The sequence below is a fragment of the Cupriavidus mimosae genome (genome assembly GCF_023952485.1).
Taxonomy (GTDB): domain Bacteria; phylum Pseudomonadota; class Gammaproteobacteria; order Burkholderiales; family Burkholderiaceae; genus Cupriavidus; species Cupriavidus taiwanensis_C.
Genome location: NZ_JALHRY010000017.1, coordinates 1 through 115,343, shown reverse-complemented (window position 1 = coordinate 115,343; position 115,343 = coordinate 1). Strand labels below are relative to the sequence as shown.

94 protein-coding genes and 2 tRNA genes (1 of these 96 running past the window's edge) are annotated in these 115,343 nt (G+C 65.5%); 54 read left to right on the top strand and 42 right to left on the bottom strand.

What is annotated here, in order from left to right:
- A protein-coding gene (locus tag MKD50_RS25625; protein WP_240074317.1) for a Tex family protein crosses the window boundary here: on the bottom strand, positions 1-1,838 show its 5' portion. It extends 520 nt beyond the left edge of the window; only the first 1,838 of its 2,358 coding nucleotides appear in the window; its start codon is at positions 1,836-1,838; its stop codon lies off the left edge, out of view.
- Positions 1,839-2,004: 166 nt separating this feature from the next.
- Between MKD50_RS25625 and MKD50_RS25620 the strand changes: the two genes are divergently transcribed.
- The 3 genes from MKD50_RS25620 to yoaA all read left to right on the top strand — a co-directional run bounded on the left by MKD50_RS25620 (position 2,005) and on the right by yoaA (position 5,284).
- Entirely contained in the window at positions 2,005-2,799 is a 795-nt protein-coding gene (locus tag MKD50_RS25620; protein WP_240074318.1) for a hypothetical protein, read from the top strand.
- A 32-nt stretch (positions 2,800-2,831) separates the two neighbouring features.
- Positions 2,832-3,035 carry a DUF465 domain-containing protein gene (locus MKD50_RS25615; RefSeq protein ID WP_018004489.1) on the top strand — a complete coding sequence of 68 codons (204 nt, stop codon included), beginning with the start codon at positions 2,832-2,834 and terminating at the stop codon, positions 3,033-3,035.
- A 77-nt stretch (positions 3,036-3,112) separates the two neighbouring features.
- Complete coding sequence (gene yoaA, locus MKD50_RS25610) at positions 3,113-5,284, top strand: DNA repair helicase YoaA (RefSeq protein WP_252669242.1); 2,172 nt, start codon at positions 3,113-3,115, stop codon at positions 5,282-5,284.
- Positions 5,285-5,379: 95 nt separating this feature from the next.
- Here the strand turns inward: yoaA and MKD50_RS25605 are convergent, their stop codons facing one another.
- Positions 5,380-6,210: an outer membrane protein assembly factor BamD gene (locus MKD50_RS25605; RefSeq protein ID WP_115662320.1), complete on the bottom strand. Its 831-nt coding sequence runs from the start codon at positions 6,208-6,210 to the stop codon at positions 5,380-5,382.
- Between the two features lie 17 nt (positions 6,211-6,227).
- Between MKD50_RS25605 and MKD50_RS25600 the strand changes: the two genes are divergently transcribed.
- Both MKD50_RS25600 and pgeF read left to right on the top strand, forming a co-directional pair.
- On the top strand, positions 6,228-7,484 hold the full coding sequence (locus MKD50_RS25600) for an RluA family pseudouridine synthase (protein ID WP_252669240.1): 1,257 nt from the start codon (positions 6,228-6,230) through the stop codon (positions 7,482-7,484).
- On the top strand, positions 7,468-8,271 hold the full coding sequence (gene pgeF, locus MKD50_RS25595) for a peptidoglycan editing factor PgeF (protein WP_252669238.1): 804 nt from the start codon (positions 7,468-7,470) through the stop codon (positions 8,269-8,271). Before MKD50_RS25600 ends, pgeF begins: the two co-directional genes overlap by 17 nt.
- Positions 8,272-8,284: 13 nt before the next feature.
- On the opposite strand, the gene MKD50_RS25590 is transcribed toward pgeF, so the two are convergent.
- Positions 8,285-8,512, bottom strand: coding sequence for a hypothetical protein (locus MKD50_RS25590; RefSeq protein WP_115706700.1), 228 nt, complete (start codon positions 8,510-8,512; stop codon positions 8,285-8,287).
- A 446-nt stretch (positions 8,513-8,958) separates the two neighbouring features.
- Here MKD50_RS25590 and phaC point away from each other — a divergent pair, with 446 nt between their 5' ends.
- The 9 genes from phaC to MKD50_RS25545 all read left to right on the top strand — a co-directional run bounded on the left by phaC (position 8,959) and on the right by MKD50_RS25545 (position 19,822).
- Entirely contained in the window at positions 8,959-10,740 is a 1,782-nt protein-coding gene (gene phaC, locus MKD50_RS25585; RefSeq protein ID WP_252669236.1) for a class I poly(R)-hydroxyalkanoic acid synthase, read from the top strand.
- A gap of 79 nt (positions 10,741-10,819) precedes the next feature.
- The gene (locus tag MKD50_RS25580; protein ID WP_115680055.1) at positions 10,820-12,001 is read left to right on the top strand and encodes an acetyl-CoA C-acetyltransferase; all 1,182 of its coding nucleotides are present in this window, start codon (positions 10,820-10,822) and stop codon (positions 11,999-12,001) included.
- A 71-nt stretch (positions 12,002-12,072) separates the two neighbouring features.
- On the top strand, positions 12,073-12,813 hold the full coding sequence (locus MKD50_RS25575) for a 3-ketoacyl-ACP reductase (RefSeq protein ID WP_115706702.1): 741 nt from the start codon (positions 12,073-12,075) through the stop codon (positions 12,811-12,813).
- Positions 12,814-13,233: 420 nt separating this feature from the next.
- On the top strand, positions 13,234-13,785 hold the full coding sequence (gene phaR / locus MKD50_RS25570; protein WP_018004481.1) for a polyhydroxyalkanoate synthesis repressor PhaR: 552 nt from the start codon (positions 13,234-13,236) through the stop codon (positions 13,783-13,785).
- Between the two features lie 255 nt (positions 13,786-14,040).
- Positions 14,041-14,997: a tRNA dihydrouridine synthase gene (locus tag MKD50_RS25565; protein WP_252669234.1), complete on the top strand. Its 957-nt coding sequence runs from the start codon at positions 14,041-14,043 to the stop codon at positions 14,995-14,997.
- Between the two features lie 160 nt (positions 14,998-15,157).
- Positions 15,158-16,537, top strand: coding sequence for a 30S ribosomal protein S12 methylthiotransferase RimO (gene rimO / locus MKD50_RS25560; RefSeq protein WP_115709159.1), 1,380 nt, complete (start codon positions 15,158-15,160; stop codon positions 16,535-16,537).
- A gap of 115 nt (positions 16,538-16,652) precedes the next feature.
- On the top strand, positions 16,653-17,837 hold the full coding sequence (gene bktB / locus MKD50_RS25555; RefSeq protein WP_252669232.1) for a beta-ketothiolase BktB: 1,185 nt from the start codon (positions 16,653-16,655) through the stop codon (positions 17,835-17,837).
- 8 nt (positions 17,838-17,845) lie between these two features.
- On the top strand, positions 17,846-18,469 hold the full coding sequence (locus MKD50_RS25550) for a hypothetical protein (RefSeq protein WP_252669231.1): 624 nt from the start codon (positions 17,846-17,848) through the stop codon (positions 18,467-18,469).
- A 135-nt stretch (positions 18,470-18,604) separates the two neighbouring features.
- Complete coding sequence (locus MKD50_RS25545) at positions 18,605-19,822, top strand: cystathionine beta-lyase (protein ID WP_252669230.1); 1,218 nt, start codon at positions 18,605-18,607, stop codon at positions 19,820-19,822.
- Between the two features lie 13 nt (positions 19,823-19,835).
- Here the strand turns inward: MKD50_RS25545 and MKD50_RS25540 are convergent, their stop codons facing one another.
- The 8 genes from MKD50_RS25540 to mfd form a co-directional block, all read right to left on the bottom strand.
- Entirely contained in the window at positions 19,836-20,075 is a 240-nt protein-coding gene (locus MKD50_RS25540; RefSeq protein WP_252669229.1) for a DUF2789 domain-containing protein, read from the bottom strand.
- A gap of 99 nt (positions 20,076-20,174) precedes the next feature.
- Entirely contained in the window at positions 20,175-21,824 is a 1,650-nt protein-coding gene (locus MKD50_RS25535; protein ID WP_252669228.1) for a PepSY-associated TM helix domain-containing protein, read from the bottom strand.
- A gap of 10 nt (positions 21,825-21,834) precedes the next feature.
- Positions 21,835-22,137 carry a hypothetical protein gene (locus tag MKD50_RS25530; protein ID WP_252669227.1) on the bottom strand — a complete coding sequence of 101 codons (303 nt, stop codon included), beginning with the start codon at positions 22,135-22,137 and terminating at the stop codon, positions 21,835-21,837.
- Complete coding sequence (locus MKD50_RS25525) at positions 22,134-22,421, bottom strand: hypothetical protein (RefSeq protein WP_240074333.1); 288 nt, start codon at positions 22,419-22,421, stop codon at positions 22,134-22,136. Before MKD50_RS25525 ends, MKD50_RS25530 begins: the two co-directional genes overlap by 4 nt.
- A 276-nt stretch (positions 22,422-22,697) precedes the next feature.
- The gene (gene serB / locus MKD50_RS25520; protein ID WP_240074335.1) at positions 22,698-23,552 is read right to left on the bottom strand and encodes a phosphoserine phosphatase SerB; all 855 of its coding nucleotides are present in this window, start codon (positions 23,550-23,552) and stop codon (positions 22,698-22,700) included.
- A 98-nt stretch (positions 23,553-23,650) separates the two neighbouring features.
- Complete coding sequence (locus MKD50_RS25515) at positions 23,651-25,030, bottom strand: amidohydrolase (protein ID WP_252669226.1); 1,380 nt, start codon at positions 25,028-25,030, stop codon at positions 23,651-23,653.
- A 262-nt stretch (positions 25,031-25,292) separates the two neighbouring features.
- On the bottom strand, positions 25,293-26,519 hold the full coding sequence (gene argE, locus MKD50_RS25510) for an acetylornithine deacetylase (RefSeq protein ID WP_115706712.1): 1,227 nt from the start codon (positions 26,517-26,519) through the stop codon (positions 25,293-25,295).
- Positions 26,520-26,598: 79 nt separating this feature from the next.
- A complete protein-coding gene (mfd, locus tag MKD50_RS25505) occupies positions 26,599-30,048 on the bottom strand; it encodes a transcription-repair coupling factor (protein ID WP_252669224.1) in 3,450 nt (1,149 codons plus the stop codon).
- A 232-nt stretch (positions 30,049-30,280) separates the two neighbouring features.
- Here mfd and ispD point away from each other — a divergent pair, with 232 nt between their 5' ends.
- A complete protein-coding gene (gene ispD / locus MKD50_RS25500) occupies positions 30,281-31,021 on the top strand; it encodes a 2-C-methyl-D-erythritol 4-phosphate cytidylyltransferase (RefSeq protein WP_115706714.1) in 741 nt (246 codons plus the stop codon).
- 4 nt (positions 31,022-31,025) lie between these two features.
- Positions 31,026-31,535, top strand: a complete 510-nt coding sequence (gene ispF / locus MKD50_RS25495) for a 2-C-methyl-D-erythritol 2,4-cyclodiphosphate synthase (RefSeq protein WP_012352652.1) — start codon at positions 31,026-31,028, stop codon at positions 31,533-31,535.
- A 2-nt stretch (positions 31,536-31,537) separates the two neighbouring features.
- Here the strand turns inward: ispF and MKD50_RS25490 are convergent, their stop codons facing one another.
- The 6 genes from MKD50_RS25490 to ompR form a co-directional block, all read right to left on the bottom strand.
- Positions 31,538-32,110, bottom strand: coding sequence for a GNAT family N-acetyltransferase (locus MKD50_RS25490; protein ID WP_115706716.1), 573 nt, complete (start codon positions 32,108-32,110; stop codon positions 31,538-31,540).
- A gap of 216 nt (positions 32,111-32,326) precedes the next feature.
- Positions 32,327-32,848, bottom strand: a complete 522-nt coding sequence (locus MKD50_RS25485; RefSeq protein WP_010810111.1) for a carboxymuconolactone decarboxylase family protein — start codon at positions 32,846-32,848, stop codon at positions 32,327-32,329.
- Between the two features lie 105 nt (positions 32,849-32,953).
- Positions 32,954-33,502 (bottom strand): peroxiredoxin, encoded by a 549-nt coding sequence (locus tag MKD50_RS25480; RefSeq protein WP_018004461.1) that lies wholly within the window; start codon positions 33,500-33,502, stop codon positions 32,954-32,956.
- Between the two features lie 263 nt (positions 33,503-33,765).
- Positions 33,766-35,070 (bottom strand): MFS transporter, encoded by a 1,305-nt coding sequence (locus MKD50_RS25475; RefSeq protein ID WP_252669222.1) that lies wholly within the window; start codon positions 35,068-35,070, stop codon positions 33,766-33,768.
- 203 nt (positions 35,071-35,273) lie between these two features.
- Positions 35,274-36,623: an ATP-binding protein gene (locus tag MKD50_RS25470; protein WP_018004459.1), complete on the bottom strand. Its 1,350-nt coding sequence runs from the start codon at positions 36,621-36,623 to the stop codon at positions 35,274-35,276.
- 24 nt (positions 36,624-36,647) lie between these two features.
- The gene (gene ompR, locus MKD50_RS25465) at positions 36,648-37,370 is read right to left on the bottom strand and encodes an osmolarity response regulator transcription factor OmpR (protein ID WP_010810107.1); all 723 of its coding nucleotides are present in this window, start codon (positions 37,368-37,370) and stop codon (positions 36,648-36,650) included.
- A gap of 300 nt (positions 37,371-37,670) precedes the next feature.
- Here ompR and MKD50_RS25460 point away from each other — a divergent pair, with 300 nt between their 5' ends.
- Positions 37,671-38,018, top strand: a complete 348-nt coding sequence (locus MKD50_RS25460; protein ID WP_252669221.1) for a hypothetical protein — start codon at positions 37,671-37,673, stop codon at positions 38,016-38,018.
- Here MKD50_RS25460 and MKD50_RS25455 read toward each other — a convergent pair.
- Both MKD50_RS25455 and hpnD read right to left on the bottom strand, forming a co-directional pair.
- The gene (locus MKD50_RS25455; protein WP_252669248.1) at positions 38,015-39,277 is read right to left on the bottom strand and encodes a Zn-dependent hydrolase; all 1,263 of its coding nucleotides are present in this window, start codon (positions 39,275-39,277) and stop codon (positions 38,015-38,017) included. The genes MKD50_RS25460 and MKD50_RS25455 overlap by 4 nt on opposite strands.
- 50 nt (positions 39,278-39,327) lie before the next feature.
- A complete protein-coding gene (gene hpnD / locus MKD50_RS25450) occupies positions 39,328-40,164 on the bottom strand; it encodes a presqualene diphosphate synthase HpnD (RefSeq protein WP_115706720.1) in 837 nt (278 codons plus the stop codon).
- A gap of 389 nt (positions 40,165-40,553) precedes the next feature.
- On the opposite strand from hpnD, the gene MKD50_RS25445 reads away from it, so the two are divergent.
- On the top strand, positions 40,554-41,762 hold the full coding sequence (locus tag MKD50_RS25445) for an efflux RND transporter periplasmic adaptor subunit (RefSeq protein WP_252669220.1): 1,209 nt from the start codon (positions 40,554-40,556) through the stop codon (positions 41,760-41,762).
- 4 nt (positions 41,763-41,766) lie between these two features.
- Complete coding sequence (locus tag MKD50_RS25440) at positions 41,767-44,880, top strand: efflux RND transporter permease subunit (RefSeq protein WP_240074348.1); 3,114 nt, start codon at positions 41,767-41,769, stop codon at positions 44,878-44,880.
- Between the two features lie 42 nt (positions 44,881-44,922).
- On the opposite strand, the gene MKD50_RS25435 is transcribed toward MKD50_RS25440, so the two are convergent.
- The gene (locus MKD50_RS25435; RefSeq protein WP_240987610.1) at positions 44,923-45,525 is read right to left on the bottom strand and encodes a hypothetical protein; all 603 of its coding nucleotides are present in this window, start codon (positions 45,523-45,525) and stop codon (positions 44,923-44,925) included.
- Between the two features lie 82 nt (positions 45,526-45,607).
- Positions 45,608-45,694: transfer RNA gene (locus MKD50_RS25430), tRNA-Leu, on the bottom strand.
- 243 nt (positions 45,695-45,937) lie between these two features.
- Here MKD50_RS25430 and MKD50_RS25425 point away from each other — a divergent pair.
- On the top strand, positions 45,938-46,306 hold the full coding sequence (locus MKD50_RS25425) for a VanZ family protein (RefSeq protein ID WP_252669219.1): 369 nt from the start codon (positions 45,938-45,940) through the stop codon (positions 46,304-46,306).
- Here MKD50_RS25425 and MKD50_RS25420 read toward each other — a convergent pair.
- Complete coding sequence (locus MKD50_RS25420) at positions 46,281-47,138, bottom strand: 23S rRNA (adenine(2030)-N(6))-methyltransferase RlmJ (protein WP_252669218.1); 858 nt, start codon at positions 47,136-47,138, stop codon at positions 46,281-46,283. The genes MKD50_RS25425 and MKD50_RS25420 overlap by 26 nt on opposite strands.
- A gap of 146 nt (positions 47,139-47,284) precedes the next feature.
- On the opposite strand from MKD50_RS25420, the gene mnmC reads away from it, so the two are divergent.
- From mnmC to MKD50_RS25390, 6 genes are all read left to right on the top strand, one after another.
- The gene (gene mnmC / locus MKD50_RS25415) at positions 47,285-49,258 is read left to right on the top strand and encodes a bifunctional tRNA (5-methylaminomethyl-2-thiouridine)(34)-methyltransferase MnmC2/FAD-dependent 5-carboxymethylaminomethyl-2-thiouridine(34) oxidoreductase MnmC1 (RefSeq protein WP_252669217.1); all 1,974 of its coding nucleotides are present in this window, start codon (positions 47,285-47,287) and stop codon (positions 49,256-49,258) included.
- 240 nt (positions 49,259-49,498) lie between these two features.
- Complete coding sequence (tig, locus tag MKD50_RS25410; RefSeq protein ID WP_115706727.1) at positions 49,499-50,854, top strand: trigger factor; 1,356 nt, start codon at positions 49,499-49,501, stop codon at positions 50,852-50,854.
- A gap of 99 nt (positions 50,855-50,953) precedes the next feature.
- Positions 50,954-51,604, top strand: coding sequence for an ATP-dependent Clp endopeptidase proteolytic subunit ClpP (clpP, locus tag MKD50_RS25405; protein WP_011615108.1), 651 nt, complete (start codon positions 50,954-50,956; stop codon positions 51,602-51,604).
- Between the two features lie 253 nt (positions 51,605-51,857).
- Positions 51,858-53,135, top strand: a complete 1,278-nt coding sequence (gene clpX, locus MKD50_RS25400) for an ATP-dependent Clp protease ATP-binding subunit ClpX (RefSeq protein ID WP_012352668.1) — start codon at positions 51,858-51,860, stop codon at positions 53,133-53,135.
- 255 nt (positions 53,136-53,390) lie between these two features.
- Positions 53,391-55,802, top strand: coding sequence for an endopeptidase La (gene lon, locus MKD50_RS25395; RefSeq protein WP_240074352.1), 2,412 nt, complete (start codon positions 53,391-53,393; stop codon positions 55,800-55,802).
- 190 nt (positions 55,803-55,992) lie between these two features.
- Positions 55,993-56,068 (top strand) — tRNA-Val (locus MKD50_RS25390).
- Positions 56,069-56,276: 208 nt separating this feature from the next.
- On the opposite strand, the gene MKD50_RS25385 is transcribed toward MKD50_RS25390, so the two are convergent.
- Positions 56,277-57,374, bottom strand: a complete 1,098-nt coding sequence (locus MKD50_RS25385; protein ID WP_252669216.1) for an enolase C-terminal domain-like protein — start codon at positions 57,372-57,374, stop codon at positions 56,277-56,279.
- Positions 57,375-57,595: 221 nt separating this feature from the next.
- A complete protein-coding gene (locus MKD50_RS25380; RefSeq protein WP_115706730.1) occupies positions 57,596-58,330 on the bottom strand; it encodes an RNA polymerase sigma factor in 735 nt (244 codons plus the stop codon).
- A 300-nt stretch (positions 58,331-58,630) separates the two neighbouring features.
- Between MKD50_RS25380 and MKD50_RS25375 the strand changes: the two genes are divergently transcribed.
- Both MKD50_RS25375 and MKD50_RS25370 read left to right on the top strand, forming a co-directional pair.
- Positions 58,631-59,932 carry a c-type cytochrome gene (locus MKD50_RS25375; RefSeq protein ID WP_240074357.1) on the top strand — a complete coding sequence of 434 codons (1,302 nt, stop codon included), beginning with the start codon at positions 58,631-58,633 and terminating at the stop codon, positions 59,930-59,932.
- 246 nt (positions 59,933-60,178) lie between these two features.
- Positions 60,179-63,592, top strand: a complete 3,414-nt coding sequence (locus tag MKD50_RS25370; RefSeq protein ID WP_252669215.1) for an adenylate/guanylate cyclase domain-containing protein — start codon at positions 60,179-60,181, stop codon at positions 63,590-63,592.
- Between the two features lie 131 nt (positions 63,593-63,723).
- Here MKD50_RS25370 and MKD50_RS25365 read toward each other — a convergent pair whose 3' ends face one another.
- From MKD50_RS25365 to MKD50_RS25355, 3 genes are read right to left on the bottom strand one after another with little or no spacing between them, the layout of a single operon-like run.
- Positions 63,724-64,713: a threonine/serine dehydratase family protein gene (locus tag MKD50_RS25365; protein WP_252669213.1), complete on the bottom strand. Its 990-nt coding sequence runs from the start codon at positions 64,711-64,713 to the stop codon at positions 63,724-63,726.
- A 44-nt stretch (positions 64,714-64,757) separates the two neighbouring features.
- Entirely contained in the window at positions 64,758-65,747 is a 990-nt protein-coding gene (locus MKD50_RS25360) for an ornithine cyclodeaminase family protein (RefSeq protein ID WP_240074363.1), read from the bottom strand.
- A gap of 37 nt (positions 65,748-65,784) precedes the next feature.
- On the bottom strand, positions 65,785-66,894 hold the full coding sequence (locus MKD50_RS25355; RefSeq protein ID WP_115706734.1) for a tartrate dehydrogenase: 1,110 nt from the start codon (positions 66,892-66,894) through the stop codon (positions 65,785-65,787).
- A gap of 543 nt (positions 66,895-67,437) precedes the next feature.
- On the opposite strand from MKD50_RS25355, the gene MKD50_RS25350 reads away from it, so the two are divergent.
- The 9 genes from MKD50_RS25350 (at position 67,438) to MKD50_RS25310 (ending at position 79,143) form a co-directional block, all read left to right on the top strand.
- Positions 67,438-68,619, top strand: coding sequence for an amidohydrolase (locus MKD50_RS25350; RefSeq protein ID WP_115706735.1), 1,182 nt, complete (start codon positions 67,438-67,440; stop codon positions 68,617-68,619).
- A 39-nt stretch (positions 68,620-68,658) separates the two neighbouring features.
- Positions 68,659-70,080, top strand: coding sequence for an aspartate ammonia-lyase (locus MKD50_RS25345; protein WP_252669211.1), 1,422 nt, complete (start codon positions 68,659-68,661; stop codon positions 70,078-70,080).
- A 313-nt stretch (positions 70,081-70,393) separates the two neighbouring features.
- Positions 70,394-71,059 carry a haloacid dehalogenase type II gene (locus MKD50_RS25340; protein ID WP_111519853.1) on the top strand — a complete coding sequence of 222 codons (666 nt, stop codon included), beginning with the start codon at positions 70,394-70,396 and terminating at the stop codon, positions 71,057-71,059.
- 30 nt (positions 71,060-71,089) lie between these two features.
- Entirely contained in the window at positions 71,090-72,379 is a 1,290-nt protein-coding gene (locus MKD50_RS25335; RefSeq protein ID WP_252669209.1) for an NAD(P)/FAD-dependent oxidoreductase, read from the top strand.
- Between the two features lie 70 nt (positions 72,380-72,449).
- Complete coding sequence (locus MKD50_RS25330) at positions 72,450-74,069, top strand: ABC transporter substrate-binding protein (protein WP_252669207.1); 1,620 nt, start codon at positions 72,450-72,452, stop codon at positions 74,067-74,069.
- A gap of 127 nt (positions 74,070-74,196) precedes the next feature.
- Positions 74,197-75,126 carry a 2-hydroxyacid dehydrogenase gene (locus tag MKD50_RS25325; RefSeq protein WP_252669205.1) on the top strand — a complete coding sequence of 310 codons (930 nt, stop codon included), beginning with the start codon at positions 74,197-74,199 and terminating at the stop codon, positions 75,124-75,126.
- A 251-nt stretch (positions 75,127-75,377) separates the two neighbouring features.
- Positions 75,378-76,493, top strand: a complete 1,116-nt coding sequence (locus MKD50_RS25320) for a porin (RefSeq protein ID WP_240074370.1) — start codon at positions 75,378-75,380, stop codon at positions 76,491-76,493.
- A 126-nt stretch (positions 76,494-76,619) separates the two neighbouring features.
- Entirely contained in the window at positions 76,620-78,602 is a 1,983-nt protein-coding gene (gene acs / locus MKD50_RS25315) for an acetate--CoA ligase (RefSeq protein WP_252669203.1), read from the top strand.
- A gap of 244 nt (positions 78,603-78,846) precedes the next feature.
- A complete protein-coding gene (locus tag MKD50_RS25310; RefSeq protein WP_115706743.1) occupies positions 78,847-79,143 on the top strand; it encodes a hypothetical protein in 297 nt (98 codons plus the stop codon).
- Between the two features lie 108 nt (positions 79,144-79,251).
- Here MKD50_RS25310 and MKD50_RS25305 read toward each other — a convergent pair whose 3' ends face one another.
- Positions 79,252-80,109: a GNAT family N-acetyltransferase gene (locus tag MKD50_RS25305; RefSeq protein ID WP_252669201.1), complete on the bottom strand. Its 858-nt coding sequence runs from the start codon at positions 80,107-80,109 to the stop codon at positions 79,252-79,254.
- Positions 80,110-80,670: 561 nt separating this feature from the next.
- Here MKD50_RS25305 and MKD50_RS25300 point away from each other — a divergent pair.
- A complete protein-coding gene (locus MKD50_RS25300) occupies positions 80,671-81,411 on the top strand; it encodes a cupin domain-containing protein (protein ID WP_240074375.1) in 741 nt (246 codons plus the stop codon).
- A 182-nt stretch (positions 81,412-81,593) separates the two neighbouring features.
- Here the strand turns inward: MKD50_RS25300 and MKD50_RS25295 are convergent, their stop codons facing one another.
- Complete coding sequence (locus MKD50_RS25295) at positions 81,594-82,997, bottom strand: aspartate aminotransferase family protein (protein ID WP_240074376.1); 1,404 nt, start codon at positions 82,995-82,997, stop codon at positions 81,594-81,596.
- 616 nt (positions 82,998-83,613) lie between these two features.
- Here MKD50_RS25295 and MKD50_RS25290 point away from each other — a divergent pair.
- On the top strand, positions 83,614-85,233 hold the full coding sequence (locus MKD50_RS25290; protein WP_252669199.1) for an ABC transporter substrate-binding protein: 1,620 nt from the start codon (positions 83,614-83,616) through the stop codon (positions 85,231-85,233).
- 168 nt (positions 85,234-85,401) lie between these two features.
- Here MKD50_RS25290 and gabT read toward each other — a convergent pair whose 3' ends face one another.
- The 5 genes from gabT to MKD50_RS25265 form a co-directional block, all read right to left on the bottom strand.
- The gene (gene gabT / locus MKD50_RS25285; RefSeq protein ID WP_252669197.1) at positions 85,402-86,694 is read right to left on the bottom strand and encodes a 4-aminobutyrate--2-oxoglutarate transaminase; all 1,293 of its coding nucleotides are present in this window, start codon (positions 86,692-86,694) and stop codon (positions 85,402-85,404) included.
- Positions 86,695-87,040: 346 nt separating this feature from the next.
- Complete coding sequence (locus tag MKD50_RS25280) at positions 87,041-88,519, bottom strand: NAD-dependent succinate-semialdehyde dehydrogenase (RefSeq protein ID WP_252669195.1); 1,479 nt, start codon at positions 88,517-88,519, stop codon at positions 87,041-87,043.
- 25 nt (positions 88,520-88,544) lie between these two features.
- Positions 88,545-90,197 carry an ABC transporter ATP-binding protein gene (locus MKD50_RS25275; RefSeq protein ID WP_252669193.1) on the bottom strand — a complete coding sequence of 551 codons (1,653 nt, stop codon included), beginning with the start codon at positions 90,195-90,197 and terminating at the stop codon, positions 88,545-88,547.
- Complete coding sequence (locus MKD50_RS25270; protein WP_115706751.1) at positions 90,197-91,081, bottom strand: ABC transporter permease; 885 nt, start codon at positions 91,079-91,081, stop codon at positions 90,197-90,199. Before MKD50_RS25270 ends, MKD50_RS25275 begins: the two co-directional genes overlap by 1 nt.
- 30 nt (positions 91,082-91,111) lie before the next feature.
- Positions 91,112-92,068 carry an ABC transporter permease gene (locus MKD50_RS25265; protein ID WP_115706752.1) on the bottom strand — a complete coding sequence of 319 codons (957 nt, stop codon included), beginning with the start codon at positions 92,066-92,068 and terminating at the stop codon, positions 91,112-91,114.
- A 473-nt stretch (positions 92,069-92,541) separates the two neighbouring features.
- Between MKD50_RS25265 and MKD50_RS25260 the strand changes: the two genes are divergently transcribed.
- Positions 92,542-93,510 carry a GNAT family N-acetyltransferase gene (locus tag MKD50_RS25260; protein ID WP_252669191.1) on the top strand — a complete coding sequence of 323 codons (969 nt, stop codon included), beginning with the start codon at positions 92,542-92,544 and terminating at the stop codon, positions 93,508-93,510.
- Between the two features lie 202 nt (positions 93,511-93,712).
- Positions 93,713-94,207, top strand: coding sequence for an Lrp/AsnC family transcriptional regulator (locus tag MKD50_RS25255; RefSeq protein WP_115706753.1), 495 nt, complete (start codon positions 93,713-93,715; stop codon positions 94,205-94,207).
- Here the strand turns inward: MKD50_RS25255 and MKD50_RS25250 are convergent.
- Positions 94,171-94,599 carry an AraC family transcriptional regulator gene (locus MKD50_RS25250; protein WP_115706754.1) on the bottom strand — a complete coding sequence of 143 codons (429 nt, stop codon included), beginning with the start codon at positions 94,597-94,599 and terminating at the stop codon, positions 94,171-94,173. The genes MKD50_RS25255 and MKD50_RS25250 overlap by 37 nt on opposite strands.
- Before the next feature lie 300 nt (positions 94,600-94,899).
- Between MKD50_RS25250 and MKD50_RS25245 the strand changes: the two genes are divergently transcribed.
- From MKD50_RS25245 to MKD50_RS25235, 3 genes are all read left to right on the top strand, one after another.
- Positions 94,900-95,781: an HpcH/HpaI aldolase/citrate lyase family protein gene (locus MKD50_RS25245; RefSeq protein WP_240987613.1), complete on the top strand. Its 882-nt coding sequence runs from the start codon at positions 94,900-94,902 to the stop codon at positions 95,779-95,781.
- Positions 95,782-96,196: 415 nt separating this feature from the next.
- Positions 96,197-97,660 carry an aldehyde dehydrogenase family protein gene (locus tag MKD50_RS25240; protein ID WP_115706756.1) on the top strand — a complete coding sequence of 488 codons (1,464 nt, stop codon included), beginning with the start codon at positions 96,197-96,199 and terminating at the stop codon, positions 97,658-97,660.
- A gap of 108 nt (positions 97,661-97,768) precedes the next feature.
- Positions 97,769-99,094 (top strand): NAD(P)/FAD-dependent oxidoreductase, encoded by a 1,326-nt coding sequence (locus tag MKD50_RS25235; protein ID WP_240074392.1) that lies wholly within the window; start codon positions 97,769-97,771, stop codon positions 99,092-99,094.
- A 101-nt stretch (positions 99,095-99,195) separates the two neighbouring features.
- On the opposite strand, the gene MKD50_RS25230 is transcribed toward MKD50_RS25235, so the two are convergent.
- Both MKD50_RS25230 and MKD50_RS25225 read right to left on the bottom strand, forming a co-directional pair.
- Complete coding sequence (locus MKD50_RS25230) at positions 99,196-100,491, bottom strand: NAD(P)/FAD-dependent oxidoreductase (protein ID WP_240074393.1); 1,296 nt, start codon at positions 100,489-100,491, stop codon at positions 99,196-99,198.
- 37 nt (positions 100,492-100,528) lie between these two features.
- On the bottom strand, positions 100,529-101,182 hold the full coding sequence (locus MKD50_RS25225) for an HAD family hydrolase (RefSeq protein WP_252669189.1): 654 nt from the start codon (positions 101,180-101,182) through the stop codon (positions 100,529-100,531).
- Positions 101,183-101,311: 129 nt separating this feature from the next.
- Between MKD50_RS25225 and MKD50_RS25220 the strand changes: the two genes are divergently transcribed.
- From MKD50_RS25220 to MKD50_RS25205, 4 genes are all read left to right on the top strand, one after another.
- Positions 101,312-102,304: a LysR family transcriptional regulator gene (locus tag MKD50_RS25220; RefSeq protein ID WP_115706760.1), complete on the top strand. Its 993-nt coding sequence runs from the start codon at positions 101,312-101,314 to the stop codon at positions 102,302-102,304.
- Between the two features lie 349 nt (positions 102,305-102,653).
- Entirely contained in the window at positions 102,654-103,322 is a 669-nt protein-coding gene (locus tag MKD50_RS25215; RefSeq protein ID WP_115706761.1) for a haloacid dehalogenase type II, read from the top strand.
- A gap of 115 nt (positions 103,323-103,437) precedes the next feature.
- Positions 103,438-105,195, top strand: a complete 1,758-nt coding sequence (locus tag MKD50_RS25210; protein ID WP_252669187.1) for a dihydroxy-acid dehydratase — start codon at positions 103,438-103,440, stop codon at positions 105,193-105,195.
- Between the two features lie 9 nt (positions 105,196-105,204).
- Positions 105,205-106,131, top strand: a complete 927-nt coding sequence (locus MKD50_RS25205) for a 2-hydroxyacid dehydrogenase (RefSeq protein WP_252669185.1) — start codon at positions 105,205-105,207, stop codon at positions 106,129-106,131.
- A gap of 46 nt (positions 106,132-106,177) precedes the next feature.
- Here MKD50_RS25205 and pdxR read toward each other — a convergent pair whose 3' ends face one another.
- Entirely contained in the window at positions 106,178-107,593 is a 1,416-nt protein-coding gene (gene pdxR, locus MKD50_RS25200; protein WP_252669183.1) for a MocR-like pyridoxine biosynthesis transcription factor PdxR, read from the bottom strand.
- An 87-nt stretch (positions 107,594-107,680) separates the two neighbouring features.
- On the opposite strand from pdxR, the gene MKD50_RS25195 reads away from it, so the two are divergent.
- The 3 genes from MKD50_RS25195 to MKD50_RS25185 are packed head-to-tail and all read left to right on the top strand — an operon-like array spanning position 107,681 to position 109,605.
- Positions 107,681-108,097, top strand: a complete 417-nt coding sequence (locus MKD50_RS25195; RefSeq protein WP_252669181.1) for a cupin domain-containing protein — start codon at positions 107,681-107,683, stop codon at positions 108,095-108,097.
- A gap of 9 nt (positions 108,098-108,106) precedes the next feature.
- Positions 108,107-108,562 (top strand): carboxymuconolactone decarboxylase family protein, encoded by a 456-nt coding sequence (locus MKD50_RS25190; protein WP_115706766.1) that lies wholly within the window; start codon positions 108,107-108,109, stop codon positions 108,560-108,562.
- Between the two features lie 56 nt (positions 108,563-108,618).
- Positions 108,619-109,605, top strand: coding sequence for a LysR family transcriptional regulator (locus MKD50_RS25185; RefSeq protein WP_252669179.1), 987 nt, complete (start codon positions 108,619-108,621; stop codon positions 109,603-109,605).
- Positions 109,606-109,626: 21 nt separating this feature from the next.
- On the opposite strand, the gene MKD50_RS25180 is transcribed toward MKD50_RS25185, so the two are convergent.
- Entirely contained in the window at positions 109,627-110,094 is a 468-nt protein-coding gene (locus tag MKD50_RS25180; protein ID WP_252669177.1) for a Rid family hydrolase, read from the bottom strand.
- A 268-nt stretch (positions 110,095-110,362) separates the two neighbouring features.
- On the opposite strand from MKD50_RS25180, the gene MKD50_RS25175 reads away from it, so the two are divergent.
- Positions 110,363-111,448: an alkene reductase gene (locus MKD50_RS25175; RefSeq protein WP_252669175.1), complete on the top strand. Its 1,086-nt coding sequence runs from the start codon at positions 110,363-110,365 to the stop codon at positions 111,446-111,448.
- 183 nt (positions 111,449-111,631) lie between these two features.
- Here MKD50_RS25175 and MKD50_RS25170 read toward each other — a convergent pair whose 3' ends face one another.
- Together MKD50_RS25170 and MKD50_RS25165 are read right to left on the bottom strand one after the other, a co-directional pair.
- Entirely contained in the window at positions 111,632-112,525 is an 894-nt protein-coding gene (locus MKD50_RS25170; RefSeq protein ID WP_240074409.1) for a LysR family transcriptional regulator, read from the bottom strand.
- 179 nt (positions 112,526-112,704) lie between these two features.
- A complete protein-coding gene (locus MKD50_RS25165) occupies positions 112,705-113,190 on the bottom strand; it encodes a DUF6130 family protein (RefSeq protein WP_115706771.1) in 486 nt (161 codons plus the stop codon).
- Positions 113,191-113,472: 282 nt separating this feature from the next.
- Here MKD50_RS25165 and MKD50_RS25160 point away from each other — a divergent pair, with 282 nt between their 5' ends.
- Both MKD50_RS25160 and MKD50_RS25155 read left to right on the top strand, forming a co-directional pair.
- A complete protein-coding gene (locus tag MKD50_RS25160) occupies positions 113,473-114,450 on the top strand; it encodes an alpha/beta fold hydrolase (protein WP_252669173.1) in 978 nt (325 codons plus the stop codon).
- 48 nt (positions 114,451-114,498) lie between these two features.
- Complete coding sequence (locus MKD50_RS25155; protein ID WP_252669171.1) at positions 114,499-114,900, top strand: cupin domain-containing protein; 402 nt, start codon at positions 114,499-114,501, stop codon at positions 114,898-114,900.
- A 73-nt stretch (positions 114,901-114,973) separates the two neighbouring features.
- Here MKD50_RS25155 and MKD50_RS25150 read toward each other — a convergent pair.
- Positions 114,974-115,343: amino acid permease (locus MKD50_RS25150; RefSeq protein ID WP_252669170.1), on the bottom strand; the 370-nt coding region annotated here is incomplete at its 5' end.

Sequence of the window (115,343 nt, the reverse complement as noted above, 5' to 3'; positions counted from 1 at the left end):
GCCAGGCCGCGCAGCGCCTCGCGGTTGCCCATCACGTCGCGCAGGCCCTTCTTGACGTGGTCCAGGATGCGCTGCACCACCGGGTACGCTTCCGGGTGCACCGATGAGCGGTCGAGCGGATTGTCGCCGTCGTTGATGCGCAGGAAGCCCGCGGCCTGCTCGAAGGTCTTGTCGCCCAGGCGCGGCACCTGCTTCAACGCATTGCGGTTGGCGAAGGCGCCATTGGCGTCGCGGAACTCGACGATGTTGCGCGCCAGCACCGAATTCAGGCCCGACACGCGCGCCAGCAGCGGCGCCGAGGCGGTGTTGACGTCGACGCCCACGGCGTTGACGCAGTCCTCGACCACCGCGTCGAGCGCGCGCGCCAGCTCGCGCTGGTTGACGTCGTGCTGGTACTGGCCCACGCCGATCGACTTCGGATCGATCTTGACCAGCTCGGCGAGCGGATCCTGCAGCCGGCGCGCGATCGACACCGCCCCGCGCAGCGACACATCCAGGTCCGGGAATTCCTTGGCGGCCAGCTCCGACGCCGAGTAGACCGACGCGCCGGCTTCGCTGACCACGATCTTGGTCAGCTTGAGTTCGGGCATCTGCTTCATCAGGTCCTGCACCAGCTTGTCGGTCTCGCGGCTGGCGGTGCCGTTGCCGATCGAGACCAGCGCCACGTTGTGCTGTTTTGCCAGGCGCGCCAGCGCGGCGAGCGAGCCGTTCCAGTCGCGGCGCGGCTCGTGCGGATAGATGGTGGCGGTCTCCAGCAGCTTGCCGGTGCTGTCCACCACGGCCACCTTGCAGCCGGTGCGGATGCCCGGATCGATGCCCATCACCGACTTGGGACCGGCGGGAGCAGCCAGCAGCAGCTCATGCAGGTTGCGGCCGAATACCTTGATGGCCTCGCTCTCGGCGGTTTCGCGCAGCTGCGTCAGCAGCTCGGTCTCCAGGTGCGGCTGCACCTTGACGCGCCAGCACCAGCGGCACACGTCGCCCAGCCACTTGTCGGCGGGGCGGCCCAGCTGCTGGATGCCGACATGGCGCGCAATCATGCCTTCGCACGGGTGCGGCACCAGCGCGTCCTGCTCTTCGCCCAGGCCCAGCTTGACCATCAGCACGCCGGCATTGCGGCCGCGGAACAGCGCCAGCGCGCGATGCGACGGCACCGTGCGCAGGGTCTCGCTGTAGTTGTAGTAGTCGCGGAATTTCTCTTCTTCCGCGGTTTCCTTGCCTTCCATCACCGACGAGGCTACCACGCCGTGGTTCCACAAGTGCTCGCGCAGCTTGCCCAGCAGTTCGGCGGTTTCACCGAACTGTTCCGACAGGATGTCGCGCGCGCCGTCCAGCGCCGCCTTGACGTCGGGCACGCCGCCGTCGGCGGTGGGGTTGCCGTTGACGTACTTCGCCGCTTCGGCCTGCGGGTCGAGCGTGGGATCGGCCAGCAGCGCCAGCGCCAGCGGCTCCAGCCCGCATTCGCGCGCGATCTGGGCGCGGGTGCGGCGCTTGGGCTTGTAGGGCAGGTAAAGGTCTTCCAGCGCCTGCTTGGTCTGCGCGGCTTCGATCGCGGCCTGCAGCTCGGGCGTGAGCTTGCCTTGCTCGTCGATCGACGCCAGGATCGCGGCGCGGCGGTCTTCCATGTCGCGCAGGTACAGCAGGCGCTCTTCCAGGTTGCGCAGCTGCGTATCGTCGAGGTTGCCGGTCACTTCCTTGCGGTAGCGGGCGATGAAGGGGACGGTCGCGCCTTCATCGAGCAGCGCTACGGCCGCGGCCACCTGGCGGGGCTGCACGGACAGTTCGGCCGCGATGAGCGCGACGATCTTTTGCGAGACGGATGCGGGCAGGTTGGACATCGTGGAGCGCAGCGTGAGACGCAGTCAGTCGAAAGCGGGGCATTTTGCCACAAGCGCGCGGGCCTCCGGCGGGGCCGGCAAGGTGGCGCTTGCGGGAGGCGTCGCGCGCACGTGGGCACGGGCCAGCGGACAGGCCGCCGACCGGCCCGGATGCTAGAATCCGGAGATGATCGTCAAGTCCCGCCCGGCCGCCGACCAGGCCACCCCTCCGGCCATGCCAACCATCGCCAACGTGCCCGAATCCACCTTGTTCCGCCGCGGCGCCCTGGCTGCCGTAGCCGTGGCGGCCTGCGCCGCGCTGATGCCGCTGCGCGCGGCACAGGCGCAGGCTTCGGCGCCCGCAGCGGCGCCGGCACCTGCCGCCGCGCGCGACTTTGCCGCCGAGCGCAAGGCCATCGGCGATTCGCGCGCGTGGACCAACTACCGCTTCGCCGCCGCCGAGCGCGAGTGCTACAGCAAGTTCTTCGTCACCCGCTGCATTGACAACGCCAAGGAAATCCAGCGCGAGGAGCTGCAGGTGCTGCGCAAGCGCGAACTGGAAGTCGGCGAGGCCGAGCGCGCCCACCGCGCCGCCGAGCGCGACCGCGAACAGGCCCTGCGCCGCGCCGAGTTCGAGGCCAGCCAGCCGCAGCGCGCCGCCAGCGAACAGTCCAGCCGCGAGGCGTTCGAGCAGAAGCAGCAGGAACAGCAGCTGCGCGACGCAAAGCGCCAGGCCGAGGCCCCGCAGCGTGCCGCCAACGCGCAGGCCTACCAGCAGAAGCAGTCCGACTTCGATGCCCGCATGCGCGAGGCGCAGCAGCAGGGCGCGGAACAGGCCCGCCAGCGCCAGGAGAACGTGAAGGCATACGAAGCCAAGCAGCGCGACCTCGAACAGCGCCAGAAGGCGCTGGAAGAGCGGCGCGCCAAGGCCAGGGAGCAGCAACAGGGCCCGGCGTCGGCGCCGCGTCCGTTCGGCTTCTGAGCCCCGGCACGGTGATGGCAGCGGAGGCATAGATGGACAGCAACCTCAATACCCTGGAACGGCGCATCATGGAGCTGCAGATCGAGCACCGCGATCTCGACTTCCTGATCGACCGGCTGGCCGGCGATGTGGTCCACGACGAATTGCAGCTGCGCCGGCTGAAGAAGCGCCGTCTCAAACTGAAGGACGCCATCACGCTGCTGCAGCTCCAGCTCGAACCCGACGTGCCGGCCTGAGCGCCGTCGCGCCCCGGGCGCGGCGATTGCCGGCGATAGTTGCCGCTTTGCCCGCAGCCCATACAACATTCCCCACCTTGTCCGATCTTCCCGATTCCAGCCAGTTGTCCCTGGACAGCAACCCCAGCGACGCCGCGGCGCCCGCCCATGCCGCGCAGGCCGATGCCGCCGCCAGCCGCGGCGCCGAGCTTGCCACCATCTTCGCCGATACCGGCACGCTGGCCCGGGCCATTCCCGGCTACCGCCCGCGTGCGTCGCAGCACAAGATGGCCGAGGCCGTCGCCGGTGCGATCGCGCAGAACGATTCCGTGATCGTCGAGGCCGGCACCGGCACCGGCAAGACCTACGCCTACCTGGTGCCCGCGATGCTGTGGGGTGGCAAGGTAATCCTGTCCACCGGCACCAAGAACCTGCAGGACCAGCTGTTCCTGCGCGACATCCCCACCGTGCGCCACGCGCTCAACGTGCCGGTCTCGGTGGCGCTGCTCAAGGGCCGGGCCAACTACGTCTGCCACTACCACCTCGAGCGCGCGCAGGCCGGCGGGCGCCTGGCCTCGCGCCAGGATGCGGCGTGGCTGCGCGAGATCGGGCGCTTTATCAAGGAAACCGCCACCGGCGACAAGGCGGAACTGGCGTCGGTGCCCGAGAACGCGCCGGTGTGGCAGATGGTGACCTCCACGCGCGACAACTGCCTCGGTTCGGAATGCCCGTATTACAAGGACTGCTTCGTGATGCGCGCGCGCAAGGAAGCGCAGCAGGCCGACGTGGTGGTGGTCAACCACCACCTGTTCTTTGCCGATGTGGTGCTGCGCGACACCGGCATGGCCGAGCTGCTGCCGGCGGCCAACACCGTGATCTTCGACGAAGCGCACCAGCTGCCCGAGACCGCGACGCTGTTCTTCGGCGAGACCCTGTCGACCAGCCAGCTGCTGGAGATCGCGCGCGATACCGTGGCCGAGGGCCTGTCGCATGCGCGCGATGCGGTCGACTGGGTGGCGCTGGGCGCGCCGCTGGAACGCGCCGCGCGCGACCTGCGCCTGGCCTTCAGCAAGGACAACGCGCGCCTGGCGCTGGGCCAGATCGAGGCCGACCGCCGCATCGCCGAACCCTTCAACGAGACCCTCGATGCGCTCGACGCGGCGCTGTCCGACTTCGTCGAGATGCTCGAAAGCCAGGCCGAGCGCGCCGAATCGCTGCAGCAATGCCACCGCCGCGCGCTCGAGCTGGCCAACAAGCTGGCCGCCTGGCGCACCGATGCCCCGGCCGCGCCGGCACCGCAGCCAGCCGACGGCGAGGAGCAGGGGCAGGAGCAGGGCGGGGCGGCGCCATCCGCCGGCCCGGAAACCGTGCGCTGGGTCGAGGTGTTCTCGCACACCGTGCAGCTGCACCGCACGCCGCTGTCGATCGCGCCGATCTTCACGCGGCAGCGCGGCGGCCAGCCGCGCGCGTGGGTCTTCACCTCGGCGACGCTGTCGGTGAAGGGCAATTTCACCCACTACGCCGCGCAGCTGGGGCTCGACAAGGACCGTTCGCTGACGTTGCCCAGCCCGTTCGACTACGCGAAGCAGGGCCTGCTGTACGTGCCGCGCGACATGCCTGCGCCGCAGTCGCCGCAGTTCACCGATGCAGTGGTGCAGGCCGCGCTGCCGCTGATCGAGGCCGCCGGCGGGCGCACCTTCTTGCTGTGCACCACGCTGCGCGCGGTGCAGCGGGCCTCGGACCTGCTCTACGATGCCTTTGCCGAACGCGGCCTGAACCTGCCGCTGCTGGTGCAGGGCCAGGCCAGCCGCACCGAGCTGCTGGACCGCTTCCGCGAGCTTGGCAATGCGGTGCTGGTCGGCAGCCAGAGCTTCTGGGAGGGCGTGGACGTGCGCGGCGAGGCGCTGTCGCTGGTGATCATCGACAAGCTGCCGTTCGCGCCGCCCGACGATCCGGTGCTGGCCGCGCGCATGGAAGTGCTGCAGAAGAAGGGCCTGAGCCCGTTTGCCGTGCACCAGCTGCCGCATGCGGTGATCACGCTCAAGCAGGGGGCGGGGCGTCTGATCCGTTCCGAATCGGACCGCGGCGTGCTGGCGATCTTCGACACACGCCTGGTCGAGAAGCCCTACGGGCGCCAGATCTGGCAGAGCCTGCCGCCGTTCACGCGCACGCGCGAGGCGGCCACGGTGGTGCGCTTCCTGGAGTCGCTGCGCGGATCGCCCGCCGGGCAGCAGGACGAAACCGACGCCGGGGATGCGGCCGCCGACTGACCACGACAGAGCGCGTCAAAAGAAAAACGGGACGGTCATCCGACACGTCCCGTTTTTTTACCGCTGCCGGCGCAGCGGCATCAGATCACTTCCCCTCAGAACACTTCCCACCAGGACTTGTCCTTGCGGCGTGCGCCGTACTTGATGAAGTCGCTCTCCGGAAAGTTCTTCTCCATCACGCGCGCGGTGTCGTCGCGCAGGTCCTTCATGCCCATCGCGTCGTACGAGCGGATCATGATGTACAGCGCCTCTTCGTTGGCCGGTGCGCCGTCGTAGTCCTTCAGCGACTGCTGGGCGCGGTTGACCGCGGCCAGGTAGGCGCCGCGCCGGAAGTAGTAGCGCGCGGCATGCACTTCATGCTGGGCCAGCGAGTTGACGATGTACTGCATGCGCAGCGTGGCGTCCGGCGTGTACTTGCTTTCCGGGTAGCGCGTGATCAGCGTATGGAAGGCATCGTAGGCAGCGCGCGCGGCCTTGGGATCGCGCTCGCTCAGGTCCTGCCCCGAGAAGCGGCCCAGCCAGCCGAGGTTGTCGTTGAAGTTGATCAGCCCCTTCAGGTAGTAGGCGTAATCGATGGTGGGGTGGTTCGGGTGCAGCTGGATGAAGCGGTCCACTGCCGCCAGCGCGGCCGCGGTCTCGCCGTCCTTGTAGTTGGCGTAGGCGGTGTCGATCTGCGCCTGCTGCGCATAGCGCCCGAACGGGTAGCGGCCCTCGAGCTTTTCATACAGCTTGACGGCGCGGGTGTAGTCGCCGCCATCCAGGGCATCCTTGGCTTCCGAATATAATTTGTTGGCCGACCAGCCGGCGGTCTCGTCGGGCTGGTCCGCGAGCAGGCCGCATGCCGACAGCATGACGCAGCCGCCTGCGAGCAGAATCGCTCCAATTGTCGTGCGCCAGCGCGCGCGTTTCATGCTCTGCAATTGCATGGGCAATCGTATCCCGGATGAAGAAAAATAGCGTCAAGCATTATAGCCCAAGCCCCCAGCCCAACCCGCAAGCCGGAGATGGCGTGGGAGGACTGCCACCCGAACGGGTGCGCGCCGCCGCGGTGGTGGCCGATTTCGAGGCCAGCGCGGAAGCATTCGACGATGCCGCCGACGCGCCGGCCGCCGCGGCCGATCCGGCCGTGACCCTGTCGCTGGAGGTGGACAGCGCCTCGCATGGCGAGCGTCTCGATAAATTGCTGGCGCGTCACTTCAGCGAGTTTTCGCGCAGCCGCCTGCAGCAATGGATCGAAAGCGGCGCGGTGCGCGTCGACGGGCAGGTGCGCCGTCCGCGCGACGCGGTGCAGATGGGCAACCGCATCGAGGTCCGGCCGCAGGCCGCGCCGGAATCGTCGGCGTTCGCCCCCGAGGACGTGCCGCTCGACGTGGTCTACGAGGACGACACCCTGCTGGTGATCAACAAGCCCGCCGGGCTGGTGGTGCATCCTGCCGCCGGCAACTGGAGCGGCACCGTGCTCAATGGCCTGCTGCATCGCGACCCCGGCGCCGCGTCGCTGCCGCGCGCGGGCATCGTGCACCGGCTCGACAAGGAGACCTCGGGGCTGATGGTGGTGGCGCGCACGCTGACCGCGCAGACCGACCTGGTGCGGCAGCTGCAGGCGCGCACGGTCAAGCGCACCTATATCGCGCTGGTGTGGGGCCGTACCTATGACGAGGGCACCATCGATGCGCCCATCGGCCGCGACCCGCGCGAGCGCACGCGCATGGCCATCGTGCAGACCGCCAGCGGCAAGCCGTCGCGCACGCATTTCCGCACGCTGGCGACGGTGCCGCTGGGGCGGGGCTTCGTGTCGATGGTGATGTGCAAGCTCGAGACCGGCCGCACCCACCAGATCCGCGTGCATTTCGAATCGATCGGCCATCCGCTGGTGGGCGACCCGGTCTATTTCCGCGCTACCCAGCGCGGCCAGCGTCCCGCGATCCGCGTGCCGCTGCCGGTGCCGTACGAGCGCCAGGCGCTGCATGCGTACAAGCTCGGCCTGGTGCATCCTGCCACCGGCAAGCACATGTCGTGGACCGCGCAGCCGCCCGAGGACCTGCAGGCGCTGATCGATGCGCTCGACTTCGAGAGCGCGCAGGCCGACGACGAAGACGAGGCCTGGGGCGAAGTGTGGGAAGGCGGCGAGGCCCACTGGGAATATGCCGGCGATGATGACGAAGACGACGACGGTGACGGCGATGAGCGCGACGCCTGATCCCGCCTGGCTGGTCCCCGACTGGCCCGCGCCGGCGCGCGTGCGGGCGCTGTCGACCACGCGTCAGGGCGGGGTCAGCCAGGGTCCGTACGGACTCGCCGGCGGCATGCCCGGCGGCCTTAACCTGGGCACCCACGTCGGCGACGATCCGGCTGACGTCGCGCGCAACCGCGCGCGGCTGGCCGCGTGCCTGCCGTCGATGCCGCAATGGCTGGAACAGGTGCATGGCTGCGCGGTCGCCACCGTCGACCATGTGGGTGCACCAGGCGATCCCGTGCCGCGGGCCGATGCGAGCCTGGCGCTGGCGCCGGGCCACGTCTGCGCCGTGATGACGGCCGACTGCCTGCCGGTGCTGCTGTGCGATACGCAGGGAACGGTGGTAGGCGCCGCGCATGCGGGCTGGCGCGGCCTGTGCAACGGCGTGATCGAGGCCACGCTGGCGCGGATGCAGGCGGGCGCCGGTAGCGCTGCCACGCGCTGGCTGGCATGGCTGGGTCCGGCGATCGGCCCCGAGGCCTTCGAGGTCGGCGCCGAAGTGCGCGAGGCCTTCCTCGCGCAGGCACGCCCGGACGAACAGGCCGCGGTGGCCGCGGCGTTCCGCGCCGGAGCCCCGGGCAAGTACTTTGCCGACATCTATGCGCTGGCGCGCACGCGCCTGGCCCGCGCCGCCTGCGTCGACATCCACGGCGGCGATGCCTGCACCGTTGCCGATGCCGAACGCTTCTACTCCTACCGGCGCGACGGCGTGACCGGGCGCATGGCCAGCCTGGTCTGGCTGGCCGACTGAGCGCGGCGCCGCCTTACTCGTCCGCGCGCTTCGCCGCCTCGCTGGCCGGGGCGCTTTGCTCCAGCGCGCGTTCGGCCTCGGCCTTGCGCCGGCGCCGGCCGGGTGTGCCCATGATGTAGAGCACCAGCGCCACCGGCGCGACCCCATACATCAGGAAGGTGGCGACCCCCGCCACCACGTTGTGCTCGGTGATCGCCATCATCAGCGCCACGTAGAGCCAGCCAATGGCCACGATGTACATCAGAATTTCATCCTTCTCGACTATGCTCGATGGCCTCGGCAGGTGCGTGTGCTGCATTACCGTCCGGTAGGTCGGGCAGCGCGCGGCGCCGGGGCGGATTTCCACATTGACAGCGCGCGCGTTGCAAGGCAACAATGGCCTCGAATGTCTCGGAATCGCTGACGATTCCCAGGTTTTTCCGGCAAGCATAACGCATGGCGCTGGCAACCAAGGAGCCGTGCCCGCCGGATAAAAGGGAGCCGCTATCGGAATGGATGCAAGCCCTGGCCGCAGCTTGTGCGACCCGGGTTCCAGGCCAGTTCCAGGGCAGATGTGCCGGCTGACCCTCCCGCTGGGGAAGGGCTGGAGCCGGGTCCGTTCGGATAGCATCTCCCCATGCATAGTGCCGGCCAGGGCAATGCCCCGGAGCCGGTTCGAATAGTGACGGCAGAGAGACAAAACTGATCATGGCGACCGGCAAAGGTGCGGCAGCTTCCACGCAGGAAGGCAAGTCCCAACCACCCAAGTTCACGCCGGGGCCATTCGATCCAGCCACCTGGCTGGAATGGTCCCGCCAGTGGCAGGGCACTGAAGGCAACGGCCACGCGGCCGCATCCGGCATGATGGCCGGCATCCCGGGCCTCGATTCGCTGGCGGGCGTCAAGATTGCCCCTGCGCAGCTGGCCGATATCCAGCAGCGCTATATGAAGGACTTCGCCGCGCTGTGGCGGGCGCTGGCCGAGGGCAACCCCGACGGCACCGGCCCGCTGCACGACCGCCGCTTTGCCGGCGATGCGTGGCGCAACAACGTGCCGTACCGTTACGCCGCCGCCTTCTACCTGCTCAACGCCCGCGCGCTGACCGAGCTCGCCGACGCGGTCGAGGCCGATGCCAAGACGCGCCAGCGCATCCGCTTCGCGATCTCGCAGTGGGTCGACGCGATGTCGCCCGCCAACTTCCTCGCCACCAATCCCGAAGCGCAACGCCTGCTGATCGAATCGGGCGGCGAATCGCTGCGCGCCGGCGTGCGCAACATGATGGAAGACCTGACGCGGGGCAAGATCTCGCAGACCGACGAGACCGCGTTCGAAGTGGGCCGCAATGTCGCGGTGACCGAAGGCGCGGTGGTCTACGAGAACGAATACTTCCAGCTGCTGCAGTACAAGCCGCTCACCGCCAAGGTCCATGCGCGCCCGCTGCTGATGGTGCCGCCTTGCATCAACAAGTACTACATCCTTGACCTGCAGCCCGAAAGCTCGCTGGTGCGGCATACGGTGGAGCAGGGCCATACGGTATTCCTGGTGTCGTGGCGCAATCCCGATGCCAGCATGGCGTCGCGCACCTGGGACGACTACATCGAGCACGCCGCCATCCGCGCCATCGAAGTCGCGCGCGACATCAGCGGCGAGGACCAGATCAACGTGCTCGGCTTCTGCGTTGGCGGCACCATCATTTCGACCGCGCTCGCCGTGCTGGCCGCGCGCGGCGAGCATCCGGCGGCCAGCCTGACGCTGCTGACCACGCTGCTGGACTTTGCCGACACCGGCATCCTCGACGTTTTCGTCGACGAGGGCCACGTGCAGCTGCGCGAAGCCACGCTGGGAGGCGGTGCCGGCGCGCCGTGCGCGCTGCTGCGCGGGCTGGAGCTGGCCAACACCTTCTCGTTCCTGCGCCCGAACGACCTGGTGTGGAACTACGTGGTCGACAACTACCTGAAGGGCAATACCCCGGTGCCGTTCGACCTGCTGTTCTGGAACGGCGACGCGACCAACCTGCCGGGGCCGTGGTACTGCTGGTACCTGCGCCACACCTACCTGCAGAACGAACTCAAGGTGCCCGGCAAGCTGACCGTTTGCGATGCGCCGGTGGACCTGGGCAGCATCGACGTGCCGACCTACCTCTACGGCTCGCGCGAGGACCATATCGTGCCGTGGACCGCGGCCTATGCCTCGAGCGCGCTGCTGAAGAACAAGCTGCGCTTCGTGCTGGGCGCGTCCGGCCATATCGCCGGCGTGATCAATCCGCCGGCGAAGAAAAAGCGCAGCCACTGGACCAACGCCGCCTTGCCGGCGTCGCCGCAGCAATGGCTCGCCGGCGCCACCGAGCATCCCGGCAGCTGGTGGCCGGACTGGTCGGCATGGCTGGCCAGCCATGCCGGCGCCAAGCGCGCCGCGCCTGCGCAGTACGGAAACGCGCGCTACCCTGCGATCGAACCCGCGCCTGGGCGCTACGTCAAGGCCAAGGCATGATGCCCGCGCGTCCGCCTGCGTGCGCCCCGCGCGCGCCGGCGGGCATGCGGGTCCCTGTTTCCATTGAGAGGACTACACCATGACTGACGTTGTCATCGTATCCGCGGCCCGTACCGCGGTTGGCAAATTTGGCGGCTCGCTGGCGAAGATTCCGGCGCCGGAACTGGGTGCGATCGTGATCAAGGCCGCGCTGGAGCGTGCCGGCATCCAGCCGGACCAGGTCAGCGAAGTGATCATGGGCCAGGTGCTCACCGCCGGCTCGGGCCAGAACCCGGCGCGCCAGGCCTCGATCAAGGCCGGCCTGCCGGCGATGGTGCCGGCCATGACCATCAACAAGGTGTGCGGTTCGGGCCTGAAGGCAGTGATGCTGGCCGCCAACGCCATCATGGCGGGCGACGCCGAGATCGTGGTTGCCGGCGGCCAGGAAAACATGAGCGCCGCGCCGCACGTGCTGCCGGGCTCGCGCGACGGCTTCCGCATGGGCGACACCAAGCTGGTCGACACCATGATCGTCGACGGCCTGTGGGACGTGTACAACCAGTACCACATGGGCATCACCGCCGAGAACGTGGCCAAGGAATACGGCATCACGCGCGAAGCGCAGGACGAATTCGCGGTGGGCTCGCAGAACAAGGCCGAGGCTGCGCAGAAGGCCGGCAAGTTCGACGAAGAGATCGTGCCGGTGCTGATCCCGCAGCGCAAGGGCGACCCGGTGGCCTTCAAGACCGACGAGTTCGTGCGCCACGGCGCCACGCTCGACAGCATGGCCGGCCTCAAGCCCGCCTTCGACAAGGCCGGCTCCGTGACCGCGGCCAACGCCTCGGGCCTGAACGACGGCGCCGCCGCGGTAGTGGTGATGTCGGCGGCCAAGGCCAAGGAACTGGGCCTGACCCCGCTCGCCACCATCAAGAGCTACGCCAACGCCGGCGTGGACCCGAAGGTGATGGGCATGGGCCCGGTGCCGGCGTCCAAGCGCGCGCTGTCGCGCGCGGGCTGGACCCCGCAGGACCTGGACCTGATGGAAATCAACGAGGCCTTCGCCGCGCAGGCGCTGGCGGTGCACCAGCAGATGGGCTGGGATACCTCCAAGGTCAACGTCAACGGCGGCGCCATTGCCATCGGCCACCCGATCGGCGCGTCTGGCTGCCGTATCCTGGTGACGCTGCTGCACGAAATGAAGCGCCGCGATGCCAGGAAGGGCCTGGCGTCGCTGTGCATTGGCGGCGGCATGGGCGTGGCGCTGGCGGTCGAGCGCAATTAAGAAGGGGTGCGCCGGGCGCGCGCATGGCGTGGCCCGGCGGCAAATAACGAAAAGCCAATCAAGGAGTGGACATGACTCAGCGCATTGCGTATGTGACCGGCGGCATGGGTGGTATCGGGACCGCCATCTGCCAGCGGCTGGCGAGGGATGGCTTTCGCGTGGTGGCCGGCTGCGGCCCCAACTCGCCGCGCCGTGAAAAGTGGCTGGAGCAGCAGAAGGCCCTGGGTTTCGACTTCGTCGCTTCCGAAGGCAACGTGGCGGACTGGGACTCGACCAAGGCTGCCTTCGACAAGGTCAAGGCCGAGGTCGGCGAAGTCGATGTGCTGATCAACAATGCCGGCATTACGCGCGACGTGGTGTTCCGCAAGATGACCCGCGCCGATTGGGATGCGGTGATCGACACCAACCTGACCTCGCTGTTCAACGTCACCAAGCAGGTGATCGACGGCATGGCCGATCGCGGCTGGGGCCGCATCGTCAATATCTCGTCGGTGAACGGGCAGAAGGGCCAGTTCGGCCAGACCAACTACTCCACCGCCAAGGCCGGCCTGCACGGTTTCACCATGGCACTGGCGCAGGAAGTGGCGACCAAGGGCGTGACGGTGAACACGGTGTCGCCAGGCTATATCGCCACGGACATGGTCAAGGCCATTCGCCAGGATGTGCTCGACAAGATCGTCGGCACGATCCCGGTGAAGCGCCTGGGCGAGCCGGAAGAGATCGCCTCGATCTGCGCCTGGCTGTCCTCGGAGGAGTCCGGCTTCTCGACCGGCGCCGACTTCTCGCTCAACGGCGGCCTGCATATGGGCTGAGCTGGCGCCCAGCCAGCCGCGCCGGCGGCCGCGTTTTGCGGTGCAGCCAGCGCGGCGCACAAGGCGGCGGAGCTTGTATTTCGCCGCCGGTTTCGCGGGCCGTCAAGGCCCGCGAATCATTTCCGGGCGTGCGGCATCGGCTTCGCGATGCGCCGGTCTACCGGGTTTTCCTTAAGCCTCGTCGCTTTTCTTAGTGCTTTGTTGGGCATAGAATCAGGGCAGCGGCGCAGCCAGCACCATAGTCGTGCAGCATCGCCCTCGCGGGGGCGAGACGGCGGGCCGCGGCGCGCAGCCATGCGCGAACAGCCGCAACACGGCCGGCACGACTACAGCAGATGGCGCGGGCGGTACCGATTTGCGCACTGCACCCCATGCGGTGCAGCAGCGCGCAATCAGCGACGACACAAGGACAGAGCACCGATGGCCACGACCAAAAAAGGCGCAGAGCGACTGATCAAAAAGTATCCCAATCGCAGGCTCTACGATACCCAGACCAGCACCTACATCACCCTGGCCGACGTCAAACAGCTGGTGATGGATTCCGAGGAGTTCAAGGTCGTCGACGCCAAGTCAGGTGACGAACTGACGCGCAGCATCCTGCTGCAGATCATCCTGGAAGAAGAGACCGGCGGCGTGCCGATGTTCTCCAGCGCGATGCTGTCGCAGATCATCCGCTTCTACGGCCATGCCATGCAGGGCATGATGGGCACCTACCTGGAAAAGAACATCCAGGCCTTCATCGACATCCAGAACAAGCTGGCCGAGAACTCCAAGGGCCTGTATTCCGGCGAAGCGTTCAGCCCCGACATGTGGTCGCAGTTCATGAATATGCAGGGCCCGATGATGCAGGGCATGATGAGCAACTACATCGAGCAGAGCAAGAACCTGTTCGTGCAGATGCAGGAGCAGATGCAGAACCAGGCCAAGAATATGTTCGGCACGTTCCCGTTCAACCAGCCGGACAAGAAGTAGCAACAAGCGGCGGCGGGCCGGACGCCCGCCACGCATCCGCACCTGGGCCGGCGCTCAGCCGGCGCTTGCGTGCAGGCGAATCCCCAGCGCCCCCCATCCCAAAGCAGGTAGAATGCGCGCTTTGCCCCATCCGGGGCCTGTGTATCGCATCTTTCGGCGGCTCAGTCTGGGACTCGCCTTGTTTGCGCGGCGTCCCATGTCCCACCTTCTCCAATCTTCCTGTCCGGCGCCGGTGCCCGCGGCGCGGTGCCTGCCATGAGCCGGCTGTTCCTGGCCCCGATGGAAGGGCTCGCCGACTATGTGCTGCGCGATGTGCTGACCGATACCGGCGGTTACGACGGCTGCGTGTCGGAATTCGTGCGGGTGACGGGATCGCTGCTGCCGGCGCGGGTCTATGAGCGCGACACGCCCGAGATCCTGTCCGGCGGCTATACCCGCAGCGGCACGCCGATGGTGATCCAGCTGCTCGGCAGCGATCCCGAGTGGCTGGCGCGCAATGCCGCCTATGCTGCGACCCTGTCGCCGCACGGCATTGACCTGAACTTCGGCTGTCCCGCCAAGGTGGTCAACCGGCATGGCGGCGGGGCGATGCTGCTGGCCGATCCAGCGCTGCTTAACCGGATCGTTGCATCGGTGCGCGCCGCGGTGCCGGCCAACATCCCCGTGACCGCCAAGATGCGGCTGGGCGTTTCGGATACCGCGCTGGCCATCGATTGCGCCACCGCGCTGGCCGAAGGCGGCGCGGCCTCGCTGGTGGTGCATGCCCGCACGCGCGACCACGGCTACCGGCCGCCGGCCCACTGGGACTGGATCGCGCGCATTGCGGCGGCCGTCAACATACCCGTAATAGCGAATGGCGACGTCTGGACCGTCGCGGACTGGGCGCGCTGCCGCGAAGTCAGCGGCTGCGACGACGTCATGATCGGCCGCGGCGCGGTCTCGGACCCGTTCCTGGCCCAGCGCATTCGCGGCCAGATGGCCAGCACGCCGTGCGCCGAGGAATGGCCGCTGGTGCTGGGCCAGATCGCGACGTACCTGAACAAGCTGCATGCCCGCATTGCCTCATGCCACGAGCACGGACGCGTCAAGCTCTGGCTCAGCTACCTGAAACGGACCTGGCCGCAGGCCGGCGACTTGCATGCCGCGATCCGGCGCATGCAGGACTCGCTGCAGATCGCGCAGGTCCTGCAAGGCCTGCAACGCGCGGAGTGACTTCGGGGTAACCGTAGGCCGGTGCAGCATGTCGTGCGTCAGGCGCCGGCAAATTCCGGCAAACGGTTAAAATGCGCGATTGCCTTTTTCGCGACTGGCGGCCTTGTCTCAATGACCGACGGTCCGGCCGCCGCGCCTTGCCCCACATTCGGATTCCAACGTGAAAAACCCCTCAGAAGCAACGAACCAGAAAGACCATAGTCCGCGTGTGGGATTCGTTTCCCTTGGCTGCCCCAAAGCGCTGGTCGACTCCGAGCAGATCATCACCCAGCTGCGCGCGGAGGGCTATGCCATCAGCGGCACCTATGACGGCGCCGACCTGGTGGTGGTCAACACCTGTGGCTTTATCGACGAAGCGGTGCAGGAAAGCCTGGACGCGATCGGCGAGGCGCTGACCGAGAACGGCAAGGTCATCGTCACCGGCTGCCTGGGGGCAAAGAAGGACGCGGCGGGGCACGACATCGTGTCGTCGGTGCATCCCAAGGTGCTGGCCGTGACCGGGCCGCACGCGCTGGGCGAGGTGATGCAGGCGGTGCACACGCACCTGCCCAAGCCGCACGACCCGTTTACCGACCTGGTGCCGGCCGCCGGCATCAAGCTCACGCCGAAGCACTACGCTTACCTGAAGATCTCCGAGGGCTGCAACCATCGCTGCTCGTTCTGCATCATCCCGTCGATGCGCGGCGACCTGGTCTCGCGCCCGGTGGCCGAGGTCATGCTGGAGGCCGAGAACCTGTTCAAGGCCGGGGTCAAGGAGTTGCTGGTGATCTCGCAGGACACCAGCGCCTACGGCGTCGACGTGAAGTACCGCACCGGCTTCTGGAACGGCCGTCCGCTCAAGACCCGCATGACCGAACTGGTGGCGGCGCTGGGCGAGCTGGCCGCGCAGTATGGCGCCTGGGTGCGCCTGCATTATGTGTATCCGTACCCGCACGTCGACGAAATCATCCCGCTGATGAACAACGGCCACGTGCTGCCGTATCTTGACGTGCCTCTGCAGCACGCTCACCCGGACGTGCTCAAGCGCATGAAGCGCCCGGCCAACGCCGAGAAGACCATGGACCGCATCCGCGCCTGGCGCGAGATCTGTCCGGAACTGACCATCCGCAGCACCTTTATCGCCGGCTTCCCGGGCGAGACCGAGGCCGAGTTCCAGACGCTGCTGGATTTCATTGCCGAGGCCGAACTGGACCGCGTCGGCTGCTTCGCGTATTCGCCGGTGGAGGGCGCCACGGCCAACGACCTGCCGGGCGCGCTGCCCGACGAAGTGCGCGAGGAACGCCGCGCCCGTTTCATGGAAGTGGCCGAGGCGGTGTCCGCCCGCCGCCTGCAGCGCAAGGTCGGCCAGACCCTGCGCGTGCTGGTCGACGAGGTCAACCAGGATGGCGGCATCGGCCGTTCGTCGGCGGATGCGCCGGAAATCGACGGACTGGTCTATATCGCGCCGCCGCAGCGCACCTCGCAACGCTACCGCGCCGGCGAGTTCGTCGACGTGAAGATCACCGGCGCCGACGGCCACGACCTGTGGGGCGAGGTCTGAGCTAGTCCCGCCGGACGATGCCGGCACGGCTGCCATTAGGTAAAAGTACGACCGTTCGCTTCGGCTGCGCTGCGGCTATACTGTGCGGTGCAACATAACCTGGATGGAGACAGTCATGACGCGTGAAGTCGTAGTAGTGAGCGGTGTCCGTACCGCGATCGGAACCTTTGGCGGCAGCCTGAAGGACGTGGCGCCGGCCGAGCTGGGCGCGCTGGTGGTGCGCGAGGCGCTGGCCCGCGCGCTAGTGTCCGGCGACGACGTCGGCCATGTGGTGTTCGGCAACGTGATCCAGACTGAGCCGCGCGACATGTACCTCGGCCGCGTCGCCGCCGTCAACGGCGGCGTGTCGGTCAACGCCCCGGCGCTGACCGTCAACCGCCTGTGCGGTTCGGGCCTGCAGGCCATCGTCAGCGCCGCGCAGACCATCCTGCTGGGCGATGCCGACGTCGCCATCGGCGGCGGTGCCGAAAGCATGAGCCGCGCCCCCTACCTGGCCCCGGCGGCACGCTGGGGCGCGCGCATGGGCGATGCCGGCCTGGTCGACATGATGCTGGGCGCGCTGCACGACCCGTTCCACCGCATCCACATGGGCGTGACCGCCGAAAACGTCGCCAAGGAATACGAGATCTCGCGCACGCAGCAGGACGAAGCCGCGCTGGAATCGCACCGCCGCGCCTCGGCCGCGATCAAGGCTGGCTACTTCAAGGACCAGATCGTCCCGGTGGTGACCAAGGGCCGCAAGGGCGAGGTCAGCTTCGACACCGACGAGCATGTGCGCCATGACGCCACCATGGACGACATGACCAAGCTCAAGCCGGTCTTCGCCAAGGAAAACGGTACCGTCACCGCCGGCAATGCCTCGGGCCTGAACGACGCCGCCGCCGCGGTGGTGATGATGGAGCGCGCCGAGGCCGAGCGCCGCGGCCTGAAGCCGCTGGCGCGCCTGGTGTCCTACGGCCATGCCGGCGTCGACCCCAAGACCATGGGCATCGGCCCGGTGCCGGCGACCAGGATCGCTTTGGAGCGTGCCGGCCTGCAGGTGTCGGACCTGGACGTGATCGAAGCCAACGAGGCCTTTGCCGCGCAGGCCTGTGCGGTCAGCAAGGCGCTTGGCCTGGACCCGGCCAAGGTCAACCCGAACGGCTCGGGCATCTCGCTGGGCCACCCGATCGGCGCCACCGGCGCGCTGATCACGGTGAAGGCGTTGCATGAGTTGAACCGCGTGCAGGGCCGCTACGCGCTGGTGACGATGTGCATCGGCGGCGGGCAGGGCATTGCCGCCATCTTCGAGCGGATCTGAGGACTGCCTTGCGCGTGGCCCGGCTGACCGACCTTTGCACGATCCTTGGCGCCGTTGCCGTGCTCGCCCTGGCGAGCGCGGCGCGGGCGGCGCCGGCCACCGAGCTGTCGACCGGCCCGGTGAACGGCGCTGCCGCCGGCGGTGAAGCCCTGGGCCTGAACCAGGCCATCCGCGACGGCGAGGCCCGCCGCGGCGCGGCGCTGTCGACCGGCGCCGCCCGGCCGCTGGCACCACGGCCGGAGTACGCGTCGCTGCCGGTCTATGTCGGCAAGGTCGGCGACCAGCCGGTGCGTCTGCGCCTGGGCCCCAAGCCCGACGAACGCGACAGCGTGCGCGGCGAATACAGCGGCCGCGGCACCGGCGTGCGCCTGCTGGCCGGCGAGTGGGAAGACGGCGCCTTCCTGATGGAGGAGTCCGACGACGGCACCAGGGTGTCGGGCAACTGGGAAGGCACCATCGACGCCAGCGGCGCCGTGCGCGGCACCTGGACCGATACCTTCAATCCGGCCATCGTGCTGCCGTTCTTCATCCGCCCGCTCGGCATGCTGGTGATTCCCCCGTTCGACATGACGCCCAACAGCGGCGTCACCTACGCGCCGCCGCCGCCAAAGTCGTCGATTTCCGGCTGGTAAGCCTTTTCCGGCGCCACGCGCTGAAGTCTTCCGGTGGCGCGGGCGGCATTTGCTGGTAAGCTCGGAGGCTTATCGCGTCTCATGCCTGACCGTGCCGCGTGCTGCGGCCGGCCGGCAGCCAGCAAGGAAACCGCCGTGTCCGATTCCCCATCCGACAAGCCCGCATCCCATTACCTGCAGACCGTCGCGGTCCAGCCCGAGCTGGACATCGCCCCCGGCTTTGCCTCGTTTTCCCCGGCCACGCACCGCGGCTCGACCGTGGTGTTCCGCAACCTCGCCGAACTGCGCGCGCATGGCGACGGCGCCACCACTTACTGGCGCTACGGCCTGCATGCCACGCCCACCAGCGAGGCCCTGTGCCAGCACCTGGCGCTGCTCGAGGGCGCGCGCCACACGCTGCTGCAGCCGTCGGGCCTGGCGGCGATCTCGCTGGTGTATTTCGCGCTGCTCAAGAGCGGCGACGACGTGCTGGTGCCGCATAACGTCTACGGCCCCAACCGCGACCATGGCGAGTGGCTGGCGCGCGACTTCGGCGTGACCGTGCGCTACTACGATCCCATGGACGCCGCCGCGGTGCCCGCGCTGATCCAGCCCAACACGCGTCTGATCTGGATGGAGTCGCCCGGCTCGGTGACGATGGAAGTGCCCGACTGCGGCGCCATCGTCGCCGCGGCGCGCGCGCGCGGCGTGCTGACCGCGATCGACAATACCTGGTCGGCCGGCGTCCACTTCCGCCCGTTCGAGCTGGGCATCGATATCTCGGTGCAGGCGCTGACCAAGTACCAGTCGGGCGGCAGCGACGTGCTGATGGGCGCGGTGCTGACCTGCGACGATGCCCTGCACGGGCGGCTCAAGCGCGCCCGCATGCTGATGGGCTGGGGCGTGTCCGCCGACGACTGCCACCTGGTGCTGCGCGCGCTGCCGAGCCTGCCGGTGCGCCTGGCCGCGCATGACCGCGCCGCGCGCGAGGTGGCCGAATGGCTGCGCCAGCGGCCGGAGGTGGCGCGCGTGCTGCATCCCGCGCTGCCGGACTGTCCCGGCCATGCCAACTGGCGGCGCGAATTCACCGGCGCCAGCGGGCTGTTCGCCATCGTGCTGCGCGAGCGCTATACACGCCAGCAGGTCGATGCCTTCGTCGAAGCCCTGCAGCTGTTTGCCATCGGCTGGTCGTGGGGCGGCGCGCACAGCCTGGCGGTGCCGTACCACGTGCAGGGCATGCGCCCGGCGGGCACCTGGCCGCCGGCGGGCTGGCACGATACCGGCGAGCTGGTGCGGCTCTATATCGGCCTGGAAGACACGCGCGACCTGATCGCCGACCTGCGCCAGGCGATCGAGGGCACGTTGTCCGCCTGATCGCCCTCGCAGGTCAGGCTGGCTGTCTCAGCGCCAGGTTGAGCTGGTCGACGACTTCGGCCCAGTCGGCGTCGTCGAGCAGCTCGTCGCGCAGCAGGGCGGCCTGGGCGGGCGTCCAGAACGGGGCTTCGGCCAGGTCGAGGGTCTCGGGCAGCGGCGCATGCTTGCCGATGAAGGTGCGGATGCTGGCTTCGTCGGACGCCAGGCCAAGCTGGTCGAACAGTTCTGAAAACTGGTGGAAGGTCGGTTCCATGATGGTGGGGCTCGCGGTGGTTGACCTCTGCTAGTGTAGGGCAGTCCCGACAACAAAAAACGGACGCCGTGGCGTCCGTTTTTTTATTGCGGCAGCGCTTCAGCGCGTCTCGGTGCCGGACATCGCCTTGGCCCCGGCAGCGGCGCTGGCGCCTGGTTGCGCCAGCCCTGCCAGCGGCATGGCCCAGACCGACTCCGCCGGCCCGCTGCGGGCCCGCCGCGCGGTGGCGCTGGCGAGGGCGACAAAACCCGCGGCCAGTGCGATCGCGCCGAGGTCGAAGCCGGCGATGATCCAGTGCCCGCTGGGGATGCTGTGCAGCAGGTGGTCGCCGGTCAGGATCGCGTTCGACAGCGGCACCGTCAGCGCGGCCAGCGCGGCGGCATAGAGCAGCTCCACCGCGGCGCGCACGGGCGGGCGCAGCAGCGCCCAGGCGCAGGCCAGGCCGAACACGATGAAATAGGTCTGGCTGACGGCGCGCTCGGGCCACAGCAGCGCCGCCGGGAAGCACAGCGCCACGCCGATGCAGCAGCCGATGCAGACGCCCACGGTGGCCTGCGCCAGCAGGCGATGCACGCGCGGCTGCTCGGCCTGGCGCAGCTTGCGCCGCGATTCGATCCACAGCAGGTTGCCGGAATAGAACAGGAAGGCGCCGGCCAGGCCGGCCAGCAGGTAGACCAGCCGCACCGGCAGCTCGCCGAAGGTGCCGAAATGCAGCGCGTACAGCGCGCTGTAGAGCCCGTGGTTGCCGTCGCGCGCGCCGGCGGTCTGGTTGGCCGTCAGCTGGCCGGCATTGGGTTCGCCGCTGGCGGCGTGGATGCCGACCGAGCCCAGGTTGCCGAGTGCCCGCGTGCTGGTGCCGCGCACTTCGACCACGGCGTTGGCGTCGCCGTAGCGCTGGAAGCGGAACGACTCCGGGGTGAAGCGCTCGCCGCCGTGTTCGCGCGCAATCTGCATCAGCGTGGCGGTGGGCAGCGTCGGCACCGCGCGCCCTGCGGCGACAACTTCCGGCACCGCGGTGGTGGCGGTCGGCACCGCCTCGAACAGACGGCCGTTGAAGGTCAGCGTGTTGAACACCATCATCAGCACCAGCGACAGGCAGAACAGCGCCCCGGTGATGGCGAAGACCAGGTGGAAGGGCAGGCTGAACAGGCCCAGCACATTGTGGGTATCCATCCAGAAGCGCTTGAGGTTGCGCCCGGGACGCACCGCGAACAGGTCTTTCTTCAGCCGCGGCAGGTGCAGCAGCACGCCGGACACCAGCGCCAGTCCGTACAGTACGGAGATCGCGCCCATGAAATAGATGCCGCCGACCGGGATGCCGAGCGAATAGTGCAGGCTGTTCAGGAACGCCGACAGCTCGCCCATGACGTGGTCGCGCGAGGTGTCGCGCTGCATCGCGGCGTTGCCGGCCAGGCGCGCGTCGGTCGACATCTGCCACTCGCCGGCCTGGTCCTGCCAGTAGGCGGAGATACTGGGCTCGCCCTCGGACGGCATGATCACGTAGGCGCTGGCCGCGGCTTCGGGGTGGATCGCAACCAGCTTCTGCATGAAGCGGTCGACCGCGACCGGGTCCGCCTTGGCCTCGACCGGCGCGCTGCCCTTGAGCCGTAATGGCGACTGCCAGACATGCAGCTCGTGGTGGAATACGGTGATCGCCCCGGCAAAGAAGGCGATAAACAGGGCCCAGCCGGCCATCAGGCCGACCCAGGTGTGCAGCGTCTGGTACAGGCGCAGGGTTGCGGTTTTCATGATGGCAATCTCAGGGAGTGGGCAGGGCGGCCGGCGCCAGGCCGGCCAGGCGCAGCGCCCACAGCACGCCGAAGCCGAGCAGGTTGGCGCCGCCCAGCCACAGCCACGCACTGCGGCTGGAACGGAACAGCAGGCTGGCGCTGATGATCGCGACCCACACCGGCAGGCAGGCCGCCACGGACGCGACGATGCCGGTCTGCCAGCCGCCCGGCAGGGCCAGGAGCGCCAGCGTGCACAGCACCATCGCCAGCGGCAGGCCGAGCAGCGTGCCGGCCAGCCACTTGGTACCCATGCCGGAGGTGTCCGCGCTCATGCTTGCTGCCCCCTCGCGCCGTGGCGCTTGCGTGCAGCCCAGGTGCCGATGAACGGCCATACCGACAGCGCGCACGGCACCGTGACCAGGCTGGCGGCGATCGCGACCGGCCAGCCGTCGGTCAGGCTCCACAGCCAGGTGCTGGCGCAGGTCAGCGCCAGCCCCAGCCAGCCGGACAACCGCGGGCGGGTCAGGAGGCCAGGCGGCAGCAACGCCTGGTTGGGCGCGGCCAGGTACAGGCACGCGGCCGCAGCCAGGCCAAGAAGGACGGCCAGAACTTGCATGGGGCAATGTCAGATCAACGAAACATTAATAATAATGATTCGCATTTGTACGCGCAAGCACCAGCTCGGGGGGTGTTCACTTTGCCACTGTCGTTCCCGCGCCGGCGGGAACCCCGTGACTGCAAAAGACGCTGGATTCCCGCCTGCGCGGGAATGACGGCGGTGCTTGATACTTTTCGGGGGAGTTCACCGCACTGGAACGTCCCGCGCGGCGACGGCGCGCGAGCGGCGTCCGCGCGCGGCGGACGCTTCAGAAGGCGAGGCGCCTGGCGGGAATCAGTGCGGGAACAGCGCCAGCAGGCCGTCGAGGCCGACGTGGTTGAAGGCGACGCTGGCCTGCGCGCGTACCACCGGCTTGGCGCGGAACGCCACCGACAGCCCGGCCACGGCCATCATCTTCAGGTCGTTGGAGCCATCGCCCATGACAATGGCCTGGTCCGGCGTGGCGCCGATCTGCGCGCAGATTTCCTGCACGGTGCGGGCCTTGACGTCGGCGTTGACGATCTCGCCGAGGACGTTGCCGGTCAGCTTGCCGTCGACGATCTCGAGCGTGTTGGCACGGGTGAAATCGAGCTGCAGGCGCGGCTTGAGCTGGTCGGTGAAGTGCACGAAGCCGCCGGAAACCAGCAGCGTCTTCAGGCCCAGCGCCCGCACCGTCTCCAGCATGCGCTCGGCGCCCGGCGACAGCCGCAGGCGCTCGGCATAGACGCGCTCCAGCACGGCGGCGTCCAGCCCCTTGAGCAGCGCCACGCGGCGGCGCAGGCTTTCGTTGAAGTCGGTGATCTCGCCGCGCATGGCGGCTTCGGTGATGGCGGAGACCTCGGCCTTGAGGCCGCAGAAATCGGCGATCTCGTCGATGCACTCGATCGTGATCAGGGTCGAGTCCATGTCCATCGCCACCAGGCGGAAGTCGGACAGTTTGCGCCCGGCCGGCACCACCGCCCAGTCGATCGCGCGCGGGCCGCAAAAGTCATCGAGCGCGTCGCGCAGCGCCGGCGTCAGCGGCGCGCAGTCCTCGGCCACGGCCACGGTGTCGCTGCGCGGCACCAGCGCGGACGCGCGGGCCAGGGTGCGGGCGGTGTCGAGGTCGGCGGGGGCAAGCGGGGCGAGGCTCTGCAGGATCAGGGGCATGACGGGCGAAAATCGGGCGCTTGCGCGGTCGTCGGCAAGGCGGGGGCTGCTACGCGGCAAAAGCGCTATTGTAGCCCCCCGCGGCGCCCCCGGGCGAATCAACGCTGCGCCATCACCATGTAGTCCACGGTCAGGCTAGACAGCGCGCGCACGCCGTTGATCAGCGCCGGCTCATCCACATAGAACTCCGGCGAGTGATTCGACGGCGCCTTGGTCACGTCCTGCCCCCTGGGCGTCACGCCGAGATTGAAGAACAAGCCCGGCACTTTCTCCTGGTAGAACGAAAAGTCCTCGGACGCGGTGGCCTTGGGCGTGATCAGCCAGTTGCCGTCGCCCGCCACGCGCTGCAGCGTGGGCGCCATCTTCTCGGTCAGCGCCGGCTGGTTGATGGTGGCGTTGTACAGCTCGACCACGCGGAAATTCGCCTCGGCCCCGGCGCTGGAGGCAATGGCCTCGGTGGTGCGCTTCATGCGGGCGTGGATGTCCTTCTTCATGCCTTCGTCATAGGTGCGGATGGTGCCCATCATCTCGACCTTCTCCGGCACGATATTCATGCGGTTGCCGCCGTGGAAGGTGCCCACGGTGATCACCGACGGCTCCAGCATGGCATTGACCTGGCGGCTCTGGATGGTCTGCAGCCCCATCACGATCTGCGACGCCACCACGATCGGGTCGATCCCGCCCCACGGTCGCGCGCCGTGCGTCTGGCGGCCCTTGACGTCGATCCAGAACTGGTCGGCCGCGGCCATCGAGGCGCCGCTGCGCCAGCCCAGCTTGCCCGATTCGATGCCGCTGGTGACGTGCAGGCCGAAGATCGCGTCGACCTTGGGATGGTCCAGCACGCCCTCGGCCACCATCTGCTTGGCGCCCCACATGTTCGAGCCGTTGGGCTCGACGTCGGCCGGGCTTTCCTCGGCCGGCTGGAAGATGAACTTGACCGAGCCGGGCAGCTGGTCCTTCATGCCGGCCAGCACCTCGGCCGTGGCCATCAGGATTGCCACGTGCGTGTCATGGCCGCAGGCGTGCATCACGTCGACTTCCTTGCCCAGGTACTGGCCCTTGGCCTTCGACGCGAACGGCACGTCGACGCGCTCCTTCACCGGCAGCGCGTCCATGTCGGCGCGCAGCGCCACCACCGGGCCAGGCTTGCCGCCCTTGAGCACGCCGACCACGCCGGTCTTGGCCACGCCGGTCTTCACCTCCATGCCGAGCTTGCGCAGGTGGTCCGCCACCAGCTTCGCGGTGCGGGTTTCGTAGTTGCCCAGCTCCGGATGCTGGTGGATATCGCGGCGCCAGGCGATCAGCTGCTTTTCCACCGCCCTGGCGCGGGTCTCGATCTGGGCGTGCAGCGCATCGGCGCCGGCGGGTGCGGCAGGCGTCTGCGCCTGCGCGGTGTGGCAGAGCAGGCTTGCGGCCAGGGCCAGGCTGGCGAGGGCGAAGCGGGTGGTGGAGCGAGAAGCGGTGCGACGTGCGGCCATGCAGGATCTCCTTCGTTGTTGTTGGTTTGATGCTGGCAGGATGTTCGGCTTCTTGGTGAGCGGGCGCATGCGGTGCTGCAAGCACTGGCCCTCACCCCCGCCCCTCTCCCGCAGGCGGGAGAGGGGAGCAAACAAGCGGGTTGGGATTGCTACGGTGCTGTCAAACGCTGGTGGCTTGCTCCATCTCCCGCGTGCGGGAGAGGGCTGGGGTGAGGGCGGGCATCTCGACGAAGTGCAAGCGATAAAGCCGCGGCGGCGCTGGTCAAGCCGCCACGCGCAGGCTGTCCACCACCTTGTGCAGGAACGCCTCGCAAGCAGCCAGCTGTTCCAGCGCAACGAACTCGTCCGGCTTGTGCGCCTGCTGGATATCGCCGGGCCCGCATACCACCGCCGGAATGCCCGCGCGCTGGAACAGCCCGGCCTCGGTGCCGTAGGCCACCTTGTTGGTGTCGCGGTCCGCGGTCAGCGCGCGCACCAGCTGCGTGATGGCTTCCTGCTCGGCCACGTCGAGCGACGGCGCCGCGGCGATCTTGCTCAGCGTCAGGTCGGCGTCGGCGTGCTCGGCGCGCATCTTCGGCAGCAGCACGTCGTTGGCATAGGCCTGGATGCGCGCGTAGATCGCTTCCGGGTCGACGCCCGGCAGGTTGCGGAACTCGAACACGAACTCGCACAGCGCCGGGATCGTGTTGAGCGCAATGCCGCCCTGGATGGTGCCGGTCTGCGCGGTGGTGTAGGGTACGTCGAAGGCCTGGTCGTAGGGGCCGTTGGCCTTGAACTCGTCGGCGATGTCGCGGATGAAGCAGATCAGCCGCGCCGCGTATTCGATGGCATTGACGCCGCGCGGCGTCAGCGACGAATGCGCGGCCTGGCCGCGCACGCAGCAGCGGTAGGCGTTGATGCCCTTGTGCGCGACGATCACGCGCATGCTGGTGGGTTCGCCGACGATGCAGCCGCCGGGAGTCACGCCGCGCTCGCGCAGTTCGGCCAGAAGGTAGGGCGCGCCCATGCAGCCGATCTCTTCGTCGAACGACAGCGCGTAGTGCACCGGCTCGCGCAGCCGGGCGTCGAGGATGGCGGGCAGCAGCGACAGGCTGGTGCCGATAAAGCCTTTCATGTCGCAGGTGCCGCGGCCGTACAGCTTGCCGTCGCGCACCACCGGCTTGAACGGGTCGGTGGTCCAGGCCTGTCCGTCCACCGGCACCACGTCGGTATGGCCGGACAGCACGATGCCGCCGTTGGTGGCGCCATTGGCCGCGGGCACGGTGACGAACAGGTTGGCCTTGTCCCGTTGCGGGTTGTAGCTCAGATGCGGCTTCAACCCCTTGGCCAGGAAATGGTCGCGCACCGACTCGATCAGGCCCAGGTTGGAATGGCGGCTGGTGGTGTCGTAGGCCACCAGCCGCTGGGTCCATTCCAGCGCGCTGCCGCGCGCGGCGGTTTCAGGGACGGGCTGGCGGGAAGATCCGGCGGGGGCGGCTTGGGTCGGCATGGGGCGGTATCGCTAACTTGTTAAGGAATCGATGCTACACCCGGCCGCGCGCCGCGTCCATGCACGCCCGGCATCGGCGCTACGCCAGTTGCCGCAGCGTATGCTTGATGGTCTGCGCGCGCACCGCCACGTCCGGCATCTTGGCCTCGATGCGCAGCTTGTCCTGACCCGCCAGCTTGATATGGCGGTTCTTTTGCACCAGCTCGATGATGCGCATCGCGTCGATCGGCGGGTTGGGCACGAACTGCACGCTGATGGTGGCTTCGCCGGCGTCGATCTTGCGCACCCCCAGCGGCGCCGCGGCGATGCGCAGCCGGTGCGTTTCCACCAGCGCCTGCGCCTGCGCCGGCAGGCGGCCGAAGCGGTCGATCAGTTCTTCCTGGATATCGTCGACGCGCTCCGGGGTCTCGCAGTTGGCCAGGCGCTTGTACAGCGACAGGCGCTCGTGCACGTCGGCGCAGTAGTCGTTGGGCAGCAGCGCCGGCGTGCCCAGGTTGATCTCGGTGGTGGCGGCCAGCGGCGCCATCAGGTCGGGCTCCTTGCCGGCCTTCAGCGCCTTGACCGCGTGGTTGAGCATGTCGGTGTAGAGCTGGAAGCCGATCTCGTGGATCTCGCCCGACTGCTTGTCGCCCAGCACCTCCCCGGCGCCGCGGATTTCCAGGTCGTGCATGGCCAGGTAGAAGCCCGAGCCCAGTTCCTCCATCTGCTGGATCGCCTCGAGCCGGCGCTGCGCCTGCTTGGTCAGGCCGTCGACGTCATGCACCAGCAGGTAGGCATAGGCCTGGTGGTGCGAGCGCCCGACGCGGCCGCGCAGCTGGTGCAGCTGCGCCAGCCCGAACTTGTCGGCGCGGTGGATCAGGATGGTGTTGGCGGTCGGCACGTCGATGCCAGTCTCGATGATGGTGGTGCACAGCAGGATATTGTCGCGACGCGAGACGAAATCGCGCATCACGCGCTCCAGCTCGCGCTCGTGCATCTGGCCGTGCGCCACCGCGATGCGCGCCTCGGGCACCAGCTCGGCGAGCTTTGCGCGCTTGTTCTCGATGGTCTCGACCTCGTTGTGCAGGAAGTAGATCTGCCCGCCGCGCTTGAGCTCGCGCAGGATGGCCTCGCGGATCACGCCGTCTTCCTCGCGCCGCACGAAGGTCTTGATCGCCAGCCGCTTCTGCGGCGCGGTGGCGATCACCGAAAAGTCGCGCAGGCCTTCCAGTGCCATGCCCAGCGTGCGCGGGATCGGCGTGGCGGTCAGGGTCAGGATGTCGACCTCGGCGCGCAGTGTCTTCAGCGCTTCCTTCTGGCGCACGCCGAAGCGGTGTTCCTCGTCGATGATGACCAGGCCCAGGCGCTGGAACTTGACCTGGTCGGACAGGATCTTGTGGGTGCCGATGACGATGTCGACGCTGCCCTCGTTGATCTGCCTGATGGCGGCGTCGATCTCTTTCTTGGTCTTGAAACGCGACAGCTCGACGATGCGCACCGGCCATTCGGCGAAGCGGTCGGAGAGCGTCTGGAAATGCTGCTCGGCCAGCAGCGTGGTCGGCGCCAACATCGCCACCTGCTTGCCGCCGAGCACCGCGACGAAGGCCGCGCGCAGCGCCACCTCCGTCTTGCCGAAGCCGACGTCGCCACAGACCAGCCGGTCCATCGGCTTGCCCGAAGTCATGTCGGCGATCACCGCGGCGATCGCGGCGGCCTGGTCCGGGGTTTCCTCGAAGCCGAAGCTCTCGGCGAAGGTCTCGTAGTCCTTGGGCGAGAGCGGGAAGGCGAAGCCCTCGCGCGCGGCGCGTCGCGCATAGAGGTTGAGCAGTTCGGCGGCGGTGTCGCGGATCTGCTGCGCGGCGCGGCGCTTGGCCTTGTCCCATTGGCCCGAGCCGAGGTGGTGCAGCGGCGCCGTATCGGGATCTGCGCCCGAATAGCGCGAGATCACATGCAGCTGGTGCACCGGCACGTAGAGCTTGCTGCCCTTGTCGTAGTCCAGATGCAGGAATTCCTCGTCGCCCTGGCCCATGTCGAGCGTCACCAGGCCCTGGTAGCGGCCGATGCCGTGCTCGCTGTGCACCACCGGGTCGCCGATTTTCAGTTCAGCCAGGTCGCGCACCATCGAATCGACGGCGGAAGCCTGCTCCTGCTTGCGGCGGCCGGTGCGGCGCGCGGTGCCGGCGTAGAGCTCGGCTTCGGTGACGAAGGCGAGCCGTGCCTGCGGCAGCGCGAAGCCGCTTTGCAGCGGCGCCACCGCGATCGAGAAATGCGCGTCGCCGGCGAGGAACGCGGCAAAGTCGTCGACCGGATGCGGGCGCAGGCCGCTTTCGGCAAAGAGCTGGAGCAGCGTCTCGCGCCGGCCGGCGGAGTCTGCGCACATCAGCACGCGGGTCTGCCGGTCGAGCAGCAGCGACTCCAGGTTGACCAGCGGGTCTTCGGCGCGGCGGTTGACCGCGACGTCGGGCAGGATGGCCGAGAACGCCGGCTGCTCCGCGCCGGCCTCGACCTGCAGCACCAGCCGCGCCATCGGCTTGGCGGCGACGAAGAACTGCTCCTCCGACAGGAACAGGTCGGCGGGCGGCAGCAACGGGCGCTCGCGGTCGTGGCGCATGAAGTTGTAGCGCTGGGTGGTGTCGGCCCAGAAGCGGCGGATGGCCTCGTCGATGTTGCCGGCGAACACCAGCTGGGTGTCGGCGGGCAGGTAGTCGAACACGGTGGCGCTGTGCTCGAAGAACAGCGGCAGGTAATACTCGATGCCGGCCGACGGCACGCCGTTGCCGATGTCCTTGTAGATCGGCGACTTGGTCGGGTCGCCTTCGAATACTTCGCGCCAGCGGCCGCGGAAGGCGGTGCGCGCGGCTTCGTCGAGCGGGAACTCGCGCCCGGGCAGCAGCCGCACTTCCTTGACCGGATACAGGCTGCGCTGCGTGTCCGGATCGAAGGCGCGGATGGTCTCGATCTCGTCGCCGAACAGGTCGATGCGGTATGGCAGCGCCGAGCCCATCGGGTACAGGTCGATCAGGCCGCCGCGCACGCTGTATTCGCCCGGCCGCATCACCGCGCTGACGTGCTCGTAGCCGGCCAGCGTGAACTGTGCCTTGAGCGCGGCCTCGTCGAGCCGCTCGCCCTGCTTGAAGAAGAAGGTGTAGGCGGCCAGGAAGGCCGGCGGCGCGAGCCGGTACAGCGCGGTGGTGGCGGGCACCAGCATCACGTCGCACTGGCCGCTCTGGATGTCGTGCAGCGTCGCCAGGCGCTCGGAGACCAGGTCCTGGTGCGGCGAGAAGCTGTCGTAGGGCAGGGTTTCCCAGTCGGGCAGCAGGCGCACGCGCAGCTCTGGCGCGAACCACGGGATTTCCTCGGCCAGGCGCTGCGCATCGACCGCATGCGAGCACACCACCGCCAGCATCGGCGCGCGCGCGCGGTGCTGGCGCGCATACGCGGCCACCGCCAGCGCATCGGCCGAGCCGCGCAGGCCGGCCACGCTGTGGCGCAGCCCCGGCTTGATCAGCGGCAGGTTGACAAAGGGAAAGGCGGGCGTGGCGTCAGGCATGTCGGCAGGGGGCGTTCAAAACGACGACGCCCCGCCGGCATTGCGGGCGGGGGTCGGAACCGGGGACTTCAGGTGCCGGCGGCGCCCTGCCGGTTACGGCGAAGCGGCATGGCGACCGGCAAGGGCCGTATTATAGAATGCGCACCGGTTGTCCCGCTGCCGCCCCGTGGTGCCGCACCATTGGCCGGGCCGGCCGGCAGTCCCGCACTTCTTTTTACTCCACGCCGATCCTGTGTCCGCTCGCCGCTTTGCCCTGATTCCCTGTGCCGGTACCGGCAGCCGCGCCGGCGGTGCCGTGCCCAAGCAGTACCAGACCGTGGCCGGCCGGCCGATGATCTGGTACGCGCTGGCGGCGTTCTCGGCGTGCGACGCCATCAACGCCACCGCACTGGTGCTGGCGCCCGACGACATGCCGCTGGAATCGCGCTTCGGCGCGGCCGCTTTTGCCGGGCTGCGCTTCGATACCGCCTTTGTCGGCGGCGACAGCCGCCATGCGTCGGTGCTGGCGGGCCTGCACCACCTGGCGCAACTGGGCGCGACCGACGCCGACTGGGTGCTGGTGCACGATGCCGCGCGCCCGGGCCTGACCCCGGCCATGGTCCACGCGCTGGTGCGCGCGGTGGAAAGCGACGGCGACGACGATCCCGACGCCGCCATCGGCGGCATCCTGGCCGTGCCGGTGCCCGACACGCTGAAGCGCGCCCAGGACGATGCCCGCATCGGCGCCACGGTGCCGCGCGAAGGGCTGTGGCAGGCGCAGACGCCACAGATGTTCCGTCTCGGCGTGCTGCGCCAGGCGCTGCAGGACGCCATGGCGGCCGGCGCGGTGGTGACCGACGAGGCCAGCGCGATCGAGCGCCTGGGCCTGCATCCGCGGCTGGTCAACGGCTCGCTGCGCAATTTCAAGGTGACCTACCCGGAGGACTTCGCGCTGGCCGAAGTGCTGCTGGGCAACCACGCCAAAGGAGCATGACCGCATGATGCCTTTCGATATCCGGGTGGGACAGGGCTATGACGTCCACGCGCTGGTGCCCGGCCGCAAGCTGATCCTGGGCGGGGTCGAGATCCCGCACGACCGTGGCCTGCTGGGCCATTCCGATGCCGATGCGCTGCTGCACGCGGTGACCGACGCGCTCTTCGGCGCCGCCGCGCTGGGCGATATCGGCCGCCATTTCCCCGACACCGACGCACAGTTCGCCGGCGCCGACAGCCGCGCGCTGCTGCGCGAGGCGGCGCGCCGCGTGCGCGAGGCCGGCTATGAGATCGGCAACGTCGATGCCACCGTGATCGCGCAGGCGCCCAAGCTGGCGCCGCATATCGGGGCCATGGTGGCCAACCTCGCCGAAGACCTGGCGATCGCGCGCGGGCGCTGCAACGTCAAGGCCAAGACCAACGAAAAGCTGGGCTTCGAGGGGCGCCAGGAAGGCATCGTGGCGCAGGCCGCGGTGTTGCTCTGGCGCGCCTCGGTGGCGGACGCGCAGGACTGAGTTCAGGCGCGCGGCTTGTCCGCCGCGGTGTCTTCGGGGGGGATAGCGTAGGTGTAGTCGATCAGCCGCGCCATCGCGCCGCTGCGCGCGCCGGCCTCGGTGCGCTTGGTGAAGCCCATCTGCTGGCACAGCCGGTTGGCCGACGCCATTTCGGGCATGGTGCGCACCACCAGCGTCGACGCGCCGATATCGCGCGCGCGCTGGATGCAGATCTGCATCAGTGTGCGCCCCAGCCCCAGGCCGCGCGCCTGCGGGCTGACCGACAGCAGCCGTGCCTCGGGCTGGGTCAGGGTGATGGTGCTGCCGTCCAGCGCCGGCAGTGTCGCGCCCGGGTGGCAGAACAGCACCGCGCCCATGATGCCGTGATCGGTCTCCGCCACCCACCATTCCATGTCCGGGTGGCTGGTCGCCAGCACGGCCTGCATGCCGCGCTGGAACGACGCACGGCAATCTTCCATGATGGCCAGCTCGTATTGCCCGTAGGCCTGTTGCGTGACGGCGGCGATATCGCCCCAGTCATGCACCGCCGCCAGGCGGTAATGGAAGCGGGGGGAAGTCGGTGAAGGCAGGGTCATGGCAGGCTGAAAGTGCGTATCCTGCCTGGATTGTAGGCGGATCGCCGCGCCTGCGCAGGGCGGGACCGTGAGGGTTGCAGGATGGGAACAGCCGGCAAGTTCCGATGGGAAGCTGCCGGCTGTTGTGCTACGGCGCCCGTTGCCGGGACGCCAGGGAGGGCGCGGGGGCGCGCGGATGCCTTACTGGGCCGCTGACTGGGCCGCTGACTGGGCCGCTTACTGGGCAGCAATCACGTTGGCCGCGGCCACGATCACCGCGGCAATGCGGCCGACGTCGCGCAGCTGCTGCGCGGTCATGCCCTGTTCGTTCTTCAGCAGCTGGTAGTGCGACTTCACGCAGAAGTGGCACTTGCCCACGATCGATGCGGCCAGCGCGTACATCTCGAAGCGGCGCTTGTCCACGCCGCCATGGGTGGCGTAGGCGTTCATGCGCAGCCCGGCCGGCTGGCTGGCCAGGTCCGGATCGTCGGCCATTTCGACATACGGGTACCAGGTGTTGTTCATGCCCATCAGCGCGGCCGCGGTCAGCGCGCCGTTGGTTTCCTCGGGCGACAGCACGCCCGCGTTGCGGATGGCGTCCACCAGCACCTTGCTCTGCGCCGCGAATGCCGCCGCCAGCGCCACGCCGACCGCATCGTTGCCTTCCAGCGAGGAACGGGCGATGGTGCCGTCGACGTTCAGGCGGATGTCCTTGGCGTAGTCGGGGATAAGATTCTTAATCGTGCTGAGGAATTCCATTTATTTCTCCTATCGATCGGGGCTCAAAAAACCCGCGCAAGCGGGTTTCGATGCGGAGGGCGCGGCCCCCCGCGGATCGCCAAGGCGTCTGGCGACGGTCAGAAATTACAGCGTGGCGCCACCAACCGCACGGTTGCACGGGCACAGCTCGTCGGTTTGCAGGCCGTCCAGGATACGCAGGACTTCGTCCGGGTTGCGGCCGACGTTCAGGTTGTTCACCGAAACGTGTTGGATGGTGTTTTCCGGGTCGACGATGAAGGTCGCGCGCAGGGCAACGCCGGCGGCGTGGTCACGCACGCCCAGCTGGTCGATCAGCGAACCGGTCACGTCGGCGAATTGCCACTGGTTCAGCTTGTTCAGATCCTTGTGTTCGCGGCGCCATGCCAGCTTGACGAACTCGTTGTCGGTCGAGCCGCCCAGCACGATCGCGTCCCGGTCGGCGAAGTCGGCGTTCAGCTTGGCGAAGGCCACGATTTCGGTCGGGCACACGAAGGTGAAGTCCTTCGGGTAGAAGTAGATGATCTTCCACTTGCCTTCGAACGACTTCTCAGTGATGTCTTCGAAAGCCGACTGGCCGTTCTCTTCGTGATTGTTGAAACCCGGCTTGACACCGACGACGTGGAAGGCTTCGAGCTTGTCACCAACGGTCTTCATAGACTTCTCCTGATACGGTTGCAATGAGAGCGGTGCCGCTGCCGCATGCCCGGCGTGGGACCGGTGAAACGGCTGCTGCGGCGGCGTACCGCGATAAAACGTGATTATGCGTCATCATCCGGGCCCGGGCTAATTGATATTCTCAAACGGCCCGATAGGCAAAGCATGTGGCGCGTCGTCGCGCCAGCGCCGCCGATGCGATGGGGCAGTATGCCATGCACGATGACACCGCACATGGCAACTTGGTGACGGTTGCGGGGAAATCAAGCCGCCTGCATCGCCGCCTCGCTGCCGCGGCGCGCGCGGAAGATCACCAGCGTGGCGACCAGCCCGCACAGCGCGGCGAACATCAGCCACAGCCCGGGCGCCGCCTTGTTGCCGGTGGCGTGGATCAGGTAGGTCGAGATCGCCGGCGTGAAGCCGCCGAACAGCGCGGTCGCCAGGCTGTAGGCCAGCGAGAAGCCGGTGGTGCGCACCGCGGGCGGCATGATCTCGGTCAGCGCCACCACCATCGCGCCGTTATAGCTGCCGTACAGGAACGACAGCCACAGCTCCACCATCAGCAGCCGCGCGAACGACGGCTCGGCCACCAGCCACGACACCGCCGGATACGCGGTCAGCAGCGTCGCCACCGTGAAGCCCAGTAGCAGCGGCTTGCGCCCGACCCGGTCCGACAGCGCGCCCATCAGCGGCAGCCAGATGAAGTTGGACAGGCCCACGCACATGGTGACGATCAGGTTGTCGGTGTCGTCGAGCCTGAGCACGGTCTTGCCGAAGGTCGGCGTGTATGCGGTGATCATGTAGAACGACACCGTGGTCATCACCACCATCATGCAGCCGGCCAGGATGATGCGCCAGTTGTCCAGCATCGAGCGGTAGATCTCGCCGATTGCCGGGCGGTGCTTGCGCGCCTTGAAGGCCGCGGTCTCTTCGAGCGAACGGCGGATCAGGAACAGGAACGGCACGATCAGGCAACCGACCAGGAACGGGATGCGCCAGCCCCATTCGTCCATCTGCGCCGGCGCCAGCGTGGCGTGCAGGATCACGCCGAGCAGCCCGGCGAAGATCACCGCCACCTGCTGGCTGCCCGACTGCCAGGCGACATAGAAGCCCTTGCGTCCGGGTTTGGCGATCTCGGACAGGTAGACCGAGACCCCGCCCAGCTCCACGCCCGCGGAAAAGCCCTGCAGCAGCCGGCCGGCCAGCACCAGCAGCGGCGCGGCCACGCCGATGGTGGCATAGCCCGGCACGCAGGCGATCAGCAGCGTGCCCATGGCCATCAGCACCAGCGTCATGATCAGCCCCTTGCGGCGGCCGTGGTGGTCGATATACGCGCCCAGCACGATCGCGCCCAGCGGCCGCATCAGGAAGCCAGCGCCAAAGGTGGCAAGCGAAAGCATCAGCGAGGCAAACTCGTTGCCGCTCGGGAAGAAGGTCCTGGCGATGGCGGCGGCGTAGAAGCCGTACACCATGAAGTCGTACATTTCCAGGAAGTTGCCGCTGACGACGCGGAACACGGTGCGGAACCCGTGCTGCGAGCCGGCGGACGCTGCGGTGGTCTCTGACATGGCTGTCTCTCAGGCACCGCCGGTGCGATCCGGCGGCATGATTGTCGGGAGGTATCAGCCAGGCGCGCGGGCCGCGCCATGTGAGAGGGGAGTTGCCGCGGGCCTGATGACGGGCGCCAGTGTGCGCCGCGCCGCTGTCATTGCCCTGTCAAATGCCTTTCAGGAAGCTATCAGCGGCTGTCGAAAACCTGTCAGTGCGCCGCTCAGGCGCGCCGGAAGCACGCGCTGACCACCAGGCCGGTGGCCGGCGCGGCGCGGTTGGCCAGCAGCAGCCGGCCGCCGTTGCGCTGCATGATGCGGTTGACGATCGACATGCCCAGCCCCGCGCCCTTGGCCTCGCTGCGCGCGGCGTCGAGCCGGTAGAACGGCCGCGTCAGCAGCGACAGCTGGCCGTCGGGCACGCCGTTGCCGTGGTCGGCCACGGTCAGCACGGCTTCCTTGTCGTCGACGCGCGTGGAGATTTCCACCACCGCCATGCCGGTCTGCTCGTCCTTGGCATAGCGGCGCGCGTTCTCGACCAGGTTGTCGAGGATGCGCTGCACCTCCATGCGGTTGGCGACCGCCATCACCGGCTCGTTGGCGCGCACATGCACGCGCACGTCGTCGTGGGCGGCATAGACGCCGACGGCATCGTGCACCAGCGCCGACAGGTCGACCGGCTCGACCGTCTCGAGCGGCGGGCGCGCGTAGTTAAGGAACTGGCCGATGATGGCGTCCATCTGCTCGATGTCGGCGATCATGGCGTCGCGCGTGGTGCCGTCCATCGGCGACATCTCGGTTTCCAGCCGCAGCCGCGTCAGCGGCGTGCGCAGGTCATGCGAGATGCCGGCCAGCATCACCACGCGGTCGTCGTCGAGCTGGCGCAGGTCGCGCACCATCTGGTTGAAGCTGTGGTTGGCCAGCGCTACTTCGCTGGCGCCATGCTCGGGCAGCGGCGGCGGGTCGCCGCCGGCGCCGATGGCGCGCGCGGCGTTGGCGAGCCGCTTGAGCGGGTAGTTGACGCGCGCGGTGATAAAGGCCGCGCCGATGATCGACAGCAGCAGCGCGGCGATACTCCACCACAGCCACTGGATGCCGGGCACGCGCTCGAAGCGTTCCGGGCTGATCGCCACCCAGTAGTCATCGCCTTCGATCTCGAAGCTGACCCACACGCCGGGGATGTCGTTGACGGTGGTGGCCAGCACGGTGTCCTCGCCCAGGCGGCTGCGGATCTCCTGCTGCACCAGCGAGGTCAGGAACGGGTTGGCGGTGGGCGCGGCGAAGTCGTCGTCCTTCTCGCGCGGATAGACCTTGATGCCTTCGTTCTGCACCAGGTCCAGCAGCAGGAAGCGGCGCCGCGCGGGATCGGAATAGAGTAGTGCGGCGCGCGTGAGCTTGACCACGCTGACCACCTGCATGGCGATCTGCTGCGCGCGCGGGGCGCGTTCGAACAGCCGGTAGCTCTGGAACCAGATGCCCAGCGAGATGGCCAGCAGCAGGGCGATCAGCATGAAGGTCCGCCAGAACAGCGAACCAAAGAACCGCGTTGCGGTACGGCCGATTACGGTCGCCACGATAGGAACAGCGGCCGCAATCGGTTATTTCACGCCATCGGGAATGAAGACGTAGCCCAGGCCCCATACCGTCTGGATGAAACGGGGGTTGCTGGGGTCCGGCTCGATCAGCTTGCGCAGGCGCGAAATCTGCACGTCCAGGCTGCGGTCGAACACTTCGTATTCGCGGCCGCGCGCCATTTCCATCAGCTTCTCGCGCGACAGCGGCTGGCGCGGATGGCGCGCGAACACCTTCAGCACCGAGAACTCGCCGGTGGTCAGCGTGATTTCTTCGTCGTTCTTGGTCAGCGTGCGCGTGGCCAGGTTCAGCACGAAGTCGCCGAAGGCAAAGGTCTCGGGCGTTTCCGACGGGGCGCCGGGCACTTCGGCCGGGCCCTTGCGGCGCAGCACCGCGTGGATGCGCGCGATCAGCTCGCGCGGGTTGAACGGCTTGGGCAGGTAATCGTCGGCGCCCATCTCGAGGCCCACGATACGGTCCACGTCCTCGCCCTTGGCGGTGAGCATGATGATCGGGGTCTGGTCATTGGCGCCGCGCAGCCGGCGGCAGATCGACAGGCCGTCTTCGCCGGGCATCATCAGGTCCAGCACCAGCAGGTCGAAACGCTCGCGCAGCCAGAGCTTGTTCATCGCGGTGGCGTTCTCCGCCACCAGCACGGTAAAACCCTGTTCGCCCAGATAGCGGCGCAGCAGATCGCGCAGACGCGGGTCATCGTCGACGACAAGAATCTTGTGGCTGGTATTTTCCATGGCGGTATCTTAGCGACTATCGCTTTCGCTCAAAATGGCTTAACAAAACGTTACATACTTTACCCCGTGGTATGGCAGTGTGCATCAATCGTGCGATTACACTGCGCAATCCGTCCATTTCGGCGCCGTGCGCGGCAGTTTTCCACGCATTTTCGCCGGACGATCCACGGCTTCCGCCAGCCCGTCCAGCGCTCGCTGGCGCAATGCTTGCAGAGGGCGCGGTGCCGGACGGGGTACGGAATTCCCGGCTTCAGGGCAGTCCAACCACTGCTTTTCGCGAAGCCTAGACCGCCATTATCAATGAAAGTGAACCGAACCCGGCACGGACATCCGCAGCATGGTATCGCCGGCGCATGCCTTGCGCTGGCGCTGACCGTGCTGGCGCTGTGCATGCCGGGCGGGACGGCACTGGCGCAATCGGCGGGTATGGCCAACTTGCTCAAGCGTTATCCGTCGGCGCAGGCGAGCGACCCGAGCAACAGCCAGCGCGAAGCGCGCACCCGTGCCGAGCGCCATCGCGCCGAACAGCACGAGGCCGAGCGCCGGCGCGGCGAGGAACGCGGCGGCTCGCGGCTGTCGCCGGACGAACGCCGCCGGCTGCGCAAGAATCTCTACGACTTCGGACGCGACATCTACCAGGGCGGCTAGCCGCGCGGCTGGAAGTGGCGCAGGAAATCCACGAAGACCTCGGCGGCCAGCTGCGCATCCTCGGCGGTGATGGTCTCCAGCGGGTTGTGGCTGATGCCGCCGTTACCGCAGCGCACGAACAGCATCGCCACGTCGGTGACCCGCTGCATCATCATGGCGTCATGGCCGGCGCCGGAAGGCAGCTCGAACGCCTGCAGCCCGCGCTTCTTCAGCACCGCCCCGAACTGATCCATCAGCCAGCGCGCGCATGGCGCGTTGTTGACCGGCGGCACGCGCTCCACCTGCGCGCTCAGGCCGCGGCGTTCGGCAATCTGCGCGATGCCGGCGACGATATCCGCGATGGCGGCTTCGCGGATGACGTCCTCGCCGGCGCGAATGTCCATCGAGAAGGTGCAGGCCGCGGGGATGACATTGCTCGAGCCGCCCGGCACCTGCAACTGGCCCACGGTGCCGACCAGCGTCGGCGCCGCCGCGCAGCGCTGCTCCACCAGCAGGATCATCTCGGCCGCGCCCGCCGCGGCGTCGCGGCGCATGCCCATCGGCGTGGTGCCGGCGTGGCTGGCCAGGCCTTCGACGCGCACCGAGAAACGGCTGCTGCCGGCAATCTGCGTGACCACGCCCAACGGCAGCTCATGGTGCAGCAGCACCGGACCCTGTTCGATATGCACTTCGACAAAGCCCAGCAGCGAGGCCGGATCGAGCGCCGCGTCGCGCAGCGCCTGCAGCTCGCCGGCGCCCGGCAGGCCGGATGCGGCCAGCGCCTCGCGCAAGGTGATGCCGTCCGCGTCCTGGCGTTCGAGCAGTGCGGCGTCGAAGCGGCCGGCCAGCACGCTGCTGGCCAGGAAGCTGGTCTTGAAGCGCAATCCTTCTTCCTCGGCGAAGGCCACCACGTCGACGTGATAGGGCAGGCGGATGCCGGCGCGGTTGAGCGCGCCGAGCACGGCGATCGGCAGCAGGATGCCAAGCCGGCCGTCATAGCGCCCGCCATTGCGCACGGTGTCGAAATGCGAGCCGGTCAGCAGCACGCGCGCGTCGCCGACCGCGGTATCGGCGGCATAGCGGCCGATCACATTGCCGATGGCATCGATGCGCACCTGCATGCCGGCCGCTTCCATCCACTGCGCCAGCAGGGTCTGCGCAGAGCGGTGGGCGGGCGTCAGGTAGGCGCAGGTCAGGCCGCCCTCCATGTCGGAGAAACGGGCGAGTTCGTCGGCATGGGCGAGGATGGTGTCGCCGAGGGAGGCGGAGGTCTGCGTCATGGCGGTACGGCTTGGGACAGGTGGTCGGAAAAGGCGGCGTAGTCCGCGCGCTAGCTGTTGCGCACCCAGGTCTTCCAGGCAATCCACAACTTGCGCAGCGGCGTCAGCGCAATGCGCTGGTTCAGCACCTGGAACTGGCTGGCTTCGAGTTCGTCGAGCAGCGCGTGGTAGATCGCGCCCATCAGCAGGCCGGCGCGCTGGGCGCGACGGTCCTGCCGCGGCAGCAGCGCCAGCGCCTCATGGTACAGCGCGCGGGCCCGGCCGGCGTGGTACTGCATCAGCGCGACAAAGCGACCGGAATGCTCGCCCTTCAGGATCTCGGAGGCCGGCACCTGGAACTGCTGCAAGGTATTGACCGGCAGGTAGATGCGCCCGCGCCGGGCGTCCTCGCCGACATCGCGCAGGATATTGACCAGCTGCAGCGACTGGCCGAGCTTTTCGGCGAACACCAGCGTCTGCGGATCGGTGTAGCCGAACAGGCGCGCGCTCAGCGTGCCGACCACCCCGGCCACGCAATGGCAGTAGCGCGCCAGGCCGGCCTCGTCCAGGTAGCGGGTCTGGGTCAGGTCCATTTCCATGCCCTCCAGCACCTCGGCCATCTCGGCCTGGCTCAGGCCGGCGCTGGCGACATGCGGCTGCAGGGCCTGGGTGGTGGGGTGGGTCGGCGCGCCGTCGAACAGGCGGCGTAACTCGGCACGCCACCAGTCGAGCTGCTGGTGCGCCAGGCCGGCGTCATGGCTGTCGTCGACCACGTCGTCGACTTCGCGGCACCAGGCGTACAGCGCGGTGATCGCGCGGCGGCGCTCGGCCGGCAGGAACAGGAAGCTGTAATAGAAGCTCGAGCCGCTTTGGGCGACTTTCTCTTGGCAATACTGATCGGGCGTCACGCCGGTCTCGGGTCGAAGAAATGTGGAAACCGCGGAAAACCGCGGTAAATCGCAGACAAGCGGGGGTGCCAGGCCGATGGGGGCAGCCGCGTCGCGGCGCGCCGGATTGTAGCATCGCGGCCGGGCTGACCCGGGCGCATCCGGCGCAGTTCGCCGCCCCGCAGCACCGCTGAAGCTTCCTTCCAGACGTTTCGTCGCCTGCCGTTTGACGCACCCCGGAGCCGTCGTTATATTACTGACCGGCAAGTTATTTAGCGCCCGAGCCGGCGTCCGGCCATCCGCCGCCCACCGTCAGGCTGCCCACCCCTGCCAGCCCGATCGGGCGGCGTGAACCATGGTGGAGCGCGGCCCGCCCAGCAGTTGTACCCATTCCGAATCGTTGCCTACCGATGCCAGTGCTTTGCCAAGTGCCGGAAGTTGCGGCTGCAGATAGTCCAGTCACCCCCGTCGTCACCGCGCCGCACCGGCAGGCCAGGCGTCCCGGCCGCCGCACGGCCGTGGCGGCGCTGTCGCTGGCCGGCGCGCTGGTCCTGGTCGGCTGCGGCAAGGCACCCGAACGCGCGCCGGAGATCCGCCCGGTGCGCATGATGCAGCTCAGCCCGCACAGCGGCAAGACCGCCTTCGAGTTTTCCGGCGACGTGCGCCCGCGCGTGGAGTCGCGGCTGGGTTTCCGCGTCGGCGGCAAGATCGCCGCGCGGCTGGTGGATGTCGGCGCCGTGGTCAGCAAGGGCCAGCCGCTGGCACGGCTGGACCCGGCCGACCTGTCGCTGGCCGAAGCCGGCTCGCGCGCGCAGTTCGAGGCCGCCCGCACCGACCGCGACCTCGCCGCGGCCGACCTGAAGCGCTACAACGACCTGTTCGCCAAGGGCTTTATCAGCGCCGCCGAGCAGCACCGGCGCCAGGCCAGCTTCGACGCCGCTGAAGCGCGGCTGCGCCAGGCCCAGGCCGGGCTGCGTAGCCAGTCCAACCAGACCGCCTATGCCGTGCTGCATGCCGACGCCGACGGCGTGGTCACCGCCATCGACGCCGAGGTGGGCCAGGTGGTCACCCCTGGCCAGCCGGTGGTGCGGGTGGCGCAGACCGCCGAGAAGGAAGTCGCGATCGGCCTGCCCGAGGACCAGGTCGGCCTGCTGCGCGGGCTGACCGAGGTGACCGTCCATACCTGGGCCGAGCCGCAGCGCGCGCTGCCCGGCCGCGTGCGCGAGATCGCCGCCGCGGCCGACCCGGTCACGCGTACCTACGCCACCCGCGTAAGCGTGCCCAATCCGCCCGCCGACCTCAAGCTGGGCATGACCGCGGTGGTGACCTTCGTTCGCAACGGCGCCGCGCCGGCGCTGCGCGTGCCGCTGACCGCGCTGCTGCAGGAGCAGGGCCGCGACATGGTCTGGATCTACGATGCCGCGTCGGGCACGGTCAAGCCGGTGGCCGTGACGTTGGGCGAAGCCTTCGGCAATGAGATTGAGGTTCGCCAGGGCCTGGCGCCGGGCCAGACCATCGTTACCGCCGGCGTGCACCTGCTGCGCCCGGGGCAGAAGGTGCGACCGCTGCAGACGGTCGCGCCGGCATCGGCGGCGGCCGCCACCCCGAAGCAGGGGTGAGCGGATGGACCATTCCCGCTTCAACCTGTCACGCTGGGCGCTGGAACACCAGCCGCTGACCCGTTACCTGCTGGTGGTGCTGCTGCTCGGCGGCCTGCTGGCGTTTTTCCAGCTGGGCCAGGACGAGGACCCGCCGTTTACCTTCCGCGTGATGGTGGTGCAGGCCTTCTGGCCCGGCGCCACCGCCGAGCAGATCGCGGTCCAGGTCACTGACAAGATAGAGCGCCAGCTGCAGGAAGTGCCCTATGCGGACAAGATCCGCAGCTTTTCCAAGCCCGGCGAGACCACGGTGATCTTCCAGCTCAAGGACACTTCGCCGGCCAAGGAGACCGCGCAGGTCTGGTACACCGTGCGCAAGAAGATCGGCGACATCCAGCAGACCTTGCCGGCCGGCGTGCGCGGGCCGTTCTTCAACGACGAGTTCGGCGACGTCTACGGCACCATCTACGCGCTCTCGGCCGATGGCTTCAATTACAAGGAGTTGCGCGAATATGCCGACCTGGTGCGCCAGGAACTGCTGCGGGTGCCGTCGGTGGCCAAGGTCTCGCTGATCGGGCTGCAGGACGAGAAGGTCTACATCGAATTCAACCAGGCGCGCTTTGCCCAGCTGGGCCTGGACATCAACGCCATCGCCGACCAGATCTCGCAGCAGAACAATTTGACCGGCAGCGGCGTGCTGGTGACGCCGAGCGATAACCTGCAGGTGCGCCTGTCGGGCCAGTTTGCCAGCGTGGCGGACCTGGAGAACCTGGTGCTGCGCGGGCCCAACGGCATCGCCAATATCCGCCTGGGCGACATCGCCCACGTCTACCGCGGCTATGTCGATCCCACCCAGCAGCGCATGCGCTTCAACGGCAAGGATGTGATCGGGCTTGGCATCTCGATGCAGAAGGGCGGCGACATCATCGAGCTTGGCAAGAACCTGCGCAGCGCCTTCGAGCGGCTGCGCGGCCAGCTCCCGGTGGGCATCGAGATGGACCAGGTGCAGGACCAGCCCGAGGCGGTGCAGCGCTCGGTCGGCGAGTTCGTGCGGGTGCTGATCGAGGCGGTGGTGATCGTGCTGGCGGTGAGCTTTGTCTCGCTCGGCCTGCACACGAGGCCGCTGCGGCTCGATGTGCGTCCCGGCCTGGTGGTGGCGCTGACCATTCCGCTGGTGCTGGCGGTGACGTTCCTGTTCATGAACATCTTCGGCATCGGCCTGCACAAGATCTCGCTGGGCGCGCTGATCGTGGCGCTGGGGCTGCTGGTCGACGACGCCATCATCGCGGTCGAGATGATGGTGCGCAAGCTGGAAGAGGGCTTCTCCAAGATGGAGGCCGCCACCTTTGCCTATACCTCGACCGCGATGCCGATGCTGACCGGCACGCTGATCACCGCGGCCGGCTTCCTGCCGGTAGGGCTGGCACGTTCGACGGTGGGCGAGTACACCTTCGCCATCTTCGCGGTGACGGCGCTGGCGCTGGTGCTGTCGTGGCTGGCGGCGGTCTACTTCACGCCCTACCTGGGGTACCTGCTGCTCAAGACCCGCGGCGCGGGCGCGGGCGAGGCCCACGAGGTCTTCGACACGCCGTTCTACGCGCGCTTCCGCCGGCTGGTGGACTGGTGCGTTACCTGGCGCAAGCTGGTGATCGCGATCACGCTGGTGGCGTTCGCGCTGGGCATCTACGCCTTCAAGTTCGTCGAAAAGCAGTTCTTCCCGGATTCCAGCCGCCCGGAACTGATGGTGGAGTTGTGGATGCCGGAGGGCACCAGCTTCGCGCAGATGGAGGCCGAAGCCAGGCGCTTCGAGCAACGGATCGGCAAGGACCGCGACGTCGCCAGTCTGACCACCTTCGTCGGCACCGGCGCGCCGCGCTTCTACCTGCCGCTGGACCAGATCTTCCCGCAGACCAACGTGGCGCAGGTGATCGTGATGCCGGCCAGCACCGAAGTGCGCGACGCGCTGCGCCGCCGCGTCATCCAGCTGCTCGATGCCGAGTTCCCGTACCTGCGCGGACGCGTCAAGCTGCTGCCCAACGGGCCGCCGGTGGCCTATCCGGTGCAGTTCCGCGTGATCGGCCCGGACGCCGCCGCGGTGCGCCGGTTGGCCGACCAGGTCAAGGCCGAGATGCGCGCCAACCCCAACACCGTCGGCGTCAACGACAACTGGAACGAGAACGTCAAGATGCTGCGCCTGGAAATCGACCAGGACAAGGCGCGCGCGCTGGGCGTCACCACCCAGGCCATCGCCCGCGTCACGCAGACGGTGCTGAGCGGCGTGCCGGTGGGGCAATACCGCGACGGCGACAAGCTGATCGACATCCTGATGCGCACGCCGCGCAACGAGCGCGACGCAATCTCGGACCTGAACAACATGCTGGTGCCGACCAACACCGGCCGCGTGGTGCCGCTGACGCAGGTGGCACGCGTGACGCTGCGCTCCGAGCCTGGCGTGGTCTGGCGCGAGAACCGCGACTTCGGCGTGACCGTGCAGGCCGACGTGGTCGACGGCATCCAGGGCCCGACCGTCACCGCGCAGATCAACCCGAAGCTGGACGCGCTGCGCGCGCAATTGCCGCCAGGCTACCGCATCACCGTGGCCGGCGCGGAAGAGGAAAGCGGCAAGGCCGGGGCCTCGATCGCGGCGCAGCTGCCGCTGTGCATCTTCATCATCTTCACGCTGCTGATGCTGCAGCTCCACAGCTTCTCGCGCGCGGCCATGGTGTTCCTGACCGGGCCGCTCGGGCTGATCGGCGCCGCCGCCACGCTGTTGCTGCTGCGTGCGCCGATGGGCTTCGTGGCGCAGCTGGGCATCACCGCGCTGCTGGGCATGATCATTCGCAACTCGGTGATCCTGGTCGACCAGATCGAGCAGGACATCCGCGCCGGCGTGCCGCAATGGACCGCCATCGTCGAAGCCGCGGTGCGCCGCTTCCGCCCGATCATCCTGACGGCAGCCGCGGCCGTGCTGGCGATGATCCCGCTGTCGCGCTCGATGTTCTGGGGGCCGATGGCGGTGGCCATCATGGGCGGGCTGATCATCGCCACGGTGCTGACGCTGCTGTTCCTGCCGGCGCTGTACGCGGCATGGTTCCGCGTGCGGCGGCCCGAAGACGGACCGGGCGCCGTGGCCGTGTGACGGCCGGCGCCAGGGTCCTGCGCTATTGCACCGGGCCTGCGCCTAGTTGCAGATCGTGCCGGGAACCGGCTTGCCGGAGGCGGTCAGCCCCTGGCATGCGTCGCCACTGGCCAGGCTGGTATCCGACGCCGAGGCCGGCGACAGCTTCAGCTTGCCGGCCACGGTGCAGCAGCCGCGCGGCGGTGGCGGGTAGGGGGTGCGTTTGATAGTGGTCCCGGTTATCGTGGCTGGAGCGGTCGGGGTTACCGAAGTGGTCGGTACCGGAGTCACCTCCGCCGCCGGCGCGGCGACCGCTGCGGCAGCACCGGTCTTCGGTGGACCGCCCGCTTCAGCCGACTCTTCCACTTCGGGATAGACGCATTGCCCCTGGTGGCAGATCCGCTCACCTTTGCACTGCATGTCGTACTGGCATCCGGCGGCCTGTGCGAGCGATGTCCAGCCAGCGGCCATCGACGCTGCCAACAGCAAGGCAGGGAATTTCATATGCCCTCCGATCAGGGCTGAGGTAATCATGCCGGGCACCACCTGCGCAGTGCGCGCGGCGGCTCCGACATCTTCAGCATAGATCGCCGCACGGGTCCGCGAAAGGCGCTGCCCCTCAGGGGTTCTACCACCTGCACCAAGCGCCGCGAACGCGCGCGTCATCGCTTCGGCACGCAGCCTGTTGGCGCATGGCCGATCGAAGTCTGTGATGGGAAGGTTGTCAGCCCGCCACTTGACAGGCGGGTGGTGCGAGGGAGGGGACTCGAACCCCTACACCATTGCTGGCGTCAGGACCTAAACCTGGTGCGTCTACCAATTTCGCCACCCTCGCGGTCCTTGCGGCGCTGCCCGGGCGGGCGGCCGCGATGCTCGTTGCCGGAGACGAAAGCAAAAAAGGCGGCTGGAAGTGCCCGCCTTTGCCGTCTTCTTGCCGGATCTGCCGCCGGCAGCCCGCAGTGCAACGAGGTTGCGGATTGTAGCGCAAGGCGCGGGGGGAATCCAGCCCCGTGGCGACTGCCCGCCCTGGCTGGCCCGTGCGGCTATATTGTCGGCTCTCCAGTCCTTTATCCCGCCCATGATTGCCGTTCCGACCCTGATCCCGCTGCGCTGGCGCCTGCTGTTCTGGGCCAGCGCCGCCGCCGTGTTGGCGCTGTCGCTGATGCCGCCGACGCAGCCGCTGCCAACCACCGGCTGGGACAAGGCCAATCACGCGCTCGGGTTTGCGCTGCTGGGCCTGCTGGGCGCACGCGCCTACGCCGCACGTGGCTGGCTGCTTTGGCTGGGCCTGGTCGCGTATGGCGGCGTGATCGAGCTGCTGCAGGGGCAGACTGGCTACCGCGAGGCCGACTGGCTCGACCTGCTTGCCGACATGGTCGGCGTGGCCGCGGCTATGGCGCTGGTCTGGCTGGTGCGCCGGCTCAGCGCTCCTCGGCTTCGAGCGTGAACCCCGCACCGTCGTCCTGCCCGAGCAGGTCGGCCAGCACCGGCATGGCTTGCTGCAGCGACTCCTGCAGCCGCCACGGCGGGTTGACGATGAACATGCCGCTGCCGTGCAGGCCCAGCCCGCCCTCGACCGGGCGCTTGACCGTCAGGGTCACATGCAGCCAGCTCTTGAGCGGCAGGCCCTTCAGCTGCACCGGCAACTGCAGTGCTTCGCGCCGCTGCACCTGCGGGTACCACACCGCGTAGACGCCGGTGGCAAAACGCTCCAGCCCGTCGCGCACGGTCTGCACGGTGCGGGCGTAGTCCTGCTTGTCTTCGTACGACGGATCGACCAGCACCAGCGCACGGCGCGGCGGCGGCGGCAGGATCGCCTTGATGCCGCCGAAGCCGTCGCCGTCGTACAGCATCACGCGGCGCCCGGCGCCGCGGAAGTTGTCGCGCAAGACCTGGATCTCGGTGCTGTGCAGCTCGAACAGCCGCAGGCGGTCGTGCTCGCGCAGCATCTGCCAGGCCAGCCAGGGCGAGCCCGGGTAGTGGCGCAGGTTGCCGTCCGGGTTGAGCGCGCGCACCTGGTCCAGGTATTGGTCCAGCATCGGCGGCAGCGGGGTGCCGCTTGCCGCGGCGCGCCACAACGGCGCGATGCCGGTCTCGAACTCGGCCTTCTTCTGCGCGTAGGCGTGGTCCAGCGCATAGAGGCCGGCGCCGGCATGGGTGTCGATGTACCAGAACGCCTTGTCCTTCTGCGTCAGGTGCTCGAGCAGTTGCACCACGACGGCGTGCTTGAGGACATCGGCGTGATTGCCGGCATGGAAGGCGTGACGATAGCTGAGCATGTGGAGCAGGGCGCCCTGGCGGCGCAAGATTCGGGGCAGACGGCGGCGTCCGCGGCAAGGCCGCTATGCTACCATCCGCCGCGAGTCGCCCCTGCCACGCTCCCGACGCTGCGTCCGGGGCATTCCGCTTTCGAATTTCCTGTCCCATGCCGCGCGCACTCGAGCCCGCCGAGCCCATCCTGTCCGCCCAGGGCACCCCGTATTCGCCCCGCTACGACGACGTCTACCACAGCACCGAAGGCGGCCTGGCGCAGGCCGCCCATGTCTTCCTCGGCGGCAATGGCTTGCCGGGTGCGTGGGCCGGGCAACGGCAGTTCGTCATCGTCGAAACCGGCTTCGGCCAGGGCCTGAATTTCCTGGCGACCTGGCAGGCGTGGCGCGACCATCCGCAACGCTGCGGCACGCTGCATTTCGTCTCGATCGAAAAGCATCCGTTCACGCGTGAGGGGCTGGCGCAACTGCATGCCAGCCTGGACGAGTTGCAGCCGCTGGCGCAGGCGCTGCAGGCGCAATGGCCGCTGGCGCTGCCGGGCTTGCACCGGCTCGCGTTCGACCAGGGTCGCGTGGTGCTGACGCTGGCGCTGGGCGACGCCGAAGCGATGCTGCCGCGGCTGGCCGCCGGTGCCGATGCCTTCTACCTGGACGGCTTCTCGCCGGCGCGCAATGCCGAGATGTGGTCGGTGCCGGTGTTCCGCGGCCTGGCGCGGCTGGCGCGCCCCGGTGCCACGCTGGCGACGTATACCGCCGCGGGTTTTGTGCGGCGCGGGCTGAAGGAGGTCGGCTTCGAGGTCGGCAAGGTGCCCGGTTTTGGCGGCAAGCGCGACATGACGGTCGCGCGCTTTCGCCCGCAATGGAAATCGCGCCGCCACGCGCCGCCGTTGCCGGGGCAATGGCCCGAGCGCCACGCCATCGTGATCGGCGCCGGACTGGCGGGCTGTGCCGTGACCGAGCGGCTGTCCGCGCGCGGCTGGCGCGTGACCCTGTTCGATGCCCACGAAGGACCGGCGCGGCAGACCTCGGCGCATCGCGCCGCGGCCATGCATGCGCATGTGTCGGCCGACGACAGCCTGTTGTCGCGGCTGTCGCGCGCCGGCAACCAGTACGCACTGCGCGCCTGGGCGGCGCTGGCCGAGGCCGGACACGCGGTCGGCTGGCACGGCTGCGGCGTGCTGCAGATCGGCGCGGACGAGGCTGAAGGCGAGGCCCAGCGCGCCGCGCTGGACGCCATGGGCTTGCCGCAGGATTTCGTGCGCTGGATGAGCGCCGACGAGGCGGCCTCGACGCACCACGCCGGCGTGCCGCGCGGCGGCCTGTGGTTCCCGCAGGGCGGATGGGTCGCGCCGCCGGATATCTGCACGGCGCAGCTGGCGCGCGCCGGCGGGGCAGTGGCTGCGCGCTTCGGCTGCCGGGTCGACGCGATCGCGCGCGTCGACGGGCAATGGCGGGCGCTGGCGCCGGACGGCGCCGTGCTGGCGTCGGCACCGGTGCTGGTGTTGGCCAACGCACATGAGGCGCAGCAACTGATGCCGCAGCAACACTGGACCCTGCGGCGTGTGCGCGGCCAGCTGACCACGCTGGCAGCCGCGCAGGTCGATGCGCTCGGCGGTTGGCCCGACTGCGTGGTGACCGGTGCCGGCTACCTGCTGCCGCGTGCCGCCGACGGCAGCGGCCGCGTCGGCTCGAGCTATGACGAAGATGTCGGTCCGCTGGTGGCGCAGCCGGCGGTCCACGCCGCCAACCTGGCCCGGCTGGCCGGGCTGCTGCCGGCCCAGGCCGACGCGGTGGCCGCGCTCGATCCCGCCAACGTGTCGGGCTATGTCGGCGTGCGCACGGTCACGCACAACCGGTTGCCGCTGATCGGGCAAGTGCCGGACGAGGCCGCCGCGGTGGCGCAGGCCGCGTCGCTGCGCGGCGCGCACCTGCGCGACCTGCCGCGCCAGCCCGGGCTCTATGCGGCGCTGGCCTATGCCTCGCGCGGCCTTACCTGGGCCGCGCTGGGCGCGGAACTGCTGGCCAGCCAGATCGAAGGCGAGCCGCTGCCGCTGGAGTCGGACCTGGCCGATGCGGTGGATCCGGCACGCCTGCTGCTGCGCGCGCTGCGCCATGGGCAGGCGGCGTAGCGCGGCTCATCGTGACGTAGCGGGGCTGCAGGGTTGCGGCGCGTTCCGGGCAAAATCTGCCGGAAGCGAATCAAAACCGTGCGATAATCCCCGTTTTCCGTTTGCGCGGAGCTTTCCGTTCGCCGGTGCGCTGCCCTGGCCGTCCTCTCGCGACGGCGCCGTGGCGGTAAAGCGGGCGGTACGCGTACAAGACGGCAGCACCTACGAACACAACTACATTTCTGGATTGGATCTACGACCATGTCGAACGTGATTGAGAACCTCGGCAAGCTGGACCGCAAGGTGACCCTGGCCATCCCCAAGGCCGAAGTGGAGAAGGAAAAGCAGGAGCGCCTGGTTCGCCTGTCGAAGACCGTGAAGATGTCGGGCTTCCGTCCGGGCAAGGTGCCGATGAAGATGGTCGAGAAGCAGTACGGCCAGCAGGTCGAGTTCGAAGTCCGCTTCGACAAGGCCGCGCGCAAGTTCTTCGACATCACCAAGGAACAGGACGTCAAGGTTGCCGGCCAGCCCAAGTTCGAGATCAAGAACGAAGGCGTGGGCGAAGATGAAGTGGCGTTCGACGCCACCTTCGAGGTGTACCCGGAAGTGAAGATCGGCGACCTGTCGGCCGCCGAAGTCACCCGCACCGGCACCGAGATCACCGACGCCGAAGTCGACAAGACCATCGACATCCTGCGCAAGCAGCGCGTGCACTACCACGCCCGCGGCGAAGCCGGCGAGCATGGCGACGGCGGTGCCGACGTCAGCGCGCAGAACGGCGACCGCGTGACGCTGGACTTCGTCGGCAAGATCGACGGCGAAGAGTTCGCCGGCGGCAAGGCCGAAGACTTCCCGTTCGTGCTGGGCGAAGGCCGCATGCTGCCCGAGTTCGAGCAGGCCGCGCTGGGTCTGAAGGTCGGCGAAAGCAAGACCTTCCCGCTGGCCTTCCCGGCCGACTACCACGGCAAGGAAGTGGCCGGCAAGACCGCCGAGTTCACCGTGACCCTGAAGAAGATCGAGTGGGCGCACCTGCCGGAAGTGAATGAAGCCTTCGCCAAGTCGCTGGGCATCGCCGACGGCAGCGTCGACAAGATGCGCGCCGACATCCGCGAGAACCTCGAGCGCGAAGTGAAGCGCCGCACGCACGCCATGCTGAAGGACCAGGTCATGGAAGCGCTGCTGAAGGCGAGCGAGCTGGATGTGCCCAAGGCCCTGATCGAGCAGGACCAGGAGCGCCTGGTGGAAATGGCCCGCCGCGACCTGGAGCAGCGTGGCATGCCCAACGCCAAGGACATGCCGATCCCGGCCGAGATGTTCGCGCAGCAGGCCGAGCGCCGCGTCAAGCTGGGCCTGATCCTGGCCGAGATCGTCAAGGCCAACGGCCTGGAAGCCAAGGCCGACCAGATCAAGGCCGAGATCGAGGACTTCGCCAAGAGCTACGAGGACCCGAAGGAAGTCATGCGCTGGTACTACGGCGACCAGCAGCGCCTGGCCGAAATGGAAGCCTACGTGCTCGAAAACAACGTGGTAAATTTCGTGTGCGGCAAGGCCAAGGTCACCGACAAGAAGGTGTCCTTCGAGGAACTCACCGCCGAAGGCAACCAGCAGCAAGCCTGAGGCCGGAAGTGACCGGCAGCCCCGCGCCACGGTGCGGGGCCGGAACTTCCCGAGTTACCCGGATTGCCTTGCGATCCGACGAATCCATGGAGAACATGCATGACCCGCAATGATTTGCTTGACCGTCTCGCCACCACGCAGGCTTCGGCACTGGAAACCCAGGGCCTGGGGCTGGTGCCGATGGTCGTCGAGCAGTCCGGCCGGGGCGAGCGCGCCTATGACATCTACTCGCGCCTGCTGAAGGAGCGCGTGGTGTTCATGGTGGGCGAGGTCAACGACCAGACCGCCAACCTGGTGGTGGCACAGCTGCTGTTCCTGGAAAGCGAGAACCCCGACAAGGACGTGTCCCTGTACATCAATTCGCCGGGCGGTTCGGTGTCGGCGGGGCTGGCCATCTACGACACCATGCAGTTCATCAAGCCGGACGTGTCGACGCTGTGCATGGGCATGGCGGCGAGCATGGGCGCCTTCCTGCTGGCGGCGGGCGCCAAGGGCAAGCGTTCGGCGCTGCCCAACTCGCGCATCATGATCCACCAGCCGCTGGGCGGCGCGCGCGGCCAGGCCTCGGACATCGAGATCCAGGCGCGCGAGATCCTGTACCTGCGCGAGCGGCTCAACACCATCCTGTCGGAAGTGACGGGCCAGCCGGTCGAGAAGATTGCCCGCGACACTGATCGCGACAATTTCATGAGCGGCGACCAGGCGGTCGACTACGGCCTGATCGACAAGGTGCTCGCCCGCCGCGGCTGATGCGGCGCGCCGCCGTGGCCCCTGGGTGCGACGGCGGCCGGCCACATCGGCTGGGCTCAAATGGCGAAGGCTACACCGGAACGAGGCCCCGTGCCTCGTTTTTTGCATCGGAACCTGTGAAACGGGGCCTTGGCCCCACAGCCGGGGGGAACCGCCGGTGGTGCCAATTGTTTTGGCGTATGATGCGTTTGAAGCGTATCGCCGAGGAGCCTGTCGCCCCGCGGTGTGCGCACTGCAAAAGTGACTGATTCCTATGGCGGACAAAAAAGGTTCATCCAGCGAAAAGCTTCTGTACTGCTCCTTCTGCGGCAAGAGCCAACATGAGGTCAAGAAGCTGATTGCCGGCCCGTCGGTGTTCATTTGCGACGAATGCATCGACCTGTGCAACGAGATCATTCGCGACGAGGCCACGGCATCCGAGAAAGACGCCGCCGCGGCCGCGCGCTCCGACCTGCCCACGCCCCACGAGATCCGCGAAAGCCTGGACCAGTACGTGATTGGTCAGGAACAGGCCAAGAAGATCCTGGCCGTGGCGGTCTACAACCACTACAAGCGCCTCAAGCACCTCGGCAAGAAGGACGATGTCGAGCTGTCCAAGAGCAACATCCTGCTGATCGGTCCCACCGGCTCGGGCAAGACGCTGCTCGCGCAGACGCTGGCGCGCCTGCTCAACGTCCCGTTCGTGATCGCCGACGCGACCACGCTGACCGAAGCCGGCTACGTCGGCGAGGACGTCGAGAACATCATCCAGAAGCTGCTGCAGAACTGCAATTACGAAGTTGAGAAGGCGCAGCGCGGCATTGTCTATATCGACGAGATCGACAAGATCTCGCGCAAGTCCGACAATCCCTCGATTACGCGCGACGTGTCCGGCGAGGGCGTGCAGCAGGCCCTGCTCAAGCTGATCGAAGGCACCATGGCATCGGTGCCGCCGCAGGGTGGCCGCAAGCATCCGAACCAGGACTTCCTGCAGGTGGACACGACCAACATCCTGTTCATCTGCGGCGGCGCCTTCGATGGCCTGGAGAAGGTCATCATGCAGCGGTCGGACAAGACCGGCATTGGCTTTGCCGCGCAGGTCAAGAGCAAGGAAGAGCGTGACGTCAGCGAAGTGCTGCCGCAGACCGAGCCGGAAGACCTGATCAAGTTCGGCCTGATCCCCGAACTGATCGGCCGCCTGCCGGTGGTGGCAACGCTGGCCAAGCTGGACGAGGCCGCGCTGATGCAGATCCTGGTCGAGCCCAAGAATGCGCTGGTCAAGCAATACCAGAAGCTGCTAGCGATGGAAGGCGTCGAGCTCGAAATCCGGCCCGGTGCGCTGAGCGCCATCGCCCGCAAGGCGATCCGCCGCAAGACCGGTGCCCGCGGGCTGCGCTCGATCCTGGAGCAGTCGCTGATGGACGTCATGTATGACTTGCCTAATTACAAGGGCGTGCAAAAGGTCGTGATCGATGAAAATACGATCAATGGCGATGCACCGCCGCTGCTGATGTACGAGGAGCAGCAGCCCAAGGTGGCAGGGTCTAACTGACGCGAGGCCTGCCAGAGTGGTCAGAGGTCGGCACCACACCGGCAGCAGGGCGGAAAAGGCCGTTCGCGTAGAAGCGAGCGGCTTTTTTTGTTTATTTCTACCGACGAGAGGGAGGAAACGCGGGTATGCTGTTTCAGAGGGGCCACCAAGTGCAGGTAGCGGCATCTGCTTGCCTTGATGAATCGATTGGCACGTATCTTGTAATCGATTCGCGCGGCCCAATTTACGCCTTAAATGACTGACTTGGGGAAAATGATGTCCGGAACACAACTCCTCCCGGCCGAGCCGATTCGCCTCCCACTGTTGCCGCTGCGCGACGTGGTGGTGTTTCCGCACATGGTGATCCCGCTGTTCGTGGGACGCCCAAAGTCCATCAAGGCGCTTGAGACTGCGATGGAGGCGGGCAAGAGCATCATGCTCGTGGCCCAGAAGACGGCGGCCAAGGACGAGCCGACCGCCGACGACCTGTACGAGGTCGGCTGCATCGCCAATATCCTGCAAATGCTGAAGCTGCCCGACGGTACCGTGAAGGTGCTGGTCGAGGGCACCCAGCGCGCAAACATCCGCGAGGTGAGCGAGGACGATTCGCACTTCATGTGCGAAGCCGTGCCCGTGCCGCCCGCACCTGGTGAAAGCGCCGAGACCGAGGCCCTGCGCCGCGCGATCGTGTCGCAGTTCGACCAGTACGTAAAGCTCAACAAGAAGATCCCGCCGGAGATCCTGACCTCGCTGTCGGGCATCGACGAGGCTGGTCGCCTGGCGGACACCATCGCCGCGCACCTGCCGATCAAGCTCGAGCAGAAGCAGAAGATCCTGGAAATGGTCAACGTGACCGAACGCCTGGAAAGCCTGCTGTCGCAGCTCGAGGGCGAGATCGACATCCTGCAGGTCGAAAAGCGCATCCGTGGCCGCGTCAAGCGCCAGATGGAGAAGAGCCAGCGCGAGTACTACCTGAACGAGCAGGTCAAGGCCATCCAGAAGGAACTGGGCGAGGGCGAAGAAGGTGCCGACCTGGAAGAACTCGACAAGCGCATCAAGGCTGCGCGCATGCCGAAGGAAGCCAAGAAGAAGGCCGACGCCGAATTCAAGAAGCTCAAGCTGATGTCGCCGATGTCGGCCGAGGCCACCGTCGTGCGCAACTACATCGACACGCTGGTGAACCTGCCGTGGCGCAAGAAGAGCAAGGTCAACAACGACCTCGCCAACGCCGAGCGCGTGCTGGATGAAGACCACTACGGCCTGGAGAAGGTCAAGGAACGCATTCTCGAGTACCTCGCGGTGCAACAGCGCGTGGACAAGGTGAAGGCACCCATTCTCTGCCTGGTCGGGCCTCCCGGCGTGGGCAAGACCTCGCTCGGCCAGTCGGTGGCGCGCGCGACGAACCGCAAGTTCGTGCGCATGGCACTGGGTGGCGTGCGTGACGAGGCCGAGATCCGCGGCCACCGCCGTACCTACATCGGGTCGATGCCGGGCAAGATCCTGCAGAGCCTGTCGAAGGTCGGCGTGCGCAATCCGCTCTTCCTGCTCGACGAGATCGACAAGATGGGCCAGGATTTCCGCGGCGATCCGTCGTCGGCGCTGCTCGAGGTGCTGGACCCGGAACAGAACCACACGTTCCAGGACCACTACATCGAGGTCGACTTCGACCTGTCCGACGTGATGTTCGTGGCGACGTCGAACTCGCTGAACATTCCGCCGCCGCTGCTCGACCGTATGGAAGTGATCCGCCTGTCGGGTTATACCGAGGAAGAGAAGCTCAACATCGCCACGCGTTACCTGCTGCCGAAGCAGATCAAGAACAATGGTCTGAAGGCGGGCGAGATCGAGGTCACCGATGCGGCGATCCGCGACATCATCCGCTACTACACGCGCGAAGCCGGTGTGCGTTCGCTCGAGCGCGAGGTCTCCAAGATCGCCCGCAAGGCGGTCAAGCTGCTGCTGCTGAAGAAGGAGTCGGGCACGATCAAGGTCGATTCCGACAACCTGGACAAGTTCCTGGGCGTACGCAAGTACGACTTCGGCCTGGCCGGCAAGGAAAACCAGGTGGGCCAGGTGACCGGCCTGGCGTGGACCGAGGTGGGCGGCGACCTGCTGACAATCGAAGCCGCGATCATGCCGGGCAAGGGCAACATCACCCGCACCGGTTCGCTGGGCGACGTGATGAAGGAGTCGGTCGAGGCCGCGCGCTCCGTCGTGCGGTCGCGGGCACGCCGCCTGGGCATCACGGATGAGATGTTCGAGAAGCGCGACATCCACATCCACGTGCCCGAAGGCGCCACGCCCAAGGACGGCCCGTCCGCGGGCGGTGCCATGACCACGGCGCTGGTGTCGGTGCTGACCGGCATCCCGGTGCGCGCGGATGTCGCCATGACCGGCGAGATCACGCTGCGTGGCGAGGTGCTGCCCATCGGCGGCCTCAAGGAGAAGCTGCTGGCAGCCCACCGCGGCGGCATCAAGCTGGTGCTGATCCCCGAGGAAAACGTCAAGGACCTCGCCGAGATCCCGGACAACGTCAAGAACGCGATCGAGATCGTGCCGGTGCGCTGGATCGACAAGGTGCTGGAACTGGCGCTCGAGCGCAAGCCCGAGGCGCTGCCGGAAGAAGACGCCAAGCCCGCCGAGGTGGCGGACAAGGCCTCGGCCAAGGTCGAGCGCCTGCACCACTGACGACGCCTCAGCCGCATGAACAAAACGCCGCAGGGCAGCGATGCCCGGCGGCGTTTTTTTGTCCGCGCGGGCCTTGGCAAACCGAAATCACATGTATTAAACTTGCGCCCTCGCAACGCAAACCACGGCATCTGCCGCGAGGTGCGGAGCGTTCAGCAAGTCGCAGGCAGACAGCCTGCGATGGTCGAGCGGGTGCTTAGCTCAGTTGGTAGAGCGGCGCCCTTACAAGGCGTAGGTCGGGGGTTCGAACCCCTCAGCACCCACCACCGCTCCACCAGCAGGAATCAAGGGCTTAGAGCGATCTGGGTCCTTTTTTTATGCCTGTTTCACCGCCCTGTATCCGAGCCAAAAAGAGCTTCTGCGACCCAAAGAGAGCTGCTTAACGAAATCACCGCTGATGTCGGTGCCAGTTCTAGCCGATGCCGCGCTCTGCAAGCATGGCCAGCCACCTGCGCAAGCCCCTGCGGGGCAGCGTTAGTCGTACTGAAACCGCTTCACCGCGCTCTCGTCCCACTCGATTCCGGATCCAGGCCTGTCCGGCACCACCAGTTGTCCATCTGCAAGCGCAAAAGGCTCCTTCAGCACGGGATAGGCCCAGTCCTGCCATTCCAGCCAGTGCGCCGTTTCGGTGATGCGCATCAGATGTGCGCAGACTTCCGGATACAGATGCGTGGAGACAGGGATTCCCGCCGCCGAAGCGATCGGTGCAGACCGCAGCCACCCCGACACGCCGCCGATCCGCATCATGTCCAGCATGACGCAGTCACACGCCTCGGCCTGCACTGCCTTCAATAACTCGCGCGGACCATAGAAGTTTTCGCCGAGCTGGATAGGCGTCTTGATCTCGCGCGCCAGTTGCGCATGGCCGCTGGTGTTGTTGTAGGCGAGGGGCTCCTCGAACCAGTACAGCCGCTCGTCGTCGAGGGCATGGCAGCGGCGCAGACCGTCATCAAACGACAAGCCCTGGTTGAAATCCACCATTAGCTTGATCTCGTCGCCAGCCGCTTCGCGCACCGCGCGCAGGGCATCAAGATCGTCTTGCAGCCTTTCGCGGCCCAGCCGCAACTTCAGAGCGCTGAATGCTCCCTCTGCAACGAGCGAACCAGCCTCTTCGGCAAGGTCGTCCACATCGCGCAACCACAGCCCATTACTGTTGTACGCCGGCACGCTGCCCACTGTGCCGCCAAGCAATGCTGCGAGGGGCAGGCCTGCGGCCTTGCCCAGAGCGTCCCACGCGGCCATGTCGAGCCCTGCGATGGCGATCATCGTGATGCCTTCGTAGCCCAGGAGATGCGTTGAACCTCTGGCGTTCTGGAAGTCATCGAGCGGTGCGATCCTGCTACCGGCCCGTGATGCCGCAAGATCCCGGATCGCGGGCACGATGTATCTGGGCGCCTGTATCAGATATGGCTCAAGATAACTGCGACCGACAACGCCTTCCCGAGTGTGAAGGTCAACCAGGATCAGCGGCCACTGGTCGAATGCGCCGACCTTCGAAATGATTGGTCGATTTAACGGAATCAGAACCGCACGGACCTCAACGCTTTGGTAAGTGAGGGGTTCGAAATCCATGGCGGCACCTCCTGACGACCAGTACAACCCGCGCGGCACCGGACCAGGAACCTCTTATCGGAGTTCCTGGAGTCTGGCCAGCGCTCGCGCAGGCTGTAACCCGCACAGTACGCCGCGATCGGTGGGATCCGCAACTGGAATCAGTCGCCGCCCGTGCGCAGACGAGATGCCGTTCGTTGCCGAAATCCGCTTTCCGGGAGCACTGCCCCGTTCCCTCGTCGTCATTGCGAGCGGACCAGCCCGCGCTCGCCAAGGGCGTCGAACACGTGATTGACCACCGCGTCGCAGCGCGTACCGGCAAAACTGAACGTGCTCTGCAGATAGGGCCTTACCTCTGCGGCCAGGGATTCGCGCAGCATCATGCGGGCCCGCAGAAAGCGCGTCTTGACGACGTCGCCGCTAACGCCCAGGCAATAAGCCGTTTCCTCTACGCTCATGTCTTCGACCGCCCGCAGGATGAACACGCAGCGGTAGATCGGCGGCAGCTTTTCGACCGCAAGCTGCAGCAGTTCCCGCACCTGACCGCGTTCGGCCATGGCTTCAGGTGATTCGTCGTCAGCGGCGCGGAAGGACATCATGTTCTCCTGTAAAGGTCCGCCAGGAAGATCTTCTTCTTCGCCCCGGGCTTCGATCTGAAAGAGCCGGCGTTTCTTGCGCTGCGCAGTCAGGGCGACATTGATGGCAATGCGCGCCAGCCAGGTGCTCAGCGCGGCCTCGCCGCGAAACGAATCCAGGCTGGTAAAGGCGCGCAGGTAGGTTTCCTGCACCACATCCTGGGCTTCGGCATCGTCCGCAACCACGCCACGGGCGGTGCGGAACAACAGACGGTTGTTGCGCCGCATGATGGCCTCGAAGGCAGACGCGGCGCCGGCGCGGGCGCTGGCAACCAGTTCGGCGTCGGTGGTGGCATTGGCGCCAGACGGCATGGGCGGCCTGAGATCCCGGTTCTGGTTCATTTGGAGATCTGGCTCCTTTCCCGTTGCTGATCATTAGACGGCACCGCTGCCAAAAGGTGACAGCCGCCCGGGCGCATACGCGGCTGCGGCCCCTCGCCCGGGGGGCGAACCACGCGTCAGTAATCATAAGCAGATGCACGCAGCCACGACCCATCGCAATGTGGCCCAGGCCTCGTGTCACCTTCCGGCGTCTGCCCACGTCTAACGCCTATGCAACGGACAAATTCGAGCGACTGCCGTCGAAGACCTGTCGGTTGTTTATTTCAGTTGCTGCATCTCCTCCTGACAAGGACGTCGATCATGAAAAGGCAACCCTCCGCACTGACACCCGATACTGAAGTGCAGCCGGTCCCGCTGCGGCAGCCAGCGATGCAGCAGAGGTCTCGACGGAGGCTGGCAAATGCACTGCTCACGGCAGCCGCAGTGGCGGCCGCCGCGGCGTGTGGCGGCAGTTCTGGAGGGGGAGGCACGGATGCGGCCAGCACGGAAGCGGCGCAGAAGGCCCTGGTCGAGCAGGGCAAGCAGATCTTTCGCTTCGACACCTTCGGGGACGAAGCGAAGTGGACCGATCACCTGAGGATGCACGAGGTCATCGCCAGCTCGGTGGATCCCTTGACCGCACTCTCCGTGGGCCTCAAGGTGGACGCCGAGGCCTTGCCCGAGGCTATCGCAAACGGCATCCGCAATGGCACGATCGACCTGAAGAGCCCGGCTACGACGGTGGCGCTGCTGAAACTGAACGCGGTCGTCGGCCTCCAGGGGACGGTCGAGACCGTCAATGGGGTCGACAAGCTGACCCGCGTCGGCACCACCTGCGCCCTCTGTCATTCGACGGTGGACAACTCGTTCGCGCCGGGCATCGGCAAGCGGCTGGACGGATGGCCCAACCGGGATCTCAATCCCGGCGCCATCATCGCGCTGTCCCCGGCCATTGACGAGGCCATGAAAAAGGTCCTCAACGCCTGGGGTCCAGGCATGTACGACCCGCGTAACAATATCGACGGCCTCAGCAAGCCGGTCGTGATACCGCCCGCCTTCGGGCTGGCCGGCATTCACCGCATTACCTTTACCGGCGATGGCGAAGACATCATGTACTGGAACCGGTATGTCGCCGTCTCGCAGATGGGCGGCCTTGGCTCGGTATCCGAACCGCGCCTGAATATCTCCATCACGAACGGCTCGGTGGACCTTGTCACCAGCAAGCTTCCGGCCCTGCAAGCGTATCAGCTATCCCTGAGCGCTCCGCCGCCACCGGCTGGCAGTTTCGACCCCGTGGCGGCACTGCGGGGCAAGGCTCTGTTCGAAGGCGCGGGCCGATGCGCCACCTGCCATAGTGGCCCGGCATTTACCGATGCCAACTCGCTGCTTCACCCGCCCGGCGACTCGATGGCGGAACCGGAGAGCCCAAGCTACGCCTCGCGCTCCGCAACCAAGCAATACCGGACCACGCCGCTTAAGGGGGCATGGCAACACCCTCCCTATTTCCATGACGGCTCTGCGGCGACTTTGCCGGAGGTCGTGACGACCTACAACACCAAGCGGGGCCTGGGGCTGAGCAGCCAGGATATTGCCGACCTGGCGGAGTATCTGAAGTCGCTGTGAGCTGAAGCCCCTACATTTGGCAAGAAAGCTGGTCGCCTGGGCAGATGGCTTTCGCTGTTTCCAATGGGATGCTCACGACGAGGTGGCCAACCTTCCGCCCGGCGTGATCGGGCCGATGCTCAATGACGAATATGCGGACGTGACTCGCGTGCCCCAGAGAGCACGGAGGGGATCGCCTCGCAACTTGCGAGACGCCTCCCCTGTGGTTTCTAATGTGTGCTATCGGGCCAAGCAGTCAGAGGGCATATGCGCTGCATCAAGTGCGGATTCGATAACCCCGCGGGCGGGCGATTCTGCGAGGCGTGTGGCCACAGCCTTGCGCGAATCTGCCCGCAATGTAGCCATGAGTCGGGGGCCGCGGCGAGATTCTGCGGCCATTGCGGCGCGCTGCTGCCCGACCTTCCCGCCGGTCAGCACCTTGGGACGGCGCCCGTGTTCTATACGCCGGCACATCTGGCCGAGCGCATCCTGGCCGAACAGGCGGCGATGGAAGCCAGGGGGCAAACCGCTGGCGAACGCAAGACCATTACCGCGCTATTTGCTGACATCGCTGGCTCGACGGCACTCATCCAGGATCTGGATCCAGAGGATGCGCGCGGGGTGATCGACCCCATTGTGTCGATGATGATGGAGGCGGTTCACCACTATGAGGGATACGTCGCCAAATCGCTTGGTGATGGCATCCTGGCGCTGTTTGGTGCGCCCATCGCGCATGAGGACCATCCCTTGCGGGCGCTCTACGCGGCGCTTCGGATGCAGGATGCGATACGCCGTCATAATGGGCGGACGCCTCAGGCAACCGGCTTGCCGCTGCGCATCCGGGTGGGCGTCCATACCGGCGAAGTGGTAGTGCGGGCAATTCGAAAGGATGACCTGCGCACCGACTACGATCCGGTGGGCCACACCATCCATATCGCGTCGCGGATGGAAGGGGTTGCGATGCCCTCATCGATCGCTGTCAGCGAAGCGACCCATCGGCTGACCGAAGGCTACTTTGAATTTCGCGCGCTCGGGACGGCATCGGTAAAGGGCATTCAGCAACCGCTTGCCGTTTACGAAGCTGTCGGCCCTGGCGCTTTGCGCACGCGGCTGCAAGTGGCCTCGCATCGCGGGTTGTCGCGTTTTGTCGGCCGCCAGGACGAATTGCGGTGTATGCAGGTGGCGCTACAGTCGGCAAGGCGTGGCCACGGACGCGTCCTTGGCGTGGCAGGCGAGGCGGGCGTCGGCAAATCGCGCTTGTTTCACGAATTCCGAACGCGTGCGCAACCGGGCTGCAAGGTGCTTGAAACCTTCTCGGTTTCGCATGGCAAGGCGTTTCCCTATCTGCCCTTGATCGATCTGATCAGGGCGTACTTCGACGTCGCGTCCCAGGATGACGACCGGCAGATTCGCGATAAGGTCACCGCCAGGTTGATGGCGATCGGCTGTGCGCCGGACGAAGTTCTTCCCTATCTGCTCTATCTGCTTGGCATCAAGGATCCGGCGTCGACGCTTCCCATGATGGAGGCTTCGGTGCGGCGCCAGAGAACTTTCGATGCGCTGGTGCGGTTGCTTGTACGCGAGAGCGAGTTCCAGCCGCTGATGGTGCTGTTCGACGATCTTCAATGGCTTGACAGTGAATCAGAGGCTTTTCTTTGTATCCTGGCTGATCACGTGCCGCGGTCAAGCATGCTGTTGCTCGTCAACTATCGCCCTGAGTATGTGCATGAGGGGGGCGTGCCATGTCACGTCAGGCTGGAGCTTGCGCCCCTGGGGCAGGGCGATGCGCAAGGATTCCTCAGCGCGATGTTGGGTGACGATGCTTCGCTCGAGTCGCTGAAGCGCGAAATCCTGTCCAAGACAGAAGGCAATCCCTTCTTCATGGAGGAGGTCGTCACAACGCTTATCGAGGAGAACGTCCTGCATGGAGAGCGGGGTAACTTCCGGCTGGACGACCGCGTGGTGTCACTACATATGCCGACCACCGTGCAAGGCGTCTTGGCCGCCCGCATCGACCGCCTGCCGCCGGCTCAAAAGGAATTGCTGCAGACGCTCGCAATCATTGGCAAGGGATTTTCCGTGAGCCTGGTCCGATATGTCACCGGGATGGCGGACAGTGCTCTCCATGCGATGCTCGTCGATCTTCAGGCCGGAGATTTCATTTACGAGCGCCCCGCGTTTCCGGAGGTGGAGTATGTGTTCAAGCACGCCTTGACGCAGGAAGTCGCCGCCAGCTCGCTGCTGAGTGACAGGCGCAGCGCGCTGCACGAGCGCACAGCCCAAGCCCTGGAAACGCTGTTCCCTGGCAGCTTGATGGATTACTGCAGCGAACTGGCACACCACTACAGTCGAAGTGGCAATACCCGCAAGGCCATCGAGTACCTGGGTCTTGCCGGACAGCATGCGGCGCAACATTCCGCGCAGCGCGAAGCCATTCGCCATCTCAATGCGGCGCTCGACTTGCTTAAGACACTGCCCGACAACCCCGAGCGCGCACGCGACGAACTGGGCCTGCTGCTGAACCTCGGCATTGCATGCATCACGGCACGGGGCCATGGGGCACCGGAAGTCGAGAAAATCTATACGCGGGCGCTGACTTTGTGCGAGCAAGGCGCGGAGACGCCGCATCGTTTTTCCGCCCAATTGGGGCTCTGGTCTTTCTATCTGTTGCGCGGCAGGCTGTTGACGGCACAATCCCTGGCTGACGGCCTGCACCAGCTGGCCGAAGACAGCGGTGACTCGGAGCAGCGCGCAGAGGCGCAGCGCGTGCTGGGCGTTACACGGTTCCGGCGCGGCGATATCCGCATGGCCCGTACGCACCTGGAGCAAGCGCTGGCGCTGCACCGTCCCGACCAGCACGCCTATGGCCACCTGCTGCGCTACGCGCGCAACCCGGCGGTCCACATGCGCAGCTCGCTGAGCTGGGTGCTCTGGTACCTCGGCCTGTCACAGCAAGCCGTGAACCGAAGCGAGGAGGCGCTGGCGCTGGCACGCCGGGCCGCCGATCCGTTCGGTCTGGCCCTGAGCCTCATCTTCGCGGCCGAGCTGCACCAGCGCCGTGGTGATGCGCGACGTGTGCTGGAGTGCGCGGAGGCGGCGATCGCACTGTCGGAAGAGCATGGGTTCCAGCTGTACCGGAGCTGGGGATCGATACTGCGTGGTTGGGCCCTGGCTGCAACGGGCACGGCAGAAGTGGGGATTGACCTGATGCGCCGCGGCTTCGACGACCTGGAGGCCACCGGCGCGGTATTGGGACGGCCCTCGCTGCTGGGATTGCTGGCCGATGCGTATTTACGCTGCGCGCGAGGCGAGGATGCGATGCGTGTGCTGGCTGAGGCCATGGCCCTGGCAAGGGATACCGGGGAACGCTTTGACGAGCCCGCGCTGCTCCGGCTCAAGGGGGAGGTTCTGGTGCAGGCGGGGGATCGGCAGGGAGATTCTTCATCCACGGCCGACCGCGAAGCCGAGACGTGTTTTCGCACGGCGATGGAGCTGGCCCGTGGCGAGGGTGCCAGCCCCATCGAGCTTCGTTGTGCGATAAGCCTTGCCGAGCTATGGCATCGCCAGGGCCGGAACGATGAGGCGCGGCGATTGCTTGCGCGCTTGCCCGGCCTTTGCACGGAAGACATGGACCCCGTTGATGCGCATCGGGCGAGGCAACTGCACGAGAAGCTGTCCTGAGAAGCCGCGGCGCTTGCGTTCAGCTTCCGGCCGCGGTCAGGAAATGGCTGGACCACGGCCATCCGGCGATTGCACAGCGTGTCAGGCAGGGGCGGCCGAGATCACCCACGGCGATGAGACCGAGCCTGCGATCAACGGATGGCACTATTTCCGTCGCTAACTTTGTAGATCTCGGCCATGTCGCATAAGTCCCAGTTTCCGCCAGTCAGAACCGCGCACACTTTCTCGTGTGGTTTAACTTTGATGTTGCCGGCGAGCAAGGCGCCGATACCAATCGAGGCGGCGGGCTCGGCAATTAATTTTGCATCATTGGCAAGCATGCGCATGCCAGCAACGATATGTTCGTCTTCAACCAGGACAATCTCGTCAACGTATTTTTCAATGATGGGATATGGATTTTGTCCGGGCACACTTATCCTTAATCCGTCGGCAATGGTATTTTTCAAGGGCAGCGATGTACGTTCCTTGTTCTTGCGGCTGTGGAAATACTTTGGTGTCAGGGCAGGCTCTGCGCCGATGACGCGCACCGAGGGAGATGTTTCTTTGATAGCGGTAGCGATTCCTGAAATGAGCCCGCCGCCACCGACGGGAACAATCACCGTGTCTACCTGTTCCAGATCCTCCAGTATTTCACAACCGATGGTGCCCTGGCCAGCCATTACCAAGGGGTCTTCAAACGCATGGACAACTGCATAGCTGTGTGCCTCGGCGATTTCACGCACCCGCTTCCATCGCGCAGCGGTATCGCCATCGTAAAGAATAACTTCGGCGCCCAGGGATTTTGTATTGGCAATCTTGATCCTGGGTGTGGTGATCGGGAGCACCAGTACTGCTTTGACGCCAAGCATCTTGGCGGCGTACGCCAGTCCCTGAGCATGATTGCCGGAGGACGTGGCAATAATGCCGTTAGCTATCTCTTCCCTGGTAAGCGAAAGCGATTTATTCAGCGCGCCACGAATCTTGAAGGCCCCGGTAATTTGCAGCATCTCCGGCTTAAGGTACATCTGGCAGCCCAAAGCTCGCTCCATCTTTTCCGCGCGCAGTAACGGCGTATGCCTGATGTAGGGCTTCAGCCGTGCCTGCGCGTCTCGGATGTCTTGGAGCGTCGGGTAGTTGAGCATGTGCTTTATCACTTTTTCGGGGCCGTCGGTTCTTTGGCGGCTAGTCAAAGAAATTCAAAGAATGTGCCGATCTTGCTTGCCATTGCATTGTGATAAATCTTGGTCGCGGTAGTATTGTCCTGTATGGCCATGCCGGTGGAGTCGAAAATCGTGATCTCGTCTTCGTGTTCTCTTCCTGGTTTTATGCCAAGCAAGATCTCGCCAATTTCTGCGTGGATGTCATCCTTGCTTATGAGGTTCTTGTTTATCGGGTGCCAGGTCTCGCCTTTTTCCGTGCATTGGCTGATTGAGTCATTCACGATTTTTGCGTTGTTGAATATCTCTGGGTCGAGCTCTTGCTTGCCTTGCTGATCGGTGCCGATCGCAACAATGTGGGTGCCTGGCTGCACCCAGGCGGCTTCCACCAGGGATCCTTTCCCGCGGGTCGTGGTGATCAGAATATCAGCCTGTTCAACTGCTTCCTTCTTGGAGGCGGCCATCACTACAGGAATGCCAAACTCGCTTTCGATATCAGCTTTATACTTGGCAAGCGTGTCGGCGTTGCTGTCCCAGGCATGGATCACTTCAATTTTCATGATCTCCTTGATAGCCCGGATCTGCATCCGGGCCTGATTCCCGGTGCCGATGGAGGTGATTTTTTTTGCGTCCTTTCTTGCCAGTGCTTTCACCGAAACAGCACCAGAGGCGCCGGTTCTGAGGCCGGTGATCAGGCTCCCATCCATAACGCAGATCAAGGCACAGCTCTGTGCATCGAACAGAAGGATGGTTCCCATTCCGCTGGGGACCCCGTGAGACTCGGGGTTATTGATGAATCCCCCCGAAGATGCCTTCATGGAGATCATTTCATTGGCTTTGCAGTAACCCAGCTTGAAATCAATTTCGCCGCGCGGTGGCGGGAGATGGATGCCGATATAGCCGGGTTGAACCACCTGGCTACGGTTGAAGGCTTTGTATGCCTCTTCCACAGTACCTATGACTTCCCTCATGCTGATCAGGCTGCGTACTTGCGCTTTAGTAAGCAATAGGGTCTTCATCAATATCATCTCCATGCATTTTGAGTGCATGCCATTGCTATGCTTGCCCGCCCGGACCGATGTGTTCCACGACGCTGGCAATGGCTTCGCCCATCTCGGTGGTCGAAGCGTTGCCGCCCAGGTCTGCCGTGCGAGGACCGTGAATCAGTACGTGCTGGATGGCGGCAAGAATCGCGTCGTGCGCCTTTCTTCCGGCATCGTTGTCGGTATCGAGGAAGTCGAGCATCATGGCACCTGACCAGATCATGCCGATGGGGTTGGCAATGTTCTTGCCATAGATATCGGGGGCCGAGCCGTGCACCGGCTCAAACAGCGAAGGGAAGGTGCGCTCGGGATTCAGGTTGGCCGAAGGCGCGAGTCCCAGCGTACCGGTGCAGGCCGGGCCCAGGTCTGACAGGATGTCGCCAAACAGGTTGGACGCCACCACCACATCGAAGCGCTGCGGCTGCAACACGAAGCGGGCGCACAGGATGTCGATATGCTGCTTTTCCCAGCCGACATCCGGATATTCGTCCGCAATGGCGGATGCCCGGTGGTCCCACCATGGCATGCTGATGGCAATGCCGTTGCTCTTGGTCGCCACGGTAACGCGCTTGCGCTGCCGCTGCCGCGCCAGGTCGAAGGCGAAGCGCAGCGCGCGGTCGGTCCCATGCCGTGAGAAAATCGACTGCTGCATCACGACTTCGCGTTCGGTGCCTTCGTACATCACGCCACCGACCGACGAGTATTCGCCCTCGGTATTCTCGCGCACGATGATCGTGTCGATATCGCCCGGCTTTCTGCCGGCCAGGGGGCACGGCACGCCTTCGAACAGGCGGGCGGGGCGCAGGTTGATGTACTGGTCGAACTCGCGGCGGAACTTCAGCAGCGAGCCCCACAACGAGACATGGTCCGGCACGATATCGGGCCAGCCCACTGCGCCGAAGTAGATGGCATCCATGCCCGCCAGTTGCGCTTTCCAGTCATCCGGCAGCATCTTTCCGGTGGCTGCGTAGTAATCACAGCTTGCCCACTCGACATGGGTGAAGTTCAGGGCGATGCCAAAGCGGCTTGCGGCGGCACGGAGTACGCGCAAGCCTTCTGGCATGACCTCCTTGCCAATGCCATCGCCCGGGATCACGGCGATATTGAAAGTCTGGGTCGTCATGACGATTCCTGTGAAGTAACGAGGCTGCGCCATGGTCGCACCAGGGCCGCGAGTAGTGTCCCAAATTGTAGTGGCCGCACTTCGACGGCATGTTGCGTATGCCGGGTGCGCGACAGAAGGAAATCCCGTATTCATCGCCATGTTCGGCAGGCTGTGCGTGGGGCTTGGATGCCGGCCGACAAGTGGTGACACGAACGCCATCGCTCCGCAGTCAGAACCGATGCCGTAGTCCGGCGACAAACTGGCGCCCCAGCCCCGGCACTACGGCAAGGCGGGCGCAACCCGCTCAGGCCACGGAACAATCTATTCACGCGGATAGGCAAAACGCAATTCAATGCGGTACAGCCTGCGGCGATCGGCACCATCGTTAGCGAGAGTGCTTTTAAGCTGGCAACAATGCAGCTCCTCTGGCGCTGCTGCAGCTTCCACTTTCGGCATCCAATAACACTGGAGCACAGCGATGGACCTTTGGGATCTCGATGTTCTGTTCAACCATTCAAGGCCTCGCCAGAGACAGCCTTTCAATCGAACGGGGGCCGGCTCGTGAGGTGGAACCAGATCGCGGAACCCGTGGCCGACTTGCTGCCCGACCTGATTGCGCTGCGCCGGGACCTGCACGCCAATCCTGAGCTCGGCTACGAAGAGCACCGCACGGCTGGCATCGTGGCGCAGTCATTGCGCATGCTGGGTCTCACAGTGCACGAGGGCATCGGCGGCACGGGCGTGGTCGGCACGCTGCGCGCCGGCAATGGAAAGCGCAGCGTCGGCCTGCGCGCGGATATGGATGCATTGCCAATGGTGGAACTGGGCCGCCCACCTTATGTCAGCCACGTGCCCGGAAAGCATCACGGCTGTGGCCACGACGGCCATACCAGCATGCTCGTGGGGGCCGCGCGTCAGCTTGCGCGCAGCGGTATCGATGGCACGGTGCATTTCATTTTCCAGCCGGCAGAGGAGGGCAAGGGCGGGGCCCGCCGCATGATCGAGGAGGGCCTGTTCGAGCGCTTTGCTTGCGATAGCGTTTATGCGCTGCACAACTGGCCAGACTTGCCGCTCGGCCACGCACAGACGCTGCCTGGCGCCATCATGGCGGCGGCGGATCGATTCGATATCGTGCTGCGCGGGCGAGGTGGTCATGCGGCGCAGCCGCATCACACCGCAGACGCCATCCTGGCTGCCAGCCAGCTCGTGTCGCAATTACATACGATCGTGGCGCGTCGCATTGATCCCGCCGAATCCGCGGTGTTGTCCGTGACGCGTATCGAAGGTGGGCACAGCCATAACGTGTTACCGGCCGAAGTGCAGATCACCGGCACGGTGCGAAGCTTCGATATGGAGGTCCAGAGCCGGATCGAGACCGCGCTGCGTGCGATGGCGCACGGCGTGGCGACGGCGAGCGGCACCGAGGTCGAAGTGCATTACGACCGCTATTACCCGGCCACGGTGAACAGCCCGGAGGAAGCGGCAGTGGCCGCTGACGCGGCCCGAGCCATCGGCCTGGAAGTGCGCATGGCTCCGCGGGCTGCCTTCACCTCCGAGGACTTCGCCTTCATGCTGCAGCAAAGGCCCGGCGCCTACCTCTGGCTGGGACAGGGACGGGCGGAACCCGGGCCCGATGGCGAGCGCCCCTTGCACCACCCTTGCTATGACTTCAACGACGACGCGCTGCCGCTGGGTGTGCGCTGGTTCTGCGAGGTAGCCCGGCGCGCGCTGGCTGCAGACTGACGCGGCTAACTACCCTGGACACATCGCCTAAGGCTCATCATGACCACAGCTACGCCCACGCGCCAGGAGCAGGACCTACTGGGTACGCGAGATCTGGATCACAACTTGTACTACGGCGTGCAAACATTGCGCGCCAAGGAAAATTTCTACCTATCCGGCCGTTGCATCGGCGAGTACCCGGACTTCATCAAGGCGCTGGCTATCGTCAAGCATGCGGCCGCCAATGCCAACCATCGGCTCGGCTTGCTGGACAGCGCCAGGCATGGCGCCATTACAAAAGCTTGCGCCGAAGTCATCGACGGCGCTTTCCATGACGCCTTTGTCGTTGACATGATCCAGGGTGGCGCCGGAACCTCGACGAACATGAACGCCAACGAGGTGCTGGCCAACCGCGCACTGGAACACCTGGGCGAGCAGAAGGGGAGTTACGGCCGGCTTCATCCAAACAACGATGTCAATTTGTCGCAATCGACCAATGATGCTTATCCGACCGCGATCCGGGTCGGATTGCTGCTGGCCCATCTGCCGCTGCTGGAGAGCCTGTGCCACCTTGCCGCAACCCTGGCCAACAAGGCGCAACAGTTTGGCGGCATCCTGAAGATGGGACGTACCCAGCTCCAGGACGCGGTTCCCATGACGCTCGGTCAGGAGTTCCAGGCGATGGCCGATATCGTGTCGGCCGACCTCGAGCAGATGCGTACGCTCATTCCTGCGACGCTGTGCGCCGTCAATCTGGGCGGCACTGCGATCGGCACCGGCATCAACGCGGACCCGCGCTATCAGGCCATTGCAATCGAAGAACTGGCGGCGCTGTCCGGGTTTCCCGTCCGCGCCGCGTCCAACCTGATTGCCGCGACTTCCGACATGGGCGACTTCGTGCTGCTATCGGGACTCGTCAAGAGGACGGCGCTCCGTCTGTCGAAAATCAGCAATGACCTGCGCCTGCTTTCCAGCGGCCCTCGGACCGGCATTGCGGAAATCAACCTGCCTGCGCGCCAGCCCGGCAGTTCGATCATGCCGGGCAAGGTCAATCCGGTCATTCCGGAAGCGATGAACCAGGTCGCTTATGAGATCGCCGGCAACGATGCCGCGCTGACCCTCGCAGCCGAAGCAGGTCAATTGCAGCTCAACGCGATGGAGCCGCTGATCGCCTACAAGCTCTATGACTCCATCCGGCTGCTGTCCCGCGCCGTGCGCATGCTGGATCGCGAATGCATCGAAGGGATTAGCGCGAACCCGGACCAATGCTCGGCGCTGGTCCACCGTTCGATCGGTGTCGTGACAGCGCTGAATCCGTATATCGGGTATGAGAACGCTACGCGGATCGCACGCCTCGCGCAGGAAACCGGCCGAACCGTGGTAGAGCTGGTCCAGTCGGAACAGCTCCTCAGCAATGCGCTGCTGGCGGAGATTCTGCGGCCGGAGAACATGGTGGCTCCCCGTAGCCCATTGACGCGCTAAGCAAGGCCATGCGGAGCTGCAATTCGCCGGTTCCGCCAAGACGCTTCCATTGCGCAGCTCTGTAGCCGCCTCGCCGCGGTCAGCGCGGCCGGAGTGCCATGCCAAGCGTCTTTCGATGTCGCGATGCCGGCCTGGGTCTCAGGGTTTCTCCGGAGATTGGAAGATTCGTTCGCCTGGGGTGCCAGCTTTGCAATTCGCTGCGGTGGCGCACTCCGCAACAGGGACAAATTCTGGTGCTCCGCGTCTAGCATGGAAGCCATGAATCAACCACGGTGCCGACCCCAGGCGCCCATCATGCTGAGGATCAGAAACCATGACCTTCCGACCCAAGTACGTGACTTTCGACTGCTATGGCACGCTCACGCGATTCCGCATGGGCGAGATGACGCGCGAGCTGTTCGCCGATCGGATTTCGCCCGAACATATGGAGCAATTCATCGCCGACTTCAGCGCCTATCGCTTCGACGAGGTGCTGGGCGACTGGCAGCCGTATGAGGTGGTGCTGAAGAACGCCGTGCGCCGCCTGTGCAAGAAGTGGAAGATCCAGTACCTGGACAACGATGGTCAGGCGTACTACGACGCGGTTCCCACCTGGGGCCCGCATGAGGATGTGCCGGCGGGCCTGGCCAAGGTGGCCAAGGAGATTCCTCTGGTGATCCTGTCGAACGCCTCGGACGACCAGATCCAGAAGAACGTGGCGAAGCTGGGCGCGCCGTTCCACCGCGTCTACACCGCGCAGCAGGCGCAGGCCTACAAGCCGCGGCTGAAGGCCTTCGAGTACATGCTGGATTCGCTGGGCTGCAACCCGGAAGACGTGCTGCACGTGTCGTCGAGCCTGCGCTACGACCTGATGTCGGCCGATGACATCGGCATCGTCAACAAGGTGTTCGTGAATCGCGGCCACGGCCCGGGCAACGCGGCTTACCGCTACACCGAGATCCAGGACATCGGTGGCCTGCCTGGCGTCGTCGGTCTCTGAAAACCCTCAGCGGTCCCTCCGTACATCACTATGAAGCTCGATTCCTATTGGAAAGATTCAGTGCCGCCGCTGGCTCTGGATGCGTACGATCTGCCGTCCCAGGTCGATGTCGCCATCGTCGGCGGCGGTTTCACCGGGCTGTCGGCGGCGCTGGCGCTGGCCAGGCGTGGCGCGAGCGTCGTGGTGCTCGAGGCGGGGCCCGCCGTTGCGCCGGAGGCTTCCGGACGCAACGGCGGACATGTCAACAATGGCCTTGCGGTTGACTACGCCGATGTTGCCGCCCGGGTCGGCACGCAGCGGGCGCGTGACTGGTACCACGCGTACGACGAGGCGGTCGACACGGTGGCGCGCCTCATCCGCGACGAGGGCATCGCCTGCGACTTCGAGCGCAACGGCAAGCTGAAGCTCGCGACCCGTCCTTATCAGATGGAGGTGCTGCGGCGCAGCGCGGACCGGCTTATCGCCGATGGCGTGGATACCGATGTGGAAATTCTCGACGCGCACCGCGTGCGCGCCGAGGTCCAAAGCGAACGCTTCCACGGCGGCCTGCTCTACAAACGCAGCGGACAGATGCATATGGGCCGATTCGCCCAAGGCCTGGCCGTGGCCGCGCAGCGTCATGGCGCACAGATTCATACCGGCACGTGTGTACAGCGCGTCGAGCGCACGCATGGACAGGTACACCGTCTGCACACCACGCGCGGCACGCTGCTGGCCCGGCAGGTGCTGCTGGCCACCGGCGCGAGCCGCCACGGCGGCTACGGCAGTTTTGGCTGGCTGCGCCGGCGCATCGTACCGATCGGCAGCTTTATCGTGACCACGGAGCCGCTGGGGGCGGAGCGCGCGGCTGCACTGCTGGCCAAGCGCCGCACCTACACCACGGTGGCGAATATCCACCACTATTTCCGTCTCACGCCCGACCATCGGCTGGTCTTCGGCGGCAGGGCGCGCTTTGCCATCTCCAGTCCGCAGCAGGACGCCGCCAGCGGCGAGATCCTGCGTGCCGGCCTGGCCGAAATCTTTCCTCAGCTGGCCGATGTCCGGCTGGACTATTGCTGGGGCGGGCTGGTCGACATGACACAGGACCGCCTGCCACATGCCGGCGAGCGTGACGGTCTCTTCTATTCGATGGGCTACAGCGGCCACGGCACCCAAATGTCCGTCTACATGGGTGAGCGCATGGCCGCCGTGATGGCCGGCGATGCGAGCGCGAACCCATGGCGCGAGCGCGAATGGCCCGCCATTCCCGGCCACTTCGGCCCGCCCTGGTTCCTGCCCGCCGTTGGCCTGTACTACCAGCTCAAAGATCGGCTGGCGTAAGACACACCGACCGATCCTTCATTCAACGCGACTTGCATGCCTTTCCTAATCGATACACAGGAGTACAACCATGAGCGATAGCCGTAACCAGCTGGAAAACTTTGTCGGTCCCGGTGAAAGCCTTCGCATGATGGATGCGCTCAAGCGCGGCGCCACGCGGCGCGATGTGCTGAAGATGCTGCTGGCGGGCGGCATGCAGGCCACGCTGGCCGGCGGCCTGGCCGGCGCGGCGGTCGGCGCGCATGCGCAGACGCCCAAGCGCGGCGGGCGCATCCGCGTGGCGGTGGCCACGGCAGCCGCCACGGACACGCTCGATCCGGCCAAGCAGTCGAACCAAAACGACTATGTGCGCTGCAACATGGTGTACAACGGACTGACCTCGCTGGACCGCAGCCTGACGCCGCGGGCAGCGCTGGCGGAGACGTTCACCACCACCGATGCCAAGACGTGGGTCTTCACGCTGCGCAAGGGCGTGACCTTCCACGACGGCAAGGCGCTGGCGCCGGCCGACGTGGTGTACTCGATCATGCGCCACAAGGATCCGGCCACAGCCTCCAAGGCCAAGGTGCTGGCAGAGCAGATCGAGAGCGTGAAGGCCACCGGTCCGAACGAGGTCACGGTGGTGCTGAACAGTCCCAATGCCGACCTGCCGGTTATCCTGGGCACGTTCCACTTCCACATCGTCAAGGAAGGCACCACCGACTTCAGCGCCGGCATCGGCACCGGTCCCTACAAGATCAAGGAGTTCAAGCCCGGCGTGCGCACGCTGGTGGTGCGCAACGACGCGTACTGGAAGCCGGGCAAGCCCCACCTCGACGAGATTGAACTCGTTGGCATTGCCGACGACAGTGCGCGGCTCAACGCGCTGTTGTCCGGCGGCATGGACCTGGTGGCGATGGTCAACCCGCGTTCTGTGTCGAGAGTGAAGGGCACCCCCGGGTACGCCATCATGACGACGCAATCCGGCCAATATTCCGACCTGATCATGCGCAAGGACGTGGGCCCTGGCACGAACCCCGACTTCATCCTGGCAATGAAGTACTTGCTGGACCGCCAGCAGATGCGGCAAACCATCGCGCTCGGTAATGCGGTGGTTGGCAACGACCAACCCATCGATCCCACCAACCGCTTCTACTTCAAGGATCTGCCGCAGCGGCCGTTCGATCCCGAGAAGGCGAAGTTCCACCTGCGCAAGGCCGGCGTGTCTGGCAAGGTACAAGTGGTGACGTCCCCCGCAGCGCTGTATTCGGTCGAAACCGCGCTGGTGATGCAGCAAGCCGCGCAGCGTGTCGGCCTGGAGCTCGACATCAAGCGCATGCCGGCCGATGGCTACTGGTCGAACCACTGGCTCAATAGTCATGTCGGCTTTGGCAATGTGAATCCGCGGCCCAGCGCCGACACCATCTTCACGCAGTTCTTCAAATCGGATGCGCCGTGGAACGAGTCGCGCTGGAAGAGCCCGAAGTTCGACCAGTTGCTGGTTGCGGCGCGCGGTGAGACCGACTTCGCAAAGCGCAAGCAGATGTATGCCGACATGCAGACGATGATCCACGAGGAGGCCGGCATCGGCATCCCGTTGTTCCTGGCAAGCATCGACGCCCATGCGACCAGGCTCAAGGGGCTTTCGCCCATCCCGCTGGGCGGTCTGATGGGCTATATGTTCGCCGAGAACGTGTGGATCGATGCCTGATCCAGATTTGGGGAGCGCCGGGTGTTTCCGGTACGGCGGCATCCGTTCCCTGTACCCCTGTGTGACGCAGCCCGCGCTGTAGTTCCCTTTCTTGAACGACAACCGCTCGTAGACGGAGACATCCTGCATGAGCACATTCCTTTACAAGGCAGATCCGGTGCGGGGCCAGGACTGGCGCAAGGTCTTTGCGCGCCAGCGGCCCGACCTCGATTTCCGCATCTGGCCCGATGTCGGCGATCCCCAACAGGTGCGCTACCTTGCCGCCTGGGAGCCGCCCGAAGATATCGGACAGCGCTTTCCTAACCTGCAGGTGGTGTTTTCAACGGGCGCGGGCGTTGACCAGTTCAATCTGAAGGCGATCCCGGAGCATTTGCCGCTGGTGAGAATGATCGAGCCCGGTATCGTGGAAGGAATGGTCGAGTACGCCGTGTTTTCGGTGCTCGCGCTTCACCGTGACATGCCGGCATATCGGCGGCAACAGGCGCAAGCAGGCTGGAGGCCTATCGCGGTGCAACCGGCGCAGGAGCGGCGCGTCGGGGTACTGGGACTGGGTTCGCTGGCGCAGGCGGTGCTGGCGCGCCTGGGCTTGTTCGGCTTCGATTGCGCGGGTTGGTCACGCTCGCGCCGCAACCTCGACGGTGTGACCTGCTACGCCGGCCAGGAGGAACTCGACGCATTCCTCGCACGTACCGATATCCTCGTGTGCCTGTTGCCGCTGACAGACGAGACGCGCGGCATGCTGGGCGCCCGTATGTTCAACACATTGCCGCGCGGTGCCGGACTGGTGCATGTTGGCAGGGGTCAGCAACTCAACCACGCCGACCTGCTGGCCGCGCTGGAGTCGGGACAGCTTGGCGATGCCATTCTCGATGTCACGCATCCGGAGCCGCTGCCCGCGGATCATCCATTGTGGCGGCACCCCCAGGTATGGCTTACCCCCCATATTGCCAGCATGACCCGGCCCCATACCGCGGCCAGGGCGGTGCTGGACAATCTGCGCCGCCTTGAAAACGGCGAGCCTGTTATCGGCCTTGTCGACCGTCGGAAAGGCTATTGACCGCCGGTGAAGCGCTTCGACTCGAATATGTTGTCAGCAACTATCCAGCAGCGACTTCCTCGATAAAGCGAAGCGCACCTACTTCCAGCAGATCCTAGGTAAGGAAGAACAGACGGACGCCTGGACGGCGAGATCCGTGGCATTGCTGTGGCCAGCAGGAATGCGAATTTTTGTTTAAAGAATATCGATGCAGATTTGGCTTCGCCCCGTGCATTTCATGCTACGGGTTAATCTAATAAAAGGAGGAGTTCATGAAATACAGAATGCCCGCCATGGCAGCGGCATGGCTGCTGGGTCCCGTTGCATACGCCCAATCGAGCGTTACGCTTTATGGGGTCGCCGATGTGGGGCTCGAGTATCTGAATCATGCCGTAGCGTCTACGGGCACTGTGGCCGCCGGCGCAGCCGCTCACAATCTATGGGCACTGCAGTCGGGCAACCAGAGTGGCTCGCGCTGGGGCTTGCGCGGCGTCGAAGACCTGGGAGGAGGGCTGAAGAGCATTTTCCTGCTGGAAAGCGGATTCAACATCGATACCGGCACCATGGGGCAGGGCGGGCGCTTGTTTGGCCGCGGTGCCTATGTCGGCCTGCAGCACGAATGGGGCCAGGTTACCTTCGGCAGGCACACCACGCCCTTCTATGACTTTGGCGTGACCTACGACCCGATGGCCATTGCCAGCCGCTATTCGGTTGGCGCCCAGGATCCGTACCTGGGCGGCGCGCGCGCCGACAACTCGGTCAAGTACATGGGCAAGTTCGGCGGGCTAAGCCTGAGCGGCCTGTATAGCTTCAACAGCAGCAACCAGGAAGTCGCGGGAAACTTCACCAACGGACGTTCGTATTCGGCCTCGGCAAGTTATGCCGCCGGCCCGTTCGCCTTCGGTGCCATCTATGACCAGTCGAACCGTTCGGCAGCCACTGCGCTGACGACCGACAGCCTGATCCGGCGCGCGGCAGCGGCGGCGACCTATTCGCTGGGTTCGGCCAAGTTCTATGCTGGTTATCGGTACGCGCATGCGTTCAACGGTGCCGTCCTGCCGGGCGTTGCCCTGGCCAACACGGTGTCGAACCTCGCCTGGCTTGGCGCTGCCTACCAGGTTACGCCCGCACTGTCGCTGGCCGGCTCTGCCTACTACCAGAATCTGCGCGAGTCGAATGCCGGCAATCCATGGCTGTTCGTGGCGCTGGTCGACTATGCGCTATCGAAGCGAACCGACGTCTACAGCACGGTTTCGTACGCGCTGAACCGCGGCAAGTCGAATCTCGGCGTGAATGGATTCAATGACCAGCTGGGCGTCAGCAGCGAAGCCGTGCGCCCCGGTGCTAACCAGTTTGGCGCCGTGGTTGGCATTCGCCACAAGTTCTGAACCTGCCGCGATGCCCGGATCGTAGGGGAATCCGGGCCCCACTGCTGAGCAGGCCGCCGCGAGTTCACCGTAGCAACCGGGCCGGACTCGCGGCACCCACGCGCTCATCATCCACAGGAATCGCCAATGTCTGATATTGCACCGCTGCAACAGGAAATCGAGCTCATCAATCCGCCCGCCCAGTTCGTGGATCAAGCGAACATCGCAGGCATGGCGGCCTATCGGGCCCACTGCGCGGCCGCAGAGGCGGACTACGAAGGCTTCTGGGCTCGGCACGCACGCGACTGCATCAGCTGGCACCGGCCTTTCACCAGGACGCTGAACGAGGATCATGCGCCGTTCTACCGCTGGTTCGAGGACGGGCAGCTCAACGTTTCGTACAACTGCCTGGACCGCAACCTGCAGCTCGGCAACGCGGACAAGACGGCGATCGTGTTCGAAGCCGACGATGGACTGGTCACGCGGATCACGTATGCGCAATTGCACGCGAAGGTGTGCCAGCTGGCCAACGGCTTGCGGGCCATGGGCGTCGGCAAAGGGGATCGCGTTGTCATTTACATGCCGATGTCCATCGAGGGCATTGTCGCGATGCAGGCATGCGCACGCGTTGGGGCGGTGCATTCGGTGGTCTTCGCCGGATTTTCGGCGAAGTCGCTGCGCGAGCGGATCATCGATGCCGGCGCGGTGGCCGTGATCACCGCCGACGAGCAAATGCGCGGCGGCAAGTCGCTGCCGCTTAAGTCCATTGTGGATGAAGCACTCGCACCAGGCGGTTGCGAAATGGTCAGGCACGTTGTCGTTCACCGCCGTACTGGCGCGAGTGTTCCGCTGGTGGCGGGGCGCGACCTCTGGCTCGACGCGTTGATGGCCGCCCAGCCCGCAACCTGCGAGCCGGAATGGGTCGGCGCCGAGCACCCGCTGTTCATCTTGTATACCTCTGGCTCCACCGGGAAGCCAAAAGGGGTTCAGCATGCATCCGGCGGCTACCTGCTGTGGGCGGTGTTGACGATGAAGTGGACGTTCGACATCAAGCCTCACGACGTCTTCTGGTGTACAGCAGACATCGGGTGGGTCACCGGCCATACCTATATCGCCTACGGCCCTCTCGCCGCAGGAGCAACCCAGATCGTGTTCGAAGGGGTGCCAACCTATCCCAACGCCGGCCGCTTCTGGGACATGGTGCGCAAGCATCGGGCCACCATCTTCTATACGGCGCCGACGGCAATCCGCTCGCTGATCAAGGCCAGCGACAAGGATCCGGCAGTACACCCGGGGCGATACGATTTGTCCAGTCTGCGCCTGCTCGGCTCGGTGGGCGAGCCCATCGATCCGGACAGCTGGCGCTGGTACCACCGCAACGTCGGCAACGGCAACTGCCCGATCGTCGACACTTTCTGGCAAACCGAAACGGGCGGTCACATGATCAGCCCGATGCCGGGCGCAATGCCATTGCAACCCGGCTCATGCGCGTTGCCGCTGCCAGGAATCATGGCCGCGGTGGTGGATGAGACTGGCAAGGAATTGCCACACGGGCAAGGCGGCATCCTGGTCATCAAGCGACCATGGCCCTCGATGATCCGAACCGTCTGGGGTGATGCAGACCGGTTCTGGAGAAGCTACTTCCCGGCGGAGTTGGGCGGCAACCTGTACCTGGCCGGCGACGGGGCGGTGCGCAGTGACAAGACCGGCTACTTCACTATTACCGGTCGCATCGATGATGTGTTGAATGTTTCGGGCCATCGCATGGGCACCATGGAGATCGAGTCGGTGCTGGCGGCCCACTGCGACGTGGCCGAGGCCGCGGTGGTGGGCAGGCCGGATGCAACCACGGGCGAAGCGGTTTGCGCGTTCGTGGTGCTGAAGCGCACCCGCCCGCAGGGGGATGAAGCAGCGCGGGTCGCGAAGGCGTTGCGTGAATGGGTTGCGCGCGAAATCAGCCCGATCGCCAAGCCAAAGGAGATCCGCTTCGCCGACCACCTGCCCAAGACCCGCTCGGGCAAGGTCATGCGCCGTCTGCTGCGAGGGATTGCGAAGGGGGAGCAGATCACGCAGGACCTGTCCACCCTGGAGGATCCCTCGATCCTGGTTCAACTCGGGCAAGCACAGTAAGTCAGCGTCACCGGCCGGCGCGCCGCCTGTCCCTGCTTCAGGAAGCGGCCGGCCGCCGCACGGCGGTACGCGGATGCCATGCGGAACGTACCGGAAACGGTATCGAGCCGGCATGGTTGAACACCGGCAGTAACCTGCAACAAATATCGGAAGGCAAATGAACGCGGAGAAAGGAGGGAATCTCGGGCGGAATACGGGGGGCGGCAATGTTCCCCCGATGTCCCCGAAAAGACGATGGGCGGCAATGCAGCAACGCTACCCGTCGCTGGGCGAGTTCGGCTATATCAGCATGATGCTCAGTTCATCCATGCATCCCAGGACGCAGCATCGGGTGCTGGACTGCATTGAGGAACAGCGTGTATGGGAGTGGAGGGACCCGCCCGGGATCGGCGTCACGCGCTTCGGGCGCTTCGAGCATGCCTGTTGTGTGACGTTTGCGCGCCGGGGCCGGTCGGCGATGTACTACGTCAGCCAGGATGAACGCTATCGCATGGAAGCAGCGCCGGCGTTCGTGTCCGAGTTCAATGCCGAGGCGGCATAAGCGCGCACGGACTGGCGCAAGATTCACCTGCGACCGCCGCGCAAGCCGGCGGTCGCTGCATGAGTGATCGCATGAAGAAAATCTCCGGATCGCTGCCGGTGCGCTGACTTAGCAGAGCGCCTGGCTGACGATTGCAAACTGCTGCAGCGTGCTATCCGACTGCGGTACACCGTGGCGTGCCATGGCCACCCCCGTGTCAACCTGAAGTAGTCCTGCCTCCGCCAGCCAACCTTGCAGGCCGCTCGCGCCGGTGACGTCAATGCGCACGAAGGAGCCGGCGTAGGCTCCGCACCAATAGGCGATCAGGGCTTTCGCGTGATCCGCGTCAGACGCCACCACCGGCCCGATCGCATGGCCGCGTCCAAAGGGGCGCATGATGGAGAATCCGGCGACCTTGCCATGGCGCTCGAGCACGACCGTCTCGCCAGCCGCCAGCAGTGCCCCGAGGACCTCGTCGCGAGACATGCCAGTGGCCCGGTTTCCCAGCGCAATGATGGCCTCGGTATCGCCGGGGACGTACGGGCGCAGTGCTACGCCTGGAAAGGACGGGGCGAGAGCGGGGGCTTCCAACGTTCCCTGGTGCTGGTGGATCGTGCCGGTCGCGATAAAGCCGAGCTGCTCGTACAGGGGCCGGCCGGCAGGCGTTGCGATCAGCAGCGTGGAACGCTCCCCCAAGGCCTCCAGCACCAGTTTCATCAACGCCTTGCCGATACCTTTGCCCTGGTGCTCCGGGGACACGATGATCATCCCGAGCGACGCCTGTTGTCCTTGTTTCCAGCACAGCGCGGTGCCAATCACCGCACCGGCCTCTTCGGCAACATAGCCAGTGCCAAGGCCCAGGACAAAGCTCCAGTCCTCCTGGCGATGTGGCCAGCGCATGGTCTGCGACAGCGCATGGGCTGCAGGCAGGTCCTTTTCGTCCATCGCGCGATAGGTCACTGGAATAACGGTAGCTTGGCTTGGCATGATGTCTTCCTTTCTGGCACATTGAACCGGCCGCCGTGGCCCGCTACGGGCCCGCCATTGGCGGCATTGGGCAGCATTGCCCGGCCTGGTCGCTTCTGGCGGGCCTGGCGACTCCGGTAATCTTGCCATAGCTATGGGGCCGCTTCGCGGCCCGGCAGAGAATCCACACGATCATCTGGCTGCCGTGGCGTAACGAGGGTCTTATGCGGTCAAGCCGGCGGCAGACCGCATGAATTGCTAAGCCCATGGGCGTACCGTTGCCTTAGCGTCGGCAGGTGCATCAGCGAGGGTCGCGCGCGCGGCGTCCCCATAATGGGTGCATCCGAGGCTTGCAGCAACATATGCCGCCGGGCGCGGCGAATGCCATAGATTCTTTCCTTAAGCCCTATCCAAACACGATACGCCGGAAATCCGGTAGTGGTCTAATCCTCCTCGGGTTACAGGAACGAGCGAAGACGCTTTCATGGTGCTCTGACCGTGCCTGTCCACCGATTTCTTCATTCCGAGACCCTGCGCCGACAGGCTATGCAGGCGCAATCTCATCGATCGCGGGAACAAGTCATGTCGAGTTTGCAGCAGCGCGCCACCCCGGCCACCTTTGTCGATCTGCGCGAGTTTGCGCGGGATCCTACCCGGGGCGTCCCGGTCACCGCGCAGGATGGCGAAGATGCATTCCTGTCCAGCCGCCGGCTGCTCGACTTGCCGCCGGGTCCCGTCACGGTAGGGAAGATCGTGCTCGATGCTGGTGCGGGAGCCGTTGACGCACTGCAGGCGGACGAGTTCATCATCGTCAGCGAGGGCAGCCTGACGTTGACGCGGATGGGCCAAACGGTCGTCCTCGGTTCCGGCAATAGTGCCGTCATACTGCGCGATGCGTGGTTCGCGTGGCGTGCCGAAGCGCCTGTCACCATCATCTTCATGCGTTACAACCACAGCGTGGTTGGCTCGCGCGCACTGGTGCCGATTGCGCAGGCGCCGGAACTGCAACAATCCGGCACGCCACCGGCCGAGTTTCTGCTTACGCCGGCGCCGGTTTGCCGCAACCATACCGATTATCGCTCCGAGGATGGACAATTTGTCTGCGGCACCTGGGATTCGACGCCTTACCACCGCCGTGCAATGCCGTATATCCACTACGAGCTGATGCACCTGCTGGCCGGCAGTGTGACGTTCCAGGACGAGACCGGTCGCAGCGGCACATTCTCGGAAGGCGATATTTTCCTGGTCGAACAGCATGCGCAATGCAGTTGGGAAAGCCGGGAGCATGTGGCGAAGGTTTATGCTATCTTCCGTCCGTCCTAGCCATCGATTTCCAGTCCGTTTTCTTCAGCGGTGCCCGCTTCACTGTGAGGTGTTTGCCCACAGCCTGCCATGCTGCCTGTGGGCCTTTTTTTCAAAGCGGCGCTACGCGATGCTCTGCGGCCCGGCGCTGGGGCGCTGTCGCACGTCGATGCAACGGGCTCGGGCAATAGCTTGGTCAGCAATCAGCTTGCAAGCGCGGTGCGCACCTCAGGTGCCGCAAGCACGTCGTCCAGCGTCTTCTTCACGCGTGCGAACATCAGCTCGAACTCGGCCTCGGTATATGTCAGTGCGGGGGCAAAGCCCAGGATATTGTCGGCGAAGGCGCGGAACACAATGCCGTTGCGGTAGGCTGTCGCCGCGATCCGCTCGGCCAGGCGCAGCGAAGGGTCGAAGCCGCGCTTGCTGTCCTTGTCGCTAACAAGCTCCAATGCGCCCAGCAGGCCGCGATGGCGCGAATCACCCACCAGCGGATGGTTGCGCAATGCATCCAGGCCGGCGGCAAACGGCGCTGCGCCCCGCTGACCATTGGCCAGGATGCCGCCCTCCTCATACAGGCGCAGCACCTCCAGGGCCACCGCGGCGCTGACCGGATGAGCAGAGTATGTCGCGCCATGGCCGACTGGCGCCCCATCGGGCGCGCCGTCGGCAATGCCGGCATACACCTGGTCCGAGACCACTGTCGCCCCCATGGGCACGTAGCCGGCGGTGAGGCCCTTGGCCAGGGTCATGATGTCGGGGACAACCTCTTCTGCCTCGCAGGCGAACATAGGGCCGGTGCGCCCGAACCCGGTAATGACTTCGTCGACGACAAAAAGGATGTCCAGCTCGCGCGCCGCGTCACGCATGGCCTTGAGCCAGCCCCTGGGCGGCACAATCACTCCGCCCGAGCCCTGCACGGGTTCACAGAAGAAGGCGGCCACATTGCCCGCGCCGAGATCCGCGACCTTGTTGCGCAACGCTGCCACCGAGGCTTCGATGATTCCCTGGGCATCGTCAGGGTTGCTGGCGCGATAGGGATTGGGAGAGGGAATGTAGTGCTGCGTTGGCAGGGGCAGGTCGAAGCCGCGGTGGAAGGCAGGCAGGGCGGTCAGTCCGGCGCCGGTGGACGAAGAGCCGTGATAGCCGCGCTCCAGCGCGATGAAATGCTTCTTCGTCGGCCGCCCGGTGGCATTGAAGTATTGCGTAATGAAGCGCACGGCCGTATCAACCGCTTCGGAGCCGCCCAGGGTGAGATAGACGTGGTTCAGCGAGCCGGGAGCGAGCTGCGCGAGCTTCTCGGCGAGGTGGATGGCAGGCTCGCTGCTGAAGTGAAAATAACCGGTCGCATAGGGCAGGCGGCGCATCTGCCCGGCGGCGGCCTGCACCACGCTTTCCTGTCCGTAGCCGATATTGACGCACCAAAGACCGGCGAACGCGTCGAGCACTTCATTGCCGTTGGCATCCGTCAGCCAGGCGCCGCGGCCGGAAGCCAGTACGGTAGGGCCGCGCTGCTCGTGCAGGCGCCACGACGAGACGGGATGGATCAGGTGCGCGCGGTCCGCGGCGTCAAGAGCGGCGAGTTGGGGCCGGTGATTAATCAGGGTCATTGCGGTGTCCTTCGCATCCATTCGTACCTAGCGCTGCCGGCTGGTTTGAAACAAGCTTAGCGGCGGTGGCGCACGGCATGGTGCTGCATTGTGGGGGCGCCACGATGAACGCTGCCGTTATGCGGGGCGAGACAGCAGATTGTTTGGCGTGAGGGTTCGTCAAGCGCCTGAACGACGCTGTCCCGTATTGACTGGCTGTTCTGGGGGCTCCGCCACAGCGGGACCCGGAGTGGCGCCGGCTGCATCGGGACGGCGGGGACCGGCTTCCATTGGCGGTAGGGGCATGGAGGCGGCCGACTCGCCGTGCAGGAAGGACTGGAAAGGGCGCGTCGCACAGCGCATGATGCCTGATGACAGGATGCCAGGTTGCTGGAACGGGCTGGGGTTTATCCGTAGTTTGAAAGATTCGTCTGCCGGAGGCCCCAGCTTTGCAATTCGATACGGTCGCGCAGCCCCCAACGGAAACAAATGCTGGTGGGGTTGGCTAGCATGAAGCACCGAAGCCGATCCTGTAGTCGTCGGTTTCGGAAGAAAAAGAATCGGGCGCAAGCCCGAGGGTCAATGGCATTCCGCCGGGGACACCGTCCTCATGCCTCCGGCACCATAGGAGCAGACGATGAGCGATAGCCGTAACCAGTTGGAAAATTTTGTCGGTCCCGGTGAAAGCCTTCGGCTGATGGACGCGCTCAAGCGCGGCGCCACCCGGCGCGATGTCCTGAAGATGCTGCTGGCGGGAGGCATGCAGGCCACGCTGGCCGGCGGCCTGGCCGGCGCGGCGGTCGGCGCGCATGCGCAGACGCCCAAGCGCGGCGGACGGATCCGCGTGGCGGTGGGCACGGCCTCCGCCTCCGATACGCTCGATCCGGCCAAGCAGTCGAACCAGAACGACTATGTGCGCTGCAACATGGTGTACAACGGACTGACCTCGCTGGACCGCAGCCTGACGCCGCGCGCGGCGCTGGCGGAGACGTTCAACACCACCGATGCCAAGACGTGGGTCTTTACGCTGCGCAAGGGCGTGACCTTCCACGACGGCAAGGCGCTGGCGCCGGCCGACGTGGTGTACTCGATCATGCGCCACAAGGATCCGGCCACAGCCTCCAAGGCGAAGGTGCTGGCAGAGCAGATCGAGAGCGTGAAGGCCACCGGCCCGAACGAGGTCACGGTGGTGCTGAACAGCCCCAATGCCGATCTGCCGGTCATTCTGGGCACGTCCCATTTCCACATCATCAAGGACGGCACCACCGACTTCAGCGCCGGCATCGGCACCGGGCCTTACAAGATCAAGGACTTCAAGCCCGGCGTGCGCACGCTGGTGGTGCGCAACGACGCATACTGGAAGCCGGGCAAGCCTTACCTCGACGAGATCGAACTCGTCGGCATTGCCGACGAGAGTGCGCGCGTCAACGCACTGTTGTCCGGTGGCATGGACCTGGTCGCGATGATAAACCCACGCGCCGTGGCGAGGATCAAAGGGACTCCCGGCTATGCCGTCCTCACGACGCAATCCGGCCAGTACTCCGACCTGATCATGCGCAAGGATGTGGGCCCTGGCACGAACCCTGACTTTATCCTGGGCATGAAGTACTTGCTGGACCGTCAGCAGATGCGGCAAACCATCGCGCTCGGTAATGCGGTTATCGCCAACGACCAGCCCATCGACCCCACCAATCGCTTCTATTTCAAGGATCTGCCGCAGCGGCCGTTCGATCCCGAGAAGGCGAAGTTTCATCTGCGCAAGTCGGGCGTGACAGGCAAGGTGCCAGTGGTGACATCGCCGGCCGCCCTGTATTCGGTCGAGATGGCGCTGGTGCTGCAACAGGCAGCGCAGCGTGCGGGTCTGGAGCTCGAAGTCAAGCGCATGCCGGCAGACGGGTATTGGTCCAATCACTGGCTCAATAGCCCCGTAGGGTTCGGCAACGTGAACCCGCGGCCCAGCGCCGATACCATCCTCACCCAGTTCTTCAAGTCCGACGCGCCGTGGAACGAGTCCCGCTGGAAGAATCCAAAGTTCGACCAGTTGCTGCTGGCCGCGCGAGCCGAAACCGATAACGGCAAGCGCAGTCAGATGTATGCCGACATGCAGACGATGATCCAGGAGGAGGCTGGCATCGGCATCCCGTTGTTCCTGGCAAGCATCGACGCGCATACGACCAAGCTCAAGGGGCTTTCGCCCATCCCGCTGGGCGGTCTGATGGGCTATATGTTTGCCGAGCATGTGTGGCTCGATGCCTGACTGGCCGCTGTAGCGGCAGATGATGTAAAGGCTCCCTACGCTGTAGGGAGCCGTCGGGCATGGTTGCGCGCACCTCGGCCGGACCCTGGCGTTGCGCCTGAGTGCGGCGCCGGGGTCCCCAGCGAAACTGCCGTGTGCCGGGCGCCGTGCGCGGCGCCGGTTTCCTGGTTATTGCTCAGCGTTAGCGCTCAGCGCAATGGCCGCGCGCAGAATCTCCAGGGCCTCCTGAGCGGTTTCCAGGCTGGTGTTCAGCGGTGCCAGCAGGCGCACGGTATTGCGATGCACGCCGCATTTGATTACCAGGAGGCCACCTTCGCGGCAGCGGTCGATAACCGCTTGCGCGAAGGCCGCGTCAGGCTGGAACGGGTCGCCGTTCTTGACGAATTCCAGCGCCAGCATCGGCCCCAGGCCGCGCACCGTGCCGATGGCGGGGAATTCCAGTGCGAGCTGCTCCAGGCCTGCACGCAGCGTTTCGCCAAGTCCGTGCGCCTTGGCGAGGAGCTGTTCCTCCTCGAATACATCGAGCACGGCCAGCGCTGCGGCGCAAGCGAGCGGATTGCCACCATAGGTGCCACCCAGGCCCCCTGGCGCCGGCGCATCCATGATCTCGGCGCGACCGACCACGCCGGACAGCGGCAAGCCACCAGCCAGGCTTTTCGCGACGGTGACCAGATCCGGCTGAATGCCTGCATGCTGGAAGCCGAACGTCTTGCCGGTGCGGCCGAAGCCGGCCTGGATTTCATCGAGAATCAGCACGATGCCGTGCTTTTCCGTCAGTGTGCGCAGCGCCCGCAGGAACTCGCTGCCGGCAGGGATGAAGCCCCCGTCGCCTTGCACGGGCTCGAGAATGATGGCGGCAACGCGGTCGGGCGCGATCTGCGTGGCGAACAGATCCTCGAGAGCGCGGATTGCATCGGCGCTGGAAAAGCCGCGGAACGCGTCCGGGTAGGGCGTGTGGTACACCTCGCCGGCGAGCGGGCCGAAGTTCTGCTTGTAGGGCGCGCTGATGCCGGTCAGGGTAGTGCCGAGCAAGGTGCGGCCATGGAATCCGCCACGGAACGCGATGACGCCCGGCACGTTGCGATAAGCGCGTGCGATCTTGATCGCGTTCTCGACCGCCTCCGCACCTGTGGTCGCGAAGAGCGTCTTGTATTGCGCCGTCCCGCCGACGAGCTGGTTCAGCCGCGCAGCGAGCTCGACATAACAGTCATAGCCAACGACCTGGAACGCCGCATGGGTAACGCGACCCAATTGCTTGCGCACCGCTTCGACAATCCTGGGGTGGTTGTGGCCGATGTTCTGCACGCCAATCCCACCCACGAAGTCGATATAGCGGCGGCCTTCCACATCCCAGAGGTAAGAGCCTTCCGCCCGGTCCGCGAAAATCGGATGCGCGGTGACGATGCCGTGCGGCACATGTTGCGTACGGAACGCGATAAGGTCCTGGTTGGACTGGGTCATTGCACTACACCTCATTTTTTTCAGGTTCCGCGAAGCCGGGGTCGCGGTGAGTTGTGAAGGAACTGGAGCCGGCAAGCGTTTCGGCACGGGGCGGTTATCGCCGCCGTGCAGCCTGGTCGCTCACGCTGGCTGACGCTGATCGTGAAGACGAGTATAGGGAGGATGCCGGAGGCGCTTTGACGGATTTCGCTCCCTGTATTGGTAGCGAATCCTGTTGTAAGGAGAGGAACGGCAGTTCCTTCGTTGGCCGGATGATCGCGTCCGTCGCGACGTAGAAATGCAGAGCGGCCGGCAAGGCCGGCCGCTCTGCGTGCTGAAAGGGAAAGCCCTGGCCGGCCTCAGCCGCTCAGTCCAGCTGGCCCTGGCACACGTACTTGATGTGCATATACTCTTCGAGGCCGTGGCGCGAGCCTTCGCGCCCGTATCCGGAATCCTTGACGCCGCCGAAGGGGGCCGCTTCCGCGGCCAGTGCGCCTTCGTTGACGCCAACAATGCCGGTCTCCAGTGCCTCCGCCAGGCGCCAGATCCGTCGAACGTCGGTCGAGTAGAAATACGCGGCGAGGCCGAACGGCGTGGCATTGGCCGCCTCGACCACATCGGCCTCGGTATGGAAGCGGGTCACGGGCGCAACGGGGCCGAAGGTTTCCTCGCAAGAGCATTGCATGGAGGCATCCGCATTCACCAGCACGGTCGGCGCGTAGTAATTCGGACCGGTGCACTGCGCGTTGCGAACGCGCTGGCCGCCGACCACCACGCGGGCCCCCCGGCCGAGCGCATCCTGGACGTGGCGTTCGATCTTGTCCACCGCGCGCGCGTTGATCATCGGGCCGATCTGCGCCGCCGGGGCGGTTGCGGGACCAACGACCAGCGCACCGACGCGGGCGGCGAGTTTGTCGACAAAGGCATCGTGAACCTTGTCCTGGACATAGATCCGGTTCGGAGAAACGCAGGTCTGTCCGCCGTTGCGGAACTTGGCGGCCATCAGACCGTCGACGGCAGCGTCCAGATCCGCATCGTCGAACACAATGAACGGCGCGTTGCCGCCAAGCTCCAGCGACAGCTTCTTCAGCGTATCGGCGGAACGGCGTGCCAGGTGCTTGCCGACCGGCGTCGAGCCGGTAAAGGTAATCTTGCGCACGCGTGCATCATCCAGCCACACATCGACGACTTCGGCAGCCCGCTCGCGCGAGGCCGTGACGATGTTCAATACGCCCGGCGGCACACCCGCCTCCTGGGCAAGCTTTACCAGTGCGAGCGAGGTCAGCGGGGTGTCTTCCGCCGGCTTGCAGACGACAGTGCAGCCGGCAGCCAGCGCGGGGGCGATCTTGCGCGCGATCATTGCGGCAGGGAAATTCCACGGCGTGATCGCGGCGACGACGCCAACCGGCTCGCGCAGCGCCAGCATGCGGCGGCCCTTCACCGGTGCCGCGATCACGTCGCCATCCGCGCGCGTGGCTTCTTCCGCAAACCACTCGATATAGCTGGCCGCGTACAGAACCTCGCCTTTGGCTTCCGCCAGCGGCTTGCCTTGCTCGCTCGAGATCAGCCGGCCAAGGTCTTCCTGGTGGCTGACCACGAGATCGTTCCAGCGCTTGATGATCTGCGCGCGCTGCTTGGCCGGGGTCTTGCGCCATGCGGGGAATGCGGCGTGGGCGGCGTCGACCGCGCGCAGCGCGTCGGCGGCGCCGCTATCCGGCGCGGTCGCGAAGGCTTCTTCGGTGGCGGGATCCACCACGGCCACGGTGCGGTCATCGGCCGCACTGCACCATTCGCCGCCGACAAAGTTGCGGCCCGGGAGCAAGTGTTGGTTCAGGGACAAAGGCATGAGAAAAAATCTCCGTGAGGAAGAGTCAAGCGGCACTGCGCACGCCTTGTGCCGCGCGCGCGCCTTCGATATGCAGGTCGACTTCGTCGATCCAGCCGCGGCGCAGCTCCGGCACGGAGCGGGCGAGCAGCGTGAAATATGGATGATGCGGTCCGCGTTCGTAGTCCTCGTGCGCGACCTGCGTGACCTTGCGGCCGTGCTGCATCACCACGATTTCGTCGCAGATGGCGCGCACGGTATGCAGGTCATGGCTGATGAACAGATACGAGACGCCCAGTTCCTTGCGCAGTTCTGCCATCAGGTCAAGGATCGCCGCACCGACCACGGTGTCCAGGGCGGACGTAATCTCGTCGCAAAGGATCAATTCAGGCTCGGCCGCCAGGGCGCGCGCCAGGTTCACACGCTGCTTTTGCCCGCCGGACAGGCCACCCGGCAGGCGTTGGGCCACGCCGGACGGCAGGCGCACCAGATCAAGCAGCTGACGAATGCGGGCGCGTTGGGCTTCGCCGCGCAGTCCATGGAAGAACTGCAACGGGCGCGCCAGGATATCCTCGATCGTGCGAGCCGGATTGAGCGCGGTGTCGGCCATCTGGAATACGATCTGGATACGGCGCAGTTCTTCGCGGCTGCGCTGCGCGACGGTCGGCTTCAACGAATGGGCGTTGAACACGATGCTGCCATGGCAGGGGGCGACCAGCCCCGCAACGGCCCGCGCGAGCGTGGTCTTGCCGGAGCCGGACTCGCCGATGACGCCGATTGCTTGTCCACGGTACAGCTTCAGATCCACGCCCTCAAGGATCTTCGAGGCGGGTTGGCCGTGCGCGTCAAGCTCGCCATAGCCGGCCGACAGGTCGCGGACCTCGAGAAGCAGGGGACTCTTGTCCGGATCAACAGGTGCCCCGGGGCGCTCGGCGGGCTTGGCGGCGGCGAGCAGGCAACGGGTGTAGTCGTCCGCCGGCTGGTACAGGATCTGGTCGGTGTCGCCCAGTTCGCGCATCTTGCCGTCGCGCAGCACCAGGATATGGTCCGCGACCTGGGCCACCACGGCCAGGTCATGGCTGACATAGACCGCGGTGGTACGGCGTTCCTGCACGGCGCGGCGGAATACCCGCAGCACTTCCACCTGCGTGGTGACGTCCAGGGCAGTGGTCGGCTCGTCGAGGATCACAAGGTCTGGATCGGTGATCAGCGCCATCGCGGCCATCAGCCGCTGCAGCTGGCCGCCGGATACCTGGTGCGGATAACGCTCACCGATCGCTTCCGGATCCGGCAGTGCCAGTTCGCGGAACAGCGCCACGGCTTTCGCTTCGGCAGCGTCGCGGTCCATGAGGCGATGGATCAACGCTGGCTCGACAACCTGGTCCATGATGGTGCGGGAGGGGTTGAACGACGCTGCCGCACTTTGCGCAATGTAGGTTATCTCGCGCCCGCGCAACCGGCGTTGTTCGCCCGCGGGCAGGCGCAGCACGTCATGGTGCCCGACCCGGATGTCGCCGGAAATCTCGCAGCCGTGGCGTGCATAGCCCATCAGCGCCAGCGCGGTAGTGGTCTTGCCGGAGCCGGACTCGCCGATCAGGGCGAGCACCTTGCCAGGCTCGATTTCAAAGTCGACGCGGTCGACCAGCGTCGCGGGCCCGGCGGTAATGCGGAGGTTGCTGACCTTGACAGACGTGCCCATTACTTGACTCCATTGCGTGCCGAGCGACCCGGCAGGTTGTCGATGACGAGGTTGACCGCAAGGGTCAGGCTGGCAATGGCCAGGGCCGGCGCCACCACGGCCATGCTGCCCTCGGACAGCGCGCCGATGTTCTCGCGTACCAGCGAACCCCAGTCGGCATCGGGAGGCTGGATACCCAGGCCAAGGAAGCTCAGGCTGGCGAGCAGCAGCACGACGTAGACGAAGCGCAGACCCAGGTCGGCCAGCATCGGGCCGATGATGTTGGGCAGGATTTCCTGGCGCATGATGTAGGCCGTACCTTCACCGCGAGTGCGGGCGACGGTCACATAATCCATGGCATTGATGTTTACCGCCAGCGAACGGGCAATGCGATAGGCGCCCGGAACGTAGATGATCGCTGCCGTGATGGCAAGCATCCAGACCGACGAGCCGAAGGCCGCGACCATGATCAGCGCGAACATCTTGCTTGGAATCGCCGTGAGCGTGTCGAGGCCGCGGCTCATGCAGGCATCGATCCAGCGGCCGCTGACTGTTGCCAGCAACGCCAGCGTAATGCCGATGCCGCTTGCGCACAGCGTGGATACCAGCGCCACGCATACGGTATAGCGCGCACCCAGGATCACCCGGGTCAGCATATCTCGCCCCAGGTAATCGGTACCCAGCCAGTGCTGCGCGCTGATGGGTCCGAAGACCTGGATCTCGCCAGTGGGCGAGGCGTCCGCGTTGATCAGAATCGGGCCAAGCACGGCGGCAAGCAGCCAGCCAAGCAGAATCAGGCAGCCGATCCAGGCCGTGAAACCCATGCGGGGCAGGCGAAAACGTCGACAGCTCTTGCCGACGGCGCTCGCTGCGGCGGTGGCTTGCGTATTGGAAGTGGTGGACATGAGTAGCGGCTCCAGCATGCGTTCAGGGCATCAACGATGACGCAGACGCGGGTTAGCGACGATGCCGCATACATCGGCAAGCGTGACGAGAGTCAGGAACGCGGCGCAGAAAATCATGGCGCAAACCTGGACAACGGGCATGTCACGCTGGGCAACGCTGTCCACCATCAGCTTGGCGATTCCCGGATAGTTGAAAATGGTCTCGACGATGATGACGCCGCCAAGCAGGTAGGAAAGGCTCAGGGCGACCGCATTGGCGATCGGGCCGATGGCATTAGGCAGCGCATGGAACAGCACCATGCGGGTGGGGGAGGCGCCTTTGAGCCGCACCATTTCGATGTACGGCGCATTGAGCTGATCGATCACCGCGGCCCGTGTCATGCGGAGCATTTGTGCAACGATCACACAGCAGAGGGTCAGCACCGGCATGGCCAGGGAACGCAGCACCTTGTCCCAGGGTTCGTTGTTGCCGATATACGCAAGGGCAGGCAGCCAGCGAAGCTGTACCGCGAACAGCAAGACCGCCAGCGTGGCGATCAGGAATTCCGGCACGGACACCACGGCTACGGCACCCAGGCTGACGCCGCGGTCGAACCAGGTTCCGCGGTAGACCGCGGCCAGGATGCCAAGACCCAGCGCGACCGGGACAGAGATCAGTGCGGTCAGCCCTGCCAGCAGCAGCGAATTCGGCAGACGGCTGCCGATGGCTTCCGAAACGGGCATGCGCGTGACGAGGGACTCGCCTGCATTGCCCGCAAGCATGCCGCCCAGCCATTGGGCGTAGCGGACGGGCGCTGGCGCGTCGAGCCCCATCTGTGTACGCAGCGCCGCCAGCGCTTCGGGCGTGGCGTCCTGGCCGAGTTGCTCCTGGGCGGCATCGCCGGGTAATACCGCGGTGATCGCGAATACGATGGCCGAGACGGCCAGCAATGAGATCAGCGCCAGTCCGACGCGCCGCACCAGCAGACGCAGGATGAACAGGTTCACGGTGTCTCCTTTCATGGTTGATATTTATTGCTGCAAGCGACGGTGCCGCGGACTGTGCAGCCGGACCTGGCGGTACCGCGCACCGGCTTCAGTGCGTGATACCTCGTGCCCCGGGGCCGCGGCCCGGCGCAGACATCGCTCAATGCGGGCTCCGGTTGCTCAAAGTTCCCTGAACGGTGTCTTGCCAGACATGGCGCCAATGCGATGGGGCCGCTGCAGTGCAGGCTTCATCGTGGGGCTCGACAGCGGCCGCGCTGCCTATAAGGTGTCGGGTCGGCTTGCTTGCGCGCTACGTTGCATCTCCCTGACATTGAAGCATGTGCGACCAAGGGCTTTGTGGGGTATTCCGCGCCATGGCAGTCAAAGCTGCGGTTTCATACAGGCGCTTTGGCATTGCGTGCCACGTGCACTTCCGATGGGCATGTGCACCGCAACATTCTTGGGGAATACCCTAGGCGATGCATGATTGGTGCATGGTCGACGCAGCAACTTTTTCCTATCCGGAGCCGGTGGTTCATCGCATGATCTACGCTACCAATTCGTCCGGCGACACCCATACCGCAATGAACTCCGCCAAGCATCCTCTGCATGCCACCGAACTGCTACCCGGGATTCGACCGATGGTCCTGGCAGACTTGCCTGTCGCGCTCTCTCTTTCTGAAGGGGAACGGTGGCCGCATCGTCCGAGCGACTGGAAGACGCTGTTCTCCATGGGCGAGGGTCGAGTGGCCGAGGTCGATGGCGCCGTGGTGGGCGTAGGCATGCGCTGGCTCTGGGGCGAGCGTGCCGCGACGGTTGGCCTGGTCGTCGTCAACCCCGATTTCCGAGAGCGCGGCATCGGACGCAAGCTGCTGGAAGCATTGTGTGCGGGTCTGGATCGGCGCACCGTGCTGCTTCACGCCGCCGGCACCATTCACCGCTTCTATGGAAGCATGGGCTTCGAACGGATCGGCGAAATTCGTCAGTACGAGGGCAAGGCCGCACAGCCACCCTTGATGGCGCTGCCTGAGAACAGTCGTCTGCGCCCCGGCGGTCGCAATGACATGCAGTTGCTGGTCGGGATGGACGAGCGCGCAGGAGGCGCGGTGCGCGAAAGATTGATCCAGACCTGGCTGCGCCATGCCATCGGCACCGTGGTGCTGGACCATCCCGACGGTCCACGGGGCTTTGCGATCCTGCGGCGCTTCGGTCGCGGTGCGACTATCGGGCCGGTGGTCGCCCCTTGCCCCATGGCGGCCAAGGCAATGATTGCGCACCTGGCGGGACTGGTCACCGGGCGCACGCTGCGGCTCGACGTACAGGCCCATGGGGAACTCGAGGACTGGCTCCCCGGGCTGGGGCTGGCCAGCGTTGCAGATGCAACCGTTCTACGCCGGGGCACTCCTCTTTCTCCTGCCAATCCGCTTTTTTCATTCGCGCTCGCTGATAAGGCGATCGGGTAGTGTGGTGAGGGAAAAGTACATAAGCGCGCACATTGTTGCGGCGTCACTGAAACACTGTGCGCAACGTACAGCCAACAGCCCGCCGACCCGCGGCGTTTACGCCAGGAAATCTCGCTCCGCTGGCTGTCTCCGGGCGCGCCCCGGTTGCCCCGAGCGGGGCATATGAAGACAATGTGATTCAGTCCTCCTGCCTTGAAAGACCATGTCCGCCCCCATCAAACTTGACCGGCTTGACCTCCGCATCCTCGCCCAGTTGCAAAAGAACGGACGCATGACCAATGTGGACCTTGCGGACGCCGTTGGCCTTTCCGCCAGTCCTTGCCTGATACGGGTCAAGCGCCTGGAGCAGGCCGGCTATATCGGCGGATATAGCGCGCAAATCCGCATGGACAAGCTCGGCGACATCCTTACGGTGTTCACCGAGGTCACCCTGGAGGACCACCATCGCGAAGATTTTGCGCGCTTTGAAAAGGCTGTGTATGGGATCGACGAGATCGTCGAATGCCATCTTGTCAGCGGTGGCTATGACTACTTGCTCAAGTTCATCACCCGTGGTGTCAATCACTACCAGGAGCTGATGGAAAGCCTGCTGGAGCGCAATATCGGCATCGAAAAGTACTTCAGCTTTATCGTCATCAAGTCGCCATTCATCAAGACTCACTATCCGATTGAACGGTTGTTCCCATTGGCAACCTGAGGTATCGGGACTCGGCGAGCGTGAGCGGCGGCGGCAGATGCGGTTTTCATCGCCGTTTGAAACTGCCGGGGTGTCATGCCGCATTGGCTTTTCAGGCAGCGCGTCAGATGGCTCTGATCATAGAATCCGCACTCGTGCGCCGCCAGTGCCGGAGGGTGGCCCTGCCCAAGCAGACACTGGGCGCGATGAATGCGCTTCAGGTAGATGTAGCGATGCGGGGTTACCCCGAGCGTCAGCCGAAACACGGTGACGAAGCGCCCGACACTCAAGCGGGATAGCTGTGCCAGCAAAGGCAGCCGCAATGGTTCGCCCAGGTGACGATGGATGTACTTTAGCGCGGCGTCGAGACGAGGATGAGCGTGTTCGTCTGAAGAGAGGGCGTCGGCGTGCATCAGGGGGCGGAGGCAAGGTCAGGATCGTGCCATCCAGCATAAGAGCACCATCGCCGTGCAAGACGCTGATTTTGACGCTACCGCCAAGAGCAAATTGCGAACTGTATTGCTGGAAACGCAGAAACTGCGGTGCCGGCGAGTCTTTCCAGCGTGCGCGGAGCCCCCAGGAGAGATGATTTCCGACGGCCCTGGACAATGGGGACGGACGTCGGCTCGCGGTGATAAGAGACCAGTTGGGGCCGGAAGGGCGCCGTTCCAGAACGCCAAAGGAATTGAAAGCTAGACCCTATGCATAAAATCATGTCACAACCTTTGCGTTCCTTGCTATTCGTGCCTGCTGATAGTGAAAGAAAACTCACCGCCTCACTCAAGGCGGGTGCCGATGGCCTGGTCTTTGATTTGGAAGATGCTGTCCCGGAGCATGGTAAAGACCAGGCCCGCCTGAAGCTGGCGGGCTTTCTTGCCGCGCATCGGCTTTCGATAGACGCACAAGTGCTGGTGCGAGTCAATGGGCTGGCATCCGGGCGTATGCTTCACGATCTGGCCGCCGTATTGCCGTATCAGCCCGATGCGATCGTTCTTCCAAAATGCCGGGGGCTCGAAGATGTCCATCGTCTGTGCGATTTTCTTGCCGCGCTCGAGCACGTGTTGCTCGATGGCGCATGGGAGACGGGCATTGTCGCCATGGCCACGGAATCATCGGAAGGGGTATTCGGCCTGTCGTCGTACCGGAATGCGCCGATGCGTCTGCGCGCCTTGATGTGGGGCGTCGAGGACCTGGCGGCCGATCTGGGCATTCGCTCGCCCCATCAGGGAAGGGAGCTTACCTCGCCATTCTCGGTGGCACGAACGATGTGTCTGTTAGCTGCTGCGCAGGCAGGTATAGACGCGATTGATGCGGTCAGTACAAACCTGTCGCACAACTTCGAGATCGGGCATGAGGCGGCCCTTGCCAGGCGCGACGGCTTTGCCGCGAAGGCGGCAGCCCATCCGTCCCATATTGCCGCCATCAATGAAGCTTTCATGCCTCATGCGGAAGAAATACAGTGGGCGAGACAAGTCATCGAAGCATTTTCCAGAGTCGGAGCCTCCGGCGTTGCCAGGCTCGGCAATGCGATGATTGACCGCCCTCATCTGCGCTTGGCCCATCGCATTCTTTGTCGAGCGGAGGGGGCGGACTGATTGCCGCGACTTGGCCTTGCCGGCATTCGTATCGCGTGGTCGACATCAAGCCGATGAACGAGGAAGCGCATCGACCGGCATCGCCCAGAACTGGGTGAGGCTTGACTAACCCGATGCGGGCGGCCAGAAGATGCGCATCCTGCACGCCATTCGCCCGCTCGGCACGGCATGCTGGCAGCGTGTCATAAAACAGCAGCTTCGTGATGATCAGCCGTGCGTTTCGCGACAAGCGCATGGCGGCTCTATGTTGCAATGACAGTGACCGAAAAGTTCACTCATTCGCTACCTCAGCGAGACATAGAAGCGCCACTGCCATGAAACTCAATACGTACTGGATCGTTTTCCCAGTCGCGTGCACGCCGCCCGACCTGGATGATTCCATGCATCGGAAGGGCTTGTGCAAAGGACAGCTCTGATGAAACCCGCCATCATTGAGCGCCTGACCAGCGCAGGTCATCTGGATCGTATCTTTATCGACGGCGAGTGGGTTCACCCTGCGGGGCAAGCCCGGGCGGCCGTCATCGATCCGTCGACCGAAGATGTGGTTGCAGAGATCGCCCTGGGCAGCAGGCAAGACGTCGCCGCCGCCGTGGCCGCTGCCAGAGCCGCCTTTGCAGGGTGGTCCGTCACCTCCATACAGAGCCGGGCGGCGCTTCTCGACCGTGTGCACAAGCTCATACTCGAGCGGGCAGAGGTGTTCGCCGAGGCAATCTCGCTGGAGATGGGCGCTGCCATCAGCGTGGCGCGCAGCGCGCAGGTGCCGGCCGGGGCGGCGCACGTCCGGGTGGCCTGCGACGTCATGAGCCGTTATCCCTTTGTCTCGGACCGGGACGGCATGAGGATCGCGCGTGAAGCCATTGGCGTGTGTGGCCTCATCACGCCATGGAACTGGCCGCTCTATCAGATCACCGCGAAGGTAGGTCCTGCGCTGGCGGCAGGATGCACCGTGGTGCTGAAGCCGAGCGAGCTGTCTCCCTTCAGCGCCTTGCTGTTCGCGCAGGTGATGCAGGACGCGGGCGCTCCTGCGGGCGTGTTCAACCTTGTGCACGGGGAAGGGCCGGAGGTCGGTGCCGCGCTGGCGGAACACCCGGACGTGGACATGATCTCGATCACGGGCTCTACCCGTGCGGGTGTTCTGGTCGCGCAGGCGGCGGCCGTAACGGTCAAGCGCGTAGCGCAGGAACTGGGTGGCAAGTCCCCCAACGTCATCCTGCCGGATGCGGATCTCGCGCGAGCCGTGCCGGCGGGTGTGGCGGCGGCCTTCCGCAACGTCGGGCAATCCTGCAGCGCACCGACGCGCATGATCGTGCCGCGCGAACGCCTGGCCGAAGTGGAGCAGATCGCCCGCGACGCGGTTGCCCGCCTGGTGGTCGGCGACCCGCGCTCCGTGCAGACCACGCACGGGCCGGTGGCGAACCGCGCGCAGTTCAACCGTGTGCAAGACATGATCGGCGTCGGCATTGCCGAGGGCGCGCGGCTCGTCTGCGGCGGCCCCGGCCGCCCGGCCGGCCTGGAGCGCGGGTTCTACGTACGGCCGACGATCTTCTCGGACGTGCATCCAAAAATGCGCATCGCTCAGGAGGAAATCTTCGGGCCGGTGCTTTCGATCATTGCCTATGACAGCGTCGACGAAGCCGTGGCGATCGCCAACGACACGATCTACGGTCTGGGCGCCCATGTGCAGGGCCGGGATCTCGACGCGGCGCGAGCCGTGGCTGCGCGGATCCGCGCCGGCCAGGTGCATATCAACTATCCGGCATGGAATGCCCACGCTCCCTTCGGCGGGTATAAGCACTCGGGGAATGGTCGCGAATACGGGTTGGAAGGCCTGGAAGAGTATCTCGAAACCAAGGCCATCCTTGAGCACGACGACGAATAGCCAGCATGAAGGCCGCCACGATATTGCCGGCCGGCGGAGCGCAGAGCGTGTCGCCGAGTTCAAGCTGAAACAAACCATGCAAGACAAATAATGCGAGGAGATCCATCCATGTCCCAGCCCTTGCGTCTCATCGAGAGTTCCTCTTCCCTGCCGACCCATGCCGACGCCGTGGTGATCGGCGGTGGCATTATCGGCGTTTTTGCTGCGTACTACCTGGCCCGGCGCGGCCTTTCGGTTACCGTAGTGGAAAAGGGCCGCATCGGCGCCGAGCAATCGAGCCGCAACTGGGGCTGGTGCCGCCAACAGAACCGTGACGCGCGTGAATTGCCAATGGCCTCCAGGAGCCTCGAACTGTGGGAGCGGTTTGCCGAGGACACCGGCGAAGACACGGGTTTCCGCAGATGTGGTTTGCTTTACCTTAGCAACGACGAGGACGAGATTGCACGCTGGGCCAGATGGCGGGACTTCGCCAGAACTGCCGGCGTGACCACCCACATGTTGAGCGGCAGCGAGGCCAGCGAACGGGGTCGGGATACTGGCCGCGCATGGAAGGGTGGCGTGTTCTCGCCCAGTGACGGTACGGCCGATCCAGCCAAGGCAGCTCCGTCGGTGGCTGCCGCGCTCATGAAGCTCGGCGGCACCGTGCTGCAGAATTGCGCCGCACGGGGCATTGAGCTTGAGGGCGGCCGCGTCAGCGGCGTCGTCACCGAAGCCGGAACCATCAAAACCCGCGTCGCGGTGTACGCCGGCGGCGCGTGGGCGTCTTCGTTCTGCCGCCAACTGGGCATTCGCTTTCCCCAGGCTACCGTTCGCCAGTCCATCGTGCGGGTGTCCGGGGTGGCCGCGCATCTCCCTGACGCGCTGCACACCGCGCGCGTGTCCATCACCCGCCGCAGCGATGGCAGCTACAACCTTGCCATCAGCGGGCGCGGACGCGTGGACCCGACGGCGCAACTGATGCGCTTCGCGCCGCAGTTCCTGCCCATGTTTGCCAAGCGCTGGCGCAACGTGTTTCCCGGCGGAATGGAGGGTATCCGCGCAGGCCACGAAACACTCGCGCGGTGGCGACTGGATGCACCGACCCCCATGGAGCGGACGCGGATACTCGACCCCAAGGCCGACGCGGGGGCTGTCAGGCAAACCTATCGTCGTGCGGTCGAACTGATGCCTGCACTGGGACAGACCGGCATCGCCAATGCCTGGGCCGGGTTTGTGGACAACACGCCTGACGGTGTTCCCGGGATTGGCGAAGTGCCGGAAATCCCCGGTTTCATCCTGGCGGCGGGCTTCTCCGGACATGGCTTCGGCATCGGCCCCGGAGCTGGCCACTTGATTGCCGACCTGGTGACCGGTGCCGAGCCGATCTTCGATCCTGTCCCGTACAACCCGGCGCGCTTCAAGCACTCGGCCTGGGGCAAAGTGGCCGACTTCTGACGGTGCACTCAGAGTTTCGACGACCAGGCCAGGCCGTGAACTGGCGCGGCTGAGCTTCGCTCAGCCATGCCTCCATGCGCGCCTGCATTGGAACGTGCACTTCAATCGAGCCGATAACCCGCCCCCAGCAGCCGCTCCAGACGCTGGGACAGTGCCATCGCGGCGGTTCGCGCAAAACCCTGCACCGACAGCACGTGACGTCGGTAGATGACACGGTGCACCAGCTTTGCCAGCGTGCCCTGTACCTGCCAGCCGTCGCCGGCGCCGGGCGCGAGCAGATGGCACAGCGCCATGTCGTCCGCCAACGAGATCACCGAACCCCGATCGCGAAACGTAAACCCGGCTACGGACTTGCCGGCGAGCACGCGTGGCAAGGCCCTGGCCAGGTAAATGGCCTGCTGATGCGCAACCTGTGCTCGCGTGGGAAGCTCTGCTTGTTCCCCAGCCGGGCGGAAGCTCGCGCAATCACCCAGGGCATAAATATGCTCGTCCTCCAGGCTCTGGAGCGTATCTCGCACCCGGACGCGCCCGTTGCGGGTGACCTGCAGGCCGATGTTCGACAGCACAGGCGCTACCGTGACGCCGGCGGTCCATACCGTCACGTCCGCGGCAATGGGGGCGGCATCCGCGATATGCAGGCAGTCGGGGCGGACCTCGGTGACGCGCGTGTTCAGCAGGATCTCGATACCCTGCGCCTGCAGCTCGGCGGTAGTCCTCTCGGCGAGGCGACGATCCATGCCCGGCAGAATGTTTCCGGAAGCTTCGACAAGCCGTACATCGGTGCCGTGGTCCGGATCGAGGGAATGGATGCCATACTGGCTCAGCACGCGCGACATCTGCCTCACCTGGGCAGCCAGTTGCACCCCGGTCGCTCCCGCACCGACGATGGCAACGCTGGCCCGCGCCGGACGGTCGGCCGCTGTTGCCTGCGACGACACGCGGCGCAGCGCATCCACGATGCGGGTCCGCGTACGCTCTGCACCTGCCACGCTGTCCAGCGCCAGCGCGTGCTCGCTCGCCCCCGGAACACCAAAGTACTGTGTGGTCCCGCCGATCGCCAACACCAAGGTGTCGTAGGCCAGCGTTGTCGCTTGCATGTCGCCATCATTTCCGGATGCCGTGATCTCCAGCGTGCGACTGTCGCGATCCAGCGAGGTGAACTCGCCTTGCACGAAGCGGAAACCGTAGCGGCGCGCCTGGAGGGCGAAGGACGTGTGGTGGATGTACGGTGCGAGCTTTCCCGTGGCGACTTCGTGCAGCAGGGGCTTCCACAGGTGCGTCCGATAGCGGTCCACCAGGACAATGTTGGCCAGACCGCGCTTGCCCAGTTGCTTGCCCAGCCGGGCTGCCAGCTGAAGGCCGGCGGTTCCGCCGCCGATAATGACGATCGTCTTCATTCCATCCCTCCGTATGCGTTGGTGGTGCCACGCCGGCTCATGCCGGGGCGGTCAATGTTCCTGGGCGCGTGTAGCGCGACGGCTGGCCCGGTGCGCCTTGCGTGAAGCGCATCTCGATGTCGTCGAACGATGGCCACGACGCGGCGGGCGCGTCGGAAAGGAAGGTTGCTCCATCGTCCTGCCGGCAGGACATGCCGTGGTGCAGCCGCATCAGCGGCATGCCGAGTGCGGCCGCGGCGCAGGCCTCGCCGGCATCTGCAGCGATGACCAACGCGCGGTCAGAAGGCACGTCGACGGCATGGAGCACCAGCCGCAGCAGGTCCGCGGGGCCATCGCCGCGGCCCAGCGAATCCGCCGTGGCGGTCACGGTAAAGCGATCGGCGGGCTGGTCATAGCGGTCGAGCAGGGCGCTCAGCATGCGGGACGACATCATCGTCACGATGGCAAGCCTGGCTCCGGCTTGCTCGGCTTCGCGCATCAGCTGCTCGGTTTGCCGGCGCACGGATAGTTTCGCGCCCGCTCCCGCCTGGACGAACGCCTCCTGATACGCCGCGCTGAAGTCTGCGCCAATTGCGCTGGCAGGCGCCGCTTCCGCCCGGGCCTGGGTGGCCGCTGCCAAGCCGGCTGCATGTTGCGCCTCGGTCTGGAACAGTACATGGTCGGCGGAAACAATCAGCAATTCGATCGACATGGTGGACTCCTGGATGGTTAGGCCGAACGCGAAAAGGGTAGGGCGGATCTGGTCTTGACGTTTGCACTGTACGCGGGAAAACTCATATTGAATAATTGAGAAACAAAGCCGACCGATAGGTTTTCTTATATGAATAAGACCACTACCTTCCGACAGCTCAATGCGATCGACGCGGTAGCGCGCCTTGGCGGCGTATCCCGCGCCGCCGAGGAGCTGCACCTGACCCAGCCCACGGTATCGCTGCAATTGCGGCTGCTCGAAGAAGCTACGGGCACGCCGCTGGTGCAGCGGTCTGGCCGCGGCTTGCTGATGACGCCCGCCGGGGAAGTGATGGCAGGCTACGCCAGCCAGATTCTCAAGCTATGGCGCGATGCGGTGGAGGAGGTGGCTGCCTTGCGCGGCGGCATTGCCGGGACCCTTCGCGTCGGCGCGATCACCACCGCTGAGTATCTGCTTCCGCAGATGCTGGTGGCGTTCACCCAATGCAATCCGGAGGTGAAGATCGTGCTACGGGTCGGCAACCGGGAAGAGATCGTCCGCATGCTGGGAATGCACGAGATCGACCTTGCCATCATCGGCCGCCCGCCTTCCGAGCTCAGGACGAATGCGGTGACCTTTGCCAAGCATCCGATGGCCTTCATTGCTGCTCCTGACCACCCGTTGATGTCACGGCGGCACAACACGTTGCACGATCTGCTGGCGGAAAACCTGCTGATCCGCGAACGCGGCTCAGGCACGCGCGATACCGTCGAGCGCTTGTTCCGCGAGGCGGGGCTGCGCTTGCCGCATGGATCCGAGCTGTCCAGCAACGCCGCAATCAAGCGCATGGTCTCCGCAGGGCTTGGCATCGCGTTTCTGTCGCTGCATGCCTGCACGCTCGAGTTTGAAGCGGGACTGATCGGCGTGCTGCCGCTGGCAGGAAATCCGGTGGAGCGCGACTGGTATGTGGCGCACCTGCCGGCGGTCCGATTGCCGCCGGTCGCGTCTGCATTCCGCGCGTTTCTGGTTGAGAACGGGCCTGAGGAGATCCATCGGCAACTCGAATCGTTCGATGGCATTCTCAAGCGGCTGCACCAGTCCGAACGTCGGCGAGCAAAGCTGAGGGGGAGCGCTCAGAAATAGGCCGGCACAATCCCGGCCATCCGCTCTGATGAAGGGCGAGAAGCCGTGGCAGCGCGCCGTCAGCGAGTCCTTTGGTGAGTCCTTTGGTGAGTCCATTGGCGAGAGCGCTTTCACGTTGGGATCGCGCCGCCTCCTCCTGATAAATCGCGGCGCACCCAGCCTGGGCCAGGGCGATCGAGCTTATTGGGGGGGCGTTCCGCAGAGTCTGCCAAGGGGGGCTCGAAGAATCGTTTTTTGTATCGAGTGGCTCGGACTTTCAACGTCATATGCTGTTTTCACCGTGCTGTAATGAAGTCGTGGTGCTGCGACGTATCACCGCATTTATCAACGGACTTTCAGGACTGCCCAAATGAGCTTCATGCGCCCTAAATACCTCACCTTCGACTGTTACGGCACGCTGACCAATTTTCAGATGGGTCCGCTGACCCGCGAGCTGTTCGCCGATCGCGTTGCCCCTGAGCAGATGGACCAGTTCGTCAAGGATTTCGCTGCTTATCGCCTGGATCAGGTGATGGGAGACTGGCGTCCTTATGACGAGATCCTCGATACCGCCATTTCCCGCGTGTGCAAGCGCTGGGGCGTGGAATATCGCGGCGAAGGGCAGCTTTACTACAACGCCGTGCCGACCTGGGGCCCGCATCCCGACGTGACGGCCGGCCTGGCGAAGATCGCCGACAAGATCCCGCTGGTGATCTTCTCTAACGCGATGGACGCACAGATCATGTCCAACGTCGACAAGCTGGGCGTGCCCTTCCACAAGGTATTCACCGCCCAACAGGCCCAGGCCTACAAGCCGCGCCTGCAGGCCTTCGAATACATGCTCGACAACCTCGGTTGCGGTCCGGAAGACGTGCTGCACGTTTCTTCGAGCTTCCGCTACGACCTGATGCCGGCTGAAGACATGAAGATCAAGAACAAGGCCTTCGTCGCCCGTGGTCATGAACAGCCGGGTAACGCTTGCTACAACTACCGCCAGATCGCTGATATCGGCGGGCTGGCCGGTCTGGTCGGCCTCTGACCAGCAATCGTCGCACCGCCTCGGCAAGAGGCGGTGCGACGTTATGCCGTATCCCCGGCATGCGGTAACTCTGCCTTATCAAATTTTCCCGAACAGTGGTCCACAAGGTGATCGCATGAGCGATAACGAAACAAAGAATGGTCGGCCGCTACGCAGCGCGCGCTGGTTTCGCAAGAATGATCTGCCTGGCTTCGTGCATCGTTCGACCTTGTCGACCGCCGGCTGGAGTCGCGAAGACCTGATGGAGCGCCCCGTCGTGGGCATTCTCAACACCTGGTCCGATATCAACCCGTGCAATCTCAATCTACGCACCCTTGCCGAAGAGGCAAGAGTCGGGATTCTCGAGGCAGGCGGCATCCCGTTCGAGGTGCCCTTGATGTCGATCAGCGAGAACATCATCAAGCCGACCTCCTTCCCGTTTCGCAACCTGCTGGCGATGGAAGCCGAGGAGACCATTCGCGGCTATCCCTTCGATGCGGTGGTGCTGCTCGGCGGATGTGACAAGACGCAGCCGGCACTCCTGATGGGGGCCGCCAGCGCTGGCGTTCCGTTCATATTCCTCGCCAGCGGCCCGGCCACGCCCCGCTCGGCGAGTGGCGGAAACCTGGCGAACGCTACCGGTGTCTGGCGTCTGGTCGACCAACTGCGTGCAGGAGAACTCTCGGAAGGCGATTTCGCCGCGTTCGAGCGAAGCGTGATGGGGACGCCCGGCCACTGTGCAGAAATGGGTACCGCTTCTTCGATGGCGGTCATCTGCGAGGCACTGGGTGTGTCGCTGCCCGGTAGCAGCCTGGTGCCGGCGGTCGACCGGCGTCGTCATCAGCTCGCCCGCGAGGTGGGGCGTCGTAGCGTGCGCATGGCCGCCGATGGCAGCCCGCGCCCGAGCGAGGTTCTCGATGCGAGAGCCTTTGACAATGCCATTACCCTGCTGTGCGCGGTGGGTGGGTCGACCAACGTCATCATCCACCTGCTAGCGCTCGCCGGCCGCGTCGGCGTACCGCTGACTCTGGAGCGTTTCGACGAGATCGCCAGGCGCGTGCCTCTGATCGCCAACGTCCAGCCCGCCGGTGAACACCTGACTGAGCGACTGATGGCCGCGGGGGGCGTACCGGCCCTGCTCAAGACCCTCGAGCCCTTGCTGCATCTCGATGCGCGCACCGTCGACGGTCGCACGGTCGGCGCGGTTCTCGAGACGGCGGAAGTCTTCGATAGCGATGTGATCCGCCCGCTGGGCAAACCGGTCAAGCCTGGCGAGACGATGGTCGTGGTAAAAGGCAACCTGGCGCCCAACGGTGCGGTGATGAAGACCTGTGCGGCGAATCCCAAGCTGTTCCGCCATCGCGGCCCGGCGGTGGTGTTCGAAGACGTACAGACCATCGCCGACCAGATCGATAACCCTGAACTCGGCATCGACGAGAACAGCGTGCTCATTCTGCGCAATGCCGGGCCCGTGGGCGCGGCGATGCCGGAGTGGGGCATGCTGCCCCTGCCGCGCCATCTGATGGAGCGCGGCGTGCGCGACATGCTCCGCATCTCCGATGCGCGAATGAGCGGTACCGCCTATGGTGCCGCCGTGCTGCATGTTTCTCCCGAGGCTGCGGTCGGTGGTCCGCTGGCTCTGGTGCGGGACGGCGACATCATCGAGCTCGACGTCGCCGCGCGGCGACTGGAACTCTGCGTCGAACCGGATGAACTCGAACGTCGGCGCCAGGCATGGCAGGCGCCGCCGTCCCAGCACGTGCGTGGCTACCGCAATCTATATAACCAACACATCGAGCAGGCTCATCTGGGCTGCGACTTTGATTTTCTCCGTGGCGCCAACGAGGACACCCTTCCCGAGGGGCTGTTCGATGGCTGGGTAGGCGGCTGGTAGGACCCTGGCATGAGTATTCTTTATCGATCAGATGCCGCTCGCGCTGCAGCTTGGGCGCGCTACTTCGCCGAGCACGCACCCGACCTCGACTTTCGGGTCTGGCCCGATGCCGGCGACCTCGCCGAGGTCGAATACCTGATCGCCTGGCAGGCACCCGCCGAGCTCATCGCCAGGCTGCCTCGGCTGAAGGTGTTCTTCTCCTCCGGAGCCGGTGTCGATCATGTCGATTTTTCCGCACTGCCCGAGCACGTTCCCATTGTCAGGATGGTCGAGCCAGGGATTATCAACGGCATGGTCGAATATGTCAGCCTGGCCGTTCTGGCGCTGCATCGCGACTTCTTCGACTACGTGGCGGCGAAGGCGGCGCGCATCTGGGATCCGTTGGAGGTACCGCCTGCCTCGGCCCGCACGATCGGCGTGATGGGCATGGGCGCGTTGGGGTGTGCCGTGCTGGAGCGGCTGGCGAGCTACGGCTTCAACCTGCGCGGATGGAACCGCTCCGTGCGCGAGGTCGAGGGCGTGGAGAGCTTCGCCGGCCCGGATCAGTTGCAACCCTTTCTCGCAGGGTGCGACATCCTGATCTGCCTGTTGCCGCTCACCCCGGCCACCAGGGGCATCCTGAATCGCGAACTGTTTTCGCTGCTGCCTGCCGGTGCGGCGCTGATCAATGTCGGGCGCGGTCCGCATCTGGTCGATGCGGATCTGCTTGAGGCCTTGGATTCGGGTCGGCTATCGCGCGCGATTCTCGACGTGGCCGAGCCTGAGCCTTTGCCTGCGGAGCATCCTTTCTGGACCCATCCGCGGGTATTTCTGACGCCCCATGTGGCGAGCATGACCCAGCCCGAATCGGCTGCGCCGATCCTGCTGGAGAACGTTCGTCGACATCAGCGGGGTGAGCCGCTCGCGGACGTTATCGACCGCTTGCGCGGCTATTGAGGTTAGCGGGCCTTGCATGGGTCAGGACGAATGCGGTGGCCGTCAACTACGAGAATTTGCGGATCAATTGCTGCAAGCGGTCGCAGGCAGCGGGAACCTGGTGCTCAATCGCCGTCGCGACACCAAGCAACAGGCCGGACCGTTGCGTGGAAGCAGAGCAGAACCAGCCCGATAACGGTGCGGGCGCCAGCCCGTAGGCATAGGCTTCCCTGGCGATCCTCTGGTCGTCGGCGCCGTCCGGCAGTCTCACCACTACGGCGAGGCCGGCCGCATAAGCCTGGAATTCCCTGGTGTTGAGCGCAGCCAGAAGCGCATCGCTGCGGGCTGCGTAAATGCGTTTCATGCGGCGCAGGTGCCGCAGATAGTGCCCATCCCGCATAAACTCGGCGGTCGCCATTTGCACCGCCGGCCCTGGCGCGGAAGCGAGGCAGGCGACGACTTCTTCGAAGCGCGATACCAGGCCAGGCGGCACGACCACGAAGCCGAGCCGCAGCGTGGGGCTGAGTGTCTTGCTGAAGGACCCGATATGGATGACCCGCCCGGCCCGATCCTGCGATGCCAGTGCGGGAGCCGCGCGACGCCTGAGCTGGAGTTCGCCAAGGTAATCGTCCTCGATGATCCAGGCGCCCGTGCGACTGGCCCATTCGAGGAGTTGCACGCGGCGACCGAGTGACAGGGTCGGGCCCAGTGGCGCCTGCTGACCCGCAGTGACCAGCGCCACCGCGGCATCCGGTGCATGCGCCTCGCCGTAGCCGACGTCGATGCCGTCTTCATCGACCGGGATGGGAACGGTCGTGAGCCGGGACAGTGCCATGGCTCTGCGACTGGGAAGAAAGCCCGGGTTCTCGACCCAGGCCTGCCGTCCTTCGGGCTGGATTACCCGCAGCGTGACACCGAGCGCGCCGGTAAACCCTGCGGTAATGAAGACCTGCGACGGCTGGCAATCTATGGCCCGGGACAATGCCAGGTGCGCCGCGATCTCTCTGCGGAGTTCGTGCTCGCCGCGCGGATCCGGGTAGGTCGCCGGCGCCTCCACCTCGTCACGTGCCGCCCGCGATCGCAGCCGTGCGAACAAGGGGGCAGGGAAGCAGTCCGATGCCGGCACGCCCATCTGGAACACTGCGGGACCCGGCAGGAAATGCTGGTACAGCCCCGAGCGCAGATCGGTCTCGACCGAACGCACTTGTCCCGCGTGGGGCCTTGCGGCCGTGGCCTGTGCGGAAACCCTGGTGCCGCCGGCACGCGATGAAACCACCAATTGCGCATCGGTCAGGCGCTCGTAGGCAGTCTTGACAGTGCCTCGCGCCACGCCAAGCTGGGCCGCGAGGTCGATCCACGACGGCAACCTGGCGCCTGGAACCAGTACGCCACTCTCGATCGCACCGGTGATACCCAGCCGTATCTGTTCCGCCAGTGAGGTTCTGGACGCACGGTCCAGCTTCAGATCCAGGATCTTGGTCATCGCCTCTGGTGCATTCAAAAATTGCGTTTTTGGTTCTTTCTTGTGAACCAGGTGAGGTGCATGATTCTAGCCTCCAAGGAGCCAAACATGAAACCGCAACGCATTCTTCTTTCCCTGCTGGCGGCAACGGGTATGGCCTTTGCCGGGGTCGCAGCGGCGCACGGCACTGGCGACACGGTGAAGCCCAATTTCTCGAAGGAGATCCCCAATATCCCGGGCAAGTCGCTCATTGCTGTCGAGGTTTTCTATCCGCCCGGTGGTGCTTCGCTGCCGCACACCCATGCCAGGTCCTCGTTCATCTATGCCTACGTCGTTTCGGGCAGCATCGCCAGCAAGGTGAACGACGAGCCGGAACGTATCTACAAGGCCGGGGAGAGCTTCTTCGAGAATCCGGGCTCCCGCCATCCGGTGAGCCGCAATGCGAGCAAGACCAGGCCGGCAAAGCTGCTGGCCGTGTTCGTAGTCGATACGGCCGACCAGGAACTGACCATCTACGACAACTAGGAGTTTGAAATGAGACTGGACTACACCAAGGTATCGGCGGGCGGCGTCAAGGCATTTGGCGGTGTATACGGCTATGTCATGCAATCGGGCCTGGAAGACGTGCTGGTCGACCTGGTCTATCTGCGCGTAAGCCAGATCAATGGGTGCGCGTATTGCCTCGACATGCATACGCGCGACCTGATCAAGAAGGGCGTTACGCCGGCAAAGCTCGCGCTTGTGCAGGCCTGGCAGGAAGCGGGGCCGTTGTTCAGCGAACGCGAGCAGGCGGCGCTGGCCTGGACGGAATCCGTCACCCGCGTCGCTGACACCCATGTGCCCGACGAAGACTTTCGACGGGCCGCGGCGGTGTTCAGCGAAAAAGAACTCGCCGACCTCACCATGGCCATCGGGCTGATGAATGCCTATAATCGGCTCGCCATCAGCTTCCGCCGTGCCCCCGAATCTGCCCTCGCTGCTGCAGCCTGAAGCAGTCGGGTCCCGAACACCGGGCGGATCTCGATGCCATCGCGGGAGCCACCAACGTGCAATCGACATCCCCAGATAGCGTGCCGGGCAATGACGCGCGCGAGCGCGCAGGGCGGGCGTCGGGCGACGCCGCCCAGCGCCTGTCCTGGGACGACCTGCGCATCATCAAGACGCTCAGCGAAAGCGGCAGTCGTGCGATCGCCGCCAGCAAGCTGGGCATCAACGTATCCACGGTGTCGCGCCGGGTGGCGCAGGCCGAAGCGGCGCTCGGCGTCACGCTGTTCGACCGGCGGCGTGCCGGCTACAGGCTCACGGCCGAGGGATTGGAGTTGCGCGCGCTGTGCGAGCGCGTCGAGCTCGATGTCGTCAGCGTCGCCAGACGTGTCTCGCGCGGCCTGCACGGACCGCTGGGGACATTGCGGATCACGACCAGCGACTCTCTGTTGCTGTACTTCCTCACGCCCATCATCGCGGACTTCAAAACGCGCAATGCCGCGGTGGCGGTCGAGGTGCTGGTCGGCAACGGCGCCCTGAACCTTGCCCGCGACGAATCCGATATTGCATTCCGGGCGACCCGGCGCCCGTCGGAAAGCCTGATCGGTCGAAAGCTCGCGACCATCGCGTGGGCGCCTTACGGCTGTGCGACGCAGTTCGGCCGCAACGTGCCCGCGGCCGATGGCCTCTACGATCGCGCGTGGGTATCCTATGCGGGCCAATTGTCCGCTCTCAAGGCATCTCAATACGTCGAGCGCCGGGTCGCCTCCGCCAATATTTCATACCGTTCCGACTCCGTCGCAGCGGTCAGCGCGGCCATCGCAGCCGGGCTCGGCGTGGGGTTTCTGCCGTGCATGCTGGGAGATATCATGCCCGGGCTGGTGCGCGTCGGTCCCGTCGTGCCCGAGCTGCGGGATGAACTCTGGCTGCTCACCCATCCGGATATCCGAAGGTCCCGGCGCGTTCAGGCGTTCATGAGCTTCTGCGCAGCCGCTGTCGCCGAGCGCAAGGCATTGATCGAGGGCCGGGAGCCTGTCGGCGGCGCGTAGGCCGAAGCCCGGCCGCCGCGGTCAGGCTGCCGCCGCCGGCCTCAGCACCGCCTTGCAGGCGATCTCAATCAATTGCGGTGCCATGGCCAGCCTGGAAACGCCGATCAGATTGCTTGCGCATTGCGGCCGTTCGGTGCCGTAGGCCTCCTTGCGCACCGTGCCGGCGGCAGCGAATGCCGCATCCACGTCGAGCACATACAGCGTTTCCTCCACCACGTTGTCGAGTGTGGCGCCGAAGCGCGCAAGAATGCCCGACAGGTTTTCGTAGGTGGCGCGCATCTGGGCTTCCATCATGGAAAAATCGCGCGGCCGGCCGCTTGCGTCGAGGGATGCCGGCGCCACCAGGTTGCCGCTGCTGTCGTGGCTGAGCTGGCCGGAAACATAGATATCGTTACCCACCTGCACCGCCTGCGCATAGCCGTATGCCTCTTCCCACGGGACACCCCAGTAGGTCGCCTTCTTGTCGATTGAACGCGCATTGCCAACCATGATCTGCTCCTTGGGCGAAGGACCGCCAGGGAGAGACGATCCAGCAGCCAGACTAGCATTGCGGGGCAATCCGATGCGCGGCATTTGTGCATTTTCAACGCGCAAGAATGCGATCAGATCTCGAGCGGGATCTCCGGCGGTCGAAGGAGGAGTGATCCAGATATGGGATGAGGTGTCTGATTTTTGCGGTCTACCGCCCTTATCCGGAACGGTCTAACGTTCACACCACGCGTCAGGCGCTCTTCCATTCATCCTTCTGGAGTAATCAATGACCACCATCTGGGATCCCGTCCGCGTAGGGCGCATGACCCTGAAGCATCGACTGGCTATGTCTGCGCTTACGCGCAGTCGCGCGCTATCCGATGGCACGCCGGGACCGCTGGCTGCCGAATACTATGCGCAACGGGCCTCGCTTGGACTGCTGATTACCGAAGGCACGCAGCCATCGGAGGACGGGCAAGGGTTTCCCAATTCCCCTGGCATCCATACCGAGGCGCATGTCGCCGCCTGGCGCAAGGTAGCCGATGCGGTGCACGCTGAAGGCGGTCACCTGTTCATCCAGCTTATGCATGCAGGCCGCATGTCGCACCCGGCCAATACACCACACGGCCGGCAGGCCGTTGCGCCATCGGCAATTGCGCCGAACGTCGAGCTCTACACCCCCTCGGGCATGCTTCCGGTTCCGATGCCGCGTGCCTTGACGCAAGTGGAGCTGCTGGCCACCATTTCGGACTTTCGACGTGCTGCCGCAATGGCGGTGGAAGCGGGGGCCGACGGCGTGGAAATCCACGGCGCCAACGGCTACCTGATTCAGCAATTCCTCGCTCCTAACGCCAACACGCGCATGGACAACTATGGCGGTTCGATCCCGAACCGGATCCGGTTCGCGATGGAAGTCGCGGCCGCGGTATCGGCCGAGATCGGCGCCGATCGCACCGGCATCCGCCTGTCGCCCGGGTCGCGCCTGGGTGGCATCGACGAGGGCGAGCATTATGGCGACTTGTACCGTCATCTGGTTGGCGAACTGGCGCAGCTCGACCTTGCCTACCTGCATCTCGCGCACGGCGGCGACGAGCCATTGCTGAAGGACATTCGCGCCATCTGGCGCGGAATACTGCTTGTCAATCGAATCAACCGGCCGGTCGATGCCGTCGGAAAGGATATTGAAGCAGGACTGGCGGATATGGCCCCGATTGGGCGATGGGCGCTTGCCAATCCTGACGTCGTGGACCGGCTTCGCATCGGCGAACCGATGAATGAGGCCGACCAAATGACGTTCTACGGCGGAGGTGCCGAGGGTTACACCGACTATCCCAGGCTGGCCACGTCGAACGTTGCGGCCAAGGTAGCCTGATCGCCGGCGATTCGGTGGCCGAGAGGGCGCAGACTCGTCCGCCTCGGATACGGGCGCCACAATGGTGCTCCATATGGAGCGTTGAGCCATCCTGCGGGATAGCTCTTTTTTGTTTGCTTGCCAATGCGCGTGGCCGGTGACGGTGCTGGTTCTATCCGTCGGCGGTAACACGGGTTGCCAGCATCATCGCGCCGCAAACAGTTTCCGCGCAGGAAACGCGTTGCTCAGATAGTCGATGAAGGCGTTGACTTTTGAACTCGAGAGCCGTCGGGATGAATGCAATACCCACAACTCAATGGGGCGGTCCGGGACAGGACCCCATATGTTCAATGCTGCCTCGTCTACGCATGGCAAGGTGAGCAACGAGCGCGGCAGCAGGCCAACACCGGCACCAGCCAGCACCGCATCGCGAACCGGAATAAGCGACGACATGCGCAGGCGTTCCCGCGGATTGAGCGTGATTTGCCGGCCTTCATGCGTGAAGGTCCAATGCCCGCTGTCGAAGCCACTGGCGAGCACCACGGCCGGGACGTCGAAGACATCGCCGTCCTGACCGTCCGGAACTGGCATCGAGGCGGGCGCGACTACCAGCATCTCGTCACGCGCAAAACAGCGCCCCACCAGCATTTCGTTAGGCCGTGGATTCACCCGTATGGCCACATCGTAGTTCTCTTCGACCAGATCGACATTGCGGTCCTCGGCGTTGATTTCCAGCACCACATCGGGGTAGGCGCTGGCGAAGCCAGCGGCAAGCTTGCCGATCATGGTGTGGGAAAACAGCACTGGCGCGCTGATGCGCAGGCGTCCTCTGGGTGTCGACAAGCCCGTTGCGGCAAGGTCCCCGGCTTCCAGGATTTCCGCCACGAGCGGATGCGTGCGTTCGTACAGCGCGCGGCCTGCCTCGGTGAGCTTGAGCGATCGGGTGCCGCGCTCGAACAGCCGTACACCGAGGCTGTCCTCCAGATCCATCACGCGCCGGGACAGCGTCGCCTTGGGGCGGCCGCTGTATCGGCTGGCCTTGCCGAAGCCTCCTTGCGCAGCAACCAGATTGAAGTCAGCCAGGGCCGCCAGATCCACGGTAGGTCCAATGTTGAGCTTGTTGCCAAATCTTACCTTCCTTATCCAGCAAATGAAAACGTTGTGCGGGTGGGGAACGTGTGACTACCCGGCGCGTAGCCCACCGTCATGGTGGCTGGTGGCGATTTGCCATAAAGCCGGTCGCTGCCAGTGCGCGCTACCGACAGGCTTGAATCCGATCAATGCCGGTGGGGTCCGGACGCGGATGCCGGCGCCGAGCCCGAGGCCTTGACGTCAGGCACCGTGACGGTGACCACCTCGGTGGCGAGGATCTTGTGGCCGGGATCGGCCAGCTCCAGGCGCAGCCTGTGCGGCCCCGGCGTGAGGCCGACCACGATGATCGGATCCTCGCTTGTATGTGCCCAGGTGCCGGGAGTATCGTCAACCGTCACGTGCAAGTGCCCGATGCGAGGCGAGATCCCGGCGGCGGCATTGCCGAATATCGGCATGACGCGGAAATTCTCGGTGCGAAACTGGACGATGACTACGCCGCGCGCGAGCGGCTCCGGCAGCGCCGCATAGGGCAGCAACTTTGGTGCGGGTTCGCTGCCGAGGGGAAGAATGGCAGGCGGGCGGATGGCGTCTTGTGCAGGTTGCGCGCAGACACTCGCGCAGAACGCGGCTGCAATGGCGGCGGCTGAAAGGGACTTGACGATAGGGTGCATGGCGTTTTCCTTTGATGCGGAGGGTTGCCTCCACACGCACATCCAGGTCGGATGTGACGGGCGATTTCAGGATAGGCCTTGCATCTGAACACGCCGCCGCGGCGGGCTGTCGGCAGTTTTGTATGACAACGTAGCGGCACAACCTGCAGATACGAACTAATACATCAGGTGCCACCGTTCGCTACAGCAGGGATACATCCGCATCGTTCAATGCTGGCTATGCAACGTATATCCGCGCGTTGGTCGGTTTGCCTGCAAACCACCAGGCAGGAGGGAGATGACATGAGCAAGACATTGACAGTTCGCAGTGCACTAAGACTCACGGCCGCCGGCGCTGTAGCGTTGGCCGCCACGCTGTTCATTGGCGGCGCCCGCGCAGCGGCGCCACCACCACCCGTGCCGGAAATCGGCTTCATCCAGGTCAGCCCCGATATCAAGTTGAGGCGCCTGATCGTCCGCAATGCCGAGCGAAAGGGCACGGTGCTGTTCCTGCATGGATTCCCCGAGACGCTGTACGCGTGGAAGGAAATTGCCGCGCAACTTGGCCAGGACTACGAGGCCCATGCGTTCGACTGGCCGGGCTATGGCGGCTCCTCCCGTCCCGCGACCGACAGGTTTGCATACGCACCCAGGGATTATGCAAAGGTGCTCAAGGACTACATCGCCACGGCAGACATCGACAAGCACAACCTGGTGATCTACGCGACCGACATTGGCGCCTTGCCGGCCCTGCTGGCGGCCCTCGACGACCCGGCCATCGCCAGGCGCATTGTTGTCGGTGACTTTGCGCCATTCAACCGTCCGCAGTTTATGCAGGAGCGCCTGCAAGGGCTCAAGGAACCCGCCGCCGCCGACGCGATTCATGCCGCGTTCAACCGCACACGCGACGAAATTCTGCAGAACGCATTTACCCGCGGACTTCCCGAGTCCTCGCACTTTGCATTGACCCCGGAATTCAGGGCCGACATCGCCTTCGGCTGGCAAAACGGCGCGCTGACGTCTGCCGATGCGTTCTACCACTACTACTCTCATTTCACGCGTGACCAGGACTACTTTGAGGCGAACCTGGGCAAGCTGAGAACGCCTGTCAGCGTGATCTGGGGCGAGAAGGACATCTATATCCGCAAGGAGATGGGCGAGGAACTGGCGGGTCGCGCCGGCCTGGAGATGAAGGTCTTGCCCGGCCTTGGCCATTATCCGCACCTGCAGGACAAGGCTGCGACGGTTTCAGAAGTACAAGCCGCGTTCGACGCGCGCTAGACCATGCGATTTGCATATATCTCAATCCGAACAGGAGGACCATCCGAAATGAATCTCGCCAAGTTTGCAACCGCCGCCATGACCGTCGCCGGCCTTGCCGCAACGTTCCACCACGCCCACGCACAGGCACCGGGGATCCATCGGGCTGACCTGGTCAGCCATGAACTCAGCGTCGCGGGCAAGGAAGGCATTCAGGTTCGGGTGGATTTTGAACCGGGTGCGTTCGCGCCCAGGCACGCACACCCGGGTGAAGAGATTGCCCATGTGTTGCAGGGCAGCCTTGAGTATCAGCTTGGCGATCAGCGGCCGGTGACGCTGAAGGCAGGGGAATCGCTGTTCATCCCGGCAGGCACGCCGCATTCAGCACGGAATGTTGGCAGCGGCCTGGCATCGGAACTGGCAACCTATATCGTCACGAAGGGTTCGCCGCTGGTGGTGCCCGCGAAATAAGGTTCCCGGCGGCTGACGGGGAGGGCGTGGAGGACTTGTGATTCCAGGGGGCGTTTCGCCCCCATACTGGCGTCTACCTGGCGGCGCTGTGCAATACGGCATTGCGCCGCGCATAGGCGAAGTAGATCACCAGCCCCAGCGCCAGCCACACCAGGAAGGCGGCCCAGGTCAGCGCCTGCAGGTGCGCCATCAAAAACAGGCAGAAGCCGATCGACAGCAGCGGCACCACCGGCACGCCCGGGCAGCGGAACGCGCGCGGCAGTTCGGGCCGGGTCTTGCGCAGCACCAGCACCGCCACCGAGATCAGGGTGAAGGCGGCCAGCGTGCCGATATTGATCAGCTCCGCCAGCACGTTCAGCGGCACGAAGGCGGCAATCGCGGCAAATACCACGCCCACGGTCCAGGTGGCGAAGTACGGCGTGGCATGCACCGGGTGCACAGAC

What these genes read in the sequence shown, in the direction of transcription:
- MKD50_RS25330 (WP_252669207.1), top strand. Translation starts at nt 72,450, where the DNA reads ATGAGCGATAGCCGTAACCAGCTGGAAAACTTTGTCGGTCCCGGTGAA.
- MKD50_RS25615 (WP_018004489.1), top strand. Translation starts at nt 2,832, where the DNA reads ATGGACAGCAACCTCAATACCCTGGAACGGCGCATCATGGAGCTGCAG.
- MKD50_RS25370 (WP_252669215.1), top strand. Translation starts at nt 60,179, where the DNA reads ATGCGCTGCATCAAGTGCGGATTCGATAACCCCGCGGGCGGGCGATTC.
- MKD50_RS25230 (WP_240074393.1), bottom strand. Translation starts at nt 100,491, where the DNA reads ATGAAGACGATCGTCATTATCGGCGGCGGAACCGCCGGCCTTCAGCTG.
- MKD50_RS25280 (WP_252669195.1), bottom strand. Translation starts at nt 88,519, where the DNA reads ATGCCTTTGTCCCTGAACCAACACTTGCTCCCGGGCCGCAACTTTGTC.
- MKD50_RS25480 (WP_018004461.1), bottom strand. Translation starts at nt 33,502, where the DNA reads ATGAAGACCGTTGGTGACAAGCTCGAAGCCTTCCACGTCGTCGGTGTC.
- ispF (WP_012352652.1), top strand. Translation starts at nt 31,026, where the DNA reads ATGATGCCTTTCGATATCCGGGTGGGACAGGGCTATGACGTCCACGCG.
- MKD50_RS25205 (WP_252669185.1), top strand. Translation starts at nt 105,205, where the DNA reads ATGAGTATTCTTTATCGATCAGATGCCGCTCGCGCTGCAGCTTGGGCG.
- MKD50_RS25160 (WP_252669173.1), top strand. Translation starts at nt 113,473, where the DNA reads ATGAGCAAGACATTGACAGTTCGCAGTGCACTAAGACTCACGGCCGCC.
- MKD50_RS25290 (WP_252669199.1), top strand. Translation starts at nt 83,614, where the DNA reads ATGAGCGATAGCCGTAACCAGTTGGAAAATTTTGTCGGTCCCGGTGAA.
- gabT (WP_252669197.1), bottom strand. Translation starts at nt 86,694, where the DNA reads ATGACCCAGTCCAACCAGGACCTTATCGCGTTCCGTACGCAACATGTG.
- MKD50_RS25425 (WP_252669219.1), top strand. Translation starts at nt 45,938, where the DNA reads ATGATTGCCGTTCCGACCCTGATCCCGCTGCGCTGGCGCCTGCTGTTC.
- pdxR (WP_252669183.1), bottom strand. Translation starts at nt 107,593, where the DNA reads ATGACCAAGATCCTGGATCTGAAGCTGGACCGTGCGTCCAGAACCTCA.
- MKD50_RS25165 (WP_115706771.1), bottom strand. Translation starts at nt 113,190, where the DNA reads ATGCACCCTATCGTCAAGTCCCTTTCAGCCGCCGCCATTGCAGCCGCG.
- MKD50_RS25180 (WP_252669177.1), bottom strand. Translation starts at nt 110,094, where the DNA reads ATGGTTGGCAATGCGCGTTCAATCGACAAGAAGGCGACCTACTGGGGT.
- MKD50_RS25605 (WP_115662320.1), bottom strand. Translation starts at nt 6,210, where the DNA reads ATGCAATTGCAGAGCATGAAACGCGCGCGCTGGCGCACGACAATTGGA.
- MKD50_RS25580 (WP_115680055.1), top strand. Translation starts at nt 10,820, where the DNA reads ATGACTGACGTTGTCATCGTATCCGCGGCCCGTACCGCGGTTGGCAAA.
- MKD50_RS25575 (WP_115706702.1), top strand. Translation starts at nt 12,073, where the DNA reads ATGACTCAGCGCATTGCGTATGTGACCGGCGGCATGGGTGGTATCGGG.
- MKD50_RS25490 (WP_115706716.1), bottom strand. Translation starts at nt 32,110, where the DNA reads ATGACCCTGCCTTCACCGACTTCCCCCCGCTTCCATTACCGCCTGGCG.
- clpX (WP_012352668.1), top strand. Translation starts at nt 51,858, where the DNA reads ATGGCGGACAAAAAAGGTTCATCCAGCGAAAAGCTTCTGTACTGCTCC.
- MKD50_RS25420 (WP_252669218.1), bottom strand. Translation starts at nt 47,138, where the DNA reads ATGCTCAGCTATCGTCACGCCTTCCATGCCGGCAATCACGCCGATGTC.
- MKD50_RS25460 (WP_252669221.1), top strand. Translation starts at nt 37,671, where the DNA reads ATGAAAGTGAACCGAACCCGGCACGGACATCCGCAGCATGGTATCGCC.
- MKD50_RS25240 (WP_115706756.1), top strand. Translation starts at nt 96,197, where the DNA reads ATGAAACCCGCCATCATTGAGCGCCTGACCAGCGCAGGTCATCTGGAT.
- bktB (WP_252669232.1), top strand. Translation starts at nt 16,653, where the DNA reads ATGACGCGTGAAGTCGTAGTAGTGAGCGGTGTCCGTACCGCGATCGGA.
- MKD50_RS25245 (WP_240987613.1), top strand. Translation starts at nt 94,900, where the DNA reads ATGTCACAACCTTTGCGTTCCTTGCTATTCGTGCCTGCTGATAGTGAA.
- MKD50_RS25335 (WP_252669209.1), top strand. Translation starts at nt 71,090, where the DNA reads ATGAAGCTCGATTCCTATTGGAAAGATTCAGTGCCGCCGCTGGCTCTG.
- phaR (WP_018004481.1), top strand. Translation starts at nt 13,234, where the DNA reads ATGGCCACGACCAAAAAAGGCGCAGAGCGACTGATCAAAAAGTATCCC.
- MKD50_RS25345 (WP_252669211.1), top strand. Translation starts at nt 68,659, where the DNA reads ATGACCACAGCTACGCCCACGCGCCAGGAGCAGGACCTACTGGGTACG.
- MKD50_RS25485 (WP_010810111.1), bottom strand. Translation starts at nt 32,848, where the DNA reads ATGGAATTCCTCAGCACGATTAAGAATCTTATCCCCGACTACGCCAAG.
- MKD50_RS25440 (WP_240074348.1), top strand. Translation starts at nt 41,767, where the DNA reads ATGGACCATTCCCGCTTCAACCTGTCACGCTGGGCGCTGGAACACCAG.
- MKD50_RS25195 (WP_252669181.1), top strand. Translation starts at nt 107,681, where the DNA reads ATGAAACCGCAACGCATTCTTCTTTCCCTGCTGGCGGCAACGGGTATG.
- MKD50_RS25190 (WP_115706766.1), top strand. Translation starts at nt 108,107, where the DNA reads ATGAGACTGGACTACACCAAGGTATCGGCGGGCGGCGTCAAGGCATTT.
- clpP (WP_011615108.1), top strand. Translation starts at nt 50,954, where the DNA reads ATGACCCGCAATGATTTGCTTGACCGTCTCGCCACCACGCAGGCTTCG.
- MKD50_RS25530 (WP_252669227.1), bottom strand. Translation starts at nt 22,137, where the DNA reads ATGAGCGCGGACACCTCCGGCATGGGTACCAAGTGGCTGGCCGGCACG.
- MKD50_RS25535 (WP_252669228.1), bottom strand. Translation starts at nt 21,824, where the DNA reads ATGAAAACCGCAACCCTGCGCCTGTACCAGACGCTGCACACCTGGGTC.
- MKD50_RS25270 (WP_115706751.1), bottom strand. Translation starts at nt 91,081, where the DNA reads ATGTCCACCACTTCCAATACGCAAGCCACCGCCGCAGCGAGCGCCGTC.
- MKD50_RS25295 (WP_240074376.1), bottom strand. Translation starts at nt 82,997, where the DNA reads ATGACCCTGATTAATCACCGGCCCCAACTCGCCGCTCTTGACGCCGCG.
- MKD50_RS25340 (WP_111519853.1), top strand. Translation starts at nt 70,394, where the DNA reads ATGACCTTCCGACCCAAGTACGTGACTTTCGACTGCTATGGCACGCTC.
- MKD50_RS25325 (WP_252669205.1), top strand. Translation starts at nt 74,197, where the DNA reads ATGAGCACATTCCTTTACAAGGCAGATCCGGTGCGGGGCCAGGACTGG.
- MKD50_RS25620 (WP_240074318.1), top strand. Translation starts at nt 2,005, where the DNA reads ATGATCGTCAAGTCCCGCCCGGCCGCCGACCAGGCCACCCCTCCGGCC.
- phaC (WP_252669236.1), top strand. Translation starts at nt 8,959, where the DNA reads ATGGCGACCGGCAAAGGTGCGGCAGCTTCCACGCAGGAAGGCAAGTCC.
- mfd (WP_252669224.1), bottom strand. Translation starts at nt 30,048, where the DNA reads ATGCCTGACGCCACGCCCGCCTTTCCCTTTGTCAACCTGCCGCTGATC.
- MKD50_RS25590 (WP_115706700.1), bottom strand. Translation starts at nt 8,512, where the DNA reads ATGTACATCGTGGCCATTGGCTGGCTCTACGTGGCGCTGATGATGGCG.
- MKD50_RS25275 (WP_252669193.1), bottom strand. Translation starts at nt 90,197, where the DNA reads ATGGGCACGTCTGTCAAGGTCAGCAACCTCCGCATTACCGCCGGGCCC.
- MKD50_RS25360 (WP_240074363.1), bottom strand. Translation starts at nt 65,747, where the DNA reads ATGAAGACCCTATTGCTTACTAAAGCGCAAGTACGCAGCCTGATCAGC.
- MKD50_RS25210 (WP_252669187.1), top strand. Translation starts at nt 103,438, where the DNA reads ATGAGCGATAACGAAACAAAGAATGGTCGGCCGCTACGCAGCGCGCGC.
- MKD50_RS25255 (WP_115706753.1), top strand. Translation starts at nt 93,713, where the DNA reads ATGTCCGCCCCCATCAAACTTGACCGGCTTGACCTCCGCATCCTCGCC.
- MKD50_RS25375 (WP_240074357.1), top strand. Translation starts at nt 58,631, where the DNA reads ATGAAAAGGCAACCCTCCGCACTGACACCCGATACTGAAGTGCAGCCG.
- pgeF (WP_252669238.1), top strand. Translation starts at nt 7,468, where the DNA reads ATGAGCGCGACGCCTGATCCCGCCTGGCTGGTCCCCGACTGGCCCGCG.
- MKD50_RS25300 (WP_240074375.1), top strand. Translation starts at nt 80,671, where the DNA reads ATGTCGAGTTTGCAGCAGCGCGCCACCCCGGCCACCTTTGTCGATCTG.
- MKD50_RS25515 (WP_252669226.1), bottom strand. Translation starts at nt 25,030, where the DNA reads ATGGCCGCACGTCGCACCGCTTCTCGCTCCACCACCCGCTTCGCCCTC.
- MKD50_RS25310 (WP_115706743.1), top strand. Translation starts at nt 78,847, where the DNA reads ATGCAGCAACGCTACCCGTCGCTGGGCGAGTTCGGCTATATCAGCATG.
- MKD50_RS25235 (WP_240074392.1), top strand. Translation starts at nt 97,769, where the DNA reads ATGTCCCAGCCCTTGCGTCTCATCGAGAGTTCCTCTTCCCTGCCGACC.
- MKD50_RS25365 (WP_252669213.1), bottom strand. Translation starts at nt 64,713, where the DNA reads ATGCTCAACTACCCGACGCTCCAAGACATCCGAGACGCGCAGGCACGG.
- tig (WP_115706727.1), top strand. Translation starts at nt 49,499, where the DNA reads ATGTCGAACGTGATTGAGAACCTCGGCAAGCTGGACCGCAAGGTGACC.
- MKD50_RS25385 (WP_252669216.1), bottom strand. Translation starts at nt 57,374, where the DNA reads ATGGATTTCGAACCCCTCACTTACCAAAGCGTTGAGGTCCGTGCGGTT.
- MKD50_RS25455 (WP_252669248.1), bottom strand. Translation starts at nt 39,277, where the DNA reads ATGACGCAGACCTCCGCCTCCCTCGGCGACACCATCCTCGCCCATGCC.
- MKD50_RS25380 (WP_115706730.1), bottom strand. Translation starts at nt 58,330, where the DNA reads ATGAACCAGAACCGGGATCTCAGGCCGCCCATGCCGTCTGGCGCCAAT.
- MKD50_RS25220 (WP_115706760.1), top strand. Translation starts at nt 101,312, where the DNA reads ATGAATAAGACCACTACCTTCCGACAGCTCAATGCGATCGACGCGGTA.
- MKD50_RS25565 (WP_252669234.1), top strand. Translation starts at nt 14,041, where the DNA reads ATGAGCCGGCTGTTCCTGGCCCCGATGGAAGGGCTCGCCGACTATGTG.
- argE (WP_115706712.1), bottom strand. Translation starts at nt 26,519, where the DNA reads ATGCCGACCCAAGCCGCCCCCGCCGGATCTTCCCGCCAGCCCGTCCCT.
- MKD50_RS25355 (WP_115706734.1), bottom strand. Translation starts at nt 66,894, where the DNA reads ATGACGACCCAGACTTTCAATATCGCCGTGATCCCGGGCGATGGCATT.
- MKD50_RS25445 (WP_252669220.1), top strand. Translation starts at nt 40,554, where the DNA reads ATGCCAGTGCTTTGCCAAGTGCCGGAAGTTGCGGCTGCAGATAGTCCA.
- MKD50_RS25525 (WP_240074333.1), bottom strand. Translation starts at nt 22,421, where the DNA reads ATGCAAGTTCTGGCCGTCCTTCTTGGCCTGGCTGCGGCCGCGTGCCTG.
- serB (WP_240074335.1), bottom strand. Translation starts at nt 23,552, where the DNA reads ATGCCCCTGATCCTGCAGAGCCTCGCCCCGCTTGCCCCCGCCGACCTC.
- MKD50_RS25225 (WP_252669189.1), bottom strand. Translation starts at nt 101,182, where the DNA reads ATGTCGATCGAATTGCTGATTGTTTCCGCCGACCATGTACTGTTCCAG.
- MKD50_RS25250 (WP_115706754.1), bottom strand. Translation starts at nt 94,599, where the DNA reads ATGCACGCCGACGCCCTCTCTTCAGACGAACACGCTCATCCTCGTCTC.
- MKD50_RS25320 (WP_240074370.1), top strand. Translation starts at nt 75,378, where the DNA reads ATGAAATACAGAATGCCCGCCATGGCAGCGGCATGGCTGCTGGGTCCC.
- MKD50_RS25260 (WP_252669191.1), top strand. Translation starts at nt 92,542, where the DNA reads ATGGTCGACGCAGCAACTTTTTCCTATCCGGAGCCGGTGGTTCATCGC.
- mnmC (WP_252669217.1), top strand. Translation starts at nt 47,285, where the DNA reads ATGCCGCGCGCACTCGAGCCCGCCGAGCCCATCCTGTCCGCCCAGGGC.
- lon (WP_240074352.1), top strand. Translation starts at nt 53,391, where the DNA reads ATGTCCGGAACACAACTCCTCCCGGCCGAGCCGATTCGCCTCCCACTG.
- MKD50_RS25155 (WP_252669171.1), top strand. Translation starts at nt 114,499, where the DNA reads ATGAATCTCGCCAAGTTTGCAACCGCCGCCATGACCGTCGCCGGCCTT.
- MKD50_RS25175 (WP_252669175.1), top strand. Translation starts at nt 110,363, where the DNA reads ATGACCACCATCTGGGATCCCGTCCGCGTAGGGCGCATGACCCTGAAG.
- ompR (WP_010810107.1), bottom strand. Translation starts at nt 37,370, where the DNA reads ATGGAAAATACCAGCCACAAGATTCTTGTCGTCGACGATGACCCGCGT.
- acs (WP_252669203.1), top strand. Translation starts at nt 76,620, where the DNA reads ATGTCTGATATTGCACCGCTGCAACAGGAAATCGAGCTCATCAATCCG.
- MKD50_RS25540 (WP_252669229.1), bottom strand. Translation starts at nt 20,075, where the DNA reads ATGGAACCGACCTTCCACCAGTTTTCAGAACTGTTCGACCAGCTTGGC.
- MKD50_RS25475 (WP_252669222.1), bottom strand. Translation starts at nt 35,070, where the DNA reads ATGTCAGAGACCACCGCAGCGTCCGCCGGCTCGCAGCACGGGTTCCGC.
- MKD50_RS25600 (WP_252669240.1), top strand. Translation starts at nt 6,228, where the DNA reads ATGAAGAAAAATAGCGTCAAGCATTATAGCCCAAGCCCCCAGCCCAAC.
- MKD50_RS25215 (WP_115706761.1), top strand. Translation starts at nt 102,654, where the DNA reads ATGAGCTTCATGCGCCCTAAATACCTCACCTTCGACTGTTACGGCACG.
- MKD50_RS25305 (WP_252669201.1), bottom strand. Translation starts at nt 80,109, where the DNA reads ATGCCAAGCCAAGCTACCGTTATTCCAGTGACCTATCGCGCGATGGAC.
- MKD50_RS25435 (WP_240987610.1), bottom strand. Translation starts at nt 45,525, where the DNA reads ATGACGCGCGCGTTCGCGGCGCTTGGTGCAGGTGGTAGAACCCCTGAG.